At 40.2% G+C, this 115,343-nt stretch carries 97 protein-coding genes and 1 tRNA gene (2 of these 98 cut by a window edge); 58 read left to right on the top strand and 40 right to left on the bottom strand.

Annotated features, from left to right (window positions below; all coding sequences use genetic code 11):
• Positions 1 to 664: the final stretch of a methyl-accepting chemotaxis protein gene (locus METTI_RS15180; RefSeq protein ID WP_023845652.1), read on the top strand. Its footprint begins 1,388 nt before the window's first position; 664 of the gene's 2,052 nt are visible here — the last part of the coding sequence; its start codon lies off the left edge, out of view; it ends in the stop codon at positions 662 to 664.
• Between the two features lie 103 nt (positions 665 to 767).
• Here METTI_RS15180 and METTI_RS09760 read toward each other — a convergent pair whose 3' ends face one another.
• The gene (locus METTI_RS09760) at positions 768 to 3,752 is read right to left on the bottom strand and encodes a response regulator (RefSeq protein ID WP_023845653.1); all 2,985 of its coding nucleotides are present in this window, start codon (positions 3,750 to 3,752) and stop codon (positions 768 to 770) included.
• Between the two features lie 275 nt (positions 3,753 to 4,027).
• Between METTI_RS09760 and METTI_RS09765 the strand changes: the two genes are divergently transcribed.
• Positions 4,028 to 4,729 carry an RNA ligase partner protein gene (locus tag METTI_RS09765; RefSeq protein WP_023845654.1) on the top strand — a complete coding sequence of 234 codons (702 nt, stop codon included), beginning with the start codon at positions 4,028 to 4,030 and terminating at the stop codon, positions 4,727 to 4,729.
• Between the two features lie 18 nt (positions 4,730 to 4,747).
• Here METTI_RS09765 and METTI_RS09770 read toward each other — a convergent pair whose 3' ends face one another.
• The 3 genes from METTI_RS09770 to METTI_RS09780 all read right to left on the bottom strand — a co-directional run bounded on the left by METTI_RS09770 (position 4,748) and on the right by METTI_RS09780 (position 7,436).
• On the bottom strand, positions 4,748 to 5,617 hold the full coding sequence (locus METTI_RS09770) for a geranylgeranylglycerol-phosphate geranylgeranyltransferase (protein WP_023845655.1): 870 nt from the start codon (positions 5,615 to 5,617) through the stop codon (positions 4,748 to 4,750).
• A gap of 7 nt (positions 5,618 to 5,624) precedes the next feature.
• Positions 5,625 to 6,542: a quinolinate synthase NadA gene (gene nadA / locus METTI_RS09775; protein WP_023845656.1), complete on the bottom strand. Its 918-nt coding sequence runs from the start codon at positions 6,540 to 6,542 to the stop codon at positions 5,625 to 5,627.
• A 78-nt stretch (positions 6,543 to 6,620) separates the two neighbouring features.
• On the bottom strand, positions 6,621 to 7,436 hold the full coding sequence (locus METTI_RS09780; RefSeq protein ID WP_023845657.1) for an aspartate dehydrogenase: 816 nt from the start codon (positions 7,434 to 7,436) through the stop codon (positions 6,621 to 6,623).
• A gap of 131 nt (positions 7,437 to 7,567) precedes the next feature.
• On the opposite strand from METTI_RS09780, the gene nadC reads away from it, so the two are divergent.
• The 5 genes from nadC (at position 7,568) to METTI_RS09805 (ending at position 12,270) form a co-directional block, all read left to right on the top strand.
• A complete protein-coding gene (gene nadC, locus METTI_RS09785; protein WP_048136056.1) occupies positions 7,568 to 8,404 on the top strand; it encodes a carboxylating nicotinate-nucleotide diphosphorylase in 837 nt (278 codons plus the stop codon).
• Between the two features lie 128 nt (positions 8,405 to 8,532).
• Entirely contained in the window at positions 8,533 to 9,795 is a 1,263-nt protein-coding gene (locus METTI_RS09790) for a BatD family protein (protein ID WP_023845659.1), read from the top strand.
• Positions 9,796 to 9,876: 81 nt separating this feature from the next.
• Positions 9,877 to 10,983, top strand: coding sequence for an FtsZ/tubulin family protein (locus METTI_RS09795; RefSeq protein WP_023845660.1), 1,107 nt, complete (start codon positions 9,877 to 9,879; stop codon positions 10,981 to 10,983).
• Positions 10,984 to 11,147: 164 nt separating this feature from the next.
• Entirely contained in the window at positions 11,148 to 11,786 is a 639-nt protein-coding gene (locus METTI_RS09800; protein WP_048136058.1) for an ABC transporter ATP-binding protein, read from the top strand.
• Between the two features lie 31 nt (positions 11,787 to 11,817).
• On the top strand, positions 11,818 to 12,270 hold the full coding sequence (locus METTI_RS09805) for a PPC domain-containing DNA-binding protein (RefSeq protein ID WP_023845662.1): 453 nt from the start codon (positions 11,818 to 11,820) through the stop codon (positions 12,268 to 12,270).
• Between the two features lie 28 nt (positions 12,271 to 12,298).
• On the opposite strand, the gene METTI_RS09810 is transcribed toward METTI_RS09805, so the two are convergent.
• Entirely contained in the window at positions 12,299 to 12,685 is a 387-nt protein-coding gene (locus METTI_RS09810) for a transcriptional regulator (RefSeq protein WP_023845663.1), read from the bottom strand.
• A 169-nt stretch (positions 12,686 to 12,854) separates the two neighbouring features.
• On the opposite strand from METTI_RS09810, the gene eno reads away from it, so the two are divergent.
• Positions 12,855 to 14,129 carry a phosphopyruvate hydratase gene (gene eno, locus METTI_RS09815; protein WP_023845664.1) on the top strand — a complete coding sequence of 425 codons (1,275 nt, stop codon included), beginning with the start codon at positions 12,855 to 12,857 and terminating at the stop codon, positions 14,127 to 14,129.
• A 92-nt stretch (positions 14,130 to 14,221) separates the two neighbouring features.
• On the opposite strand, the gene larA is transcribed toward eno, so the two are convergent.
• Positions 14,222 to 15,478 (bottom strand): nickel-dependent lactate racemase, encoded by a 1,257-nt coding sequence (larA, locus tag METTI_RS09820; protein WP_211232208.1) that lies wholly within the window; start codon positions 15,476 to 15,478, stop codon positions 14,222 to 14,224.
• 351 nt (positions 15,479 to 15,829) lie between these two features.
• Here larA and METTI_RS15185 point away from each other — a divergent pair, with 351 nt between their 5' ends.
• The 5 genes from METTI_RS15185 (at position 15,830) to METTI_RS09845 (ending at position 21,588) form a co-directional block, all read left to right on the top strand.
• Positions 15,830 to 18,145 carry a PGF-pre-PGF domain-containing protein gene (locus METTI_RS15185; RefSeq protein ID WP_169729111.1) on the top strand — a complete coding sequence of 772 codons (2,316 nt, stop codon included), beginning with the start codon at positions 15,830 to 15,832 and terminating at the stop codon, positions 18,143 to 18,145.
• Between the two features lie 74 nt (positions 18,146 to 18,219).
• On the top strand, positions 18,220 to 18,846 hold the full coding sequence (locus METTI_RS09830) for a LysE family translocator (RefSeq protein WP_023845667.1): 627 nt from the start codon (positions 18,220 to 18,222) through the stop codon (positions 18,844 to 18,846).
• A gap of 184 nt (positions 18,847 to 19,030) precedes the next feature.
• Entirely contained in the window at positions 19,031 to 19,675 is a 645-nt protein-coding gene (locus tag METTI_RS09835; protein ID WP_156916271.1) for a hypothetical protein, read from the top strand.
• Between the two features lie 94 nt (positions 19,676 to 19,769).
• Positions 19,770 to 20,942 carry an ABC transporter permease gene (locus tag METTI_RS09840; RefSeq protein WP_023845669.1) on the top strand — a complete coding sequence of 391 codons (1,173 nt, stop codon included), beginning with the start codon at positions 19,770 to 19,772 and terminating at the stop codon, positions 20,940 to 20,942.
• A gap of 244 nt (positions 20,943 to 21,186) precedes the next feature.
• A complete protein-coding gene (locus METTI_RS09845) occupies positions 21,187 to 21,588 on the top strand; it encodes an inorganic diphosphatase (RefSeq protein WP_023845671.1) in 402 nt (133 codons plus the stop codon).
• Positions 21,589 to 21,630: 42 nt separating this feature from the next.
• Here the strand turns inward: METTI_RS09845 and METTI_RS09850 are convergent, their stop codons facing one another.
• From METTI_RS09850 to METTI_RS09880, 7 genes are all read right to left on the bottom strand, one after another.
• Complete coding sequence (locus METTI_RS09850; RefSeq protein WP_023845672.1) at positions 21,631 to 22,791, bottom strand: ABC transporter permease; 1,161 nt, start codon at positions 22,789 to 22,791, stop codon at positions 21,631 to 21,633.
• 9 nt (positions 22,792 to 22,800) lie between these two features.
• Complete coding sequence (locus tag METTI_RS09855; protein ID WP_023845673.1) at positions 22,801 to 23,913, bottom strand: hypothetical protein; 1,113 nt, start codon at positions 23,911 to 23,913, stop codon at positions 22,801 to 22,803.
• A gap of 288 nt (positions 23,914 to 24,201) precedes the next feature.
• Entirely contained in the window at positions 24,202 to 25,389 is a 1,188-nt protein-coding gene (locus METTI_RS09860) for an ABC transporter permease (RefSeq protein WP_023845674.1), read from the bottom strand.
• Positions 25,386 to 26,156: an ABC transporter ATP-binding protein gene (locus tag METTI_RS09865; protein ID WP_023845675.1), complete on the bottom strand. Its 771-nt coding sequence runs from the start codon at positions 26,154 to 26,156 to the stop codon at positions 25,386 to 25,388. Before METTI_RS09865 ends, METTI_RS09860 begins: the two co-directional genes overlap by 4 nt.
• A gap of 11 nt (positions 26,157 to 26,167) precedes the next feature.
• A complete protein-coding gene (locus METTI_RS09870) occupies positions 26,168 to 27,472 on the bottom strand; it encodes a COG1361 family protein (protein WP_023845676.1) in 1,305 nt (434 codons plus the stop codon).
• Positions 27,473 to 27,476: 4 nt separating this feature from the next.
• Entirely contained in the window at positions 27,477 to 28,142 is a 666-nt protein-coding gene (locus METTI_RS09875) for a YIP1 family protein (RefSeq protein WP_052324332.1), read from the bottom strand.
• 14 nt (positions 28,143 to 28,156) lie between these two features.
• Positions 28,157 to 28,789, bottom strand: a complete 633-nt coding sequence (locus METTI_RS09880) for a YIP1 family protein (RefSeq protein ID WP_023845678.1) — start codon at positions 28,787 to 28,789, stop codon at positions 28,157 to 28,159.
• Positions 28,790 to 29,082: 293 nt separating this feature from the next.
• Here METTI_RS09880 and METTI_RS09885 point away from each other — a divergent pair, with 293 nt between their 5' ends.
• From METTI_RS09885 to METTI_RS09925, 9 genes are all read left to right on the top strand, one after another.
• The gene (locus METTI_RS09885) at positions 29,083 to 29,796 is read left to right on the top strand and encodes an ABC transporter ATP-binding protein (RefSeq protein WP_023845679.1); all 714 of its coding nucleotides are present in this window, start codon (positions 29,083 to 29,085) and stop codon (positions 29,794 to 29,796) included.
• A gap of 67 nt (positions 29,797 to 29,863) precedes the next feature.
• Positions 29,864 to 31,093: a COG1361 S-layer family protein gene (locus METTI_RS09890; protein WP_048136066.1), complete on the top strand. Its 1,230-nt coding sequence runs from the start codon at positions 29,864 to 29,866 to the stop codon at positions 31,091 to 31,093.
• Positions 31,094 to 31,118: 25 nt separating this feature from the next.
• The gene (locus METTI_RS09895; protein ID WP_023845681.1) at positions 31,119 to 32,333 is read left to right on the top strand and encodes an ABC transporter permease; all 1,215 of its coding nucleotides are present in this window, start codon (positions 31,119 to 31,121) and stop codon (positions 32,331 to 32,333) included.
• Positions 32,334 to 32,335: 2 nt separating this feature from the next.
• Positions 32,336 to 33,550, top strand: a complete 1,215-nt coding sequence (locus tag METTI_RS09900) for an ABC transporter permease (protein WP_023845682.1) — start codon at positions 32,336 to 32,338, stop codon at positions 33,548 to 33,550.
• A 214-nt stretch (positions 33,551 to 33,764) separates the two neighbouring features.
• Positions 33,765 to 34,469: an ABC transporter ATP-binding protein gene (locus METTI_RS09905; RefSeq protein WP_023845683.1), complete on the top strand. Its 705-nt coding sequence runs from the start codon at positions 33,765 to 33,767 to the stop codon at positions 34,467 to 34,469.
• Between the two features lie 12 nt (positions 34,470 to 34,481).
• Complete coding sequence (locus tag METTI_RS09910) at positions 34,482 to 35,741, top strand: COG1361 S-layer family protein (protein ID WP_023845684.1); 1,260 nt, start codon at positions 34,482 to 34,484, stop codon at positions 35,739 to 35,741.
• A gap of 22 nt (positions 35,742 to 35,763) precedes the next feature.
• Complete coding sequence (locus METTI_RS09915; RefSeq protein ID WP_023845685.1) at positions 35,764 to 36,978, top strand: ABC transporter permease; 1,215 nt, start codon at positions 35,764 to 35,766, stop codon at positions 36,976 to 36,978.
• A 47-nt stretch (positions 36,979 to 37,025) separates the two neighbouring features.
• The gene (locus METTI_RS09920) at positions 37,026 to 37,262 is read left to right on the top strand and encodes a PLDc N-terminal domain-containing protein (protein ID WP_023845686.1); all 237 of its coding nucleotides are present in this window, start codon (positions 37,026 to 37,028) and stop codon (positions 37,260 to 37,262) included.
• Between the two features lie 108 nt (positions 37,263 to 37,370).
• Entirely contained in the window at positions 37,371 to 37,985 is a 615-nt protein-coding gene (locus tag METTI_RS09925) for a sensor domain-containing protein (RefSeq protein WP_023845687.1), read from the top strand.
• Positions 37,986 to 38,058: 73 nt separating this feature from the next.
• On the opposite strand, the gene METTI_RS09930 is transcribed toward METTI_RS09925, so the two are convergent.
• Positions 38,059 to 38,334: a MarR family transcriptional regulator gene (locus tag METTI_RS09930; RefSeq protein WP_023845688.1), complete on the bottom strand. Its 276-nt coding sequence runs from the start codon at positions 38,332 to 38,334 to the stop codon at positions 38,059 to 38,061.
• Positions 38,335 to 38,483: 149 nt separating this feature from the next.
• On the opposite strand from METTI_RS09930, the gene METTI_RS09935 reads away from it, so the two are divergent.
• Positions 38,484 to 38,996 (top strand): response regulator, encoded by a 513-nt coding sequence (locus tag METTI_RS09935; protein ID WP_023845689.1) that lies wholly within the window; start codon positions 38,484 to 38,486, stop codon positions 38,994 to 38,996.
• 101 nt (positions 38,997 to 39,097) lie between these two features.
• Positions 39,098 to 40,759 (top strand): sensor histidine kinase, encoded by a 1,662-nt coding sequence (locus METTI_RS09940; RefSeq protein ID WP_169729113.1) that lies wholly within the window; start codon positions 39,098 to 39,100, stop codon positions 40,757 to 40,759.
• Between the two features lie 82 nt (positions 40,760 to 40,841).
• Here the strand turns inward: METTI_RS09940 and METTI_RS15190 are convergent, their stop codons facing one another.
• The 11 genes from METTI_RS15190 to priS form a co-directional block, all read right to left on the bottom strand.
• Positions 40,842 to 42,458: a PAS domain-containing sensor histidine kinase gene (locus tag METTI_RS15190; RefSeq protein ID WP_023845691.1), complete on the bottom strand. Its 1,617-nt coding sequence runs from the start codon at positions 42,456 to 42,458 to the stop codon at positions 40,842 to 40,844.
• A gap of 374 nt (positions 42,459 to 42,832) precedes the next feature.
• Complete coding sequence (locus METTI_RS09950; protein WP_023845692.1) at positions 42,833 to 43,339, bottom strand: PH domain-containing protein; 507 nt, start codon at positions 43,337 to 43,339, stop codon at positions 42,833 to 42,835.
• Between the two features lie 328 nt (positions 43,340 to 43,667).
• A tRNA-Ser gene (locus METTI_RS09955) sits at positions 43,668 to 43,784 on the bottom strand.
• A gap of 48 nt (positions 43,785 to 43,832) precedes the next feature.
• Positions 43,833 to 45,053 carry a TIGR00375 family protein gene (locus METTI_RS09960; protein ID WP_023845693.1) on the bottom strand — a complete coding sequence of 407 codons (1,221 nt, stop codon included), beginning with the start codon at positions 45,051 to 45,053 and terminating at the stop codon, positions 43,833 to 43,835.
• A gap of 5 nt (positions 45,054 to 45,058) precedes the next feature.
• Positions 45,059 to 45,835, bottom strand: a complete 777-nt coding sequence (locus METTI_RS09965; RefSeq protein ID WP_023845694.1) for a proteasome assembly chaperone family protein — start codon at positions 45,833 to 45,835, stop codon at positions 45,059 to 45,061.
• The gene (locus METTI_RS15570; RefSeq protein ID WP_023845695.1) at positions 45,832 to 45,996 is read right to left on the bottom strand and encodes an RNA-protein complex protein Nop10; all 165 of its coding nucleotides are present in this window, start codon (positions 45,994 to 45,996) and stop codon (positions 45,832 to 45,834) included. The genes METTI_RS09965 and METTI_RS15570 overlap by 4 nt, the downstream gene beginning before the upstream one ends.
• 6 nt (positions 45,997 to 46,002) lie before the next feature.
• The gene (locus tag METTI_RS09970) at positions 46,003 to 46,800 is read right to left on the bottom strand and encodes a translation initiation factor IF-2 subunit alpha (RefSeq protein ID WP_023845696.1); all 798 of its coding nucleotides are present in this window, start codon (positions 46,798 to 46,800) and stop codon (positions 46,003 to 46,005) included.
• Between the two features lie 16 nt (positions 46,801 to 46,816).
• Entirely contained in the window at positions 46,817 to 46,996 is a 180-nt protein-coding gene (locus METTI_RS09975) for a 30S ribosomal protein S27e (protein WP_023845697.1), read from the bottom strand.
• A gap of 5 nt (positions 46,997 to 47,001) precedes the next feature.
• Entirely contained in the window at positions 47,002 to 47,280 is a 279-nt protein-coding gene (locus tag METTI_RS09980) for a 50S ribosomal protein L44e (RefSeq protein WP_023845698.1), read from the bottom strand.
• Between the two features lie 28 nt (positions 47,281 to 47,308).
• A complete protein-coding gene (locus METTI_RS09985) occupies positions 47,309 to 48,007 on the bottom strand; it encodes a hypothetical protein (RefSeq protein ID WP_023845699.1) in 699 nt (232 codons plus the stop codon).
• Positions 47,997 to 49,169, bottom strand: a complete 1,173-nt coding sequence (gene priS, locus METTI_RS09990) for a DNA primase catalytic subunit PriS (protein ID WP_023845700.1) — start codon at positions 49,167 to 49,169, stop codon at positions 47,997 to 47,999. Before priS ends, METTI_RS09985 begins: the two co-directional genes overlap by 11 nt.
• A 98-nt stretch (positions 49,170 to 49,267) precedes the next feature.
• On the opposite strand from priS, the gene rqcH reads away from it, so the two are divergent.
• From rqcH to METTI_RS10005, 3 genes are all read left to right on the top strand, one after another.
• A complete protein-coding gene (rqcH, locus tag METTI_RS09995) occupies positions 49,268 to 51,259 on the top strand; it encodes a ribosome rescue protein RqcH (protein WP_023845701.1) in 1,992 nt (663 codons plus the stop codon).
• Between the two features lie 15 nt (positions 51,260 to 51,274).
• Positions 51,275 to 52,318 carry an mRNA surveillance protein pelota gene (locus METTI_RS10000; protein WP_023845702.1) on the top strand — a complete coding sequence of 348 codons (1,044 nt, stop codon included), beginning with the start codon at positions 51,275 to 51,277 and terminating at the stop codon, positions 52,316 to 52,318.
• 524 nt (positions 52,319 to 52,842) lie between these two features.
• Positions 52,843 to 53,415 (top strand): acetate uptake transporter, encoded by a 573-nt coding sequence (locus METTI_RS10005; protein ID WP_023845703.1) that lies wholly within the window; start codon positions 52,843 to 52,845, stop codon positions 53,413 to 53,415.
• 189 nt (positions 53,416 to 53,604) lie between these two features.
• Here METTI_RS10005 and METTI_RS10010 read toward each other — a convergent pair whose 3' ends face one another.
• On the bottom strand, positions 53,605 to 54,477 hold the full coding sequence (locus METTI_RS10010) for a DNA integrity scanning protein DisA nucleotide-binding domain protein (RefSeq protein ID WP_023845704.1): 873 nt from the start codon (positions 54,475 to 54,477) through the stop codon (positions 53,605 to 53,607).
• Positions 54,478 to 54,616: 139 nt separating this feature from the next.
• Here METTI_RS10010 and thpR point away from each other — a divergent pair, with 139 nt between their 5' ends.
• Positions 54,617 to 55,159 (top strand): RNA 2',3'-cyclic phosphodiesterase, encoded by a 543-nt coding sequence (gene thpR, locus METTI_RS10015; protein ID WP_084324057.1) that lies wholly within the window; start codon positions 54,617 to 54,619, stop codon positions 55,157 to 55,159.
• Between the two features lie 83 nt (positions 55,160 to 55,242).
• Here thpR and METTI_RS10020 read toward each other — a convergent pair whose 3' ends face one another.
• Positions 55,243 to 56,262 carry an FAD:protein FMN transferase gene (locus METTI_RS10020; protein WP_023845706.1) on the bottom strand — a complete coding sequence of 340 codons (1,020 nt, stop codon included), beginning with the start codon at positions 56,260 to 56,262 and terminating at the stop codon, positions 55,243 to 55,245.
• A 107-nt stretch (positions 56,263 to 56,369) separates the two neighbouring features.
• On the opposite strand from METTI_RS10020, the gene METTI_RS10025 reads away from it, so the two are divergent.
• The 11 genes from METTI_RS10025 to METTI_RS10075 all read left to right on the top strand — a co-directional run bounded on the left by METTI_RS10025 (position 56,370) and on the right by METTI_RS10075 (position 65,240).
• Positions 56,370 to 56,774 carry a hypothetical protein gene (locus METTI_RS10025; protein ID WP_023845707.1) on the top strand — a complete coding sequence of 135 codons (405 nt, stop codon included), beginning with the start codon at positions 56,370 to 56,372 and terminating at the stop codon, positions 56,772 to 56,774.
• Positions 56,775 to 56,787: 13 nt separating this feature from the next.
• Positions 56,788 to 58,344 carry a methanogenesis multiheme c-type cytochrome gene (mmcA, locus tag METTI_RS10030; RefSeq protein ID WP_023845708.1) on the top strand — a complete coding sequence of 519 codons (1,557 nt, stop codon included), beginning with the start codon at positions 56,788 to 56,790 and terminating at the stop codon, positions 58,342 to 58,344.
• Positions 58,345 to 58,356: 12 nt separating this feature from the next.
• On the top strand, positions 58,357 to 59,706 hold the full coding sequence (rnfC, locus tag METTI_RS10035) for an Rnf electron transport complex subunit RnfC (RefSeq protein ID WP_023845709.1): 1,350 nt from the start codon (positions 58,357 to 58,359) through the stop codon (positions 59,704 to 59,706).
• Positions 59,707 to 59,708: 2 nt separating this feature from the next.
• Positions 59,709 to 60,725: an Rnf electron transport complex subunit RnfD gene (gene rnfD, locus METTI_RS10040; protein WP_023845710.1), complete on the top strand. Its 1,017-nt coding sequence runs from the start codon at positions 59,709 to 59,711 to the stop codon at positions 60,723 to 60,725.
• The gene (rnfG, locus tag METTI_RS10045; protein WP_023845711.1) at positions 60,718 to 61,290 is read left to right on the top strand and encodes an Rnf electron transport complex subunit RnfG; all 573 of its coding nucleotides are present in this window, start codon (positions 60,718 to 60,720) and stop codon (positions 61,288 to 61,290) included. The genes rnfD and rnfG overlap by 8 nt, the downstream gene beginning before the upstream one ends.
• Positions 61,291 to 61,294: 4 nt before the next feature.
• Positions 61,295 to 61,909: an Rnf electron transport complex subunit RnfE gene (gene rnfE / locus METTI_RS10050; RefSeq protein ID WP_023845712.1), complete on the top strand. Its 615-nt coding sequence runs from the start codon at positions 61,295 to 61,297 to the stop codon at positions 61,907 to 61,909.
• 1 nt (position 61,910) lies between these two features.
• Positions 61,911 to 62,498, top strand: a complete 588-nt coding sequence (rnfA, locus tag METTI_RS10055; protein WP_023845713.1) for an Rnf electron transport complex subunit RnfA — start codon at positions 61,911 to 61,913, stop codon at positions 62,496 to 62,498.
• Complete coding sequence (rnfB, locus tag METTI_RS10060; RefSeq protein ID WP_023845714.1) at positions 62,495 to 63,295, top strand: Rnf electron transport complex subunit RnfB; 801 nt, start codon at positions 62,495 to 62,497, stop codon at positions 63,293 to 63,295. Before rnfA ends, rnfB begins: the two co-directional genes overlap by 4 nt.
• A gap of 4 nt (positions 63,296 to 63,299) precedes the next feature.
• Positions 63,300 to 63,632 carry a DUF4870 domain-containing protein gene (locus tag METTI_RS10065; protein WP_023845715.1) on the top strand — a complete coding sequence of 111 codons (333 nt, stop codon included), beginning with the start codon at positions 63,300 to 63,302 and terminating at the stop codon, positions 63,630 to 63,632.
• Positions 63,633 to 63,738: 106 nt separating this feature from the next.
• Positions 63,739 to 64,737 carry a replication factor C small subunit gene (locus METTI_RS10070; protein ID WP_048136073.1) on the top strand — a complete coding sequence of 333 codons (999 nt, stop codon included), beginning with the start codon at positions 63,739 to 63,741 and terminating at the stop codon, positions 64,735 to 64,737.
• On the top strand, positions 64,734 to 65,240 hold the full coding sequence (locus METTI_RS10075; protein WP_023845717.1) for a COG2426 family protein: 507 nt from the start codon (positions 64,734 to 64,736) through the stop codon (positions 65,238 to 65,240). Before METTI_RS10070 ends, METTI_RS10075 begins: the two co-directional genes overlap by 4 nt.
• Before the next feature lie 73 nt (positions 65,241 to 65,313).
• Here METTI_RS10075 and METTI_RS10080 read toward each other — a convergent pair whose 3' ends face one another.
• Positions 65,314 to 65,526: a histone family protein gene (locus METTI_RS10080; protein ID WP_023845718.1), complete on the bottom strand. Its 213-nt coding sequence runs from the start codon at positions 65,524 to 65,526 to the stop codon at positions 65,314 to 65,316.
• A 162-nt stretch (positions 65,527 to 65,688) separates the two neighbouring features.
• Positions 65,689 to 66,126 (bottom strand): flavodoxin domain-containing protein, encoded by a 438-nt coding sequence (locus tag METTI_RS10085; RefSeq protein WP_023845719.1) that lies wholly within the window; start codon positions 66,124 to 66,126, stop codon positions 65,689 to 65,691.
• Between the two features lie 159 nt (positions 66,127 to 66,285).
• Here METTI_RS10085 and METTI_RS10090 point away from each other — a divergent pair, with 159 nt between their 5' ends.
• The 3 genes from METTI_RS10090 to METTI_RS10100 all read left to right on the top strand — a co-directional run bounded on the left by METTI_RS10090 (position 66,286) and on the right by METTI_RS10100 (position 69,181).
• A complete protein-coding gene (locus METTI_RS10090; protein WP_023845720.1) occupies positions 66,286 to 67,593 on the top strand; it encodes a Single-stranded DNA binding protein in 1,308 nt (435 codons plus the stop codon).
• Positions 67,593 to 68,465: an RPA family protein gene (locus tag METTI_RS10095; RefSeq protein ID WP_023845721.1), complete on the top strand. Its 873-nt coding sequence runs from the start codon at positions 67,593 to 67,595 to the stop codon at positions 68,463 to 68,465. Before METTI_RS10090 ends, METTI_RS10095 begins: the two co-directional genes overlap by 1 nt.
• 128 nt (positions 68,466 to 68,593) lie before the next feature.
• Positions 68,594 to 69,181: a hypothetical protein gene (locus METTI_RS10100; protein ID WP_023845722.1), complete on the top strand. Its 588-nt coding sequence runs from the start codon at positions 68,594 to 68,596 to the stop codon at positions 69,179 to 69,181.
• 53 nt (positions 69,182 to 69,234) lie between these two features.
• Here METTI_RS10100 and METTI_RS10105 read toward each other — a convergent pair whose 3' ends face one another.
• Both METTI_RS10105 and METTI_RS10110 read right to left on the bottom strand, forming a co-directional pair.
• Positions 69,235 to 70,212, bottom strand: a complete 978-nt coding sequence (locus METTI_RS10105) for a sensor histidine kinase (RefSeq protein ID WP_023845723.1) — start codon at positions 70,210 to 70,212, stop codon at positions 69,235 to 69,237.
• Positions 70,213 to 70,411: 199 nt separating this feature from the next.
• Complete coding sequence (locus tag METTI_RS10110) at positions 70,412 to 71,335, bottom strand: beta/alpha barrel domain-containing protein (protein WP_023845724.1); 924 nt, start codon at positions 71,333 to 71,335, stop codon at positions 70,412 to 70,414.
• A gap of 316 nt (positions 71,336 to 71,651) precedes the next feature.
• Between METTI_RS10110 and METTI_RS10115 the strand changes: the two genes are divergently transcribed.
• From METTI_RS10115 to METTI_RS10135, 5 genes are all read left to right on the top strand, one after another.
• Positions 71,652 to 73,487, top strand: a complete 1,836-nt coding sequence (locus METTI_RS10115) for a cation:proton antiporter domain-containing protein (RefSeq protein ID WP_023845725.1) — start codon at positions 71,652 to 71,654, stop codon at positions 73,485 to 73,487.
• A gap of 43 nt (positions 73,488 to 73,530) precedes the next feature.
• Complete coding sequence (locus METTI_RS10120) at positions 73,531 to 75,765, top strand: amino acid permease (protein ID WP_023845726.1); 2,235 nt, start codon at positions 73,531 to 73,533, stop codon at positions 75,763 to 75,765.
• A 146-nt stretch (positions 75,766 to 75,911) separates the two neighbouring features.
• On the top strand, positions 75,912 to 76,838 hold the full coding sequence (locus METTI_RS10125; RefSeq protein WP_023845727.1) for a hypothetical protein: 927 nt from the start codon (positions 75,912 to 75,914) through the stop codon (positions 76,836 to 76,838).
• 1 nt (position 76,839) lies between these two features.
• The gene (locus METTI_RS10130; RefSeq protein WP_023845728.1) at positions 76,840 to 77,406 is read left to right on the top strand and encodes an RPA family protein; all 567 of its coding nucleotides are present in this window, start codon (positions 76,840 to 76,842) and stop codon (positions 77,404 to 77,406) included.
• A 121-nt stretch (positions 77,407 to 77,527) separates the two neighbouring features.
• Positions 77,528 to 77,758, top strand: a complete 231-nt coding sequence (locus METTI_RS10135; protein WP_048136079.1) for a hypothetical protein — start codon at positions 77,528 to 77,530, stop codon at positions 77,756 to 77,758.
• Between the two features lie 15 nt (positions 77,759 to 77,773).
• Here the strand turns inward: METTI_RS10135 and METTI_RS10140 are convergent, their stop codons facing one another.
• Genes METTI_RS10140 through METTI_RS10150 form a run of 3 tightly spaced genes read right to left on the bottom strand, consistent with a single transcriptional unit; the run spans position 77,774 to position 79,623 of the window.
• Positions 77,774 to 78,307 (bottom strand): metallophosphoesterase, encoded by a 534-nt coding sequence (locus tag METTI_RS10140; RefSeq protein WP_023845730.1) that lies wholly within the window; start codon positions 78,305 to 78,307, stop codon positions 77,774 to 77,776.
• 15 nt (positions 78,308 to 78,322) lie between these two features.
• Entirely contained in the window at positions 78,323 to 79,111 is a 789-nt protein-coding gene (locus METTI_RS10145) for a DUF7839 domain-containing protein (protein ID WP_023845731.1), read from the bottom strand.
• Entirely contained in the window at positions 79,108 to 79,623 is a 516-nt protein-coding gene (locus tag METTI_RS10150; RefSeq protein WP_023845732.1) for an ArsR family transcriptional regulator, read from the bottom strand. Before METTI_RS10150 ends, METTI_RS10145 begins: the two co-directional genes overlap by 4 nt.
• Before the next feature lie 526 nt (positions 79,624 to 80,149).
• Between METTI_RS10150 and METTI_RS10160 the strand changes: the two genes are divergently transcribed.
• The 3 genes from METTI_RS10160 to METTI_RS10170 are packed head-to-tail and all read left to right on the top strand — an operon-like array spanning position 80,150 to position 82,079.
• Positions 80,150 to 80,761, top strand: coding sequence for a hypothetical protein (locus METTI_RS10160; RefSeq protein WP_023845733.1), 612 nt, complete (start codon positions 80,150 to 80,152; stop codon positions 80,759 to 80,761).
• Between the two features lie 51 nt (positions 80,762 to 80,812).
• Entirely contained in the window at positions 80,813 to 81,214 is a 402-nt protein-coding gene (gene tsaA / locus METTI_RS10165; RefSeq protein ID WP_023845734.1) for a tRNA (N6-threonylcarbamoyladenosine(37)-N6)-methyltransferase TrmO, read from the top strand.
• Positions 81,215 to 81,269: 55 nt separating this feature from the next.
• A complete protein-coding gene (locus METTI_RS10170) occupies positions 81,270 to 82,079 on the top strand; it encodes a nitrilase-related carbon-nitrogen hydrolase (protein ID WP_023845735.1) in 810 nt (269 codons plus the stop codon).
• Between the two features lie 25 nt (positions 82,080 to 82,104).
• Here the strand turns inward: METTI_RS10170 and METTI_RS15195 are convergent, their stop codons facing one another.
• From METTI_RS15195 to METTI_RS15820, 3 genes are all read right to left on the bottom strand, one after another.
• A complete protein-coding gene (locus METTI_RS15195; protein ID WP_023845736.1) occupies positions 82,105 to 83,799 on the bottom strand; it encodes an ATP-binding protein in 1,695 nt (564 codons plus the stop codon).
• Positions 83,800 to 83,928: 129 nt separating this feature from the next.
• Complete coding sequence (gene leuS, locus METTI_RS10180; RefSeq protein WP_023845737.1) at positions 83,929 to 86,817, bottom strand: leucine--tRNA ligase; 2,889 nt, start codon at positions 86,815 to 86,817, stop codon at positions 83,929 to 83,931.
• Positions 86,818 to 87,134: 317 nt separating this feature from the next.
• Complete coding sequence (locus METTI_RS15820; RefSeq protein ID WP_156916272.1) at positions 87,135 to 87,290, bottom strand: hypothetical protein; 156 nt, start codon at positions 87,288 to 87,290, stop codon at positions 87,135 to 87,137.
• A 139-nt stretch (positions 87,291 to 87,429) separates the two neighbouring features.
• Here METTI_RS15820 and cgi121 point away from each other — a divergent pair, with 139 nt between their 5' ends.
• From cgi121 to METTI_RS10195, 3 genes are all read left to right on the top strand, one after another.
• A complete protein-coding gene (cgi121, locus tag METTI_RS10185) occupies positions 87,430 to 87,939 on the top strand; it encodes a KEOPS complex subunit Cgi121 (RefSeq protein WP_048135370.1) in 510 nt (169 codons plus the stop codon).
• Between the two features lie 118 nt (positions 87,940 to 88,057).
• A complete protein-coding gene (gene glpX / locus METTI_RS10190) occupies positions 88,058 to 89,149 on the top strand; it encodes a class II fructose-bisphosphatase (RefSeq protein WP_023845739.1) in 1,092 nt (363 codons plus the stop codon).
• Positions 89,150 to 89,168: 19 nt separating this feature from the next.
• Positions 89,169 to 90,461: a tRNA (N(6)-L-threonylcarbamoyladenosine(37)-C(2))-methylthiotransferase gene (locus METTI_RS10195; RefSeq protein WP_048136083.1), complete on the top strand. Its 1,293-nt coding sequence runs from the start codon at positions 89,169 to 89,171 to the stop codon at positions 90,459 to 90,461.
• A 51-nt stretch (positions 90,462 to 90,512) separates the two neighbouring features.
• On the opposite strand, the gene METTI_RS10200 is transcribed toward METTI_RS10195, so the two are convergent.
• Entirely contained in the window at positions 90,513 to 92,264 is a 1,752-nt protein-coding gene (locus tag METTI_RS10200) for a chloride channel protein (protein ID WP_048135372.1), read from the bottom strand.
• Between the two features lie 390 nt (positions 92,265 to 92,654).
• On the opposite strand from METTI_RS10200, the gene METTI_RS10205 reads away from it, so the two are divergent.
• From METTI_RS10205 to METTI_RS10225, 5 genes are all read left to right on the top strand, one after another.
• Positions 92,655 to 97,505: an Ig-like domain-containing protein gene (locus METTI_RS10205; protein WP_169729114.1), complete on the top strand. Its 4,851-nt coding sequence runs from the start codon at positions 92,655 to 92,657 to the stop codon at positions 97,503 to 97,505.
• A 202-nt stretch (positions 97,506 to 97,707) separates the two neighbouring features.
• The gene (locus METTI_RS15200) at positions 97,708 to 100,206 is read left to right on the top strand and encodes a PGF-pre-PGF domain-containing protein (RefSeq protein WP_211232191.1); all 2,499 of its coding nucleotides are present in this window, start codon (positions 97,708 to 97,710) and stop codon (positions 100,204 to 100,206) included.
• A 234-nt stretch (positions 100,207 to 100,440) separates the two neighbouring features.
• On the top strand, positions 100,441 to 109,659 hold the full coding sequence (locus METTI_RS10215) for a putative Ig domain-containing protein (RefSeq protein WP_023845744.1): 9,219 nt from the start codon (positions 100,441 to 100,443) through the stop codon (positions 109,657 to 109,659).
• Positions 109,660 to 109,778: 119 nt separating this feature from the next.
• Positions 109,779 to 111,878, top strand: a complete 2,100-nt coding sequence (locus tag METTI_RS10220) for an acetate--CoA ligase family protein (RefSeq protein WP_023845745.1) — start codon at positions 109,779 to 109,781, stop codon at positions 111,876 to 111,878.
• Positions 111,879 to 111,891: 13 nt separating this feature from the next.
• A complete protein-coding gene (locus METTI_RS10225) occupies positions 111,892 to 112,971 on the top strand; it encodes a phosphotransacetylase family protein (RefSeq protein ID WP_023845746.1) in 1,080 nt (359 codons plus the stop codon).
• Between the two features lie 65 nt (positions 112,972 to 113,036).
• Here METTI_RS10225 and METTI_RS10230 read toward each other — a convergent pair whose 3' ends face one another.
• Both METTI_RS10230 and acs read right to left on the bottom strand, forming a co-directional pair.
• Positions 113,037 to 114,245 (bottom strand): ISL3 family transposase, encoded by a 1,209-nt coding sequence (locus tag METTI_RS10230; RefSeq protein ID WP_023845747.1) that lies wholly within the window; start codon positions 114,243 to 114,245, stop codon positions 113,037 to 113,039.
• 65 nt (positions 114,246 to 114,310) lie between these two features.
• Positions 114,311 to 115,343 carry the 3' portion of an acetate--CoA ligase gene (acs, locus tag METTI_RS10235; protein ID WP_023845748.1) on the bottom strand. 911 nt of this gene lie beyond the right edge of the window, so the window shows 1,033 of its 1,944 coding nt (coding positions 912–1,944); the start codon falls outside the window, past its right edge; its stop codon occupies positions 114,311 to 114,313.

Genomic DNA, 115,343 nt, shown 5'->3' on the forward strand with positions numbered 1-115,343 from the left:
AGGTAACGAATCTGAAAAACTCCTGGCACAGATGGATGAGATCCAGACTGCTGTATCAGCTTCTGCAAATGTTATTCGCAATCTTGACGGCAAGTCAAAACAGATTGGAGAAATCGTTAACCTGATTACTTCTATTGCTGACCAGACAAACCTCCTTGCGCTCAATGCAGCAATTGAAGCAGCACGTGCAGGTGAGCATGGAAAAGGCTTTGCCGTTGTAGCTGATGAGGTTAGAAAACTTGCAGAAGACTCAAGCAGTGCTGCACAGGAGATTGCAGTTCTCATAAATGAGATACAGGATGGAAGTCATGAGGCTGTAGATGCAATGGATAAGGGTACGGACAAGGTATCTGTTGGTGCACAGGCTCTGAAGGATACTGTAGAAGCTGTAAGGTCAATTGTTGCAGGCAGTGAAGAAATTGCCAGAATGGCACAGGAAATCGCAGCCGCTGCTGAAGAACAGGCAGCCAGCATTGAGGAAGTAACAGCATCTGTAGAAGAGGTATCTTCAGTTTCAGAGCAGTCAGCAGCCGGTACCGAGCAGGCATCGGCACCCGTGCAGGAACAAACAGCTTCCATGCAGGAACTATCAGCATCGGCACAGCAACTTGCAGAACTGGCACAGATTCTGAGCCAGGGTGCAGCAAAATTCAGGCTTAGTTAAGTCTGAAATAAAACAAAAATGATGTTCAAATGCAGCATTATTTGCCATGCTGCATTTTCTTTTTTAATTTGAAAAAATTAACGTGTTTTAAAATTAGCATCTTTTATTTCCTGATGTCCTTAATATGTGAGATCAATTTATCCTTATTGAATTCACCTTTCTGGATTACGCCTGATATATCTTTGTTAAGTATTTCCAGATCTTCTTTCTCAAGGTATTTTGCCGTACAGACAATGATAGGTATATCACTACTCTCTTCCTTACTCTTCAAAGCCCTTATTACATCAAAGCCAGTGACTTCAGGCATCATCAGGTCTAATAATATTGCATCAGGATGTTCCTTTAGTGCAATGTCTATAGCTTCCTGCCCTCCAAATGCAGGAGTAACTTTAAAGTTTTTATCCTTTAACATCTCTTCTATCATTTCCACAGCAACTTTCTCATCATCCACAACAAGTAGGTGGAATGGTCCATGACTCCTGTCTTTTTGTATCCTTTCAAGTGTAGCAATGAGTGTTTTCTTCTGGACAGGTTTTATAAAATGTTCCTCAGCTCCAAGTGCTGTTCCGATTTTTCTTTCATCAAGCATGGTGGTTATAATGACAGGTATATCCTTCGTTTTATCATTTTTCTTTAGTTTATTCAGGACTTCCCATCCATCCATACCAGGCATCATTATATCAAGAGTGATAACTACAGGCTGTGTTTTCTCCGCAATCTCAAGTGCTTCCTGACCTCTGGATATGGAAATTACCCTATATCCTGAATGTTTCAATGTTTCTTCAAGCAGTTCTCTGGAAGCATCATCATCTTCGACAACCAGTATAAGTTCCTCATCTCCTGTACTGTTCTCTGGCTCCACGTGTACGGAAACTGCTGATGAGTCATCAGTTTCCAGATTCACAGTCTGTTTCCCATAAGTACTGTTTTTCTTCTCTTTTTCTCTTGGATCTTCTTTGATTGTAAGTTCAAAAGTAAATTTAGTACCCCTTCCGGGTTCACTCTCAACTTCAAGAGTTCCATTGTGAAGCTCGACAAATTTCTTAACAAGGGTAAGTCCAAGTCCGCTTCCCTCGTATTGCCTGTTAGCAGCTGAATCCAGTTGGGTAAAAGGAGTGAACAGCTTCTTCATATCTTCCTCTGATATTCCAATTCCGGAATCCTGCACAGAGAACCTTATCCTGTCCCCTGAATTTTCTACATTTACATCTATTGTTCCACCCTCCGGTGTGAACTTGACGGCATTGCTCAGTAGGTTGTATAGTATCTGCTTGATTTTAGTCTTGTCAGCAAAGACCTTCCCGACATCATCCTCTCTGACATAGCTGATTTTAATGTTCTTTTTATTTGCAAGACTTGCCATAAGCTGCTTAACTTCCAGAAGTACTTCTTCCACAGGAAATCCTTCAGGATGCAGCTCCATTTTTCCTGCTTCTATCTTAGAAAGATCAAGTACATTGTTAATTAGGGATAGCAAATGTTTTCCACTTGTGGATATATTTGAGATGTATCTTTTCTGGTTATCTTTCAGTTCTCCTGCGTTTCCTTCCAGAATAAGATCTGAGAAACCGATTATAGAATTAAGCGGTGTCCTGAGTTCATGGCTCATGGTTGCAAGGAAATCACTCTTTGCCCGGTTTGCTGATTCTGCAATAATCTTTGCCTTTACAAGTTCCTTCTCAACTTCTTTTATTTTGCTAAGGTCAACAAAACTTTCTATCAGGTACTCCTTGCCAGATAAGTTTACAGAAGCCACCGATTTTAAAATAGGGATTTTTGTTCCTTCCTTGTCTATAAGAACTCTTTCTGAACGATTTACTGTCTCCCCCAGGTCGCTGATTGGACAGTTTCCTTTTTCAGCAGGGCAGACAAATTCATGGCATATTTTGCCGACAATCTGGGCCCTGGGGAGCCCTATCATTTCTTCAGCAACCGGGTTCACATCAGTTATCAGGTGTGTTTCTCCATCAATAAGAATTACTCCACTGAGAATGTTCTCAATTATCGATTTCATCTTATTCTGGGTCTTTACTTCCTCCTCATGTATCTTGTTCTCTTTTTCTTCGAGAGTATTCAGTACATCGTTGATGTTTTCGGAAAGATCAGTAAGTTCGTCATTTCCATCTGTTTTCACTCGTGAGCCAAGTGATCCACTTTTTGTGATATCAATAAGGTTCTTTCTGAGATCCGATATGCGTGCAAGTATGTATTTTTCCATGGAAAACATGACAATAATGCCATAGATTATTCCCAGCAGCATAATGGCAGAGATCATGTAAATCATTGCAATCTCTCCCTGCTGGTGAATTTCCCTTGTCATTTCCACTTCCAGTATGAGCGCAGGGTTTCCATTTATGTCGTAAAGAATTTTTGAGGCAATGATTGATTCCTTATTGAGGACTTCTATCCCGATTCCATCATTTTCCAGGAGTTCAGATTCCATTGCTGCAGTTTTTTCTGTTCCTATATTATTAACTGCAAGTTTCAGCTTGGTTAATTCTTCTACTCCTTCGATAAAATTCTGGTCCACATAATTTACAACAATGAGGGTTCCTGTTATCTCGTCATTCGTGCTTTCCGTAATTGGATTGGAAGCCAGGAGCAATATATCTCCATCGGGTGTTTGGAGAATTCCGCTTGCCTCAATTGGGTTTTCTGGAGCTGATAGTAGCTTGCTTTGAATGTTCAGGTAGGAAAGTAGTGATTCCGGTATCTGTATCTTTTCATTAGTTTCAGGGTCTGCACCGGTTGCGTAGTATAATTGTCCATTGATGTCATAAAATAACATCATATCTACTTGCAGGTTTATGAGTGACTCCGGTTCTAGGTTATTTGTTATGTATTCATCATCCCCCTCCAGAAAATAATATGTATCATCCCAGTAACCCCAATCAGCAGCAGTTATTTCCATCTTATTCAATTTTGATTCGATGGCAGAATCCGCACGTTCCAGATTTTTGGTTATTTCTTTTTGTTCCAGATTGTGGAAACTATTATCCAGAATTTGCCCGGTAACAACTGCAAAAAGCATTAACATTAATATGAATGTCATCCCCAGGATTGACAGCACCCTATTCCTTATTTTCATCTGATTCCCCGAAAAGTGTAATAATTTATTTTCTTCAACGCATATTAGTCATGCTTCAGTAACTTGTAGCTGTAATTCTATGCCGGATAATATGGCAGAATTTATATAATAATATGAAAAATCTACATTATATTTAAAAATATTTGTTCGTTATCTGTGAACATATATCGTATATGATATCACATGAACTGATTACTACCAAAAATACTTTAAACTCATTCTGCCCATTTATATATGGGATAATCCGGTTGATCGGATATTTATGAGGTAATTCTATGCTAAGACAGCGTTTTGTTCTTGATACTACTGCATTGACCGATCTTCAGGTAAGAGAAAAGCTGGAGCAGGATGGTATGTGTGATGGCATACGTGAAGTTCTTGATTTAATCGCCAGCTCCAGATTAAATCTCGGTATAAGTTGCTATGTGCCTTTTCCATCAGTCTATAAAGAGTTACAGGAATTCGCCCATAACAACGGCTGTGACAGCGATGTGATAGCAAAGATCGACACATGGCTTGTAAAAAAAGCTCCTGACAGGTATAACGTGCAGATTCCCTCAAAGGTTTTCCATGAATATGTGTCACACATGCGGGAAAGAATCAATAAAGGAATGGTGATTGCCGAGGAGACAATATGGGCTTCCTCTACCGAATGCCTCCTTACAGAGTCAAAGGCAGAGAATAAGAAAGACATAAGCCACGATATTGAAAGAAGGGTTATAGGCGGGCATATAGGAAAGTTCAGGAATAAATATCGCGCAGCTCTTCGGTACGGAATTCTTGACAGTGCTCCGGATATTGATGTGCTAATCCTTGCAAAGGAACTGGATGCTGCAGTGGTTGCAAGTGATTTTGGAATTCAGAAATGGGCTGAGGAGCTGGGTGTAAGATTTGTGCCTGCAGGCACTTTTCCTATGATATTACAGGAATACCTGAAGCATTCTGATGTAATATGCGAAGTTACTCTGGAAGAATAAAGTCCCGGGTCTTTACTTTTATGCACCTGCAATGAATGAGATTAGTGCAAAGGCCATTGCCATCTTAAACATCTTAGAGGATTTTGCAGGATTGTTTTTCCCAAGTATCTCATATACAGCTACTGCAAAGAGTATGTCCGCAACTGCTACTAATATCAGATAACGTACTGTCATAAGCGATTGTATGTATGGCAGAGGACTTGCAAGAACCGCAACGAGTCCGATAAATGCCGCCAGGTATGCTGCTTTTTTTGGGCCGATGATAATTGGTAGTGTTTGTGCCCCGTCTTCCCGGTCGCCTTCAATATCCTCTATATCTTTGACAATTTCACGGGCAATAGTAGCCATAGTTGCCAGCACAAAGAGGACAAATACACCTTTAATTCCTCCATATTCAAAGAAAACGGCACCTCCAAAAAGGAATGTTGAACCTGTAAGATAACCTACCGCTATGTTTCCAAAAAGTGCTGTACGCTTGAGGTTGCTTGCATAATAAATGAGCAGCAAAGAATTTACAAGGGCAATTGCTCCGCATATCATGTTGATGGATGCTGCAATTATGCTTCCTGCTGCAAAGAGTGCAAGAGAAAAATACATTGCAGCTTTCAGGCTTATTTTACCTGAAGGAATTGGTCTTTCAGGTTTGTTTATCCTGTCAATATCTATGTCAAAATAATCATTAATGGCATTCCCTGCACCAGTTACAAAAAATACTACAAGGAACACTTTTAATGAATCTAAAATAGGGAATGTGGGAAATGCAGCAGCATAAGAATCTGCTGTGGCATTGGCTGAAACGATATTATATGCTATGAAAACTCCTACAAGGGCGGCAATAGCTGCCATAAGGCAGTTGCCTGATCGCATAAGTTTCAGATATGCCTGCATTTAGAACTTACCTGTTTCTCTTAATTTCCAGCATTCTGTCAAGTGCAATTCTTGCTTTTGCGCTGACATCTTCAGGGACAGTGATAACATACTGCATCTTTTCAAGTGAAAGCAGTAAAGAATCAAGGTCAATTGCTTTCATTTCAGGACACACTGTAAATTCAGATACGTTGTAAAACTTCTTTCCCGGATTGTCCTTCTGAAGTTTGTGGATAATACCTCTTTCAGTCGCAATGATGAATTCATCACCTGCATTTCTGGCATATTCCACCATTCCTGTAGTGCTGAACACTTTGTCTGCAAGGTCAACAACTTCTCTTCTGCATTCGGGATGTGCAAGAACTTCCGCATTTGGATAATCTTTTTTTGCTTTTATCACGTCAGTTGTGAGTATCTGATTGTGAGTCGGACAGTATCCATTCCATGGGATTATTTTCTTACCTGTGAACCTTGATACGTAGTCTGCAAGGTTTTTGTCAGGTACAAAAAGCACCTCGTCTTCTTCAAGAGAGTTTACAACTTCAACAGCGTTTGCTGATGTACAGCAGATATCACTCTCAGCTTTCACATCTGCTGTGGAGTTCACATAACAGACTACCGCAGCATCAGGATATTTTTTCTTTTCCTCACGAAGGGCTTCAGCAGTAACCATTGAAGCCATCGGGCATCCTGCATGGATTTCCGGTAAGAGTACAGTTTTCTCCGGGCTCAGGATTGCAGCACTTTCTGCCATGAAATGCACGCCGCAAAAAACAATTACATCAGCTTCCTGCTCAGTTGCCTGTATGCTCAGGCCAAGTGAGTCCCCTGTAAAGTCTGCAATATCCTGTATCTCACCCCTCTCATAATTGTGGGCAAGGATTACAGCATTGCATTCCTCTTTTAATTTTAATATCCTTTCAATGGTTTTTTGGGTATCCTGCATGAGATCATTACCTTAAATTTGGATTTGGAAGCAGGAATTTGAAATTATCCTGCATATTATAATGGATTTATATTGAGATTATGTGCCAGTCTGGATAGGATCTGACAGTTTTTTCAGAGTAGCTATAGCTGAAAGGGATGCCAGATAGCTGCTTCTGGGATTTGTTGGTGATGGGACGTTCTCCACTCTGGTTGTGAATTCACCAAAAGAACCTTCCACAGATATTTCATGTATGTTACGTGTAAGTGCCGGATTTGCCACTATCTTTACCCTGGTTTTCTCAAAACCAATGCCTGTAAGACTAATTGTGGCTGCAACGTTGACATTTGCAGGGAATTCCTTTACGGCTTCACTGGCAGAACCCTCAAAAATAACTGTCTTTCCGGTTATTTTGTCTAGATCTATTTTATTCCTGATTATATATGGAGCACCTGCAAGTCCTACGGGTGGTTTCTGGGTTGTAAGTGTGACTGAATATATTTCCTCTGCGGAGGCAGATTTGAGACCATCAAGGCCGACAATTGCTCCGGATGGAAGGTAAACCTTGCATTTGTTCTCTTTTGCAAGTTCCCTTATGGTCTTATACAGCTTCTCATCAGAGAATGCACCAACACTCATGACCATGACATCACAATGTGCATGTAGTGCTGTGGGTATGATTTCATAGACTGCTTCCTGTGATGCACATTCCACAAGCAGGTCTATATTTTTAATCATTTCAGCAACTTCCATAACCTGAGGTTTTGAATTTTTCAAAGTGGACAAAAGCTTGTCCACATCATCAAGGTGTCTGTCGTAAATGGCTACAAGCTCTGCTTCAATGGTCCCATTGTCAATAGCTTTGCATATACTGGTTCCTATTGTTCCGCAGCCGATAAGTCCTATACTGAGCATTTTAGATCCCTGAAAATAAAGTATAATACAGTATTTTGTTGATTACTGCTTATATTGATTGGTTAAGTAGGTTTTGCTTATATGCTGAAAGGATATAAATCACTTTACCATACATATTCGTAGATAATATGATGTACACACACGAAATAGAAACTTTCCTTGAAGAAGATCTTGGGTATAATGATATTTCATGCAAACTTGTTCCGGATAATGCTGTGGAAGCAATTATTTTTACAAAAGAGGATTGTACTCTTGCAGGAATTGATGTTGCAATTTCCTTCTTTGATTATTTCGGGATTGAATATTCCACAGATCATTCAAACGGGGACAGATTATCGGAAAAGGATGTGATATTTACTCTGAAAGGAAGTTCTCTTTCAATTCTCAGGACAGAGCGACTGGTCCTTAACTTCCTGGGTCATCTATGTGGAATAGCTACCAACACCAGCAGGTGTGTGGATATAGTACGCAGGCATTCTGATACCAGGGTTGCATGTACAAGAAAAACAACCCCTGGTCTTCGCAAGTATGAAAAAATGGCTGTCATTGCAGGAGGCGGTGACTCTCACAGGTTCAACCTCACAGATTCTATAATGATAAAGGATAATCATGTGAAGATGATGGGTGTGGAAGCTGCAATTAACTCTGCAAAGGAAAAAGCAGGTTTTACCCAGAAGATAGAGGTTGAAGTGGAATCATCTGCAGATGCTCTTAAAGCTGCCATGGCAGGTGCAGATATAATAATGCTTGATAACATGGATCCTGCTGCTATAATTAAGACCGTTGATTTTCTGAGAAACTCATTTATCCCTGAACACATTATTATTGAAGTTTCAGGTGGAATCAATATGGATAACCTTGAAGATTATGCAAAAACAGGAGTTCATGTTATTTCCATGGGTTCTCTTATCCATCAGTCACAATGGATAGATGTTAGTCTGGAAATTGTTGTAAATCAGGAAATTTAGTTATGTCAAATGAATTTATTGCATTTGTTTTACATAAATCTTAAAAGCAATCGTAATCATAAGGTTTATATTAATAACTGCGTATTTTAGCTGAAAAACAAATCAAATTCTGTTTATTTGAGGAAAACATGGTTCAAGCTACTCGTTTATTGGTTATTTCTTTTTGCATGGTTTTCTTCTGTCTGGCACTGGCAGGAAATGCTGCGGCAGTAGAGATTTATAATGGTTCCATCACCACGGGCGATGGTTACCAGTTGAACAATTTTGTAATAGATGTAACTGATGCTTTCCCCAGTGCAGATTCTGCTTCGTTCTATGTATACGAGAATGGGGACGAGGTTGACAGTTTCCTTATCAACGAAGGTGATACATATGAATTTGATTTTGAAGATGATGCTGAAGTGACAGTTGGTCTCGTATCCGTAAGCAGTGGAACTCTTCCTGTGGTTAGAGTATCTATTGCCGTTACCAACTATCGTGTAAGTGATCTTTTTGAAAGTGATGTAATCGATGGTGGTCATGAATATGCTGTATATTCCGGAACACCTGAACTCGAAATCATAAAATCTGTGGATAAATCTGAAATAGATGTAGGTGAAGTCGTACGTGTAACCGTCACCGTTGAAAATACGGGTGATGATGACGCAGTGGATGTTGTTTTCTCCGACCCTCAGCAAGCCAAATTTATTTTAGTTGACAATATTCTTGGAGACCCCGGTAAGATCGATGTTGAGGATGGTGCCTCTCCTAAAAAGATATATGTCTATGATTTGAAAGCAACTGAAGCCGGTACTTTTTCATTGAATCCGGTAACGGCAAGTTTTACTAATGAAGCAGGTCTGGATTTTGCTGAAGCCTCTTCAAATTCTCCAACTGTAATTGTAAATGCAGGTGAAGATCTTGTTAATGCGGATCTTGAGTTTACAACTACTCTTGATAAATACACCGTAAATCGTAATGAAGAGATACAGGGAACTATTACCGTAAAGAATAATGGTGATGCTCCCGCAACGGCTGTAACTGTTGATATTATAGTTCCTGATGGTCTGGAATTCCAGGGTGGCTCAGACGTTGAAGTAATATCCGGCATTCCTACTATATACCTTGAATCATTTGGTGTGCAACAGGAGAAGGAATTTACTTTTACATTAAAAGCTGCTGAAATTGGAACTTATACTCTTTCTATGGAAAACAGTTACCTCTTTGACAATGGAGTAGACACACAACTGGAAGAGGTCACATCGGAGATTGTTACAAATAAAATCTACGTTGCTGAGGGAGAGTATGATTATCTTTTCGAGCAGCCTATATATGTCTATGTACTTCCTATATTGATTATCGGAGCTATTGCAGGATGGATTTATTACAGGCACAAACAATATAAGTTCTGATACGAGAGTTACAGTTAATGAAAACTGGATTTATCACAAGATTTATCTAATTATAATTATATTACAATTCGGAGGAATTATTTGCTCAACATACTCATCGTTGGTAACGGCCAATGTGGAAATCGCATACTGGATGCTATTAACAGGGAAGCTTTCGGTAAAAAAAGCCGTCTGGCCAAATTCTATTCTCAACAAAAATACAAAAGCAATGTACAGACCATTGCCATCAACACTGCTGTGAATGATCTTAAAGAGATGAAATTCACAAAGGCAAAGGACAGGATACATATTCCTCATTTACATGGTGTAGGAGCTAACAGGAATGTTGGAAAACATGTTTTTGAAGATAACAAAACCCATATTATGCGCCAGATTGAGGAAAGAGGCAATTTTGATGTGTGCTTTGTTATAACATCAGCATCTGGCGGAACCGGTTCTTCATTTACACCAATGCTTGTAAAAGAGCTGAAAGAAAGGCATGATTATCCTGTATATGCAGTTGTTGTGCTTCCTTTCAGGGAAGAAGGGACACTCTATCTTCAAAATGCTGCATTCTGTCTGAGAGATATTCGCGAGAGTGGTGCTGACGGTATTATACTGGCTGATAACCAGTTCCTGAAACAGATGGGTGGCAATGTTGAATCTGCTTATAATGGTATCAACGATATGGTAGCACGCCGTCTTCTTTTCCTGCTTGACTCTCTTGACAGTGAAATGATGATGGTCACTGACCTTGGTGACTTTAAGACTGTCATGAATGGTGGTGCAGGACTTGCAACTATCGGTTTCTACGAAGCTGATACTGATATGCCTGTGCGAAGTGCTATCCAGAAAGCACTTTCTCCATCAGGACTGCTGTTTTCAAGTGATGTTTACAAAGAAGCCAGCAGGGCAATGGTAATCATCAGGGGTGACAAGGAGCGCCTTAGTATAGATGAGATTTCAACGGAAGTTGAGAAGTTATCAAGTGCGGTAGGTCATGTATTCAAAGGTATCGTTGTAAGGAGCGGTGAACTCCCACAGGTGCTGGCTGTACTCACCCTTGAATCTGCATCTGAACTTGAGAGCCTTTATTCAATAGCTGTGGATGCAATTAAACAGGAACGTGATAAAAAAGAGCGTGTGGCTTCAGTCAAAGAAGTCGACCGTGCATTTTCACAGATAGACGGAATGGATCCGTCTTACTGATCTTTTTTCTCTTTTTGTTTTTCTCTCTCAGTTTCATTTTGATTTTTCTTCTGAATCAAATACATTGAAATAGTCTAAATCCAAATAAAGTTACCAGAGGTTTTTATTTGGCTGATGATAACGGTTCTTTCATTATACAGACAAGAGGTCTCTCCAAGATATATATGAATGGAGTAGAAGTACGCGCTCTTGACAATGTAGACCTTGATATCAAGAGGGGTGAGTTCCTTTCAATAATAGGTCCATCCGGCTCAGGGAAAAGTACTCTCCTTCACATGATAGGAATTCTGGACACTCCAAGTTCCGGGACTATTACTATTGATGGGAAAGTAGTTACCGACATGTCTGAAAAAGAGCGTTCTAAAGTGCGTAATGAAGTTTTGGGTTTTATATTCCAGTATCATCATCTTATGCCTGATTTTAACGCCCTTGAAAATGTGATGATGCCACTTCTGGTTGGAGGAGTGAAACGCAGTGAAGCTAAAAAAGTTGCTGCAAAACTTCTGGATGAGGTAGGTCTGGGTGACCGCATGGATCATCGTCCTAACCAGCTTTCGGGTGGTCAGGCACAGAGAGTTGCCATTGCAAGAGCCCTTGCCAACAATCCTGGAATAGTTATAGGTGACGAACCAACCGGTAATCTTGACACAAAATCAAGTGATAAGATATATGAGCTTCTAAGGCAGCTTAACAGGGACAGGGGACAAACCTTTATTCTTGTTACTCATGATGAGGAAATGGCCAGAAAGACTGATCGTATCATCAGAATAGTCGATGGACATATTGAATCGGATTCTGTTTGATGTTCGGTGAAATCTGCAAAAAGGTGATCTTATGGAATATTCACAGGGTAGCATAGGAAGAGTATTTACTGTTCGTCTGGATCAGGGAGATAACATCCTTAAGGAACTTGAAGGTCTTGCAGTTTCAGAGAATATCAGATCGGCAATGTTCACGATGCTAGGTGCTGTGAAAGAAGCTAATCTTGTTGTCGGTCCCAAAGAAAATATAGTTCCACCGGATCCTCAATGGGCTCGCATCCATGATGCACATGAGCTTATTGGTGTAGGTAATATATTTTGGGAAAGTGAAACCGGTAAACCCAAGATTCATCTGCATTCTGCGGCAGGTCGCGGTGAATCTACTAAAACAGGTTGTCTTCGTGAAAACAGTGAAGTTTTCATGGTTGTCGAAGTATTCATTATGGAGATCTCCGGTATCTCTGCAAGTAGAGTTTTTGACACCAAAAGGGGCTTTGCTCCTGTTTGTTTCTCGGACAAAAGCTGAAAAATAGTTCGTTTGACTGTTTCAGGTCTTACTCGCCATTACCACTGAGTTCCTTGAGTTGCTCAAGGGCTTCAACCATTTCCATGTTCTTTCTGAGAGCCTTTGACTCAAAGGTTTTAACTATTTCCTCAAAAGGTACAATGAGTTTGTAATATTTGACAGGTCTGCCTTTGTCAGTATTCTTTTTTTCGCTTCTTTCTTCTATCCATCCTCTTTCTCTTAAAGGACGCATAGCTATACTGACTTCCGGTTGCCTGAGGCCAGATGCCTGTTCAATGTTTTGTGAGGTTAGTTCTTTTCCACATACAAGACATGCAATAGAGATGGCTTCGGTTCTGGGTACTTCCAGTCCCTGTAAAAGTTCAATAATTTCGTAGCCTTTTCCGCTTAAAAGATCAGTATCTCCGCTTTTCATTTGGTTACTATAATACTTTTAAGTTTATATAATTTATGTAAATATAATTTAGTTTTGGCAGATATGCCTGTAATCATAAGTTCAAGCGTAGAATTGAAAAGAAGTGAACGGTAACAATATATACAGTAATTGCAAACTAGGTGTTAAACCAAGTCAAAGGTGGAATAGGATGCCGTATATCGATGATGATAAAAGTTATAAGATAAAAAAGATTCACGCACGTGAGATTCTTGACTCCAGAGGAAACCCTACAGTTGAAGTAGATGTCTATACTTCTAATGGATTTGGCAGGGCAAGTGTTCCTTCCGGTGCTTCTACAGGAAGCAATGAAGCGCTTGAGTTGCGCGACAAGGAAGAACGCTATCTTGGAAAGGGTGTACTTGACGCAGTTGACAATGTCAACACCGCCATAGAAGCAGAACTTCTGGGAATGGATGTCAGGAAGCAGCGCGAGATCGATGGTCTTATGCTGGCTCTGGACGGTACCGAGAACAAGATGGAACTTGGTGCAAACGCAATCCTTGGTGTATCCATGGCAGTTGCAAGAGCAGCAGCAGATTCACTTAACATGCCACTTTACCGCTATCTTGGCGGCATAAATGCATTTACTCTTCCTGTTCCGACTATGAATGTCCTGAACGGTGGAAAACACGCAGGAAATGCGCTTTCCATTCAGGAATTCATGATCCAGCCAAAGGGCGCAGAAACTTATTCAGAAGCTCTGCGCATGGGTACTGAAACATATCATGCACTTGGTAAGATTCTCGAAGGCAAATATGGTGGCTCAGCAACAAACGTCGGTTATGAGGGTGGATACGCACCATCCATAGAGATGACCCACGATGCACTTGATGCACTTGTAAGTGCTATTGAAGAAGCAGGATATTCAGAGACCGAGATAAGCATTGGTCTTGATGCGGCAGCTTCAGAGTTCTTTGACGGGGAAACCTATTCAATTGACGGTAAGCTCTTAAAACCAGGGGAACTCGTTGATTACTACCTTGAGCTTATTGAAACCTATCCAATCATTCTTATTGAAGATCCATTCCACGAGGAATCATTTGATGACTTCGCAGCACTGACTAACGATGCATGGGACACCATCATTGTAGGTGACGACCTCTTTGTAACAAACGTAGACCGTCTTGTGAGAGGTGTAGAAATGGGCGCTGCAAATGCACTTCTGCTGAAGGTCAACCAGATTGGTTCACTCTCTGAGGCATTTGATGCAGCTAACATGGCAAACCGTAACGGTTACAGTGTTGTTGTAAGCCACCGCTCCGCAGAGACCGAAGACACAACAATTGCTGATATTTCAGTTGCAATCGGTGCTGACCTTATCAAGACAGGTGCACCGGCAAGAAGTGAGCGTACTGCAAAATACAACCAGCTCCTCAGAATTGAAGAGGATCTTGGTGAAGCAGCACGTTACATGCAGATTTGAACTGAATACCATTTCAAACCTGATTTTTTTCTTTTTCTATTTTGATTTTAGAATTGCTTTTTCTTAAATTTAAAAAAGTAAAAGTGTTTTAGTTATTCAAGCAGCGGAACGGTGAGGCTACCCTGTGGCAAAATTACAGCGTATGGCTCCTTGCCCTGTTCTTTCACTTTTTCAACAGCCCTGTTAAATGTTTCCTGAATATCCATGCATGGCTGGAGTTTTGCCATTTTGATGGTATCGTGGTGCAGGTCCGAGATTGCCCACATTTCAGCGTAAACTCCTATCTGTGCCATCTTGGCTGCTTTGTGATATCCGAGTTTGTAGCCTTCATCTATTTTGCACATAACCTCGTCGCATGTGTTTGCAGAACAAAGCAGGTTAAGGAACGTATCATCTCCAACACCATCCCTGCATTTTGATACAAGAATGATGACTCCGCCATCTTCCAGTGCAAGCTTGCCGTTTTCAAGTGCTTTCTGTGACTGGTATAGGTCGATATCCATAGGATATGGTGCTGCGGTGAGTACAATATTGCCTTTGCGGCTGCAATTTGAACAGAATACCTCTTTTGCTCTCTCAACTGCAATATCAAATGACTTGAAAAGATCACCTGCAACGGTTGCATAAAGTCCATGATCTGCTGTGAGGACCGTTTGAATTGAGAATACGTTCAGGTCTTTCAAGACTTTCATGGCATCTTCCATGTCCTCTGCAACAGGATTTCCTTTTATGGCAAGCGGCTGGGCAGCTTCAGAGAGTGCATGTTTGTGGTTCATCTCGATGGTCTTATAGGAAGCAACACCCGGTAAGAATGCTTTTCTTCCACCTGTATAACCTGCGAAATAATGAGGCTCAACACTTCCAATAACGATGATGTTCTTGCTTTCATTCACCATCTTGTTGAGATACATCTCAGTTCCGTTGCTGGATACTCCAAGATACTCCATATCCTCGTCCTTGCGGGCATCGTGAACGAATATGTTCTCTTTGAACTCGTCATACATCTCACCGAAGATGTATCTGTACTCGTCCTCAGTTGGTCCTCTGTGAGCACCTGTAGCAACCATGAATCTTACGTATCCATGCTCTCTTAGCATGTCACGCATTTTCAGGAGGATTTTTGCGGTAGGAGTTGGCCTTGTGGCATCATTTACAAGAATTAATATCCTCTCGCTGCTTTTCATGAAATCCTCAAGGGATTCCATTCCAACAGGATTGTTCAGTGCCTCGTCTATTACTTCAGATTCGGCACCAACTTCAACAAAATTAGGTGAAACAACCTCATGGGGTATTTCCACTTCAAGGTCTACGAATTCTTTTCCATAAGGTATTGGTATTTTGATAAAAATTCCTCCAGATAAAGTATATTATCAGTTTTGAATATTGATTGCTATTGGTATACTTCAATTTTAATCCTTTAATGTGAACTCTCAATTATAGTATTTTTGTTGAGGATTAACTAGTCGGATTAAAACCAAAAATCCTTTTTTAGATTTACAGAACAGTTTTATCAAAATAAAACAGCACTACTTTTATATATTGGAAATTATACTTAATGGTATTATTATTGTTATTCGAGTGTGGTTGCCGTGTTTGCTTATTGAATGTCAAGCAAAATTAAGTTGGAATCTGGTAATATGATAAAAAAAACAACTTATATGTATAATCAATTTATTTTCTTTTTATTATTCGTATTGATAGTGTTATCACTAACACTGAACGTATCCGCTTCATCCCTTACTCCTGTTGTCACTGAATATGGTAAGATAAGTATCTCAGTGGACGGTCTTGGGACATCAGGTACAGATATTATTCAGGTAGAAAAACCGGAAGGTGCCACTGTTAGAAGTGCCTACATGACAGCAGCCAGTAATTGGGGAGGGTCTCAGATCCCAAATGGTTCGATAACAATTAATGGCGTCGATGTCAATTGGGATATTGAAGTAAATTCCAACGGTTGGAACAATTGGGCTGATGTTACTTCGATAGTAGAATCTACAATTAACAGTGCACCTGCAGGTAGGATTAATTTCAGTATCACTGAAACAAGCCCATCTGCTGTGGAAGGGGAGGCGCTGATTGTTATTTTCAATGATCCATCTCAGGCTCGGGATAATACAGTTATACTACTTTTCGGAGGACAGGCAACTACTGGAGATTCTTTCCAGATTGGTCTTTCAGAGCCGATAGACAAAACGAATCCAGATCTTCTGATAGATATGGGTCTTGCTATAAGTTATAGTGCTCAGACCTCTTCTATGGCAACGCAGGTAAGTAACGTTGATGTGAATGGACAACGTTTAACGTCTTCTGCAGGTGGTCAGGATGATGGTTTACTTGCAAATGGTGCCCTTGTAACTGTTGGAGGTCTTGATGATAGTAATTCTAATCCCGATGATCCAAATGGTGCACCTACAGATACAACATACGATGATGAATTGTATAATATTCTACCTTATGTTTCAAATGGTGATACCAACATAACCGTTTTCACCCAGAATCCATCAAATGATGACAACATATTCTTCTCTTATTTCTTCATGCAGTCTACAACTGCAGTAGTCGGCGAGGGTGCTATCCTTTCTCCTTCCGACAGTTCATGTGATGTGAATGCTGCACAGACCTTAACTGCAAGACTACAGGATGATGATGGAAATGCTTTGACAGAAAGAGAAGTGACCTTTGAAGTTGTTTCTGGTCCGCATTCTGGTGTTTCATACAGCAGTGATACCGATGTCAATGGTGAGGCTACATTCACGTACACCGGTACATCTGCCGGTACGGATGTCATAGAGGCAAGTTTCGTGGGTAGTAGCAGTGATACTGTTACCTCCAATCAGGCAACTGTGGAATGGAACACTCCAGTGGAGAGTCCGGTGTATGTTAGATCCCCCGAAGAAAGTACTTTGATCACCAAATATGATGAAGATGCAAATTTCAGTATCCAAAGTAGTGTCTTTTCAAGTTATGAGTGGTTTGTCGATGGTAGTCCGATCAATGTTACTGGAGTAACGCTGTATAACAATACAAATGATTCATCTATGCTTTCCTATTGTCTTGTGAACAGCAGTCAGTATATCGACCAGGAACATTTTTTCATGGGTATTTATAATGTATCTGTAAGTGTCAGTAATTCTTCTCTTGGGAATTCCGATTTATTCTCATGGACATGGACAGTCACAAACTCGTCTGCCAGCGGTGGTGAGGATATAGAGTTCATGATCAACAGGACCCCGGAAATATTGGTAGTCGGGGGTAACAAAACACTGCATTTCAACACTACTGATGATGAGAATACCGATGATGATGGAGTTCCATGCAGTATCAGTATGGTCTCTTTCACTACCAGTAATGAGACCAATGGGGTACAGATAAAGGTTGAGGTATTGGATCCTTCTTCATTGGACGCTTCATCTGCAGATTTCTCTCAGGAATCTGTCTATCAATATATTGACATTGGTTTTAACAATGAGAGCCTGGTAAATGAAGGAAGCAACAGTCGTGATATCGAGTTCAGAGTCCTTAATAATAAGGATGGAGGTACGTTAATTGTCAATACGGTCTATTTGAGGCACTGGAATAGTCTTGTATGGGAGGCATATACTCCTGAACTTACAGGAAAGGATGATACTTATTCATACTTCATTGTGCGTGATGTCTCTGGATTCTCTCCATTTGCAGTCACATGCAACTATCAATATAGTTCATCTTCTGTTACATCCACAGATGGTGACCTTCCTGCCTATCTCAAAAAAGAGCTTCTTGATGAGGGTTCGGATGTTGATGTAGAAGCACCGGGTACGGCTGGTGGAACGGGAGATGATGACATCCTTGTAGTTGACCTTGGGATGAGCAGTGATGTTGACATGGACAGCGATGTTGAAGTAAGCTCTGATGAGGAAATATCAGGAACCTCTGGCAGCAGTAATATCTTTCCTGTAGTCTTTGTACTTGTAGTTGCTATGATTGCTCTTTTCTTCGTTGTGAAGAAGAGGAAGGATGAAGAGGAACAATAAAAGGGTAGATATTTAGTTCAAAGGGAACTGCCGGCAAGTATATTAGAGCAGTATCCCTTCTATTTTTTTAGAATATGATAGAAACCACGCAACTATTCTACTTCATCGCAGCTTCGGTAGCTCTTACGCTTCTGCCAGGCCCTGACATTCTCTTCGTTCTCACCCAGAGCATATCTCAGGGAAAGACCGCAGGTATGGCAATTGCTACTGGCCTTTGCACCGGCCTGCTGTTCCATACAACTGCGGCAGCACTTGGAGTTTCTGCGATATTGTACAGTTCTGCGGTGGCTTTCTCTCTCCTGAAATATGCAGGAGCAATCTATCTTCTCTACCTTGCCTACAAGGCAATTCGTGAAGAAGGCAATCTCACATCACTTGAATCTGTAAAAGAAAAGAACCTGCCACTACTTTACAGGAGAGGCATTTTCATGAATATCTTAAATCCCAAGGTTTCTCTTTTTTTCCTTGCTTTTCTGCCCCAGTTCATAAATGCAGATTCCGGCAGCATCCCTCTGCAAATGATATTTCTGGGTGCAGTGTTCTTTGCGCAGGCAATTGTAGTATTCTTCATAGTATCATTCTTTGCCGGGATGATAGGAACTAAGATTATGGAAAAACCAGTTTTGGGTAAGAAGATCAACTGGGTAAAGGCTGGTATTTATTCTGTGATTGGAATTGAGCTTGCTTTAGCACATCAATAATAGCTGTTTTTGTAATCTCTTCTTTTGATTGTGTGTTAGAGTTGATTTTTTTCTGATGTTGTTTTTTCTAGATATTGGCTACATATTATGTTATTTAATTTTTTGAGTACAAAAATTATATGTAATATTTCCTTAGTTTAGTAAGTTATAGTATTTTCAACATATGGAATGGGGATTTATGATAATGAAATTTAAGCAAATAGTGAGTATATTCATAATTGGTTTACTTTTTTTCATTTTGACAGTTGCCGCATCTGCAGACTCAAACGCAAGTGTCAATTCAACCAGCTATGCTGGTGCCAGGCAGGCAGAACTTCCTGATTTTAATCCACAGATATTTGATCTACTGGCAGAACAGGATGATAACTACATATTAGGAAAAGGGGAAGTTCTTTTAATCACAAGTGAATCCGACAAAAGAAACTGGCTTCGTGATTTAAACAATGTTAATACGGGCGTAAGAGAAGAAATAATGGCAGAATATATGAGACCAAATGGTTCCGTAATGTCATATGGCTATAATTATCAAGGTTATTTATCAGTTCAATTTCCGGAAGGTACTGAAGTTAATGAATCTCTGATTAATGAAATTTATTCAATTTTCGATCAGGAAGCTATGAAGAATAATATCAGTGGTGTTCCTGTCCTGTTTGAGTACAGCCCGGAAATAACAGTTGGTGAATCATTTAGCACAGTAGATTATGAGATTGATGATGAACCGGAAATTATCAATGAAAGTGTCAATAATACCGAACCATCTCATGATATTCCAGGTTTCACGTTTTTTATTTCAGTATTGGCCTTCCTGATTGCCTCAGGAAAACGCTAATTTCTTTTTTTATTGTTATTTTGTCTTTTAATCTTATAGCTTCATAAATAGTTATATAATAACAGTCAAATCATTTCTATATTGGAAGCTGGTCATGTTTGAACTAAGAATTGCCCTGAGACACATAAGTGCAAGAAAGCGACTTACATTCTTTGCAGTATTTGCAGTAGCTTTAGCCATAGCAGTTATTGTTGTTCTCATGTCAATGATGACCGGATTTACAGAAGAACTCATCAGTTCCACAGTTGAGAACTCGCCGCATATTGTGATCACTTCCTTAGATAGCCAGGAAGATTATGTCCACTTTTACAGTTATCACTCGCAGCAGATTGCTGCAATGGATGGTGTGGAAGCAGTCTCTCCTGTATTTGTGGGGCAGGCTGCCATTAGTCACAAGGACAATGCCGAAGGCATCAATCTCAATGGAATTGATCCGGTTGCAGAAGATAAAGTGATGCACGTATCAGATGATATTGTATCAGGCGACCTCTTTTCCCTGAGTAGAAGCAACAACGGAATTGTAATCGGTGACAAACTTGCAGAGGATCTGGAAGTTGTCATGGGTGATAAGGTTGATATTGTGATGCCCGGTTTTGGAAGCAGAACATTTAAGATAATGGGAATATTTGATACCGGAACTTCCAGTGATGAAAGCATTGCATACGTCCGGTTTGATTCAGCCCTCGATTTCTTCCAGGAGAATGGGGTTGCAAGTAAGATCAATGTAAGAGTTACTGATCCATTCCAGGCTGATGTTATCGCTGCATCTATTGAAGATCAGGATACAGGGCTCGATGCTGTAAGCTGGATTGAAGCCAACAGTGAGATACTGGGTCTTATCAACACACAGGTTGTAATTGTCTGGCTCTACTATGGACTTATCTATATGATAGCTGGTTTTGGAATTGCAAACACGCTTTTCACAGTTGTCATGGACAAGAAAAAAGAGGTTGGTATGCTCATGGCAATGGGTGCGTCAAAGCGTCATATAACAGTAATATTCCTGCTTGAATCCCTTATGCTCGGTACAATGGGTGTTCTTTTGGGTTGTGTGCTTGGTTATCTGGCTTCAATGGGCCTGTCATCATATCAGATAGATCTGCCGCAGGAAATGTACTTTGGCCTGACTACTCTTCCACTGAAAACCGATCCAATGAATTATGTCTATGCAATAGTTTTCTCTTTCTTCATTAACATTGTTGCAGGTGTCTATCCAGCAAGAAAGGCGGCTGCACTTGATCCGGTTGAAGCTATCGAAAGTGACTGATGCTTTTTTGAAAATACTATTATCTACTCTGGGAATATATTCCTTCTTTCTAATTTAAGCTCGAATGTCTGTTCGTAATCATACGAAAGGCTTATATTCTAATAGGTCGTTTGTATGATTGCGAACGGGTCTATTACTTAGTACCTCTCCAACCACTCCAATGTCACCATACCTGTGCATTCAACCCCCTTTGCCCGTTCGCACCCCTATGTTTTTTATTTATTAAACGTGTCAATTAGCTGGCATGAAAGTTGTTATCGAGACACCAAAATACAGTTTTTTCAAATACAACAAACAGGGTTCTGTTTTTGTCAAAGAATTCCTGTCTCCGATACCCACAATATTCAATTATGGTTTTATCCAGGGGAGCCTTGCTGATGACGGCATGGAAAAAGATGTTGTTGTCATAGGTCCACGTGTGCCACAGGGAACGATTCTAAATGTCGATAAATTCCATGGAGTTGTTAAATTCATGGATGATTCCCTTGAAGACAATAAAGAAATATTCTGCATGGGTGGTTTTTACTCAAAACCAGTTTTCTATTTTTATTTCCATCTTTATGCAACATTCAAGATTTTCTATTACCTTATTCTCAAAAGAAAACTTGCAAAATGCCGGTTTGAAGGGATTTCATGGTACTATTGAACTCGCGATAATTCTAACTATATTTGCACATGTCACACCATTTCAATGTGTAGATATTGCTTCTACCGGGTCAAGACTTGCAGCTTTCTGTGCAGGATAGATTCCCGCAAACAGGTTCAGGAAAAATACAAGCGAGATTATCGTAACCACATCTACCACCCTGACAACTACGGGAATTGTATCGATTCCATAAGCACCTTCCGGAAGCGGATAACTGCCAATTGAAAGTGCCAGTGCCACACCGGCAGCGGTTCCAAGAACAGCTCCACCAAAACCAAGCATTCCGCTTTCTATCAGAAAAATAGTTCTGATACTTGACTTGCTGGCACCCATGGCAAGCAATATGCCAATTTCTTTCACTTTACTCATGACAACCATGTTCAAGGTACTGACAACTCCAAAAGATGCAATAAGAAGTATGAATCCCAGTGTCACATTATTGGAAACAGTCTCAATGGCAATGGTTCTCAGGATTTCAGGGTTATTGTCAGTCCAGCCTGCGGCATTGTAACCATAGCCCTCAATTATCTGTGCAATCTCCCTGTCCCTGTTAAAATCAGCCAGTCTCAGGTTAATTCCATTTATCACATCATCAGTATCATAGAATTTCTGCGCAGTTTCCAGTGAAGTATATGTCAGGCTTTCGTCAAGAGCTGTTCCGGTATCATAGATGGCAATAACTTTTAGTGAGACCGGATTTGCGTTTGGGAATGAAACTTCTACATTGTCTCCTATGTCAAGCTCCATGTCCTCTGCAAATTTATCTCCAATAATTATACTCTTATCAGAATAAGTCAGTTCATCATAGTTCCCTTTGATGATGTCATCTTTTGTGTGCGATACAGCATCTTCCCTGGAAGCTATTATTCCTTTGATAGCTGCATTTTTGGTATTGTCCTTAAATTTGAAAGACGCCTCGCCTGTAAGATAGGGCGATGATGCAACTACGCCGTCAATATTATTGATCTTATCAACAATGTTCTTGTAAAGATGAACGTAATCTTCTCCGTCTTGCGGGGAAACCACAACATGTGGAAGGTTTTCGACGGTTTTACTATAGAGTTCCTGAGTAAATCCTGCCATGAATGACTGGGACACCATCAGGATCATCACTGCGATTCCTATGGCGGCAACTGATAGAATTGTCTGTCTTTTTCTTGCTCTTATATGGCGAAGTGCAATGAACAATTCATAACGCATCATTCACACCTTTCAGTGTTCTTTTTGTCTGCCAATTATTGCTGCAATAGCAGTGAACATTATAGCAAAAACAAATGTAAATCCCGGAGATTGCTGAGTGCTCTGGTCGGAGCTTGTATTTGTCTGGTTAACTACCGGTTCATAATCAGACTCGATAATCTTTTCTTCAACATCCAGAATGTTGCCATCATTACCGATGACTTCAATGAGGAGTTCATACTCTCCGGTTGTCAGGCGTTCATCCCAGATAGTTTCCACGGTTTCATCATCTCCGTTAAGGATCACCGGGGATTTTTCAACCACGGATATGAGTTCAGTTTTATCGTTTCCATTCATCTCTGAAACGCTGAACCTGACTGAGCCTTTAAACGGAACCTGTGAGATTCCATCTATTGTAGCACTTGCCCCAATGTCATCTTCATAAGTGTCACTGATGAACACATCATCCTGCGCGGTGAAATCCTCAGTCAATGCTAGATAGCTAACTGATGGTGAGTATAATTTTACTTTCACTCTTGCGCTGTAATCTTTATTATTCTCAAGTAAAACATTCCAGTCTTCGGTTATTTCCAGGGGTACGGTGCTGACTGAGACCTTCTTTTCGGAACCGGAATAAATCACATCTGAACCGTCCATAAGCATGTATTCAATGTCTACGAGAACTGCATCTATTGGAGTTATCATCACACTGAACCCCTGTGAGTTTGGTACAAGGTCATCAACTGTGATCCTTGGAATAGTCTGCCTTCCGTTTACAAAACTGTATGTATCCTCGTAGATTGTACAGCCATCTTTAGACAGGGTGCTTGTCACTGTATATTTCCCATCGCTTTTGTCATCAGTGTCCCATTTGAATGCTTTTGTCACATCAGAATCCGATGTAATGCTGTCTATAGTAAAACTCCTGCTGTCCAGCACATTTCCTGAATGTTCCAGAACCATATCAAGTTCCATTCCGCTAACAGTTTCTGAGCTTTGCAGTGTGATATCACAGGTTTCCAGGTCAGAGTAGACATCTGTGATAGTCACGTCATAATCACTGGATGAACAATCGAGTGCTGAACTAGGCATTACTAAAAATAGTACCATTAGCATGGCTGCAAGTGACAAAAAAGCAGATTTCATATCAGGGCTCCTGTATTTTATTAAGTTATTTTTGATACTATTTATAGCAATCTGTGAGTTCAATTAATATCTTCATACTGACAATTTGTCATTTGTAGCAGGGATATGACATTTTCAGTTTCAGAATCATATGGTGTTTCAATAGCAGTGATGCGCATGATTCCAGAAGTGCTAAGTGGATAGCTAATGATGCTTTTTGGAAACTTAAAAATGAAAAAGTGATTGAAAAACTGGGAAAATCACGCAGGTGAATGGTTGTGAGAGATAGTAAGTAGCAGATAAGATCTCTCACTCATATCTCAGTGCATCCAGTGGTTTCATTCTTGAGGCCTTCCATGCCGGATACATGCCTCCCACAAGACTTGTGGCAATTCCAAAGAAGAACCCCTCAGCCACATAGAACATGCTTGAAAGTGTGAACAGGTATGATGTGTTTTTCACCAGCAGTTCCATAACCAGATAGCTGCCACCAATTGTGAGTATCGAGCCCGCGGTACTGGCAATCACTCCGAGGAACAGTGCCTCAAGCAGGAACATTTTAAGAATGTCCTTTCTTGAAGCTCCTACGGCTTTCATGATACCTATCTCCTTTGTGCGTTCCATTGTTGACATGAGCATTACATTCAGTATGCTCACACCTGCAACTAGCAGTGATATTGAGCCGATTCCCATCAGGAACAGCGATATCGATCTAAAAACATCATCAAGACTTTCAGTTATCATATTCGTTGCAAAGACTGTTACAAGTTCATCCTTCCTGTTGATCCTTTCCTCTATCTCATCGGAAACAGCATCTATTTCTTCGAGGTCTTTGACTATGATTATCACTTCATCATAACCTTCATCCTCATCCGGGTAGAGTTTATCGTACATTTCCGAAGATGTAAAAACACCACTATCAGTGCTGATATCAAACCCCATTCCTCGTTCTTTCAGAATTCCCACAACTCTTAGCTTCGTATCATCGATCTCTATCTTCTGACCGAGGGTAAGTTCCATATTGTCGGCAACACTGTACCCCACAACACAATCTGTTGATCCGGGTTTGAAAAAACGTCCATCCTCAAGTTCCACCAGTTTTTCCAGGTCTTCTTTTTCAATATCATAGACTGAAACGTATGACTGGTACGTCGTCCCTCCCTCTTTATATTCGATAACTTCTCCACTGGCAGAAACAGGTATTATGCTTTCGATATTGCTGACTTTCCTCATCTGGTCTACCTGTTTGTCGGTGATGTAATCCTCTCCCGGAGCAGGTGAAACTATTAGTTTGTCTCCTATATCAGCAAAAGATTCAGTTACAGAAAGTTTCAGGCTGTTGCCGAGAATTCCCATTGAGGATATTGCGATAACCCCGATGATTATGCCGATGGCAGCAAGCACAGTACGGACAGACTGTCGTTTCAGGTTCCTTTTTGCCAGTTCTGCGTACATATTATTACTCAGCATTGCAGAGAGTTTCTTTGTGGGCTTCATTCGATAACCTCTCCGTCCTGTATTCTGATGGTGGTATGTGAATACTCCTCAAGCTTTGGATCATGTGTGACCACAATAACAGTTGTCCCGGCAGCATTCAGTTCCTTTAACAGTTCCATGATATTCTGCCCGGTTTTAGTGTCAAGATTTCCGGTAGGCTCATCAGCAAGCAGTATCGGGGGATTGTTTGCCAGTGCCCTTGCAATAGCGACTCTTTGCTGCTGCCCGCCTGACATCTCATTTGGTTTATGGTCAGCATATTCAAGCGGAAGGTCGGCTTTCTGAAGCATAGCAAGAGCTCTTTTTCTTCTTTTGGAAGGAGATTCCCCGTTGAATATCATGGGGATCTCTACATTTTCCAGTGCAGTAAGTGTCGGTATAAGGTTAAATTGCTGGAAAATGAAACCAATATTGTTCCTGCGTATTGCAGTGAGCCCATCATCATCAAGCTTTGAAAGATCTACATTATTGACCTTAACCTTTCCAGATGTGGGAAGGTCAAGGCAGCCTATCATGTTTAGAAGTGTGCTCTTTCCTGAACCTGATGAACCCATGATGGTTACAAAATCTCCTTTTTTAATCGCAAAGCTGACACCGTTCAGTGCATAGATCTTGTTTTCCCCAAGGGTGTAAATGCGTTTTACATTCCGTAATTGCACAATGGGATGTATCGAAGGTTTTGATTCCTTTAAGATTTTTCCGGAATCTGTAGTCGATGTTCTTTTTTTCTTCTTTACAGTATCCGTGGAAGATTTTGACTTCTGCATGTGAGCACCGGTTATTCTAGAGTTTCGTCCTCTTCTTCATCTGCATACATGTCATCCAAGTACTCATCCTCGTCCCCATCTTCATCATCCTGATTATCCTCGTCTTCCTCCTCATCCTGTCTTTTTTTCCAGGAATATCCAATGACCGCCACGATTGCAATTATGATTATGCCGGCACCTATCCAGAGGCCGGGTGAACTACCTTCGTCATCACTGCTGGAATATGGTACTCTTGAAGATGTATCAAGTGATATTTCCTGGGTGATAGCAGTGTAAGCATTGTCCGGGTCTCGGAACTCAATGATTATTGGGATAGAGGTCACGTTTCGGGATGTGACGCGTGCACTCAGCTCGAAACTGCTGAAATCATCTGCTTCCAGTGTTCCTATGAAGTAATTTGCGTAAGGCTGCAAAGGTTCAATATCTTCTGCATCGTCAATAGACACCATTACGTTCTTCGCATCAGTGATGCCGAAATTGTTCAGGTCTCCTGAAAGTGTGTATTTATTAGCAGTATTCTCGACCTCGATTCCGGTGAATACCAGCGGGGATTGTTTGATAATTCTTACTTCCTTGGATGCAGTCTCCGAGTTATGCAGGTTGTCCCCGTTAAAGTATGAAGCAGTAAATGAAACGTCAGTGTAACCTTCTTCACTTGACATCGTGTTGAATGTGAAGCTTGCTGTTGACTTGTTTCCTTCAGGGATTCCTCCTACAAAATAATCGGAGGGGCTGAATGTCATACCTTTTGCATGCGGGGTCACAATAACACTGGTTACATCATTTGGTCTTCTGTTAACTACATCCACGCTGATAGTTGAAACCTCGTTCATCAGTGTTGACGGGAAATTTGACATTATTACCTTTACATTCCTGTCATCCACTTTTACAGGGATACGGTAATTAAAGTCATTCATATCGCTGCCACCTACGATTGTCAGATCTGTGAAATGAATTCCATCTGTAGTATTATCCCTGGCCTTTACGGTGAAGGTGAGTTTCAGCGTATCTCCCGGACCTAATAGTCCCACATCAGTATAGCTTTTATCTAATATCAGGAGGTCACTATTCCCTTCAAGGCTGGCACTGGCAACATATGCATTCATATCCAGTGTTTCTTCATCTTCTGTAACAAATTTCTCACCGCTTGCCATATTAGCTAATGTAACGGTTATTGTTCCTGTGTCACCAGGCATGAAATATTCAGGTTCAATGCTGTAATCAACGGTAAATGTAGGTCTTATTTCAGTTATTGCAGCACCGGGGAAAGATAAAGCGGCCAGAATTATCATGGCCAGGGCAATTAATTTCATCATGGTTTTACCCCATTAAAAATATCCTGTATTCAAACAAAGTGTATAATATGGATAGAACCACAGGAATTGCAACCGCAATAGCCGCATTTTTGACACTTATGTTCCTTGAATAGCTCAGTCCGTACATCCATATGTATCCGCTCCATAATGTGAAAATTATCATTAACAGTGGTACAACTTTCATAACAGGGTCAGACAACATTGCATCAGTTGTGAGTGTAGGGTCATTGATGCCGTTTTCAAGCATTAAGAGTAGTTTATTCCCGTAGAATACTTCGATAACCGATCTGAAGATATTTGGCAGGAGCCCGTAGGATACGAATTCCATCACTCTTGAGAAATCTCCTTCAGCCTTGAATATTGAAGATATGATGTAGAACAATGCACTGTAAAAGAGCCACCACAAAAGTGTGCCGATGATTGTTGTGAAAATCGAAATGACAAACCATATTATCATCATGGAGGATGCAAAGTTTTCCATCCCGTCCACTATGGGTACGTTTTCAAATAGTTCAATTGCTCCAGCAGCCACAATTAATGAACTCAGTATCTTTACTACTATCACAAGTGCAATAATAGCAATCGGTGTTTTCCACTCAATATCTTCGTGTATCTTTCTCCCAAAAAAAGAATTGGGTTTTGTCAGTGCTTCCAGCATCATTCCACCCATAGCGTGCTTTTACTTTACCTGAGGATGAATACTGTCAGTACAGTATAAAGAACGGACAATCCGATAGGAATACCAACTGTGATCACAGCATTTTTCAGGCTGAGGTTGCGTGCGTATTTTACACCGAATATCCAGATGTTTGCACTCCAGAGAGTGAAGATGAGTCCCAGGATAGTTGCTATCTTCATAGAAGGGTCTGCAAACATCATGTCCTGTACAGCCTGTGGGTCTGTAATAGATGAGAAGTCTATGTTTGAGAATACCCTGTTAGCATAATAGGCGGCTATCAGTGAGCTTACAATATTTGGAATGAATCCGTAGGCCACAAATTCCATTGACCTTTTGAAGTCTCCTTCGCCGCTGAATACTATTGAGATGATGTAAAATATGGCTGTGTACAGCAACCATGAAAAAGCGACTCCTATAATAGAGCCAATTATCAGAAAAATTACTATAATAATTTGTCCGGCACCTTCAAGAAAATCCATACTCATAAATGATTGAAGGGTGCTCATAATTGTGGTATAGGTTGTGATGGCTCCTACTACTACCATCAATGACATAATTATAAGCGGATTTTTCCACTCAATTTCTTCATTTATCTTTTTTTTGAAAAACCCATTTGGGTCAGTTAATACTTGTAACATTCTTTCCACATCCAGTCTTATATCCTCGGAGTCATTTGTCAATATTCAAATCTGACGATATTTAGTCAACAATGCATTGAATTATGATTATTTATACTTTTTTACATCAACATTCATTTTTTTATTAATATTGTTCTATATAGCAATCAGATTGGATTGGGATTTTTCGCGTCTCTATATTTGCATGCAAAGAAGCTTTTTATAAGTTAAACCCCGAATTATTTAGAGTGCCGGATATATTCTTCATTGAATGACAATATGACTTATCATGTGCACCTTTATGGGAGACTAATATGGATGGGAAAGCTGCCTACAATGAGAATAGCAGGAGCAATACACCTGTTATTGAGCTTGTAAACCTTTGCAAAAGCTACCATGTAGGGGACATGGACGTACCTATTCTCAAAAGTATTGACCTGAGAGTCATGCCCGGGGAATTCGTTGCAATCATGGGTCCGTCCGGTTCCGGAAAAAGTACACTGATGAACATGATAGGTTGTCTTGACAGGCCAAACTGCGGTCAGGTTCTTTTGATGGGTAAGGACGTTGATACACTTTCGGATCCTGAACTTGCAAAGTTAAGGGGGCTGGAGATTGGATTTGTTTTTCAGAACTTCAATCTTGTTCCAAGGCTCACAACACTCCAGAATGTGGAACTTCCTACTTATGCTAATAAAAAACCAGGAGTGGACATCAGGCAAAAAGCCATGAATTTAGTTGAAATGGTTGGTCTGAAAGAGCGCATGAATTACAAACCCTCGGAAATGTCGGGTGGGCAACAACAGAGGATTGCAATTGCGCGTGCTTTGATTAATGATCCTTCTCTTATACTGGCTGATGAACCAACAGGAAACCTTGATTCAAAAACCGGTGACGAGATTATGAAGATATTTTCTGATCTGCATGAAAAAGGAAGAACAATAGTTATGATCACTCATGACCCGGATCTGACGGAATTTGCAGACAGGGTAGTACATCTTAAAGACGGAATTATTGATAATAACTGAAAATGAGGAAATGACCATGTTGGTGTTGGGGAATAATAAAAAAGAGATAACAGTTGCTGCATCGTTTATGTTGCGAATATCACTGATTATTGCATTATTTTTGTCTTTATCTTTCGTTGCATCTGCTGCAGACGGTGCCGACCTTGAAGTAAGCGTTCTCAGGTATGAACCGGTACCTGCAGAGATTGGCGAGTATGTTAGTGTCTGGGTCAAGGTGGAAAACCTGGGTTATGCAAAAGCCGACGATCTTTCCATAAAAATGGTTCCTGATTATCCATTTTCAGTTGACAGCAGTGAAAATGCCATTGTTAATGTTGGAATCCTGACTCCTGATAATGCTGCTGTTCATGAGTACAGGCTTTACACTGATTCTGCTGCAAAGCAGGGCACGGGAACATTTGAAGTGTGGTACCAGGAAGAATCCGACGGTACCTGGTTCAAGAAAGAATTTGAGTTAAGAGTTGGTTCTGATTCATTTGACAGCAAAGGAACAATACAACTTGTAGGTGAGCCGGTGAAAGAGCCGGAAGTATTCATGCCCGGGGATGAAGGTACAATTTCGTTCACACTCCAGAACAGTGCTACAGATTATACCATCACAATTGATGATGAGCAGTATGATACAAACGCCAGGATACAGTCCGCTTCCCTTGAGGGAGCCGAAGGGATTAAAGTTACAACCGGCACTTACTATGGAAATGGAGTGATAGGTGCGGGAGAATCTGTTGACCTGACTTACAATTTAGTGGTTGCAGATGACACTCCTGATGGTACTTATTACCTTGATTTTTCAATAGTTGGAAGTTCACATTCCTATAACAGCAACTGGAGAATTCCTGTCAAGGTAGATTCATCTTCTGTCAGGGTCATACCATCAAAACCCTTGTCACTTGAAAATGCTGAGGGAACATTGGAATTTGATGTTGCTAATATTCATCCCAACGAGCTTTCATCCGTGAGTGTAAAACTTGAAGCAGAAGGTGTTGAGTTTTCCCCCTCCGAATATTTCATTGGTTCAATGGATTCGGATGAACTGTTCACAATAGAAATTGAGGCAAAAGCAGTTTCTGAAGACATTACTTTCCCTCTTGACCTGGTGATTACAGCAGATTACAGGAATGGCCTTAACGAACATACAGAAGAGATCACCACTCGCCAGCTCCAGCATCATGTTGTGGAAAACGGTGGTGGTTCAGGAATCTATCTGGTAGTTCTTTTGCTGGTGGTTGTCGGAGCAGGTGCTTTTTATTACTACAGGAAAAAGCAGGTAAAAGAAGGGAAACAGGAGAAAGACTAGATAAGCAGTTTAGGATGAACATTTCATGTTAAGTCCGGCTCAGGCTATCGAAATCTCACTGGGAAGTATTGGCAGTGCAAAGCTCAGGTCTGCCCTTACAACCCTTGGAATCATCATTGGCGTAGCGGCAGTTATCGCTAACGTATCGCTGGGTGCGAGTTTTAACCAGTATTTCAATGATGAGATAGGGGCTGTGGGATCCAATTTCATAGTTGTTTACAGCCAGAACATAGACGTTTTCTTTGACAAGGAACTTGAAATTATCAGGAATACTCCCGGTGTGGATGGTGTTTCCCCAATCAACCAGCAGATGGCGAAAGTCACCTACATGTCAACTTCCCGGCAGATTGACATTCAGGGAGTGACAGAAGATTACGATGAGGTTGCAAACTTCGGGCTTGACTCCGGGACTTTTCTTACAGACAAGGACCGCTATGTTGCTGTAATCGGTGCTGATGTTGCCTATGAAAAATTCGACAAGAAAATCTCAATCAAAAATCCAATAGACATTACATTCAGACGGGAGGATGGCGGTGTTGTTACCCGGACTTTCATAGTAAAAGGTGTGATTACTGACCCTGAAACAACTTTTGCCCAGACCGGAGTTGAACCGGAAATTCGTGTTTTTATCCCTATTGACACAATGAACGAGATTCTCGGAAAAGAGGACTATGGCGGATTTTTCATAAAGGCAGAGAGTCTCGAAGTTGTCCGTGAGACTTCGGATGAGATCGATAAAAGACTTGCACGCAGTCTGGGAGTTCCAAGCAGGGACCTTGAAAATGATGATGCAAAGCCCTATCTTATGTTTGACCAGATAGAGATACTGGAAGAAACAAACCAGCTTTCAACGGCTTTATCCTCTTTACTGACATCTGTGGCTTTGATATCTCTTATTGTCGGTTCAATTGGGATTATGAATATCATGCTTGTAACAGTTGCTGAAAGGACACCTGAGATCGGTCTTCTCAAATCACTTGGTTATAATGAACGTGATATTCTTTTGCTTTTCATTATCGAATCAATGATAGTAGGTTTGATAGGTGGTATAATAGGAACAATAGCAGGAATTGGCGCAGCCTCTATAGCGAACGATCTTCTGGATGTGCCGGATGTTTTCCCGGTAAGTTTGATTTTTCTTGGATTTTTCGTATCATTGCTGGTAGGACTTGTAGCAGGAGTCTATCCTGCAAGAAAAGCAGCACGTATGAACCCTGTTGAAGCTTTGAGGAAGGAGTGAGCATGATAGACCTGAGATATGCTTTTGTCCTGGCATTTGGAAGCATACGCAGTGCAAAGCTGCGCTCAACCTTAACAGCTCTGGGTATCATAATAGGTGTTGCTGCTGTTGTTGCAAATGTATCCGTAGGTGCCAGTTTTAATCAGTATTTCACCGATGAGCTCGGTTCTCTCGGTTCAAATTTTATAATAATCTATAGTCAGGATGTCAACATATTTTATGATACCGAACTTGAACTCATCAGAAACACTCCGGGAATAGAGGGAGCTTCAGCATTCAATCAACAAACTGCGGCTGTAACGTATCTTTCGGCTACCCGGCAGATAGATGTTCAGGGCGTGTCGGAAGATGCCCAGTATATTTCCAATCTGGGAGTTGAAGAGGGCAGTTTCCTCACAGACAAGGACAAATATGTGGCTGTCATCGGAAAAGAGGTTGCAACGGAAAAATTTGATAAGAATATCTCCGTGAAAAATTATATAGATATTACTATCAAGCGGGATGATGGTACAAGTGTGATCCAAAAATTCCGTGTAAAAGGAATTCTTTCAAGTGAGGATAATACATTTGTTACAGGTGGTCCGGATCGTGATGTAACTATCTATATTCCTGTGGCTACAATAAATGAGATGCTCAATGTTACGGATTATAGTGGTTTTTCGGCGAAGACCGGCTCTGCAGAATCTGTTCAGGATGTTTCGGATGAAGTTGATAAAAGACTTGCAAGATCACTTGGGGTTCCGACAAGGGATCTTGATAATGATGATGCAAAACCATATCGCATTTTCAATCAGGCAGAGATAATTGAACGTCTGGATTCCCTGACAAACGCGTTTACCATACTTATTACAATGGTGGCTGTTGTTGCACTTATAGTAGGTTCTATTGGAATCATGAATATCATGCTTGTCACAGTTACCGAAAGGACAAGCGAGATCGGTCTTTTGAAATCACTGGGTTATACCAAACCGGATATTATTGCACTGTTCATAATGGAATCCATCATTGTAGGTGTAATAGGTGGTATAATGGGTACGGTTCTTGGTATGGTTGGATCCTATATTGTAGAAGTTTATCTTGGTGTAACTCCGGTATTTCCTTTCTACCTGATATTCCTGGGTTTCTTTATCTCGGTTCTTGTAGGACTTGTAGCTGGTGTTTATCCTGCAAACAAGGCTGCAAACCTGAATCCTGTAGAAGCTCTTCGTCATGAGTGAGCTGTATAATGAATAAGCACTGATTATTTTGCTGGTTATTTTTTCACCTTTTTTTTCTTACTTTCAGTTTACAATATGCCTTTTGCTAACCTATTTAGACCTATATATTTCTAAATGCGCAAATCTGACTATATGTAGAAAGGTTTAAGTATTTTCTTCGCATTGACAGATTTGTCGATAAATAGTCGAGTTGGACGTACAAAGGTGAATATAAATGACTGGTTGTAATGTGCAAAACCCTGAAATTGGAAATGTAATAGATATTCAGGGTCTGAAGAAGAGTTATTTCCTTGGAAACCAGGAAGTACCAATACTTCACGGGATAGACCTGTGTATTAAACAAGGGGAATTTGTGGCTATCATGGGTCCGTCAGGTTCCGGGAAAAGTACTCTGATGAATATGATCGGCTGTCTTGACAGGCCTACAAGCGGAAAAGTAATGCTTATGGGTAAGGACACAAATGCCATCACAGACAACGAGCTCGCAGAGCTCAGAGGTTTTGAAATCGGTTTTGTTTTCCAGAATTTCAATCTTATACCACGACTCAGTGCTTATGAGAATGTTTTGCTTCCAACTTATTCCAACACAAAAAAAGGAATGGACACGTCAGGACGGGCACGAGACCTGCTGAAGCTGGTAGGTCTCGATGACCGTATAAGTCACAAACCTGCGGAGTTGTCAGGTGGGCAAAGACAGAGAGTTGCAATTGCCAGGTCTCTGATAAACGATCCGTCACTGATTCTCGCAGATGAACCAACTGGAAATCTTGATTCCAAAACAAGTGTTGAGATTATGGATATTTTCTCTGATTTGCATCAGAAAGGGCGTACCATCGTTATGATTACACACGATCCGGAAATGGAGCAGTATGTTGACAGAGTTGTCCGTATAATGGACGGAAATATCGGCAATAATTGAGGGTGGTTTTATATGAATTTCATTAATCTTTCAGATATTGAAGGAATGATCAAAAGATCATTTTACATTTTACTCTGCATAGCTTTATTAAGTACTTCTTCCATTATGCCGGTCTCAGCAGATTCGGCACCTAACATGAAGGTTGATATAATCGACTACGAGCCTTTCCCGGCTCAGATAGGTGAGTATGTTGATGTCAGAGTAAAGATTGAGAATACGGGTTTTGGACGTGCAGATGCAGTTTCCATTAAGATGGAACCTGAATACCCATTCTCACTGGATTCCCAGAACAATGCTGTGGAATTCATAGGTATATTATCTCCTGATGATGCGGCGGTACACGAATACCGCTTGTATGTGGACGAGAGCGCAAAGGTAGGCACAGGCACAGTTGATGTCTATTACCAGGTCTATGAGGGTGGATCATGGTATAAGTCCTCCTTTGACTTAAACGTCGGTTCCAGCACTTTTGATAGTAAAGGAACCATTGAACTAACCGATATCTCCTGTGATCCTGTGGTATTTATGCCGGGAGATATCGGTACAGTCACTTTCACTCTTACTAATACAGCAACAGAGAATTCTGTAACCATTGATGGTGAGGACTACGATACAAATGCACGTGTCCAGTCTGCGGTTCTCCAGGGCAGTGATGGCGGCATTGGTGTTACAAGTGAAAGTTACACCGGCTCCGGTGTAATCGGTCCTGGTGACTCCATAACACTCAGCTACAATGTTGAAATTGCAGACGATGTGACAGATGGCACCTATTATCTGGACTTTTCAATGGTTGGAAATTCCCACTCATATAATAACAACTGGAGAATTCCTGTAAAGGTTGATTCAGCTTCTGTGAAAGTTATTCCTTCAAAGCCAATGGAGCTTACAAACGGAGAAGGAACTCTTGAGTTCGATGTTGCCAACATGCACCCAAATTCACTAAGCTCTGTAAGTGTAAAGTTAAGTGCTGATGGCATTGATTTTGCTCCGGAAGAATACTTTGTCGGAGCAATGGATTCTGATGAGCTTTTCACAATAGAAGTGGACGCAAAAACAGACCTCACAGGCGAAGTTGTTCCTGTAACCATCACTGTGGAATACAGAAACGGAATTAACGAACACATTACAGAGGTTGCTGTCCGCGAAGTGAAGCTTAATACTGAAGAGGAAGGCAGTGGTGCAAGTATTGCTGTTGGAGCAATCATGGTCCTTTTGATGCTGGGTGTACCTGCGGTAGTGTTCATGAAACGCAGAAAGCAGAACAATAACTAACTTCGGGTGAACAGGTGAGATTATGCTGAGTCTGAAACATTCATTCAGAATGGCTGTAGGAAGCATCAGCAGCTCTAAACTGAGGTCTGCACTGACAACACTTGGAATTGTCATAGGTGTGGCTGCGGTTATTGCAAATGTATCACTGGGTGCAAGTTTTAACCAGTACTTTACAGAAGAGATTGGTTCTGTAGGCAACAACTTCATAATAATAGAGGGCAAGGTTTCAAATCTCTTTCATGATTCTGAAATGGAGATCATAAAAAACACTCCTGGTATTGTTGGAGTTTCTCCACTGAGTCAGGAGGTTGCTGAAGTTACATATCTCTCAACTTCCCGACAGATAACTGTGCAGGGAGTTTCTGAGGATTATGAACAGGTTGGTAATATCCAGATGGAAAGTGGCACTTTCATAAATGACAAGGACAAGTATGTGGCCGTCATAGGTCATGATGTTGCATACGATAAGTTTGATCGTAAGATATCCAACAAAAATACCATTGAGCTTAGTTTCATAAGACCTGATGGTGAAGTTGTAACACAGAAATTCAAGGTAAAAGGTATTGTTGCCAGTCCTGAAACAACATTCATTCAAAGCGGCATAGAACCCGATGACAGGATTTTCATTCCTATAGAAACAATGAATGAGATAATGGATCAGGATTACTACTGGGGTTACTTTGCGGCTGCCACAAGTCTGGAATCTATTGACGATGTAACCGATGAGATTGACAAGAGACTTGCAAGGGATCTTGGTGTTCCATTCAGGGATCTTGACAACGAAGATGCTAAACCGTACTCACTTGCTAATCAGGGAGAAATATTAGAAGCAGTAAATCAGTTGTCTGCCGTACTTGGCTCTTTGCTGACTTCGGTTGCACTGATATCACTGATAGTAGGTTCTATTGGTATCATGAATATCATGCTTGTCACAGTAACCGAGAGAACCGGAGAGATAGGCATTATGAAATCCCTTGGGTTCAAGAATCATGAAGTTCTGTCTCTGTTCATGGTTGAATCTATGGTCGTGGGATTGTTTGGCGGCGTGCTGGGTATCGTACTTGGTGTGGTAGGTGCATATGCTGCGGATACTGCAATGGGACTGCCATATGTGTTCCCGGTAGATATGATTCTTATTGGAATGTTGGTCTCAGTTATAGTAGGCTTGCTTGCGGGTATTTATCCTGCCAATAAGGCCGCAAGGATGAATCCGGTAGATGCACTGCGTCATGAATAACGGGTAATGAAACGAAAATTTAAAGAAAAATCAAAGGAGATATTTAGATGTTCGATATGTTTGGAATGACGGTTTCATTCTTTTTGTTTATATTTTTCTTCGGATTTGGGATAATCGGGACTTTGTTCTGGTTGTGGATGCTCATTGACTGTGCTACAAAAGAGCCATCAGAAGGAAATGACAAACTTATCTGGATAATTATTATAGTTTTCACACATGTGCTTGGTGCTCTTGTGTACTTCGTTATCAGAAGACCAAAAAGAATTCAGGATTATGGGAAATAATTTCCTCTACAGGTAATTCTGAAAGATGGCAGTATTCAGGAATGGTTATATATTTACAAATTTCACAGGACGCACAATTAATTTAACTAAAATGAATGAGGATAAAAAATGTCAGAGGTAGATGTTGCTATTCGGGAATTTTTAATGGTTGCTTTCAGGAAGCAGACCTATCTGAATATTCTCTATCTCCTGTTTTCCTTTCCTCTGGGTACTGCCTACTTTATATTTTTGGTAACAGGCTTATCCTTTGGCTTTGGCCTGCTGCTTGTATGGGTAGGGATTCCTGTTATTTTGCTAATATTCCTGGCATGGTGGGAGATTGCATCATTTGAACGACAAATGGCTATCTGGTTATTGGGAACTGAGATTCCTTCAATGTATTCACAATCTCTTTATGGAGGTAGTATTCTTCAAAGATTTATAAAGAGGGTAAAGAGTCCGGTTACCTGGAAATCTCTTATATTCCTGCTGATAAAGTTCCCTCTGGGGATATTCTCACTGGTGCTTATGATAGTACTATTGAGCCTCACTCTTACAATGCTTTTTACTCCTGTGCTCTATTTACTTGGTGTGAGTGAGGTTAATTCGGTCTTTGAAGCATTTATTGTTTCACTTGCAGGCATGTTTGTGGGTTTTGTGTCTTTGCACGTGCTGAACTTGCTGGCTACAATATCAGGTAGTTTTGCAAGACTAATGCTGAGCAGTTCTGAAAAACAATTATAATGATCGAGGTTGCCGGTTATTCAATCACTCTTTGAATATAATCTATAAAAGGTTATAACTTCCAGCAAATATGTTACATTTTGTTCAGACGGTCATAGAAATCAAGAATAAGCTTTGTTTTTTCATTTTCAAGATTAAGCCTGAAAGTCCTTATTTGCTTACCAAGTGGTTTTTCAATTACAATGTCACTTTTGATAAGTGGAGTTATGACTCTTGCAACACTGGAATGTGACAAACCGGTTTCATCTGCAATGCCGGAAAGATAAGTTGATTCTTCCTTATGTGCGATGAGGTTTTTTAATACCGTCATCTGGGCAGTTTTTCCAAATATCTCTTCCAGCGCGTCCATTGGTATCTTAATTAAATATTCCGTTATGGCTTATAAGATTTTCTTTTATCGGACAGGTTGTTTACAAAAACAGAAACCCTCTCATATTTAGAAAGGTTTTAATAATATCATCCAGCTATATTTTATGAGCTCATTCAGGTAGAATAATCATGCAAGCAGAAAACATTAGTGGAAAGATTCTTTCACTCATGGAGGAGAATCCGGAAATAACTGTAACGGCGATTTCTGAAAAGTTATCAATATCGGAAGATAAAGTAGAGGAAATTCTTAAAAGTATGTCTGATACGAGGCAGAAGGTCCTTATTGTTGATGATGAGATGGATGCCCTGATTTCCCTGAAAGTTGCTCTGGAAGCTGAAGGCTATAATGTTGCTGAAGCAAAAGATGGTCATGAAGCTATTGATAAAGTACATTCCGAACTACCTGATGCGATACTCCTGGACCTTATGATACCCGGTATAGATGGTTTTGAGGTTTGCAGGCAGTTAAAATCCGATGATATGTATCGTCATATTCCTGTTATCATGCTTACAGCCCGTGGTGAGATTGACGACAAGGTAGAAGGCATTGAACTTGGTGCAGATGACTACGTAACCAAGCCATTTAACCTGAAAGAACTTAAGGCACGTGTAAAGATGGTCCTGCGAAGGCAGGATGTCTGAATATTTTTAATTTATCTATGTGGAACCGTAAAAGCAAATGGAATCTCATACTTTTTGCTGCAGTAGTTTTGCTTTTGATAAGTTCCATCTTTTTTCTCTGGATGAAGACCAACATAGAGGTCAGGTCAGTTGTTGAGGAACAATATCAGAACCAGCAGTTGTTGCTTACAAGACATGTTGCCAGTAGTATAGAACAAACTCTCAATGAGAGGGTATCGCTTCTTGAAGTTATTGCCAAAAAAGATTCGGGTGTTCCTGATGACAATTTTGAATCGGACCTGAGGAGTGTTTATGATATTGCCGGCTTGTTCTATGTTGTGGAATATGTTGCGGAAAACGGTACGATTGTATCAGGTTATCCGGAAGAATCTGTTCCAATAGGTTTCAATCTTTTTGAACATGGGCAATCCCGTGCTTTTGAATATGTGAATGAGACCGGAGAGGTTTATATTACAGATCCTCTGAAACTCATGGAGGGAAATTACGGGTCTTTTATATGGGTTCCTGTTTATGAGGAAAATGTCTTCAGGGGAGCTTTTATTGCCATTATCAAAGAGACCGATCTGAAAGATCGGTATGTTGTTGAATCTAATTCTTCAAGTTACGCATATCTTATTGATGAGCGTGGAAGGATACTTTATGAAGGCAATCAGGAATATGAGCGAGGTGCTCTTTATGCAGATGTTTTTGGTTCCGATGCATCAGGATTACAGGAAATTATAGCAGACCAGGTTAATGGTTTTGAAGGTAATGGAAAATATTTCCTGCTTGAAAACGGAACTATATATGAAGAAAGACTTGTTTCCTATTATCCAATCCAGTGGTACAACCAGAAGTGGTCACTTGCACTGACAAGTCCTTCATCAGAAGTTGACCGCTTGATTGTTTCAGTTTACCTGAAGCTTTTTATTGTGGCAATGGTTTCGGTTATTTTCATTATTTTTGTAAGTTCATTCCTGGTTATCATTCTCTATAACTGGAGCAAGAGTCTTGAAAAAGAGGTGGGTGTGAAGACTCAGGAACTGAAAGAATCCAATGAATCACTGAGGTCTGCAAATACAAAGCTCAAAGAACTTGACCGCCTGAAAACAGAATTCCTCTCGGTTGTATCCCATGAACTAAAAACTCCCCTGACAGCCATGAGAACTTCCAGTGAGTTCCTGCGGGAAAGTGATGAATGTGATATTTCTATTCGAAGAAAAATGCTTGATATCATTATCAGGAATATTGACAGGCAGTCAAGAATGGTGGATGATCTACTGGACATATCAAGAATTGAATCCAACCGGATGAAATTCCATCAGGAAACTATGGACATCAGTAAAGCTATTCGTTGTTCGCTTGAAATGCTCTCTTCAAATCTCAAAGATAAAAACATGAACGTACTGGTTGAACTTCCTGATGATCTGTCATCAGTTTACACTGATAAAGATAAACTGGTTCAGGTTTTTGTAAATCTCCTGAACAATGCTGTAAAATTCAGTAAAAATAATGGTAATATCAGGATATATGCACAGGAAGATGGTGACTTTGTCAGGATAAGTGTTAGTGACGATGGAATTGGTATGAGTTCTGATGAGCTGGATAAAATATTTGACAAATTCTATCAGATAGACAGCACTTCTACCCGCAAAGTAGGTGGAAGCGGTCTTGGTCTTTCCATTGTAAAAGGTATAATTGAAGGTCAGGGTGGCACTATATCTGCTACAAGTGAACCTGGTAATGGCAGCACTTTTGTATTTACATTAAAAAAATCAATGTGACGAATTGATTAATAATAGTTTATAGTTTCATAGATTAAAACTGATGCTAGGTGTATTTTTCTACAATATTCTGCCCAATCATTCAGTCTAATATTTGATCACTGTTAATTGGAATAGTAAAACTGAAATTACTTCCCTTATTGATCTCGGTTTCCACTTTCACTTTTCCGCCATTCATTTCTACGAATTCTTTTACAATACTGAGGCCAAGCCCTGCTCCTTCGAATTTGCGATTAAGCGACGAGTCAATTTGTGAAAATGGCTGGAACAACTTTTCGATATTTTCTTCTTCAATCCCAATACCATCATCTTTAACAGAAACGTTAAGATTCTGGCCTTCTTTGGCTACGTTTACTTCAATGTTTCCACATTCATCAGTAAATTTAATGGCATTATTTATCAGGTTGTAGAGAACAGTCTTGAACTTGTTCTTATCGGCCTTTATTGTCTTTATGTCTTCATCTATGCAAAACTGCAGATCTATATGCTTTTTCTTTGCCATTGGAAGTGTGGAATTCTTTATGTCTTTGATTATAACAGGTACTGAAAACTCTTTAATATCCAGTTCGATTTTTCCTTCTTCGATTGCTGACAGCTCTATCATTGAATTGAGAAGAAGAAGTAACCTGTTTCCACTTCTTTTGACAACTTCCAGATACTCTTTTTGCTCTTTGCTTGTTGTCCCGACATAGTCTTCATGTAAAAGATCAGAGTATCCAATTATGAGATTAAGGGGTGTTCGTAGTTCATGACTTATATTTGAAAGGAACTGTCTTTTGGTACGGCTTGCATTTTCAGATATCAGCTTGGCAAAAACAAGTGCCTGTTCGGCTTTCTTCCTTTCAGTGATGTCATTGCCTGACGATAATACTCCTGTTACATTTCCGTATTCATCTTTCATGGCAATGTTATGCCATGCAAATATTCTCTCCCCTTCTTTTGTCATAATACGTGCTTCAAAATAGGGTTTGAATGGATCTTTACCCAGAATAAATTTATTATAATCTTTTTTCCACCGTTCTTTTAATTCATCAGGATATGCGAGCTCAAACCAGTTGTTTGAGATGATTTTACATTCTTCACATCCGAATATTTCGCATCCTCTCTTATTTATCAGTTTGATATTACCTTCAGTATCAATGGCTACTATAATCACGCCTACAATGTCAAGATAATTCTGTGCCCGGTCTCTTTCTTCTTTCAGTCTGACTTCAACCTGTTTGAGCCGTGCGATATCAACCATCAGGCCATTAATCCCTTTGAATTCCCCATCCTTTATTATTGGCCTGGATGTGGTGTGGACATAGCTGATATTTCCATCTTTTTTGACTATCCTGAACATATATGGCTTATGTTCACCGGAGACTGTTTTCTCAATATCCTCAAGCAGACCGCAGATATCATCGGGATGTACGTGTTTTGTAAAATGTGTACCCAGAACTTCTTCTATAGTATAACCTGTTATGTTTTCGATAGCTGGGTTAATGTATGTGAATAATCCTTCAGTATCGACTGAAAAAAGTACATCGTTGAGGTTGTTTAGTCTTTCACTATAGAACTCTTCTGTTTCTTTGAGTTTTGATTCGGTAAATTCCAGTTGTTTAGTAAGATTCACAATTTTTTTATTAAGCTCTTTTACTAAATTGTGATCATCTTGCTCACTCTTTTCTTCATTCCATGTATCTTTTTTTGCTATCATTTGCCTGGAAACCGCCATATAAGTAGTGTATTTTGTAATGGGATTCTTTTCTCACCATTGTTTCCTATGTCGAGTCAAAGTTTACTGCAATTGGCATTAACTCCACTATTAAGTCTGTTGACTTTTAGCCATACTACTTCCTGCACAGAAAATGGCAAATGAACTATATTATATTGTACCCGTATTCCCAGCTAATTTTAATGCCTGTAATGTTCTCTGATGCGCTTCGATTTAGGAAATCCCTCCGCAGGTATTATCTTAATAATTTCTGAATATTATATATAAATATTTATCCACTGGTATATGTTATCATATTTATGTAATAAAAAAAGATAGGTATTCAGTAAAAGCTCTGCAAAAAATGAAGCTTTAGTTCATATTCCAAGAAGTTGTTTTTTCTTTGCAGTGAATTCTTCGTTTGTTATAATTCCTTGTTTGTTCAGATTGGATAACTTCTTGATATGTTCTATTGTGTCATGACTACCTGTGACCTGACACGTTTTGTTGCGGATTATTTCACTTATGTATAATTTTGTCTTCCTGACAAATTCTTCGGCATTTTCATTTAAGGGAATAAGTGTGACTTTGAGGCTACTAATACTGTTCTGCATTTGTATGTTTGCTCCCAGAATTCCTTTTTCAAAAGCGATGTTGCTGATTTCTTCCAGCGGATACATTTTAGATCTGTAATATCCACTTTTTCGTTTGTAGTGGAACAATACTCTCTTAGGTGTAAGCACGAGTACTCCTTTAAGTTGATCTGATTTTTCCCCGAAAAGCATTCCATTTACAGTGCCGGTTACTGCATCAATGATCTCTTCATTTTCTCCCAGTACCTTTTCAATTTCTCTCATTCTCTCTTTTGTACATTTACTTATCATTATGAATCCCACACATTATGATGTATTTCAGGTACAATTCTTACCCTTGTAAAGATGATCTGCTTGTAATTTGTTTCAGTTCATCAGTTGAGAATTTACTCCGTTTATATCTTCTGTTAGATATAATCTCACTAATATAAAAAAATACTCTATCAAATTTTTATGCACATTTTCAACATGACTACATGATATGTTCATGTTTTTTATAATCGTTTTTTCACACTGATTTCTAAAAAAGTAATCATCTATGATATTTTTAATTATCAAAAAAGTAAAATTTCATTTGTAATATTCAATAAAGAGCAACTGATTTTACAATCGTAAATGACGCCGAGGTTGGGATTCGAACCCAAGCACTCCTTCCGGAGAAACCGGTCTCGAGCCAGTCGCGTTTGGACTCCGGGGCTGTTAAGCCAAACGGATTAGTCCGCTCTGCCACCTCGGCACAGTGAATTTGAAGGTCTTAATGTCTTAAAAATGTATCGAACGAATATTAAAAGTCAAAAAGGGAACTCTGGCTTTTTTTCGGAGCAATTTCTTCTTTAGTATCAGTTTCTTCCGGTATCGCGATATGACCGTATTGACCGCCGCCACCTGGGTGGACTATAAGTTTCTTTTCCCGAAAGGCAAGTATTGCATTTGAAATGCGTTTGTCAAGGAATGCCATGTCATCAATTTCTGCATTCAGGAGGACATTGAGTTCATTGCCATATAGTTCCATCAGGCCGTTCCATGCAGTCTGTACTCCTTTAGTATTAATGCTGGCATGCCCCAGTGCAGTCATTATTATTTCAGAAAGAGGCATCAAGTGTATGTAAGGAGGCCTATACTGCGGATGTTTCGGAGTGTCAAAATCGGCCAGCTCATTTACTCTGTCCTTTACACCTTTCTTAATAAGGCCGCCGCAGTTGTTGCATTTCCATTTAAGTTCCTGGCATTGTTCCAGAGTATAATGTGTATAGCATTTAATACAGGCAGATTCATTGTATTTTCCTTCCTGCGGATAGAAACCTGCATTGTATGTTACTCCATATCCTTCTTCCCTGAGTATAGCTTTCCGCAGTCCTTCAAAAGATGGTTCCGGGACATTTATCTGGTTGAACTCTCTTGCCAGTTTGTTAGACCAGGGCGAATGTGCATCCGAATTTGAGAGAAAAGTAAGTCTGTGCAGTTCCTCGATTCTGTCAGCATAGTCGCTGTCAGCACTGAGCCCAAGTTCAAGGAATGAAATGTAGTCTGTCATATCTCCGTAACAGCTTTTCAATGAATCGTGATATGCATAAAGTGCTGTCCATGGAGTAAATGCATGGCATGGGCCAATGAGCGCTTCAATGTCTTTTGCAATCTCGGCTATCTCACATCCGTTGAGTCTTACAGTCGGGCGGCCGTCTGCTGCAAGGTTACAGTACTTGCTGATATTCTCTGCAAGCTCTTCAGCTTTAGATATTGAGGGCAGCAATAACAGGTGGTGAACGCGGCTGCTATCCTCTATTTCAGTAGTGATTATAAAATTAGTTTTTCCAATGGCTATCGCTTCATCATCAATTGATGCTTTCTTGATTTCCTTAAGCCAAAGGGGATGGGTGCAATCTCCCGTTGCAACCAAGTCTATGCCTTTTTTCGCTGCTTCTTCTGCCATTACTGGCAGTTCCATTTTATTCGAACAAGCCATCGAATATCTGGAATGCAGGTGAAGGTCGGCATTGATTAACATCGTAATTAGCCAATGTATCTCAGGTCTTCATCTTTGGCAGTGCTCATTTCGGGCATGCCTTTTTGTTGCTGCTCCACTTCCTTAAGTCTCGCAACTATTTTTTCCATTTCCTTGGCACGCTCTTCAAGTGGACCAACGTCAATGTCAATGTCAAATACCTTGCATATGACTTTGAGGAGTGACTGTGCACTCTTTGGGTCTACAAGATAACCTGAAGTAAGTCCCATGAGACAGGCCGCATCTATTTTCTTGAACTTGCAAAGTCCAAGAAGAAGACCGGATGCCCCAACGATTCCTCCTCCGGGTTCGTTTTCTTTGAAGTTGACTCCGTACTCTTTAAGTTCATCAATAAGCTCGATGTTATTGACCGCTCCAAGTACTTCATCAGTATGAGTAAGTTGTCCTGTTGGGAATCCTCCAAGAGTGTATATTCTCTTAACGCCGAATTCCATTGCAAGATCAAGGTAAAGTGTACAAAGTTTGTAATGACCTTCTGTTGAAGAACTTTGATGGTCACCAATTAGTGCAATAATATCGTGTTTTTCCGTGTGGCAAACAAACATCTCGTTGTTAACAAGCTGTATTTCGCTGTTTTCATCAACAAGAACCTGAGGTGGGAAATGGTGTGAATATATCTCCAGAAGTTTCTCTGCTTCAAGCTCTTCCACCAGATGTTCGGCAACAAGTTTTCCTACGTGCCCTACTCCTGGCAGACCAACAATGAGCACTGGATTGTTAAGCTCCACATCTTCTTTTATGTGTATTACCTCTATTTCTTTCACAGGTTACCCTCCCTTCTTGCTATCCTGCGGTATTTGCCATATGGATCCTGTGGGGAAAATCTTGCAGGTTGTGGCCTGAATGTATCTGAGCCACATTTCGAACAGATAGCCTCCAACGTATATCTGCCACAATTCCTGCATTTGTAGATCTTCTGTCCCAAAGGGTCTCACGCCTTAACGGTGTCGTTATGCCTGTGGAATTCGCCTTTTCCACCAAGCTTTTCAATAGTATCAATAGCTGCTTTTGAAGACTTTTTCAGCACGGATTCAGCTTTCTTGTAGTCAGGGGCAATAACCTTGATTCTGTATCTTGGTGCACCAGTATAACTGATGTCTATCTTTACTCCTTCCTCCTCAATTTTATTTCCTGCTTCAAGAGCCATTTTAATGATCTCTATTCCATCAGGCAGGTAACAATTGAGGTCGATGTATCCGGCGATGTCTACAAATGGCAGTTTAATATTGCTCTGAGCAACCTTTACAATGCTAGTGACAATCTTTTTCTTCATTTTGACATCGTTAAAAGCATCTTCGCCACTAATGGCTGCTTCTTCGAATGCAGAATAAAGACTGCCAAAACTTTCCAGCAATTTCGGTTTGATTTTATCCATCTCATCCTTGCTGGTTCCTGTTTCCTCTGAAACGAACTGAAGCCATTTGAAAGCCTTCTGCTCGTTCTTCCAGTCCTGAATCTTTGCACGTTTCTGGTGCTCGTTGACATCTTTAAGGGACAGGTCTATGTGGCGACGTGAGGAGTCTACATTAAGAACTTTGCAGACTACCTTTTGTCCTTCGCGCACATGGTCTCTTACGTATTTGACCCATCCGGCCTTAATCTCGGATATGTGGATAAAACCTTCTTTTCCACCGAATTCTTCAAGGGTTGTGTATGCACCGAAATCAGTAACATTCTTTACAGTACAGACAACAAAATCCCCGCTTTCAGGCCAGTTGTTATCATCCATTATAAATCACTTTGATTTACTCGAGTACTTCGAGTATGTGTGTTGTGATTGTTGATTTGCCGCCGGTAGGTTCTGCAAGTGTTCTTCCGCATACAAGGCATGTTACCTTGCGGCTTGCACTGCCGAAAATTACCTGCTCGTTCTCACAATCATTGCATTTTACGCGTAAGAATCTGCTTTTTGGTTTGTTAATCATAATAATCACTCTGCGAAATCGAATTTCTTTGCCCTGAAACATGGTCTCTGGTGTGCCTTGTTACATTCTGTGCACCTGTACCTGAGCCATATTCTCTTTGTTGGCTTGTCTCCTCCAGGAACCTTTGAGAACTTTCCACTGTTTCCAATTCCTGTCTGGCGTTTCTTCTGTCTTTCGATACGTGTAAGTGTTGATGCCTTACCCTTCTTTACTCTTTCAACAACATGCTCTGTATGTTTTTTGCATGAAGGGCAGTGTGTTCTGAATCTCTTTGGAATCCTCATTATCTTCACCTAAGGTATGTTATTAATTTTATAGAATCATTTGTGCCACGTTACGTTTAATCAGTCCTTTTGCATTCAGGGCCGGTAAAACGATAACATCTTCGGCATGTAATGTGTAATTGCGATTATCCATAGCCTTGAAAGTAGGCAGGTCCTCCAGTATTCGCACAACAACGAATTCTTTATTTATATTACTTTTGCCTATTTCACCTTTATTGCTGGTGTCAGATGGCATGTCTGTATCCATATTTTCTGGATTTCCAGTATGGTCTGAAGCCATTGCTTCTTCAGTATCATCAACTTTATTATTTGCTGGTGCTTCCTTTTTAACCTTGCTTCCGGCTGCTTGGGGATCAAGGATGGGTACCAGCAATTCGGAACGAGCTGAATTTATTGCGGTAAGAACTGCATCGTACACTTTTTTTTCTTCCGGCAGTAGTTTGCTCATATCCTGGGAAGGCGGCATACTGGAAAATGCATTATTTGTTGCATAACTTATTATCTTGCGGATGCGGCGTATAAAAATTACTTCTATATCGGTAATAGCACTCTGTAATTCGTTGTCAAGCATTTTAGACTCAACTGAGCGTGGATTGTCTATTTTGAATATCTCTTCTTCCAGTTCCTTGAGATATTTCTCAACATCCCTGTAAAAACCAGGATGTAGTGATTTGAGTGTAGAACTTCCTTCATCCCTCAGCACGTTCTTTAGCTCATTACCGTCCATATTCTGCTACACCTCTGCACATAAGGTATATTGCGGCATATTCAGGAACTTCCTGTACGCCTTCCTCAACCATGAGGTCTTTACCTTTCATCTGCACTGCAAAAGGTTTAATCACTTTTATTTTTACCGACTTGTCGCTAAATACTACTGCATCATTTAGCGGTTCAAAGGATTCAAGTTCATCAATTGAGAGTGCAGTTACTTTCATCCCTGATTTTCCATGTAGTGAGCCCGGAAGCCTGATAAGTCTCTTTATATCTGCGGTGACAGGCTCATCGACACAGGCTGCCATCTGTTCAACACCCTGATTGACAATTGTCATTAGTATGTCTTTTTTAAATCCACCAAGTGCATCCATTTTCCCATTTTTTAATGCAGCAATCCTTGATTCATCCTGAAAAGCATCCACAAGCTTTTCCGCTGTAGTCTTCCCAACTCCTTTGAAACCACTTAGTATCTTGACTGCATCTTCATCTTTTGCGATAGAACTCAGGTATGTGATAAGATATCGGTTAATTCGTCCACCCCAACCTCCATCATCTTCGGAGGGGAAAACAGACATCTTGGCAGATTCTGCACCAGCATCACCGGAAATATCTTTCTTGGAAAATATCTTTTCAAGATTCAGTCCCTTTGAACTGACGTAATCCACAATTTCCCTTCTCTCCGCACTTCCAAGTGAAAGTACAGACTCTTCACTGATATGGAAATGATAACCTCTACCTCCGGAAAATACTGCATGCACCTGTTCTTCCCTGAATCCGAAATCATCCATCAGGAACTCAAGGAGTTTCAGCGTTTCTCTTTTTCCTTTCTCAAGCATGTCAGCGTAGGAATTTATTCCTCCGGGCAGGTGGTCAGAATCAATATCAAAAATAAGATCGGCTTTGAGCCAGTTCTTCTCTTTCATTTTAGGAGCGCCCGGGTATTCGTAGTATGCAACAGAATAGTATGCATGTGCAGGCCCGATTCCGCGCAGGTAATCATGGAGTTCTCCCTCAGAACCAAAAGCACGGTGTCTTTTCATGAAAGTATCCTGACCGCTGGTAAACTCAATGAAACCCCATTCTCTTGAAGTGAAATCAGGTGGTAACTTTATATCTGCTGTAGAATAGTAGTTCTGGAATGCAGATACTACAAACTGTCTAGTCCTTTCATCCATCTTATGCCTGTAGCTCCTATTTTACAATCGTGCTTTGATATTAAATCTGCTTTATGCGTCATAAACCTTATAGTCACCGTCTACATTATAGTCCTCGCATGAAGAAGGAAATGACGAGTGCTGATGTAGCTGCCCTTGCCCTTGAGCTAGGCTCAGGTGACACATCTATTATAGATGCAAAGATAGCTAAGATTTACCAGCCTGCACCTGATGAGATAAGGATAAATCTCTTTGTCTATGAAAAAGGCAGGGATAACCTTGTGATAGAGGCAGGAAAACGTGCTCATATGAGCCAGCACATTCGTCCAAGTCCCAAAATACCGCAATCATTCCCCATGATGTTAAGAAAACACATCATGGCAGGGCGCATCACATTTGTTAAACAGTATGACTTTGACAGGATACTTGAGATTGGTGTTGTGCGTGGCGGAATAGTTACTGTTCTTGTTGTGGAACTCTTTTCCCCGGGAAACATTGTTCTTCTTGATTCAGAAAGAAAAATCATCCTTCCAATGAAACCGGTAACTTTCAAAGGAAGAAGAATACGTAGTGGTGAAGTATATCAGTACCCTGAAGCCCAGATAAGTCCTGTTGATGCCACAGCAAACGATCTTGAAAATGTATTTGCAACATCGGACGCTGATGTTGTAAGAACCATTGCTACAAGGTTTAATCTTGGTGGAGTTCTCGCTGAAGAAGTATGCGCAAGGTCAGGAGTTAATAAGTCAGAACCTGCAAAGGAAATGGGTTTCGATGGAATTGAGGCTATAATTTTTGCTCTTAAGGAATTATTCAAACCACTGTTATCAGGCGACCTCAAACCATGTCTTGTGAAAAAAGAAGAAAAAGGTGAAGTAAAACCGTTTGATGTACTCCCTCTCGAACTATCTATATACAAGGACCATGCGAAAGAATCATTCCCTACATTTAATGCCGCTCTGGATGAGTTCTTTGGAAAAGCTGCAGCGGAGTCTGTGCAGGAAGAGGTCATAGCAGTCAAGAAAGAAAAAGTTGATGTGTTTGCCCGCCGTCTGCAAAAACAGGAAGCTGCAATTGAAAAATTTGGAAAGGATGCAGATAAGCAAACCCGTATTGCCGAAGTCATTTATGCTAATTATGTTGAGATAGAACAGATTATTAATATCCTTAAACAGGCACGTGATAAGGGTTATTCGTGGGATGAAATAAAGTCCATCGTGAAAAAGGCAAAAGATACCGTTCCTGCTGCAAAATGGATAGAGAATATCAACTCAGCAGAAGGGACTATTGTTCTGAACCTTGATGGTACAAGAGCCACAGTAGATATTAAACTTACAATTCCTCAGAATGCTCAGGTCTATTATGATAAGGCTAAGAAGCTCACCAAAAAGAAGGATGGTGCTCTTAAGGCCATAGAAGATACTAAACTTGCCATGCAGAAACGTGAAAAGAAAGTTTCCAGCAGACGCAAGGTCAGTAATAAGAAGTACTGGTATGAGCGTTTCAGATGGTTCATGTCTTCTGATGGATTCCTTGTGGTTGCAGGCAGGGATGCCGACACCAATGAGGAAATCGTCAAAAAATACATGGAAAAGCGTGATATTGTATTCCACACTCAGGATCCAGGAGCTCCTATTACAGTAATCAAGACAATGGGCAACGAAGTGCCTGAAACAACGTTGCAGGAAACTGCCCAATTTGTTGTTTCCTATTCAAGTGTATGGAAATCAGGCCAGTTCAGTGGTGATTGTTACTGGATTAAACCTGAACAGGTTTCCAAAACACCGGAAACCGGAGAATACCTTAAGAAAGGTTCCTTTGTAATACGTGGTGAAAGGAATTATTTCAGGGATGTTCAGGTTGCTGCAGCTATCGGGCTTGAACTTGAGGGAAGCACAAGGGTTATTGGTGGCCCGACATCTGCTGTGCGCAAACATGGTCAGAATGTGGTGGAAGTTGTTCCTGGTAAATATAACCAGAACGATGTTGCCAAAAAGATATACAAACTATATGTGGAGAAGTTAAAAGAGCCAAATTTTGTAAAGCAGATTGCGTCACCTGATAAGATTGCAATGATGCTTCCACCAGGTGAATCTGATATTAAAGTGTGAAATTAAGGTGTGAACATGAGAGTCGTAAAGAGAAATCTGAAAGGCAGAGATGGTGAGATTACTATAGTACCTGAGACTCTGGATGATCTCTGGCACCTGAAGTATATTATAGAGAAAGGTGACCTCATATTTGCTCTTACTAAAAGGAAAGCAGACTCTTCTTCTGATAAGATAAGACCTGAGAAGGTTGAGAAAAAAACAGTACGTTTGGGTATTCGTGTGGAAGAGCTGGAGTTCCATAAATTTTCAAACCGCCTGAGAATCCATGGTCTTATTGAACAGGGAATGGATGCAGGCCATTATCACACTTTTAATGTTGAGGAAGGAGTTGACCTTTCAATAATCAAAAACTGGAAAAAAGATCAGATGGAACGCATCAACGAAGCAGAAGCTTCTTCCAAGCGTCCTAAAGTTGTTATCCTTGCCATTGAGGAAGGAGATGCAGATATTGGTCTTGTGCGCCATTATGGTATTGAATTATATTCACACATAAGCCAGTCTTCCGGAAAAAGAAGCGAAGGTACTCTAAGGGAGGTATTTTTCCAGGAGATCATCGATCAATTGCTGCATGCAGCATCAGAATCAGAGGCTGTTGTTGTTGCGGGTCCGGGATTTATTAAAGATGATTTCATGAAATACCTGAGATCAAAAGAAGCTGAGTTTTCTTCCCGTGTAGTAACAGAAGATACTTCTTCAATCGGTATGTCCGGTTTCCAGGAGGTACTGAAGCGTGGGGCCGTAGACCGGATTATGGAGGAGTCCCGCATTGCCCGTGAGTCCTGCTTAATGGATGATCTGCTAAAAGAGATTTCTCTTGACGGTAAGGTTGCCTACGGTCTGGATGAAGTAAAAACTGCTCTGGATTATGGTTCGATTGATACTCTTCTGGTTGCAGATGAAATGTTGAGAATGGAACGTGAAAAAGGGGATATCGATTCATTTTTGCAAGCAGTAGAGCACAACCAGGGTAAAATTGTTGTTTTCAGTACAATATTTGAACCCGGTCAGAAGTTGCTTGCCCTTGGTGGAATAGCTGCCTTGCTGCGTTTTAAAATTTAATAAAAACGTTTCTGTTATTGTTTTGCTTGTAAAGCAAGTAACAAATTCTGGTATCTTAGTATATATAGTTTACGCGGTGCTTTTGTATGTTATGTGCAAAAGCAACAAACAGGACACTCTCTTTATTTTTATTTTTTGTTTTTTATAACGTATATTAGTCTAATAGGTTATTTTTAGTGTATTATTACTAAAAAACGCATATTTTACTTTTATATTCATTTTTACGTTGTCAAAATGCCTTATTTATCAAAAAAAACTATATTAGTCAATATTCTATTTTGTCATAATCAAAAATGATATATACTTCTATTTTAAAGTCCTTATCTGGAGGTGAAATAGGTAACACTTGAAGGAGGTAGCAAGCAGTTACAGGTAACACTTGATGGAGGTAACAAGTAGTTACATACTACAAGAATTGATTTGAAGATATTTCTGATGTTTATATTTTGCATCAGCATAAATTATTATAAAATTTAAATATTGTATGATATTTATCCAATTTTATCTTAGGGAAGTGATAAACTATGGAAGGAGAAGTAACAATTAAAGATTCATCAGCAGCAAGCCCAGCAGCAGTAGGCTTCTTTGGTCTTGGATTTGCAGCTACGTTCGCAGGACTTTTAAATATGGGTGTCATCCCAGACGGCCTAATGGTTATTGCAATGGCTATAACCCTTGGTGGTGTCGCTGAAGTAATAGCCGGCTGGCAACTCTGGAAAAAGGGTGACACATTCGGTGCATCAGCATTCACAATATTTGGTCTCTGGTGGTTTGCATTCTCATACATCAACCTTGCTCCAGTAGGAATATTCAATGCACCTATGGAGGCAGCAAGCGCTATATCAATGGGACTCTTCACTCTTGTATGGGGTCTCATAGCAACTGCACTCACAGTTGCAACACTTAAGATCGGTCTGAAGATGCTTACAGTCGTCTTCGTAGTGCTTGACCTTACATTCTTTAGTCTGGCATTGGTATTCCTTATAGGATTCTCTCTTACAATTTCAGGACTTATTACCCTGATCACAGGTATTGTAGCACTCTACATTGGTGTTGCACTTGTCTATGGTGAAGTAGGCATTAAGCTTCCACTTTAAAGTTGTAAGTTAAAAGTAAGAATTAAAGACGATTCAAGATCGGTAAGTTTCTACCGGTCTTTTATTTTTTTTATTTTTGTTTAGCAATATTTTCATTCACTCAAGTTTGTAGTTGTTATTAAAAATCCCAAAAAGACTATGAACGGAAGTTTCTGCTCTTTATGTTTAAACAGCAATCTCTTGTGTATATCAACCAAGACGTACAGCTCTTTCAGTTGATTCGATATACATAAGCTCTTTTCCATCCATATAAATGTGGATGACTCCACCTGACTGTGAGACTGTTACTGCAATTGCTACTGTATCCCTGGTAATTGCTGCTGCAGAAACATGACGTCCACCAAGGCCTTTTTCAACGTCAATTTCCCTGGCATCCACATCCAGATATCTTCCGGCAGCCTCAACCATACCTTCTTCCGATATGACAAAAACACCATCTAGCTGTGCAAATTCTTTCACTGACTCCCAGTTTTTCCTGTCTGTCAGGTCCCGGTCTGAGTCTTCCTGGCCAGCGTAGGGATTTAAGATCATCTGATGAGAGCGCATCATGACCTCTTCCACATCACCTAAAATAAAAGCGGTTCCTATCTGCTTACCTTCGCGACCCGTGTTGGAAATATCAAAAGCAATTTTCAGAATGGCACGCAGAACATCAGGGATAACCCTCTCCTCACATACCTTCATTTTCTTCACAATATCATTATCTTCAAGGTTGTGGACTACAATAGCATACGAATCCTTGCTTTCGATGATGCCTATTATATTTCCTTCGCTGATCTCTTCCAGAATGAATTCGATTGCAGAGGTACTTTCAATATGTTCTATTTTTCCGGCAGCCTGCTGGCCAATTTTATCCAGGATCTCTTTTGTTTTTTCTTCCTTGGTTTTGCTGCTTGCCACCAGGTGATCTATTATATTCTTTTGTTTGCTGCTTGCAAAATATACAGGTATGCTTGTCTTTGGCTTCTCAAAATCAGCTTCTCCTGATATGATTATCGCCGTTGACTTAAGCTCTTCTGCAAGCCTTACAGCAGTGTTGACAACTACCTGTGCACTGTCCAAATTATCCCCTCTGTTTTTGTATCAACAATAAAACTACTGAAACATAAGATATTATATTAGCTCATTTTATAAATAACACATGTTTAGCAGCGATATTAATTTATGTCCTCAGTATAAATGATAATTGGTGATATGTGTGGTGAGAGCTTTTGTTGCGGTAGATCTCCCTGTGGAGTTGCATGAAAAGATTACCGAAATTCAATTGAAGTTCAATGAATTCAAATTCAAGTTTGTCGATCCTGAACTGGTACATATAACTATGAAATTCCTTGGTGAAGTGCCGGATAATAAACTTTCTGATATATCAAAGGCTCTTGACAATGTAAAATGCGATACATTCAGTTCCCATGTAAAAGGAATCGGTGTATTCCCAAAGCCTAAATTTGCCAAAGTAATCTGGCTGGGATGTGACGGGAACTTTGATGCTCTCTATGAGCAAATTGAAAAATCTCTGTCCTCTTTTGAACTGGAACCAACCCTTCACCGATTTAGTGCTCACGCTACCCTGGCCAGGGTGAAATATCTCCCTAAAAAGAAAAAAACAGAATTTCTGGAATTGCTTGATGAGCTGAAGGATTTTGAAATTGGCAATATGGATGTAAAATCCATTAAATTAAAAAAGAGTATATTGACCCCCAAAGGGCCAATTTATGAAACACTTCATGAGGTCAGCCTGCAATAATAGCAGGCAGATAAGTAAGTAATAATGGTTGAATACGGGCAGCTATAAGCAATTATTCAAGGAATTTCACTTACACTTTTTATCTAACTATTTTCGTAAGATGAAAATCCTGAAGATTTTATTATTTCCTTATCATTTGTTATGATAAGACATTCTACGTCTTCCAGTTCCTCAATCATTGCCAGTCCGTCTTCCTGACCGAGAATGAACACTGAAGTTGCCAGCGCATCTGCATCCATAGCTGTTTTTGCAATAACAGTACTGCTTATCAGGTTACTTGAAGGATATCCTGTTCTGGGGTCTGCAATGTGTGATACTTTTGCCTCGTCACTGAAATATCGTTCATAATTTCCGCTGGTTGCCACAGCTACATCCTGAATATCCATGATGGTCAGTGCATCCCCATTTTTATCAGGGTTCTGAAGTCCTACTCTCCACTGTGTGCCGTCAGGCTTTGTACCTATGTATCTGCCATCGCCGCCTGCATTTACAAATCCTGAAGTGATTCCATCACTTCTTAGTGATTCTATAGCAGCATCAACTGCGTATCCTTTTGCAACGCCACCCAGTGTAATTTTCATTCCTTTTTTCATGGAAATATTGTTTCCATCTATCATTATTGCTGAATAATTTACAAGTTTCAAGGTTTCGTTAATTTCATCGGATGTGGGAGGCTGGTTTGTTCCGCCGGGAGCATACTTGCTGGCCCAGAGATCCAGTATTGGCTGTATTGAAATGTCAAAGGCACCATTACTTTTTTCAGAATAATATGTGGAACGGCTTATTACACTGACAAGTTCAGGATCCGCGTTAGTTACTTCGCCTTCACTATTGAGAATGCTTATTTCACTACTATTGTCGTAGTTATTCATCAATTCGTCAACATAGCTTATTTTTTCAAAAGCACGGTCAATTATTTCAATAGCAGATGTTTCGTTGGAATTCACCACTGAGATAGTCACAGTAGTGTCCATCAGGCTTCTGGTTTGTGAGTATATCTCTTGTTCTTCAAGGGTCTGTGGACCCGTGTCCAAAACATAATTTATCATTAATAATCCTGTGAAAATCGCTATCAGTACAATGGCAACAGTTTTATACCTCATGTAGTATGAAAAGATATAACTAAATATTAAACCTATGTACCGCGGATAGGAAGGAAGTCAATTTCCTTCAATTATAATTATTATATTCATCCAAAGGAAGTAATAGAATGAGCAATCCCAGCACAGGATCAGGTACGGGAACAAGTTCAAGCAAGGATAAGTACCTTGTTGTCGCTCTTCATCAATTAATGGAAGAATACGGCTGGAGAGGTATAGAGAAGCATTTTGGCTTTGTAAAACATCATATTATTTACATAAAACCAGGCTCTCCTCTAGATAAAATTGAACTTAAAGCCAATGTACTTGGCAATCACATGGATGTGGACTTTTTAGGAGTATCTCCTCAAAAAGGTCTTCTTGACAAGGTTTTTGACTTTAATGTCAGAGTAGTGCGAAAGTCATTCGAGATTAGTAAATACGTTTCTAATGACTTGAAAATAACGAATGAGCAGGATTTGAGAAACAACATAATTGTTGTAATCAAACAGCTTGAAGAAGTTGCAGAGGAATGACACGAGGCAAATTATGGCTAAATTAAATGTAATTCTTATAGGTATCCTCGTTGTGATGTTCGCTGCAGCTGGTGTGTATGCATATGTAGGCAGCATCGGAAATGAAGCTATGTCTGTTCATTACATGACCGAGCAGACATGGTCTGATAGTTCATGCAGTGGCTGTCACGCAGGTGTATACGAGGAAGTATCAGGCTCATATCACGTTGAGCAGGACATGAAAAAATGGACCTCCATCATGGATTATGGTGTTGACATTGACAGCATTGATGAAGACATGATGGCTGTAACATACGGACAGGTTCATCCTGGTGGTGGATACATGTCGGATTATGGTGTTGACGTTGACTGTATGGTCTGCCATAATCAGGTCGGTTATGACTTTGAGGCACGTGCAGAAAGCATAGCTTCAGGTGACTTTGAAAATGCAAACGAAGCAGCAATCGAAGAGTCCCGCAAAGAAATGCAGAGTGAAACACTTTACATGGCAAGCTACATGCTTGATGTCTTAGCACCACTTCCACTTGTAACCGAAGTTCACGATGAAGTAAACGGTGCACCAAGCAAGGCACTTTGTGGCAGCAACTGTCACTCAGGTGACATTGCAACAACTGCTGTTACATGGAACCTTGAAGATTCAGCTTCTTATGATGTACACGATTCAGTAGACTGTCAGGACTGTCATGAAACTGAAGAACATGAGATCGGAAGCCGCGAATACCTGTTCGCATCCGAATCAGCACACATGGAATCTGAAGTAGGTGTAGTGGATTGTGATTCATCAGGATGCCACGAAGGTATATCACACGGTGGAATGGTTGATGCGCACCTTGAATTCATAAGCTGTGAATCATGTCACATACCTGCACTTCCAGGCAGTGATGTAACAGACACTCCGGTAATCAAGGAATTTAGCTGGGCAAACGGTGTCCGTGAAGACGTTATTTATGATTCAGAGTTTACACCTACACTTTCATGGTCAGATGGTGTCTATTATGATCAACTCCCAACAGCACAGGAAAGAGAAAATGATTCAGTACTCAAACCATACAATATAATCACAGGTACATGGTGGGATGCAGGTATCGATGAAGCTGTCCTTGCAGATCCTGACAACAGTTCAGCAATTGGAGACCCAATTGATCCGGCTGATGTACTAAGTGCAGATGGTGATGGTGATGGTGTTGTAACTGATGAGGAGATTCGTTCATATGATGGTGACATGGACGGAGCTGCAGATTATCCAAATGCAGTTCTGAGGACAGTTGATCTGTATTATCAGATAAGTCACAATATTGCCAGTTCAGATGTAGGTCTTGCAGATCCTCTGGTATGTGCGGACTGTCATGGAGTTTCTGCTTCAGACACTCTCCAGAATGTCCACTTTGGAAATGTAACCCAGAATTGTTCTGATTGCCACACAGTTATACCATCTATTAACTGGAAGCTGATTGGCTACACAACAGATCCTGCAGAAACAGTTCCACCTACCAATTTCTCTTCAAAGACTATTGAAGTAACAGTTGAAGGTGCAAAACCAACTGAAGTCGAAAGGGAGCCTGCATTCTAAGGAGTTGATAATGTGGATATCAAGAAATTAGATACATTACCGGAAAAGATCATTATTCCGCTCAGGCAGCACAGGGGTGCTGTCTGTGAACCCCTTGTGAAGAAAGGCGACAGGGTTCTTATTGGACAAAAAATAGGCGAAAGTGCAGAATACCAGTCATCAGCAGTTCACTCAAGTGTCTGTGGTGAGGTAATTGCAATCGAAGAGACAGCGCATCCGGACGGCAACAAAGTGATGAGTGTTATCATCCAGCCAGAAGACAGCAATGAAAGTGTTGCATTCTCCGCATGTAAGGATGTAAAAGCCGATAAACTTGCCCAGTTCATAAAGGAATCAGGTATAGTAGAACACTATGGAATGCCGACTCATACAGTCCTTAAACCAAAGGGTAAGAAGATTGACACTGTACTTATCAATGCTACATCATCCGAATGGATCGGTGGTTCATTTAAGACTCCCGGAGATTATGCATCCCAGATGATCGATGCATTAAAGCTTCTTATGAAGGCTGCTGGTGCTAAAAAGGGTGCAATTGTCCTGAGGACTGATGATCAGGAATCCATCAATGCATTTGAAGGTATTGAAGTTAATAAGAAAAAGCTAAAGGTAGCTCCTCTAATCGGAAGCCGCAATGTTGGTTACTATTTCAATGAACAGAATTCTGACATTGTTATTGTATCACAGGAACGCATCTTCGGTAAGAAGATCCTTAACTTCTTCACTTACAGGGTAACAGGAAGAAAGGTTAAGATCGGCTGTGACCCAACAGATGTAGGAGTTGCTGTTTGTGGAATCAAATCTGCAAAGGCACTTTATGATGCTGTTCATGAAGGCGTTCCTTTCTATGATACAGTTGTTTCTGTTGAAGGTGTTTCCAATAAGATGGAATACATACTTGTGAGAATCGGTACTCCATTTAAGGATGTTATTGATTCATACGGTTACACTGGTGCTATTGGTAAGATAATTGCCAATGGTGTAAGGACTGGTGTGGCACAATATACTGATCAGGTCCCTGTAACAAAAGGAACTACAAGGATAACCATTCAGAAACCTGAAGAGGTTATCAGGGATGAAGCAATAGAATGTATCCACTGTGCACGCTGTGTGGATGTTTGTCCTGTAGAACTTATACCAAGTCGCCTTGCTGTGATGGCAGACCAAGGCCGCTTTGACGAATGCCGACAGATACACATTGAGAACTGCATTGAATGTGGTGATTGTGCAGCAGTCTGTCCTTCCAAGATACCCATATTACAGCTAATCAGGTATGCAAAGGATGCAATCGAGATGGCATACGAAGACATGCCAGCAAAAGAGTCATCCAATCTGAAACTTGGCTGTGGATGCGGAGGTGAGTAAAAATGACATATACAATTTCAGCTCCTCCTCATAAGAAAACAAGATTAGATTTCAAGACATTAAATTATAGTAAAATAATTGCTCTGCTTCCACTCTGTCTTGCAGCAATATACTTCTTTGGCATTCCTGCCCTAGGTATTATTGTTACATCAGTGGTAACTGCTGTGGTGACCGAGTTTGCCATACAGACACTTACAAAGCAGAAAGTAAGAATTGCAGACGGTCATGCTGCTATGATGGGACTTATGCTGGCATTACTCATTCCACCGGAAGCTCCATTGTGGATTGCTGCATTTGCAGCTTTCTTTGCAATAACTGTTGGTAAACATGTGTTTGGTGGAATCGGTTCTTACATTTTCAATCCTGTTCTTGTAGGCTGGGTATTTACCAGAAGTGCATGGTCAGGATTTATGACTCCTGCATCCATTCCTCATATCGGCCAGTTCTCTGACCTTATACTTGAGCACGGTGCAGGTATGATGGTAGGCGTTTCTCCAATACTGCTCATTGGCGGTGTGTATCTTATCTACAAAAGATACATTGACTGGAGAGTTCCGGTTGCATTCTTTGCAACAATGGTAATCCTGCCACAAACACTGCTTTTCCTATCAGGTGTGATGGCTCTTGTCCATGAAGGAAGTCTCAACCCATTGATGTATATGTCACAGATGTTTGCATTCCTAAGTCCAAGTCCTGAACTGTCATATTCAATGATAGGGGTTGTATTCTTTGGAATACTCTTCCTGGCAACGGACACAGCAACATCTCCTGTGACGAAAAATGGACGTATTGTTTACGGAATTACATGTGGTGTACTTGTATTTATCTACGGTTACTTCGCTAACTATGTTGATGGATTGCTGTACGGTATATTCCTTGCAAACTGTGTTGCATCATTTATTGAGATTAACACAATGCCTGCATCATTCGGCACAATGTCATTTGCAGAAAAAGCATACAGGCGTATAATGGATAAAATTCCCTCATCATTAAAATTCGAGGTGATTAACAATGAGTGAATCCAATAGGGATACAGCCATAGTGATTGGAAAAATCGTCCTCATATCCGTTGTGGCAGCTCTTTTGTTAGGTATTACTTATGTCCCTACAAGTGCCCAGCTTAAGATTAACGAGGAAAACTCTAAAAAAGAGATATTAGGCGGACTTATTCCTGAAGCCAATAACAACTTTGAAGCAGTCTATGGCGACACTCTTGATGAAGATGGCAATCCTGTAGTACTTTATTACCGTGCGCAGGATTCTTCAGGTAACATTATTGGTTATGCATTCTTCCAGCAGCAGGCAGGTGCACAGGGACCACTTGTTGTTGCAGGTGGAATAGACTCTGCATTCAGTATTTTCCGTGGGATGGATGTCCTGAGTCATGAAGAAACTCCGGGACTTGGTGCGAAGATCGTTGAAGATAGTTTCCAGAGTCAGTTTATTGATATTCCAATCGAATCACTTGCCCTATCAAGTGCAGGTGGCTCAATTGATGCTATTACAGGTGCAACTATCTCCTCACAGGCTGTCGTAGATGCGCTGAATACTAAAATAAGTGAAATTGAAGAGGCAGAGGAGTGATATTATGGACCCGTTAAGTGAATATATTCGTGGTATTACAAGAGACAACCCGATCTTCGGACTTGTTCTGGGCCTCTGTCCTACACTGGCAGTGACCACATCAGTCGAGAACGCAATCGGTATGTCCGCAGGTACGGCATTCGTACTTGTATGTTCAAACATTTTCGTATCAGCTTTAAGGAAACAAATTCCTTCAACTGTAAGACTTCCGATATTCATCATCATTATAGCGACATTCGTGTCGATTGTAAAAATGATAATGCAGGCGTATTTCCCGCCCATGTATGCGGCGTTAGGTGTGTTCATTCCGCTAATTGTGGTGAACTGTATCATTATCGGCCGTGCAGAAGCGTACGCAAATAAAAATAATGTTTTCTATTCGTTCATAGATGGTCTAGGTATCTCCACAGGTTTCTTACTTGTACTGATGCTCATTGGTGGAATCAGGGAACTCCTTGGAACAGGACAGATAGTAGTATTCGATTACACAATCATCAACCTGTCACTCAGTTACCCAATAACCACAATGATATTGCCTGCAGGTGCTTTCCTGACAATAGGAGGACTCATGGCAATCGTGAACTATCAGAGAGCAAGGAAACTGGCAAGAGGTGGATAAAATGGCAGAAGATGCATTATTCTCAATCTTTATGGATGGTATATTCATCAAGAACTTCCTGCTGATCCAGTTCCTTGGACTGTGTTCCTTTGTGGGCGTAACCAAGGACGTAAAAAGTGCCGCGGGAATGTCCGGAGCTGTGGTGTTTGTCATGGCAATGGCTTCTACGGTATCATACCTGATTTACACCTACATTCTGGTGCCTGCAAATATGCAATTCCTTGATCTTATCAGCTTTATTGTTGTAATTGCAGCACTTGTGCAGCTGGTAGAGTTCGTAGTAAGGAAGAATATTCCTTCACTTTACCGTTCACTGGGTATTTACCTGCCACTTATCACAACTAACTGTGCTGTACTTGGTGCGGTACTTCTCAATGAAAGTTCAGGCTATAACTTTGTACAGAGTGTCGTTTTCGGTATTGCAGCAGGTCTTGGATACACCGTAGTAATGCTCATGATGTCCGGTATAAGGGAAAGATCAACATTTGTAAACATCCCATCATCAATAAGGGGTCTGCCACAGGCATTCTTCATTGCAACAATGCTTTCTCTGGCTTTTGTTAACTACTTCTGGGTGATTCCAATATGAGCGAACTGGTAACTTTACTTGTACAGGCAGGGGCAATCCTCGGAGGTCTCGGACTGGCTGTCGGTGTCATGCTTGTAGTGGCATCAAAGAAGTTCAAGGTAGAGACAAATCCTCTGGTTGATGAGATAGTCGAAGTTCTTCCTGGAGCCAACTGTGGTGCTTGTGGTTATGCAGGTTGTGCAGATTTTGCAGAACGTGTTGTTAACGAAGGTGCACCAATTAACGGTTGTCCTGTTGGAGGTTTTGATGTTGCCAAGGAAATTGGTGGCATTCTTGGGCAGGAAGTTGCAGAAGGTGAGGAGCAGTATCCGTTTGTCAGATGTAACGGCGGACTTAATTGTGTTGACCGTTTCGAGTATGTTGGTTTTGAAGACTGTAAGGCAGTTATGATGCTGTCAGACGGTGAGAAAGGCTGTAATTACGGATGTATGGGCAGAGGTACTTGTGTACGCGCATGTCCTTTTGATGCTCTTTCCATTGGTGAGGATCGCCTGCCACATGTGAACAAAAACCTGTGTACCAGTTGTGGGCTTTGTATTGCATCATGTCCTAATGACATACTTGTGTTTGCAAAGGAATCTGAAAAGGTACATGTACTCTGTATGTCACACGACAAAGGTAAGGCTGTAAAGGAATCATGTACTGTTGGTTGTATCGGATGTAAGATCTGTGAGAAGAACTGTCCTGAAGAAGCTATTACAGTGACCAAGTTCCTTGCAGAGATCGATCAGGATAAATGTACTGCATGTGGAATATGCGTGGAAAAATGTCCACAGAACACAATTGCTATCAGGTGATCATATGACATATAAGACAAAGATTGGTCTGAACGAAAATATCGTTGCAGCCCTCAGTTATGTAGGATTCTGGATCACAGGAATAATCTTCCTGCTCATTGAGCCGGATAACAAGTTTGTCAGGTTCCATGCAATGCAGTCACTGCTGATATTCCTTCCACTTTCACTGATTATCTTCATCGTGGGATGGATACCATACGTTGGCTGGATAATAGCTGATTTCCTTGGATTCGGCGCATTATTCTTCATACTTGTGCTTGTCATAATGGCATACAAGGGTTTAATGCTCAAGATTCCTGTTGTAGGCAGTTACGCTTACAAGCTGATCTATCAGTAAAATCAAAAATATACAGAAATACAAAATCAGCAGGATGCCATCCGGCATAATCCTGCTCATCTTTTTTTTAATCTACGAAAACTTAAAAAACTACATCTTCCTATTAATGCAGGTATGCATACTTCTATGCGGAGGGTTTGAAATTAAAGAAGAGATATGGATTGAAAAGTATAGGCCCTTTAAGCTCGACGATGTGGTTGGCCAGACAGAAACTGTTGAAAGGCTGAAATCTTACATTAAAACAAGAAATCTTCCACATCTCCTGTTCTCAGGTCCTCCCGGAGTTGGAAAAACTGCAACTTCCGTGTCAATTGCACGTGAGCTTTTTGGAGATTCATGGCGTGAGAATTTCACAGAGCTTAATGCTTCTGATGAACGTGGAATTGATGTTGTCAGGACAAAGATCAAGAACTTTGCGAAAACAACTCCAATTGGCGGTGCGGATTTCAAGATAATCTTCCTTGATGAAGCAGATGCGCTCACATCTGATGCGCAGTCAGCACTCAGGCGTACCATGGAACGCTACACCAATAACTGTCGTTTTATTCTTTCATGTAACTACTCATCCAAGATAATTGAGCCTATCCAGTCAAGATGCGCAGTCTACAGGTTCCGTCCGTTGTCTGATGAAGCTGTGGCAGAACGTGTAAGATTTGTAGCAAATAATGAGAATCTGGATATTGCAGATGATGGTGTGGATGCCATAAAATATGTTGCGCAGGGCGATATGAGAAAAGCTATTAATGCTCTTCAGGCAGCAGCTCTTATTGCTGACACAATCCACAAGGATGCAATCTACAAGATTACTGCAACTGCACGTCCTGAGCAGGTAAAAGAACTTATCATGACTGCTCTGGAGGGGAGTTTCAGTGCATCCAGAAAACATCTGGACAGCCTTTTGCTGGAGCAGGGACTTTCCGGAGAGGATGTTGTAGGTCAGATATACAGGGCCATGTTTGAGGTAGATATTCCTGAGAAGAAGATGGTCGAACTAATCGATGTCATCGGTGAGATTGATTTCAGGCTTACAGAAGGTGCCAATGAAAGAATTCAGCTTGAATGTCTGCTGGCACACTTTGCATTGTCGGGTAAGGAATGTAATTGAGTCTTGAAGCAACAGTACTGGACTTACTTTCCTCTTTTCCTCACTGGCTTGCAACCATGGTGATTGGTGCAATGCCAATATTTGAGTTAAGGGGTGCCATTCCCATTGCACTTGGAATATATGATATGAGTCCTGTTTCCGCATTTATTTTTGCAGTACTGGGCAACATGATTCCCGTTGTACCTTTACTCCTGTTTCTGGATCCCGTTTCCACTTATCTTCGCCGTTTTGCTATATTCGATAAATTCTTTTCATGGCTTTTCGGAAGAACACACCGTAACCATTCGGAAAGATTTGAGAAATACGGTACGCTTGCACTGACACTTTTTGTTGCAGTACCACTGCCTGTAACTGGTGCATGGACTGGGTGTGCAGCAGCGTTTGTTTTTGGTATTAAGTTCCGACATGCATTTCCGGCAATACTTGCAGGAGTGCTGATTGCAGGAATAATAGTAAGCAGTGTTACATTAGGTGGAATAGGTCTGGTAGATCTTTTCAGCTGAAAATACAGGCAATGCTGATAGTTACAAAATAGAATTAATAGAACAGTGAAACTAAAAAAGTAGGATTTTGGGATTATTTTCCCAGCATCTCTTTTGCAAGGGTGATATCTTCAGCCTTAACTGTTTTTCTTCCTGCATGTTCTGCAAGTTTAATGGCTTCCCTTGAAATTTCAAGTCCGTATTCTTCCAGTATGGCTGTGAGTTCCATTCCTGCAGACTCGCTTACTCTTTGTGCTCCGGCGTTTCTTATAACTCTCTCAATAGGTGCAAATGGAATTATTGTCATAAATATCCTCTTATATGTCTTCTATAATCAATTTGGTTGAATTTCCAGTAACAAATATCAAAATAACCTATATATAGTTTTTTAAAGAAAAATCCAAATTAAATCAAGCTTATTTGTATTTTCAGGGTAATTTGGATATTTTTTATTTTTTGACTCGATGAATTACTCTTTCTTTTTCATTTTCTTAGCCATGTCTTTTCCAAGTCTGATGCATTCGGCCAGATCTTTTTCATTTGGGACATACTGTATTCTCAATACCGGGTCAATTACTTCTACTCCTGCTTTTCTGAGCTTCTCAGCGATTAGCACTGGTGCTTCTCCGCTCCATCCGTAAGATCCGAAAGCTGCACCCAGTTTACCTTCAATTCCTATCTCTATTAATTTGTCCAGGAATTTAGCTATGGGTTCCAGCATTGTGTAATAGAAGGTGGATGAACCTATGCATATGGCATCATATTTTGCAACTTCTGCCGGGTCCCATTCATAAAAGTTGTCAATGTCAACATCTACATGTTTTTCACGTGCACCCTCGGCAATGGCTTCTGCCATCATTTTCGTACTTCCCTGGGTACTAAGGTATACTATAGCTAGTTTTGGCATTTTTTTGACCCCCATAATTTACGGCAGTTTCCACTGCTATTTTAAAATATGTAGTCTCCACGTTCATAAACATTCCTGATAATGTAATTGTACATTTGGTTATCTTTATTGCTAATCAGGAAATACAATTATGGAGACTTCAATTAAAGGAGAATCCCTATGGACGAGAAAATCGCGCCACATATAGATGAATTAACCATGGCGCTTGGAAACATTAGCAGGGAAGAGATTAGCAGAGAGCTTGATAAACTTTTGAAATACCGGGTTCCTCTGGATGAAGCAAAAAGGATGATAAAAAGCAAATATCTTTCAGTTTCATCTAATACGGTAAGTGTCAAAGACCTTTCACCGGGGCTGAATGGTATCGAAATAAGCGGACGTATAATCGATATTGTTGAAAAAACCGTTTCTATACAGGGCGAGCAGAAAACCATATTTTCAGGAACTCTTGGTGATGGCACAGGTATCTGTTCATTTACGTGCTGGGATGACATGTCCTTAAATCCCGGAGATGCGATACTTATCAGGAATGCCTATACGCGCCTCTGGAATAACAGGCCTGAACTTTATTTTGGAAAAAGATCAACGATAACATATCTTCAGGATGATGAACTTCCTGAATCTGACGAGATGTCCCAGTCAAATCTCAAAAAACTTGGTGACATTGTTCCTGCAGATGTACTCGTAAGTTCTGTGGTATTGATTGTAGAGATGTATCACCGCGAGATAATGCTCAAAGGCAAGGAAGTTACTGTTGTTGAAGGTGTCCTGGCAGATGAGACCGGTAAACTCCCATTTACTTCATGGATGCCTATGGGAGGGCCGGATATCGGTGATTATATTCATTTCGAAGGAGCTTCTGTGAGAATATTCAGGGGTCTTCCCTCCATTAATTTTACGGAAACAACTACCATTGAGAAAATCTCTGATGCAACGGGGCTGCCATTTTCAATAGAATCAGTAAACAAGGCAAACTCATCTGTTGCAATTGAAAAACTTCTTGAGAAGGAAGGAATGTTTGATGTAACTGTCAGTGGTAATATAATATCTGTCAGGTCGGGTTCAGGACTCATTGAACGCTGTTCCCAATGTAATCGTGTAACACAGAAATCTTCCTGCCGCTCACATGGGGAAGTGGAATGTCTGACGGACATGCGTATAAAAGCTATTCTGGATGACGGAACCGGTGCAGTTCACCTGATGCTTAACAGGGAACTTTCCGAGGCCGTTTATGGTAAAAGCATGCATGATGCTGAGAAGATGGCACAGAGTTCACTTTCCGGGGAAGCTGTCTTTGAAGACATGAAAAAGGTGCTTACAGGTAAATATCTTGCAGCAAGGGGAAATTCATCCCGAAATGAGTTCGGTGTTTCACTTGTAGCCAGATCGGTATGGATTCCGGAAAATTATGTTGAGCAGAGTATTGAAGAACTTCTGGAAAGAATGGATGCAGGATGTGATGATTAATGGTTGAGAGAGAAGTTGCATACAGGATGTTTGCCAGGGAGTTCAATGATTCACGTTTTCACCTTTATTCCTCATCATCGGCATCTGAACAGGATATCTATTCACCTAATTTTCTTATAAGTCCTACCGGTCTTAAAGTAAACAGGGTTTTTATTGTTGGTGTCGTTACGGAAGTTGACCGTCTGTCCGAGCAGAAAGGCAGTGAAAGGGAATTATGGAGAGCACGCATCTCAGATCCGACCGGAGCATTCACCATTTATGCCGGAAGCTACCAGCCCGAAGCATCTGTATTTTTGTCCACAATACAGGTTCCGTCTTATGTAATGGTACTTGGAAAGGTTCGGTCATACGAGCCAGGTGATGGTTCAGTCTTTGTATCCCTGCGCCCGGAAGAAATTAATTATGTTGATGAATCCATTCGGGACAGATGGATAGTTGAGACTGCTGAAATGACACTTGATCGTCTTGATGAATTTGATAAGTTCTTTTCAGAGGATACGGGAGAAGGCAAACTTATGGACAGAATACTGTCAAGCGGTGTTCAAGATTCATCGGCAGGTGGAATGTGTCTTTCACTTGATTATTATCACAAGGATGCAGAATATTATAAATCAGTAAAAGAGGATGTGAGGAAAGCTCTGTGTTCAATAAGAAAATCCAGTGGTAAAACCGAGGATATTGATTATGAATCAGAGGTTCAATCGATTGCTGAGGAACTTGACGATGGCAGTGGATTTGAGTATATTGCTTTTATTAACATAGCAATTTCCAGAAATATTCCGGAAAAGCTTGCTGATTCTACATTAAAGATACTTCTTTCAAAAGGTCATCTTTATGAACCAAGAGCCGGTGTTTTTAAAGTGATACACTAGCATTTAGGACTATGTATCTACTATGGGAATTAAAGGTTTAATGCGATATGCTTAAATATGCCGGAATATTACTCCAGAAGAGTTATTGATATATCTGCTTTGCTTATTCATATAATGAAGGGGTACTTATGGAACATGATGAGATAATAAACAATGTGAAAAACAGTATTACTCAAATGCAGGGTGTAGGGAACACTCTCCTGCTTAATGAGGATGACAGAGAGATTATCAGGGAACTTGAGAAGAAAGCTGATGAAATGACTCTCATGGGACTTGGCAGAGGTGACAATAAAGGTGTAAAGGCAGTTCTTAAGAACGATGTGATATTTGCTTTCACCACCAACATGAATTTCTGCTGGCCTGAAGGTCCGAATGTCATTCTTATGCACGATGGTTGTGTCGTTGGTCAGGATGTAGATGACGAAGCTAAACTTGAGGAAGTAAAAACATGCAAGGATAAGCTCGTTATCGGTAACATTGTGATATATGACACAAGTGTCCTCAAAAAGATGGATGTCAAGAATAATCCACTTATTGTAGTATTGCCTCCAAAGCCATGCGCCGATGTGGAGGCAGTTGATGAGGTATGCAATGTGGTACTTGCTTCTCCGTCTCCGCCAAGTGATGAGTATCTTAAGGAGAAAATGGGACTTGAGAATCTCCACGGTACAGGTACATTCCTGTTGGGATTCGATTTTGATTGTTCCTGTAATTAATTTCTAAATAGCTGTATTCACAGCTATTTCTCTTATCTGCACTTATATTTCTCTTATTTTTTTATTCCGTGATCTGGAGTAGGCAGTCTGATATGGACCGTCGTTCCAAGTTCAGGTTCACTTTCTATCCATATATCTCCCTTATGTGCTTCAACTATGGTTTTTGCAATATGGAGTCCAAGTCCGTTACCTCCGTAGCGTCTTGTTTTAGAACCATCTACCTGATAGAATCTTTCAAATATGTTTTCCAGTTCTTCTTCAGGTATCCCTATTCCCTTATCGATTACCTTTATGTGAAGACTTTTGTAACCTTCGTGGGTTATCAATTGTATATTCTGTCCATTCGGACTGAACTTACTGGCATTTTCAAGTATCTGGATAAGTGCTTCCTTGAGATATTTTCTGTCTCCTTCCAGATATGAAAGCCTTGGTCTGATATCAACATCAACTTCCTGTTTCCTCTGGTTAAGCTGGTCAGCAATATCTACAATAGCTCCAGTTGCAATATCATTAATATTGAGTGTTGTAAATGTGTATTCAACATCCCCGGACTTTGCAACACTTATAAAAATAAGAGAATCAATGAGTCTCTCCAGTTTTTCAGAGGAATTGATCATCTTTTTGAGAGCTTCTTTTTGTTTCTGGTTAATCTCGCCAAGACTTCCATCATACAGGATTTCAGAATAACCTCTGATTGGTACAAGTGGAGTTTTTAGTTCGTGTCGAAGGTTTGCAATGAATTCCTCTTTGATAGCATTAATTGAATTGAATTCTTTGATTGCATCCCTTGTGTCATAATATCGTCTGTATGCAAACATCAATGATGCCATCATAACAAGTGTGATAGTTATCAGGATCTCGCCCATTGTCCACTCGTCCAATGGACACGTAGTACCCGTAAAAATATGGGCTAAGTCTGTTACTATTGAAAGGAATAGTATACAGATGCTACCTGTGATAAGTAGGATTGTATCGGTGACAATCCTTTTAGTATAGGTTTCTTTTCTTTGATTTATAGATTTTTCATCCATAGTGGGTCCGTTTTGTTTATTAGGAAACAAGTTTCCTTTCAACATATATATAGTTATTCTTGTATAATATTATCATTTTATTATCATCACAAATCTGTATCTGTCTGCATTTTAAGCTGAAAATAAAAAAAGATAGTAAAAACTAATCGACAATCAAAATAAAAAAAGTATGCATGATTTAAACCATGCAAAATGAGGATTATTCGCCGTTGTAGATCTTGAGTGCATCCTCAACAGATGCATCCTCAACTGTGATAGCATAAATTGCGTTACACATTCTGACTGCTTCATCAAGAGATTTCTGATGTACATTCCTTCCGGTTGCATTACCGCATGCACCACTTACATGGATCTGGGCATAGAGCTTTTCAAGGAATGATTTCGGGTCATCGCTGGAACCGCCTGCACAAACAACTTTTGTCCTGCCTGCTGCCAGAACTGCTTCTTTGAATGCTTCTTCAGTTGGCATTCCCTCAGCTTTTGGATAGTTTACCTTTACAAAGTCTGCATTAAGGCATGCGCCGACACCAGTTGCACCTGCAATAAGGTGTGGGTCTTTCTCATTAGCAACAGATTCTCCTCTTGGGTAAATCCAGAGGACAGTTAGCATTCCATACTGGTGTGCTTCGTAGATGAGCTGTGCAGCCTGGTGGAACATTTCAGCTTCATACTTGCTTCCAAGATAGATGGTGTAACCGATTCCAAGAATGTTAAGGCCGCTGTTTTCGCGGAACTGTGCAATCTGGTCCATGTCATACCACTGGCCGCTGTATGGGTCGTCCTGCTTTGTTTTAACAAGGTGGGATTTTGAGTTGACTTTGACAAGGTATGGTACATCGGTATAGTCCATTCCATATCTTGCAATAAGTCCGAGCTGTGTTGCAAAAACACCTATCTTTGAGTTTGCAGCTATTTTAAAAAGATGTTCCGGATCATTATCATCTGCAGGGACGTCCTCTCCAAAAAAGTCATCGTTGAGGTGTTCAACTTTCTGGTCACCTGCAAAGAGCATCATATTTCCGCTGTTTGATGTGATCTTCATATAATTTTTAATATATGTTTCACGTGCATCCTGTGGTACATCCAGTGGAACTTTAATATCTTCTTCTTTTATTAAGGCCATTTAAATCACTCAGCTTTCTTAATTGGTCTTGTCTTCTAGTACCCTAAATCACGTTTTTCTATTTTAATTGTTGTGTAGCTTACACTAGTATGTAGTTCATTTTTGAAATATATTGAAATTGAGCTGATTAATAAATTGATTTATTTAGTATAATTATTTTCCCGCTCATTCAGATCTCACACATAAACAAACATTTAAGATTAGTGCTTTGCATTAGTATTTTATATTTATAGCCCTATCAGATAATTATTACATACTTAATAATTAATGTATTAACAAAACAAACTAATATTTTGTATACTCCCGGAGCATAACTGTGGATTCTATATATTTTCTGGAAGTTGTCGTTTCTGTGCTTTTTATGAGCATGGTGGCCCAGACACTCAGCAAGCGTTTTCAAGTGCCTGTTATCATTTTTCTTCTAATCGAAGGAATTCTGATAGGGCCTGAAGTATTAAATTTTATAGACCCGGCTACTTTTGGTGATGGATTAACTGCTATTGTTTCTCTGTCAGTTGCTGTTATTGTCTTTGATGGTGGCTTGCACATTGATATCAAAAGCATCAGGCCAATACAGAAAACTGCGCTAAAACTGACAACTATTGGTGTTCTCATCACTTTTGTGGGTGCCACTTTAACTACATATCTGATTCTTGGTGTTAGTGTAAAACTGGCGGCACTTTTTGGTGCTCTGGTTGCTGCAACTGGTCCGACAGTGATAACACCTCTAGTAAGGAATATACATGTCAATCACAAGGTAGGAAAAATACTTGAGATTGAGGGCGTCTTCAATGACGCAGCCAGCGTGATACTTGCTGCTTTCATGTTCGAGTGGATTGTTTCCCAGCTTTATGGATTTGATGCAGTCGCGTTTATACTTCAGAGGCTTGTAATAGGCATTATAATTGGTATGGTCAGTGGAAATATTCTTAAAAGATTTCTTTCAAGTGGCTCTCTGGTAACTGACCAGACTGCCAGATTCTTTACATTGACACTGGTTATGTCTTCCTATGTAGTATCTGAATTATTGGGTAACGAATCTGGAATTCTCGCAGCGGCAGTTTTTGGAATTGTGACCGGAACATCTAACATCCCTCATAAACAGGCTCTAAAAGAATTCAAATCCGATCTTGTAATGATGATGCTATCCATTATATTCATCCTTCTCGCTGCGATGTTGAATTTCGAGGATATTTTAGGTTTGGGTCTTAAAGGTATCATAGTAGTCCTCATTTTGATACTTATAGTTCGTCCGTTAGCTGTTTTTGGTTCAACTATAGATTCACATCTAAAAACAAAAGAAAAACTGTTCATTTCATTTATAGGTCCAAGAGGTGTTGTTCCGGCATCTATTGCAACATATTTTGCAGTTAAACTGGACTCCATGGGGATCTTTGGAGGACAAACACTTGTGGGTCTCGTATTTCTAACAGTAATAATAACCGTTGTAATGACTGGTACTTTAGCAAGAAGAGTTGCTAACTTTTTAGGAGTTATACCTATGGAAATCCTGATAATTGGAGGCGGAGAGGTCGGAAAGATCCTGGCTGAGAGATTTGAGAAAAGAGGAGAGAATGTTGTTGTAGTTGACAATTCTGAAGATAAATGTCAACGTCTACTAAAACAGGGTATACGTGCTATTCATGGTGATGCTGAAGATATCAATGTTCTAAAGAAAGCAGGTATTGAGAAAGCCAAGTATATCGTAGCAACTACAGATCAGGACAACACAAATCTTCTGGTTTCCCAGATAGCAAAAAGTAAATTCAACCTTAAAGAGGAACAGATAGTTGCAAGGGTTAACAATGTGGAAAATCTTCATGCATTCTGGGATCTGTCTATCAGATCAATGAGTCCTCAAATGACCACGGCTCTTGTCCTTGATAATATGGTTGGAAAACCTTCCATGTTCTCGATGTGCGAGGTTGGAGAGGAAGGCGAGATTCTGGAGATAAGGGTTACCAATCCGAAAGTGGCAGGAAAGGCTATAAAAGAGCTCTCTCTTCCGGAAAATAGTCTCTTGCTTATGATACGAAGAGGTGAGAAATCATTTATTGCCAATGGTAATCTTGTCCTTGAATATGACGATCTTGTAACAGTAATTGGTGAAGGAGATTCAGCAAAGGAAGTTGCAGATATCCTTTACAGATAAATACTGTGAACTTTATACACTTATGTGATATGATGGGGATAATATGGCCATAATTAAAACCAGTGAAAGTCTTGGACGTAGTTTGGGTTTCTTTCAGACTTTTGCTATTGGGACCGGCACAATGATAGGTGCTGGTATTTTCATTTTACCGGGAATAGCGATTTCTTCAGCAGGTTCTGCAGCCATATTATCGTTTTTGATAGGCGGAGTCATATCTATGGCAACCGCTATCAGCATGGCTGAACTGGCTACAGGTATGCCGAAGGCAGGAGGAAGTTATTATTTCATAAGTAGGGCAATGGGTGCAGCATTTGGTGCTATTATTGGATTAGGAGCATGGCTTGCGCTTGTGTTTAAAGGTTCTTTCGCACTTATAGGTCTGGCTGATTACTTTTTTGTCCTTGTACCTGTTCCTGTTATAATCACTGCCAGTGCAGCAGGACTATTCCTTTTGTTCATAAATTATCGTGGAGCACGAAGTAGTGGTTCACTTCAGAACATTATTGTCGTTTTTCTCCTTGTTATACTTTCACTCTTTATTGTGAAGGGTATGATGATGTTTGATACTGAGAAATTCTATCCTGTCATGCCATATGGCTATAGTTCTGTATTTGCAACTACGGGTCTTATCTTCATATCTTATCTTGGAATCACACAGCTTGCCGCCATATCCGAAGAAGTCAAAGATCCATCAAAAAACCTTCCACGTGCTCTTATTGCATCCGTGGGTGTTGTCACTCTGATCTATGTTGGTGTTATGCTGGTTGTTAGTGGCAGCCTTACACATGATCAATCATTAAATACTTTGACACCGCTTGTCGATGTTTCTCAAATGATGGCAGGAGATGCTGGTAAGATTCTGATTATTATTGGTGGATTGCTTGCGACCTTATCTACAGCCAATGCTGCAATCATGTCTTCTTCCAGATTTCCTTTTGCCATGGGCAGGGATGATCTGATTCCCAGTTGGTTTGTCAGCATCCATAAAAAACATGATACTCCACACAATGCTATTTTAATTACAGGTATTGTGATGATTTTATTATTGTTGCTTTTTAATGTTGAACAACTGGCTAAACTTGGCAGTACATTCAATATATTCATCTTTGTACTGATCAATCTGTCAGTTCTGATTCTAAGAAAAAGGTCTCTTGATGAATACAAGCCAAAGTTCAGAGACCCATTTTACCCTTACACTCAGATCATAGGCATTGTTTTCAGCCTTTTATTGCTGCCTGCAATGGGATTATTGCCAATGGTATTCGCATTTGCTGTCATTGTTCTGGGCTTGATCTGGTACAATTATTATGGTAAAGGAAAAGCCTTTCCCAGATATGATCTTTTTGATGTTCTTGAAGACAACATTTCCCCGGCTCCGTTAAAGGATAGCTCTACAATTAAGATACTGGTTCCAGTTGCAAATCCAAAACATGAAAAAGATCTATTGTATCTTGCAGATAATCTGGGCGACACTATCATAGGTCTTAATGTAATCAAAGTGCCTCAACAGATCGGTCTGGCAGAAGCAAGAGATGCATTCCATGCAAATAGGATTGCTGTGGATGGTGCATTAAGGGAGAAATTCGAAGAATTTCCTGCAATTGTGGGTCATGAAAGGAAGTACGTAATATCTTTTGATCATAATGTCACTAATTCCATTGTGGAACAAGCTGAACTAGAAGATGTTGATTTTATTATAATCGGCTGGCATGAGATGGATTGTCTGCATTCTCTGTTTGGAAATATTACTAATCAGGTAATGTCATCTGCCAGTAAGAACATTGTCGTATTGAATGGCTATCTTCCTTCTAAAATCAGGCGTATAGTTGTGGCTTATAATGGTAAAGATAATTCTAGCTATGGCTTGTATCTTTCCAAAAGACTATCAAAGAGTACTGGTGCTGAATTGCATGTCCTTAGGGTAATAGACCCAAATCTTGATGATGAATCCTATAATGCCATCTTAAATGATATTGAAAAAGCTTCAGGAGGGTCTTCGGTTCATAGTATATCTACGCACCTAATCAAACACATTTCAGTTGAAGAGGGGATACTGGATTTTATTGAAATGGGTGACATGCTGGTAATAGGTGATTCTGGAAAACGTTTCAGTTTCTCCTTGATAGGTGATAGGTCATGTGTTCTGGCTAAAGGTCATAAGGGCCCTGTGATAATCATTAAGAAACATAGGCCAATTTCTTCCAGGGGTTTGATGTATGTTCTCATGAAAAGAACAAGGGGTGTAATGTCATATATCATGCGTTTAACCAAAAACTGATACTTTCTTCTGGTAAATGTATGCTCGATGATTATATGCTTTATATATTACTTTCACCTAGCTTAGAATTAGGTTATATAGTCCGGATGCATACTGAGTATTGCCTCTCCATAAGAAGAAACAAACAAGAGGCTTGAGGATTTAAAATGAAACAATTAGCACAGGAAATTAGTGCCAGGTTCAGCGAACTTGGAGTGGAGATCCCAATCGGGGAAATTGAAGAGCGTCTTGACAAGATGATTAATAAGTTCAAGGTGCCAAGGGAAGAAGCACGCAGAAGCGTTGTAAACTACTTTTTAAAATCATACAATATCAAGAGGAATGAGTTCTATATAGGGCAGTCAGAATCTCCTCTTATCAACATTTCCGATGTGGATGACGGCAAGTGGGCAAATATCAGGGGGAAGATTGTCCAGCTGTGGGATAATACACATGAGTCCATATCCCAGGTAGGTCTTATCGGTGATGAAACAGGGACTATCAAGTTCACAATTTGGGAAAGTGCAGGAGTATCTTCTGTTGAAGAAGGAAAAAGCTACCTCCTGAAAAATGTAGTTGTGAACGAGTGGAATGGTAAATTCCAGCTTAATGTTAACAAAAGCAGTTCTATTGAAACCCTTGATGAAGAAATTGAAGTTGGAAACGCTACAGTGGAGTTCAATGGAGCAATGGTGGACATTCAATCCGGTTCAGGTCTTATTAAGAGGTGCCCGGAATGTAACCGTGCCCTTACAAAAGGGGCATGTATGGAACATGGTAAGGTAGATGGAGTTTATGATCTTCGCATCAAGGCCGTAATGGATGATGGTAACTCCATACAGGATGCAATTCTCAAAAGAGATCTTGTGGAAGAAATAACAGGCATGACTCTTGAAAGCGCAATTACACTTGCTGCTGATGCTCTGGATCAGGGAGTTGTCCTTGAGAAAATGAAGGACTTACTTGTAGGAAGATATTATAGTGTAAAAGGTTCAAGGGTTGACAGGTACCTTATAGTAGAATCAATTTCTCCAATATTTGCATATGACCTGTCCGAGTTGGATGAGCTTATCGCAGCTGCAGAGGTGGTCTGAGATGGCAGGATATACAAGGGAAGTTGCCAGAAGGATATTTGCACAGGAATTCAGGGAATCTAACCTTAGTTTTAAGGATGGTGATGATCAGTATGCTCCGCAATATCTTCTGACTCCAACAGGTGCTAAAGTTAACAGAATTTTCATAGTAGGAACTCTCATCGAAAAAGAAGACATAGGAACTGATTCAGAGTACTGGCGTGGAAGAGTGACCGATCCTACAGGTTCCTTCCTTCTATATGCAGGTCAGTACCAGCCTGAGGCTGCACAAGTGCTTGCAGAATGTGAAACTCCGGCATTTGTAGCGGTTGTTGGTAAGCCAAGCACTTATACAACTAACGAAGGTGACGTTATTACTTCAGTAAGGCCAGAATCGCTTCACATAGTAGATGGGCAGACAAGAGATATGTGGGTAATCGAAACTGCAAAATGCACTCTTGACAGGATTAAAGCACTTGACAGTGCATCTCCAAACTCCCAGAGGGCAAAGGAGTATTACGATCCCGATGCAAAACATTATTCTTCAATGGTTTCTCAGGCATTGAAATCCCTGAAAGACACATATTAATTAATCAGGGTTTAACTCCCTGATTTTCATCTATTTTTGAATTATGGAATTATTTTTACTCTTTGACTTTTCGACCAAAACTCCCATAAGTAAGATCGACATTGATAAAATAGTGGGTGTTATGAAAACTTATTTAGTACTCTGGTTTAACAGTAATGGTGCCCTGCCTTCGGAAATTGACAGAAGTCTTATGTCACTTGGATTCAAGGCAGTCCAGGGAAATTATGATTATGTCTATGACTGGGGTGACAATGTAAATCTGGATGAAATACTTCGTTTTACCGATCAGATACATATGACACTAAATGGTAGCGGTGTTATGTTTAAAACAGAAACTGTGAATGGCCAATAAATTTTATGAAAACATTTAACTCTTATTTTCCCCAAGTTTGCGGGAATAATCAATATATCCGCAGGATTGGCCGGTTATAGGAATAATATTCGTTGCCACAGTGCCGTTATTTATCTCTAGTTCAACTGCGCAGGGATCAGACATACGTGGCTTTGTTGGCGATCCAGGGCATATCAAAAGAACATCACTCTTTTCTATAATTGGTCTGTGAAGGTGGCCGAACACGAGAACATCGACACCCATTTCAAGAGCCATGTATCTTGTTGCCGTATTATCTACAATAGAAAGTGATGCTTCGTGGATAATCCCTATCTTTACACCCTCAACTTCAAATACAAGCTTCTCAGAAAGGATTTCCCTTACAGCAGGCTCATCTGAGTTTCCATGAACAGCTTTCAGTTTTCCTGTGGCTTCAAGTGCTTTATAAAATTGAAGACTATCAAAATCTCCTGCATGTATGATCATTTCATAGTCATCAAAAAGTTCTGACAGGAATGAAGGAATACTATCACTACTTGAGTGAGTGTCTGATATGATAATGATCTTCATGTTTCCTCGTTTGGATTATTGTATGCTGAGATCAACAAGTTCGTATTCCAGATTCTCAGTCTCAAGTCTGCTGAGTATGGTTGGAACTTCTTCATCGATGGCAAGTACAAGTGATGACAGGCCGTGATATGCAGCTTCTATTACAGATTCCTTTGCACCGAACATCACATGTGGTTCCATGTCTATTCTTCTAAGAGCTATAAGGGATTCCACACCAATTGTGGCAATATATGCTTTTGATTTTGCGAGTGCTCTGAGTCTCTCAACATCAACATTATGTGAACCGCCTCTTTCAACCCTGGGAATCCTGCACACAGTTATACTGGCATTTTCAAGGTCAATCAGTCCCATCAGGTCAGTAACACCTACATCCTCTCCCTGCTTTGCAGCAGATATTGTTGTTCCTGTTGCATTTGTTACATCAGTGGTGCTTACATAAAGCAGTCCACTTTCCATTTTCAGGTAGACTTCCTTTCCTTCTTCAAGGTCTTCTCTTGCTATTGCAGTCCATGTAGAGACGTGACTTATGATGTCGCTCATCACATAGCGTGCATATCTCTTCATATCTGCTGCATTTTCAAGTACCCATTCAACACCCTGCTTTGTAATTCTGTAGCGCACCCTTCCTTCTGAATAAATAAGACCTTCTGCAACCAGCTCCTTGATATATTCAGAAACTGCCTGGGGTGTAACCCCAATTTTCTCAGCAATTTCTTTCTGTCTTACATTAGGCTGATGTGCAGCTACTTCTATCAGGATCTGAAATTTAGTTATACCACTCTTGCTGTGAAGGAGTTCTATCATTCTGCCTCTCCGCCTTGAAGTACCTTGAGTCTCTGTCCCATAACAGAAAGTTTATCGGATCTGCGGGCAACAGCGCGAATATACAGGGGACTCTTGTTCAATGCCCTGGTAAGACTGCTCATAGAGTCATTACCCTGCTCTACCAGTTGTTCAAGTTCTTCAATGGCATCCTTTACTTCCTCATAAGGCATGAAAGTAAGCATGATGATGTCGCTCATATCTTCAAAAGAGCACTGGAAATTTGTCTGGACTTTAGAATAGGATGTACGATACTCTTTTTCAGGAGTCTTCCCGGGTTCTGGCATATGCCACTGACTTTCTATCAGACCACTCTTTTTAAGTATGTTGATACTTTTTGTTACATCTGTTCCTAAAAGATCTTCAAGATCTTCCTTTGTCATCCAAAGGTTCAGAAGCGCATCAAATACTTTTTTGTGTCTCTGGGATCCAAAAACCTGAAGTAGAGGTACGAGTTCGGAAGGATCATTGATAATTCTTGTTCGTTTACTCATCTAATTACCTCGTATAGCCAACGGACCAGGTATAAAACAGACACATTCGGGCTCAGAACGCCTTGGAATGCGAAAAATATTGCCTACATGTTGTCTATTTTTAGTACCTATCATATGGAGGTTAAACTTAATAAATGTGTTGTGATTTCATAATGTTTCGAAATAGATACTGTTTTTGCTGCTGTTCATTTTGAGTGAGGGCTCTTTTGAACATGTTATTTTGTTTTCCCACGAAGTCATTGTTTTTTGTTAACCAGTCCTTCGAAATACCGTATCTTCCTTTTAATCGAATTGGAACATAGAAATATCTCTTATGTACTGTTGCATACAGATTACAGGAGAGAACCATCTTTTCATGTCGGTAAAGCCGCATATACTGCCTGACGTATAACTATCTATTTCCTTCCTCCTAAGAGGGACTCTTATAACGTCATTATTCTTATTAAATGTACCTGTTTTCTACTAAATTATATTTGGAAGAGACCGGCAAATATATCAGGTTTGTTATCAATTATGATACAGTCATATGTCTGATAGCATCTATTTACTAATAAACGATATTCTTAAAGGCCGCCAGCTTTCAATTAGTGGTGTTACAAGGGAACTTAAGGACAAAGGTGTTGATGAACATCGTCTTGTAATGACAGGTTACCTGCGTGCTCTTAAGGACATGAGAAAACTGACTGAAGTTGAGATTCCTCCTTCAAAGGTCTACAGTCTTATAGAAACCGAGCAGGCAGATTCCGAAGATATACATTCCCTTATAGCTGAAAATATAAGGTCTGTGGAGCCTGCTTACATGGTTCCGGTAGCTGCATATGTGCTCTCAAGGACCGTTGAAAGACCTGTTTTCAAGGAAGAATTTGCGCGTATGGGCATCGGCCAAAAAAGTCTGGCTGATTATCTTGCTTCATCAGATTGCATCTTAAAAGCTGCGGAAAAAAGTCCGAAAGAATATGCAGCAGGAATTACCAAGCTGAAGATCACTTCCACGGAACCTGCCTATGAGGTAGGAAAGATAAATGAAGATATTCTTAAGCATTCAAATTGCATACTTCTTAAAATTATTAGAAGCTCGGTGGATCTCACTGGTCTGATTCCCAAAACAAAGTCAACTTCATTAGAGGATTTCAGTTGATGATGCAGTTGTCAATAAGTCCGGTTTTACACTTTATGGCACGTGATATCTATGTCTGAAAACAACAATGATACTTCCATTCTAATGCATCCAATTGGATTTGTAGACAATAGCATTTTTGAACCTGCTTCTGCAAGAGAGAAAAAAAATACTGAATCTTTGATTGTTCTTAAAAGTGAATATGCTGAAGGTCTCGACAGCATTACAGACTTTGATAAAATACAGGTCTTCTTCTATTTCCATCTTTCAGAAGGTTTTCCCATGATACAGAAACGCAGATATGATGGTAAAATGGCCGGTGTTTTTGCATCAAGGAGTCCAAAAAGGCCAAATGGTATTGGCGTTACTGTTGTGGAGCTTCTTAAAGTTGATAATAATATTCTTCACGTAAAAGGACTTGATGCAATAAACGGGACTCCTATTCTCGATATCAAACCCTATATCTCTGAATAATATATTTTCAGAAAAACTTGCATCTATCGATAATTTTGGAAAGGAGATTTTATTAATGTCTGGAAAAAGCAGAATCAAAGTAGCCTGTATTCAGATGACTATCTCAGATTGCAATAAGCAGTCTAATGTTGAAAAAGCATTATACATGGCCAATGATGCCTTATCTGATGGTGCGGATATTCTGGTTTTCCCTGAGGTTTTTTCCACAGGTTTCTGTTATGACGAAATTGAAACTTCCAGTGAAGATGAAAATGGTGAGACAATCAGGCAGATGTGCGCGTTCTCAAAGATAAATAAATGTGTAATGGTATTTTCCATTATTGAAAAACAGGCATTTTCAAAAGGTCTAAAGTATTACAACCTGGGTGTTTGTGTGGAAGATGGACATGTTGTTGGAACTTATCGAAAGACGCATCCTTTCAAGCGGGAAAAACAGTATTTCTCAGCAGGGGATTCTATAATTCCTGTCCGGCTTCCAAAAAGAAAATTAACAATCGGTCTTCAGATATGCTATGAAATACGTTTCCCTGAAGTTGCCAGAAAACTTACTTTAATGGGATCTGACATTCTTATAACAATAGCTGAATTCCCAAGTCCAAGAGGGCATATATGGCGTTCACTTGCAATTGCACGGGCTATTGAGAACCAGATTCCCCACATTGCCTGTAACAGGGTGGGAGAAGGTTCCGATTCATCATTCTTTGGAGGTTCTTTAATTGTAGATCAACTGGGTGATGTAATGGAAGAAGCCGGTGATGATGAATCAGTTATTTTTGGGACTATTGATCTCGAAAAGATAACTAAAATAAGAAATGATATTCCTGTGTTTGATGATCGCAGGACAGATATTTATTATAATTTATAGGAGAAGCTGAACTTTTTCTGTTTTTTTATATCTTTGTTTTTTGCAGCCTTACTTTGAATGTTGTTCCTTTCATGCCAGCTCTGTCAAAGACCTCAACTGTTCCTTCATGAAGGTCAACTATACGTTTAACAATAGCAAGCCCCAGTCCTGTTCCTTTTATATTGACTTTGTGTGCTCTTTTAAAGCGATCAAAAACAAATGGCTTTTCCTCATCAGGAATTCCTTCTCCTTCATCAGAAATCTCTATTTCCCATGCATCATCAACATCTTTGACGCATATATCAATATTAGTTCCTGATGGGCTGTATTTGATAGCATTGCTGATAAGATTGGAAAAAACATCTTCTATTGTTGTATTCACATCTGCAGGATAACTGCCTGATGGATTGAACGATACGGTTATATCCTTTTCTTCAAGCTTTGGAATGAGATGTTCTATAACCTCTTCTATTATTTCTTTTAGATCAAGTGTCTTAAAAGTCATATCATCCATATTCTCAAGTTTTGCAAGATGGGCCGCATTTTCAATTAACTCTATAAGCTTCTTGTTGTTCCTTTCAATGGCTTCCATTGCCTCTTTTTTTCGGGGCTCTTCTTCCATTTCCATAAGGAACTCTACATAACCTTTGATAACAGTTGCAGGGTTTATGAGATCATGCCTGAGTATATCTGTAAAGAGATCCTTCAATTCATTTGAATTTTTCAGATCAAGAGAGTATTGTTTCAGTTTTTCTTCTGCAATCTTTCTCTCCCTAATCTCAACTTCAAGTTCCCTGTTCTTGGAATTCAGTTCATACGTTTTCTCTTCAACTTTATTTTTAAGAGTAAGACTTAATATTACAAATATCAGAAGAAGGCCGCCTCCAATGCCAACAGAGAACTTAAGCCAGGAAGGACTTTCCCATGTAGAGAGATTTTCTTCAGTTATGTCTTTATCAATGTTCTCCTGCATATAGTGGATAGTCCCGTTTTCCGTAATCATCTGGGATATATCTGCATCTATCTGCTTTGCAATTTCAGGATTCGTATTATTCGATAATGCAAAAACCATATCTGTAGGTGATATTACAAACGGTATTTTTTCAAGATCAAACTGGTCTTCATAAATCTCTCCATATGATCTTGGTATAATTCCTGCATCAGTTTCTTTGTTATCAAGAAGTTCGAATATCTCAATATAGCTGCCGGCACTTATGAATGAGTAATTGGTGTTTCCATTTCCGGGACTTGAATTGAAGCTTTCATAGAATATGTCATCTACATGTGCTATTCTTTTCCCGTCAAGATCGTTCATGGAAGTGATTCCTGATCCTCGGTAAGTGTAAACTATTCCCCAATCTGTGTATGGGGCTTCAGTAGTCAAAATGTATTTTTGTTCTATTTCCGGAATAAAAGGCACCGCAGGAAGGATGTCTATACTGCCGTTATCAAGCCGTTGATAAGATTGAACAAGTGTGCCTGGTACGTATTCAAGTTCCCAGCCTTCTTTTGCAGCTATACTCTCCAGTATCTCTGCATAAAGCCCGATGGCTGTTCCGTTCTGTTCCTGTGATATTAGCGGCTCATTCGGATAGACTCCGACTTTGACTTCCATTGTGGAATTTGCACCAGCACATGTAACCAGCAGGAAACTGAGTATCATGAAAACAAGAAACGTTCTGGCTGCAAGCCTGACTTTCCTTTCGTTGCTTTCATCGGGAGTCTGATTTTTTACGTTCATTTGATGCACAATAATTAATTATATTTTATTGGCTTCAAATTTATATTTATCGTATATTTTAACGTTTCTCGTAACATAGGATACAAAAATAAAAACAAAAAAGAGAAATACTGGTTAAAAACCAGTATCTTATTCTAAGTATATTGCAGGTCTGAGTGGTGCTGCAAATCTGGATTTACTTTCCGGATCATATTCCGGCTCATCAGCACTGTAAACCTGTATGGAACAGCCTATTTCGTTTTCAAGACATCCAATATTCTCTTTAAGTATTGTCATCTCATCAAGACTCATTCCAAGCAGCATCTCAAATCTTTCGGTCTTCACGCTGCACATATCAGGCACAAGCTTCTGGACATATTTTGGTATTTCTTTGCCGTGTTTGCGGTTCTCTGGATCTGCCATCAATGTCTTGATAAGTTTTCCTGGGTTGAGATCTTCTTCATTCTTCATCTCAAGAGCCATCTTGAAAGCTTTTATTTTCCACTCTGGTGCGGTGTAAAGAGCTACCATTTTCGGTGTTATTTTTGTGACCTTGATGATCTCTTCTATGTCTGAAAGTGTGCTGCACATGAGTTCCTCGGCAAGTTCCGCGTCATTATCAACGAATCTTGGGCAGAATATAGGATATGCTGCCTGTGATACGAAGTCTCCTTCGCCGTGACCCATTGCACTCCAGATCTCTTCACAGATGTGAGGTGTGAATGGAACCATCAGGCGGACCCATACATCCAGTACATCGTAAAGCAGTGCGCTTCCACCTCTTCGCTGGTACCACTTTACATCATTGTAAAGCAGGAAGAATGCATTCTGCAGTGCACTTCTTGTCCTGATGGATGTCATATCATTGTTAGTTTCCCTGACGCACTGCTGAAGCCTGCTGAGCATCCAGCGGTCGATAAGCTTCAGTTCACCGTCAATTCCTGATGTGGCACCAGAATCAATAATTTCCATTGCAAGCTTGTAGAACCTTTCAACCTGTTTCTTTGCGCTTTCAACACCCACATTTCTCCAGTCTGCGTCCTGAGTCTGCTCGGCACTTGAAAGTATATACATACGGGAAATGTCTGCTCCGTAGTCGCCAACAGCTTCCATAAGAGTAAGTATTGGTCCCTTGGACTTGCTCATCTTCTGTCCTTCAAGGGAAACGAATCCATTAACTGCAAGACTACGCGGCCATTTATCCTCATCAAATATTGCAACGTGGTGGAAGAGGAAAAACAACAGGTGGTTTGGTACAAGGTCTTTTCCTGATGATCTCAGGTCAACAGGATACCAGTAATCAAAGTCTGATTTAATGTTGGCAATGAACTGTTCTGAAAGTCCGGTGTCAATGGCTGTCTGCTGGACTGAACCTTTTCCAAGAAGTACGTAATCAAAGAGTGAAGGTTTCAGTTGATCAACATCAACACCCTGTGCAAAGAACTTGTTCATTATGTAGTATGACATGTAAATTGTAGAATCGCCAAGTGATTCGATAAGCCAGTTTGTATCAAATGGCAGCTTTGTTCCAAGACCTTTCTTCCTGGCACATGCCTTGTCCTTAAGCCAGTCTACCTTGTTGTTAAACTCAACTCTGATCTCCTCAGGGATGATGTCCATATTCTCAATACATTTGTAGACTTTTGCTTTCCACTGCGGATCTGAGTAGTTAAGGAACCATTGTCCTTTTACCATATTCACGACACATTTTGTTCCGCAGCGGCATACTACAGGTTCACTGAATTCGTAGAATACTTCCCCGATTCCTTCATCAAGCAGATCACGTGTGAGGATGTCCTTTATTTTGGAAACTGCGACACCTGCATATTTTCCGGTGTTCTCTTTAAGGACTCCACCATGGAATTCACGGCGATACACCATCTTTGTTGCTTCCTCGGCTTTCGGATCATTCTGGTCTTTAACGCCAAGTTGCTCGACTGCTTCAACTGCCGGATATTCTCCGAATTCCTTGGCCTGGATAAGTGATATCAGTTTAATCTCTTTCAGATCTTCCGTAATTCCATATTCGGACAGGTCTTTATCGTAAAGGTCTTTGAGTGCAAGATAATCATAAGGTGCATGTGCAGGCACACTCATGACAATACCGCTGCCGTTTCCGGGCTTGACAAAAGATGCTGGAAGTGTGATAACCTCGTTTCCTGAGAGCGGGTTTTGAACTTTTAGCCCCACAAGCTCTTTTCCAGGAACATTCTCTATGAATTCAACTTCTCTGTCTGTAAACGTAAGTTTCCTGTGAGCTTCCTGACTGACAATCCATATCTCTTCGCGTCCATCTTTGCTAACCTTGATTTTTGCGTGTTCTATATCAGGATTTATCCAGAGGTTTGTAACTCCGAAAATAGTTTCAGGTCGAAGTGTTGCACATGGCAGTACCATACCTTCATAGGTAAATTTGACAAGTGTAAAATCAACAATAGTGGCTTCTTCACCATGAAGAATATCGTGGTCTTCTACCGGATTGTTGTCGTTTGGACACCATTTAACAGGATGCGCTCCTTTAACTATGAGACCTTTTTCATGAAGAAGGTTGAACTGCCATTCAATGAACCTCTTATATGTAGGGTCAGTGGTTGTAAACTTGCGTCTCCAGTCAATGGAATAACCAATTGCACGCATCGCTTTTTCAGCTTCCACGCTGAAATAGTCTACTATTCTTTCAGGTTTTGTAAGTGTTTCAAGGATATCCTCAGGTATTCCGTGAAGGCGGGAATAAACATCCATTGTTTGCGGATCCTTGTTTTCAATTTGTTCAGCGAGTCCTACAATAGGTGTTCCTGTAACGTGGAATCCCATTGGGTAAAGTACATTGTAACCAAGCATTCTCCTGTGCCTGGCAATAACGTCACCGATGGTGAATGTCCTTGTGTGCCCGGCGTGTAAATTGCCGTTTAAGTATGGGTAAGGGATAGTGATAAAGAATTTTTCCCTTTCATCAGGCTCTGGCTCGAATATCCTGCTTTCATTCCAACGGCTTTGCCATTTGTTTTCTATTCCATGTGGATCATAATCCTGTTCCATTGTAAGCACCTCTCACACCGGGTGTAATTTACCGCAAGAGTTTCTATATTAACTTAAGTCAGGTGAAATATTAACTTTCTGTATTCATCCTGAATTAATCTAACTCATGGCTTTCATCAACAAAATCTGGTTTTAATTCCAGAATGTAAGATGAGACTCAAGGGTAATATTCAATTGTTTATTTTCAATAGTGTTTGATGTGGTAATAAATAACAACCTACATAAAACACACGGAAAAGGCAGTCTATGTTGCTTCAGATCAAACCAGAAGGTAGGTTGACTTTGTTCTGAAAAAGAATACCAATGGTTTTACATTTTCACCATTGTCTTGACATGTGTTCTCCACAAAAAGGACATCTGAACTCTCCTTCTCCACAACTGTGACATGGGTTTAATACTTCCATGTTATATCCGCAGTTATAGCATCGATAGCGTTCTCTGATATTGTTTGCTGTTTCGCAATGTTCGTTCATGGCCCCAGCTCCTTCTTAACTATTGCACCCAACATATAATAAAGTTAACCAGTTACACATGTGCAACATTATTAGTATTAATGTTTCTCTGGGGTTCAGACCGTTACGCTTATTCTCGGTTACCTGTGTATTCAGTAATATGGAATTCAAGACGATTGGTGGTTCTGTATCTATCCGTAAAGTACCTGTGTTTTTAAAAGAGCTGGCATCTGTTTCCTCTTTACATAACACTATTGTACAGGCAATGGATGCGGACAAAATTGCAGGTGAGGAGCACATTTCTCTTGCTGTTGAAAAAGCTCTGAGGGCTGTTGAAAATGGATCCAATGTAGCCCGTGATACAGGTGTTGAAATTATGAGGTTTGCTTCGGGAAAAAGGCAGATAGAAGAAGCATTCTCAATGGGAGTTCATGAAGGTGACATGAATGTGGTCTTTGTTGTTCTAGGTGAACCGGGGGATGTAGACCTTACAATACAGGATTTAAAGGAAATTGTAAGCGAAAAACCAGTACTTGCTTATTCTGAAAGTAAAAATGAAATTCTTGCCAGTCAGTTCTCCATTACTGAGCAGGAAATAAAAGCAGCCGGAAAAAGTAGTATTCCTTTGCTGGTACTGGAAAGAGTTGCTCTTGTTGATATATTGAAGTAGACTTTGTTTTCACTATTTTCATATGCTATTCAAAGCCCTCGCAACTCTAATATAGTAAACATTAATACATGTGCCACACAATCATTCATGAAAGAAATACGATTAGGAAAAGATAATTATGCCTCATCCGAAAACCGCAGAAGCTCTTATTAAATGTGCAGGACCAATCGAATGTTCCCTTTTGCCCAGACTTTTACACGTTACAGAAGCAGCAGCAATTGCAGCTTCTTACCAGATGGGTCGTGGTGACAAGAACTACGCTGACCAGGTTTCAGTTGAAGCCATGCGAAGGATGCTGAACTGTCTTGATATGAAAGGCATCATCAAAATTGGTGAAGGAGAGCGCGATGAAGCACCTATGCTTTACATCGGTGAAGAAGTAGGAACAGGTGAAGGTGACCTTGAAGTAGATATCGCAGTCGATCCTCTTGAAGGAACAAATCTTGCTGCTGATGGAATTCCAGGTGCAATAGCCGTAATGGCTATGGCAGAGAGGGAAGGACTTTTCCACGGACCAGATATCTATATGGATAAGATAGTTGTTGGTCCTGAAGTTGTCAAGTACGAAAAAGCACATCCTGATGAAAAAATTGATCTGGATGCACCTGTAATTCGCAATCTTGAGATCGTTGCCAAGGCTTTCAATAGAAATATTGACGAGCTTGTTGTTGTAATTCTTGACAGGCAAAGACACAAGGAGAAAATAAAAGAGATCAGAGGGACCGGTGCAAGAGTGAATCTCATAAGTGACGGAGATCTAATGCCTGGAATCGCAACTGCCATACGTGGTTCAGGAATCCATATGGTTCTTGGTGCAGGCGGCTCAGGTGAAGCAGTCCTGACAGCAGCAGCAATGAAGATACTTGGTGGTAAGATGCTTGCAAGACTTGTTCTTCCAACTGTTGCAAATGGCGGTACACCTGAAGAGATAGAAGCTGAAAAAGCTGAAAAAATGCCAAGACTTGAAACCATGGGAATCACCGAAGAAAATATCAATGATGTAATGGACATCGATAAACTTGCTCCCGGAAAAGATATAATATTCTCTGCAACCGGAGTAACTCCGGGAATTTTGCTCAAAGGCGTAAGTCTTTTTGGTGAAGGTGATGCCAGAGTTCACAGTATAACCATGGGAAGTTCCGGTGTTGTGAAGTTTACTGATACTATTTATATCCATGACAAGGAAAAGAACCCTCTCAGAATGGGCTGATAAGGTAAATTATCTTAAAATGAAAGTACATATTTCTACATACGGCTGCTCTGCCAGTCAGGCATCAGCCGAAATTATGAAGGCAAGTGTCAGGGACGGCGGACATGAACTTGTCCCTGAGAACGATGCCGAAGTTGTTGTTATCAATACATGTACTGTGAAGTACAGCACCGAGCAGAAAATTCTTCATAAGATTCGGGAATTCGGTGAAAAAGGAATAGCTGTTATCGTAACTGGATGCATGCCTGAAGTACAGCTTGAGGATATAATGCACCAGAATCCCGATGCTCATATACTGGGTGTTAATTCAATATCCAGATTAGGTCATGTACTTAATTCCCTTTCACGCAATGAACTTACAGGCGGCAGTGTAAAACTATTCCTTGAAGAGCCGGAGGGTTTCCAGAGCGTTCCACGAATCCGCTATAATTCTAATATTCATATCTGTCAGCTTTCCCAGGGCTGCAATTATGCATGTGCTTATTGTATTGTTACAATAGCACGTGGAAACTTATCTTCTTTTGAGCCCGAGGAAATCATTGATGATATCCAGAGAGCAGTTGATGATGGCTGCCGTGAGATCTGGCTGACTTCCCAGGATAATGGTCAGTATGGAACTGATAAAGAGGTTTTGCTGCCACAGTTGCTGAAAATGATATGCAGGATACCAGGAAATTACAGGATACGTGTGGGAATGATGAATCCATTCTCAGTGATTCCTATTCTTGACGATCTGCTTGATGCATTTGAGGATGAAAGGATATACAAATTCCTCCACCTGCCAATACAATCTGCTTCAGATGATGTCTTAAAGGATATGAACCGGTATCATTCAATTTCAGAAACCAATACTATCATCGAGGCTTTCAGGGAAAGATTCTCTGACATGACTATTTTTACAGATATCATTGCAGGTTATCCCGGTGAAACAGATGAGGATTTTGAAAAGACTGTTGAATGGGTGAAGGAATGGAAGCCTGAAAAGGTGAACATTTCCCGCTTTACTCCAAGACCTCATACAAAAGCATGGGATATGCGCAAAATAGATTCCCGTGTTGTTGTGAACAGGTCCAATGAGCTTCACGAAGTGTGTGAGGCTGTAAAGCTTGCTACCCGTGAAGGAATGATTGGAAAGGAAGTGGAAGTTTTCCTGTCAAAACCTGCAAAGCAGAAAGGTATGATGGCAAGGACTGCATCATACAAACCGGTTGTAATTCCTGAGTGTGATTTACAGCCCGGAATAACATGTCGTGTGCTAATCTATGATGTGACACCTGGATATTTCCTGGGTCGTATTGTTAGTTCAAATTGATATTTCTGTTCAGAATGTAAAAATCAGATATTTGAATTCAATTAAGGTTTTTCACTGCTCAGGATTCATTTTTTGAAGTCTTTGAACTTTGTCCAGTATCTTCTTGTCATAGAGTTTGACAATATCACTGCGTGTGATAATTCCCAACAGTTTGTTGCTATCAGATCTGGATACTACTGGAAGCCTGCCTATATCTTTTGCAGCAAGACGTTTTAGTACAGTATTCAGTGTTTCATCCTGATAGGCTACCGCCACATCTTTGGTACATATTTCTGTGATGGTTTTTTCAAGTTCGTCATGGCCTACTTTGTCCCTGACATCCTTGAGAGTTACAATACCTGAAAGCTGACCGTTGGAGTCAAGTACCGGGAAACCTGCATGCCTGCTTGACTGCATAAGTGCAATAAGTGCACCTACATTCTTGTTTTCGGATACGGTTTGAACATTATGTTTCATTGCATCCTTGACAAGAAGTGCTTCCATAATATCAACTTCCCTGCCTTTGCGGATAGTAAATCCTCTGCGGTGAAGTCCTTCTGTAAAAATGGATTCTGAATTTATGGAACTGGAAATGACGTTACTGACAACACATGCCAGCATAATAGGGAGTATCATATTATAATCTCTTGTCAGTTCGAATAGGATGAGAATGGATGCAAGAGGTGCTCTGCTTGTTCCTGCAAATACTGCTCCCATTCCAACAAGAGCGTATGCACCTGATTCTGCTGTAACATCAGGGAACAGTCCATGAACTATTGATCCGTAGCTTCCTCCCATCATTGCTCCTACAAAAAGTGCTGGTACAATAGAACCACCGGAGCCGCCGGAACCCATGGTGAATGAGAATGCGATTATTTTCAAAAATATCAGTAAAAACATCAACTGCAATGTGAGATTCCCATTGAGGGCATCAGTTATTACATCATAACCGACACCAAAAACCTGAGGGTAAAAATATCCGATTAATCCAACAAAAAGTCCGCCTACTGCAGGCTTTATCACTGGATGGATCTGCAGGGAGTCAAAGGCTTTGTGTGTACCAAAAAGAGCACGCATAAGCAATGCAGATGTTAGTCCTGCAATAATTCCTAAAAGGAGATAGAGCATGAATTCATGAAGTGGATTAACGAATTCATAAGAGGCAACTCCTATGTTTTCCACACCAAACACAAGACTTGAAACAATTGTTGCAAAAACTGCTGACACGACAATGGGTATGAAACTGCTGGCTTCCAGTTCTCCAAGAATAACTTCTACAACAAAAACCACACCTGCAAGGGGTGCGTTGTATGCTGCGGCAATACTACTTGAAGCTCCACATCCTATCAGTATCTTTACTCTGTTTCCGTGAATTTTCAGTAAATTGGCAAGACCAGCTCCAATTCCTGATCCTGCAAGGACGACAGGTGCTTCTTTTCCGGCTGAGCCACCTGATCCTATGGATATGATTGATGCAAGGACTTCGAGAAGAGCATTGCGAGGAGACATTTTACCACCACGCAAGGCGGTTGCTTCAATAATTTCTTCAATGTCATACCGCCTGGTGTTGATAAAAAAGTGGGCAAGGATGCCTACAAGAAGTCCACCTATTGCAGGCAGGAGTATTATGAAATATCTTGATGTGTGAGATACAGTTCCAAAAAATGAGTTATGACTGAAATCCAATAAAGTATCATAGAATACTATGGCAAGTCCTGTCAGTACTCCGATGATAACTGCAAGTGAGTTAGAGATCAGTGACTCTGTGTGTAGCCATTGGATCGTGTTTTGCTTGAATTTTTGGAAGGCTGTTTTATCATCCAAAGATTTCATCTCTATTCATAATAGGTGGCTGGTGTAACATGTACATTATAGATATATTTTTTGAATCACTATTCTTATCTATTATCACACTGTTTATGACGAAGTTGTCAATACATTACTGATGTATTCAATTCTATAAAATATTAGTATATTATTAATTAGTATATTAATTGCTCAAAATTTATAAAATAAAGGATATTGAATACTTTTATAATATATCAGGGTATATTGGTAATCGTGGAGTAATGTGGGGGCATCAGTGATACTACTGAATGTCCGCAAAAGCAATAGACGTAGTTGTATTTATGGTTGTGTACAGCTCTAAAAGACATAAATGATATATCGGACTCAGATCGCAGATATTTCAAGGGTGAGAGTATGCATCCCTTTATGAAAAACAGTAAGGAAAACGGGGTATTGAATTATATCAGGGTATTGTTGGCGGTTTCTATAGTTCTGTCAGCATTCAACCCAGTGCTAGTAGCGGGCGCAAGCTCAGTAATCAACGTTTCAATCAGTTCAGACAAGGTCATACAGGGCGATATTGCCAATGTAGTTGTTTCTCTTGAGAATTGTGAGAATATAACCGGAGTAAACATGACTCTGGTATATGATCAGAGTGTAGTTTCTCTGAAAAGTATTGGTCTGAACGAAACGGTCATGGCAGGTCATTCTGTAAGTTACAATGACCTTGGTTCTGGAAAAGTATCTATCAGTCTTAGTGGACTTGATTCCATAACAACAGCTGTCACTCCGGTAGTAGATGTGGCAATGAAGGGAGATGCTAGTGGAACTTCCAGCATGGAATTGCAGGACATAGAGTTCATTACAACTGACAGCAGTTCTCCAAGTGAAGCTGTTAGTAATGGAGAGATTAATGTAAACTCTGCTCCAGTGCTTACAGCTATCGGAACTCAGACTATTAATGAAACTGAAACTCTGACATTGACATTGACTGCAACAGATGCAGATAATGATCCACTTACATACTCAAAGATAGGAATAGGTTCCCTTACAAACAATGAGTTTAGCTGGACTCCGGCCTCAGGTGAGAACGGTACTTACGCAGTAAATTTCACTGTTTCTGATGGTTATGAGGAAGCCTCAGAGAATGTAACTATTACAGTAAATGTAAATACAAGTCCTGTACCTGGCAATTTTGCACCAGTATTTGATACAATTGATGATATCAACGCAACTGCAGGAAGCCTTGTGAACTTCACAATTTCTGCAACAGATGCAGATTATGATCCACTTACATATTATAATAATTCCATATTGCCAGCAGATGCAGTGTTCTACCCAGGCAACCAGACCTTTGTTTGGATTCCTTCTTCTATTGGTACATACAATCTCAATTTTGGTGTAGATGATGGAAACGGTGGTAGCGATTCTCTTGATGTCATGATCACTGTAGATAATGTAGTGGTTGCAAACAATCCTCCTGTTCTTACCCCTATAGGAGACCAGAGTGTTAACGAGTCCGAACTCCTGGAGATAACACTTAATGCAACTGATATCGATGAAGATTCTCTTACATTCACTATCGCAAATATGCCTGCAAATGCTACCTTTGATACCTCCACAGGTAATTTCAGCTGGACTCCAATAGATGGTGAGAATGGAACTTACTATGTAACTTTTGGAGTAACAGATGGTGAGGATATTGACACCGAGGATGTAATAATTACTGTAAACGCAGAAAAATCTCCGGTTTCTGATCCAGTTTATACTCCGGCAAATCCCACTAACTTTGTCAGCACAACCGGCAACTTCTGGGTACTTCATGACTGGGATGCAGGAAATGAAAATATCACTGACGGATACAATGTCAGTTACAATGGAACCTGGTACAATATAACAGATTCAAAGTTCAACAATACAATAGACCTGAAGGCTCATAGCTGGTCAAACATTACAGTTTATGCTTACAATGCTACTGGCTCCGAACTTTCAGATGGAATTGATAGCAAAGTTCAGATTCCAAACAATCCAATAAGCATCAATGATGTTGCTTCCTCTTATGTAATTGATGAAGGCAACACACTGTATATAGATGCAAATTATACTGATCTTGATGATGACAGTGCCACCTTTGATTCAAATGATACCAATATCTTTGCTGATATTGATGCATCAGGCATTGCTAGCTGGGAGACAAAGCGTAAGGATATTGGAACTCATTATGTCAAATTGACAGTATCAGATGGGTACGGTTCTGAAGATTCCCAGATTGTAGAAATTACGGTGACTAATGTAAACACTGCTCCTGAGCTTGCAGCAATTGGTGTACAGTCTGTTTACGAAGGACAGGAACTTGCATTCACACTAAATGGAATAGATGATGATGGAGACACTCTTGTTTACAATGTAACAGGTCTCCCTTCTGGAGCAACACTGGATGCAAATACAGGTGATTTCTCCTGGACTCCGGATTATGACATGGCAGGAGAATACACTGCCAACTTCAGTGCAACTGATGGAATAGAAACAGTCTATCAGGAAGCTGCTATTACAGTAGAAAACACCAACAGAGCTCCACAGTTCCCTGCATTCGATGAAATCAATGTTGCTGAGAACAACACAATGACACTGGATGTAGGAGCAACCGATCTGGACAACGATACCCTTACATATTCATGCAATGCAACTTATGGTGCTTTTTACGCCGCCAATCATACATTTACATGGACACCTGGTTTTGATGATGAAGGAATGCACTATATCAAATTCACAGTGGCAGATAAATCTACAGAAGACATTGTTATCGTGGCTGTTAATGTAACTAATGTTAACAGAGCACCAATATTCAAAGCAATTGCAGACCAGACAGTTGGTGAAGGCAATACTTTGTCTTTCACCGTCAATGCAACAGATGAAGATGGAACTGGTCTTACCTATACTGCAGTAAATATTCCTTCGGAATCAACATTCGATTCCGGCACTGGTGATTTCTCCTGGACTCCTGATTATGATAAGGCAGGAAACCACATTGCCAACTTCAGAGTCTCTGATGGAGAAGCTGTTGTTTATCAGGAAGTCGCAATTAATGTTACTAATACCAACAGGGCACCACAGTTCCCTACATTTGAAACTGTTAATGCATCCGAGGGTGTAGAGCTTGTATTAAACATCAGTGCAATCGACCCTGATGGCGACACTCTCAGTTACTCGAATGATGTCAACTTCGGTGCTATAAACGGTACAAATTTTGAATGGATACCAACTTATAATGATTCAGGCACTCACTATGTAGAGTTCAATGTCTCAGATGGTTCATTGTTCAATACAACTGTTGTAACTATAATTGTAGGTAATACTAACCTTGCTCCAGAAATAGATACTGAGTCTATCAGGTCGTATTATATTCTTGATGTAGGTGAAACTGTATCCTTTAATATAATAGCTTCTGATGCAGACAATGATACAATAACTTACAATGTAACAGGATTGCCAGAAAGTGCAAACCAGAGCCTAAATTCAAATACTGGTGCTTTCAGTTGGAAACCTGTATCTGTTGATGGTGACAATGTATTCAATGCTGTTTTTACAGTATCTGATGGAAATCTTTCAGATTCAGTAACAACAACATTTGCAGTTGATGTACTCAATACTCCGCCAACTCTGGAAGAGATTGATATTCAAGAGATAAATGAAACAGATTATTTGAAGATTGAACTCAACGGTTCCTCAGGTGATGGTGATTCAATTACCTACAACGCAACAGGACTGCCTGATGGTTCAACATTCGATAAAATTAATGGTATCTTTGAATGGACTCCTACTTATGAGCAAAGTGGAACTTACTCTGTAACATTTAGTGTAACAGATGGAGTATTCACTGAAAAAGAAAAGGGAGTTATTATTGTTTCCAACGTGAACAGGGCTCCTTACTTTGAAACAATGCCAGATTATGTTGTTAATGAGACAGAGGAACTTAGTATCACACTTAATGCTACAGACCTTGATTCTGAAGATGTGAATTCTCTTGAATTCCAGTCAGATGTAGCATACGGGTACATAACAGACAATGTTTTTACATGGACTCCTGGCTACACAGCAAATCAGACATCAAATGGTCTCTATGAAATTAACTTTACAGTATCAGATGGTGAGTTCACTGACAAAACAGTTGTAACTGTAACAGTTAATGATGTAAATGCACCACCTGTACTGAGTGCAATAGGCTCTCAAAGTGTGGATGAAGGTGACGAGCTCACAATTAATCTCACAGCAACAGACGTAGATGGTGACAGTCTGACCTTCACAATAGCTAATGAGCCTGCAAATGCTACCTTTGATACATCTACGGGTAACTTCAGCTGGACTCCTATAGATGGAGAGGCAGGAACTTACTATGTGCTGTTTGGTGTAGATGATGGAGAACTTAATGACACTGAAAATGTGACAATAACTGTTGATTCAGTTTCTTCAAGCAGCAGCTCCAGTTCCAGCTCAAGCAGCAGTGGCGGCGGTGGCGGTGGCGGTTCACTGTCCAGTGGAGAGAAGTTTGAGAATATCTTCATCAAGGATTATGTACTCAAATCCATAGTAAAGGATACAGAAGCCGTGTTCTCATTCTATAAAGAGAATAACAGTATCGTTTCTGTAAGCTTTACACCAAAGCTCAACGGTGGTCAGGTTAAGGCTGTAGTTGAGATGCTGTATGACACATCCAGTCAGGTAAGCTCTGATGCACCTGGCAATGTTTACAAGAACATGAACATTTACGTGGATACCAAGCTATCTTCAGATGCAATGGGTAACTCAAAGATCAATTTCAAGGTCGAAAAGGAATGGATTGATGAGAATGAGATTGAAATCTCTACAATTACACTTAGCAGATACTCTGGCGGGTGGGCAGAACTGCCAACCGAACTCGAAGGTGAAGATGAAGATTACTACTATTTTGTAGCCACTACTCCGGGATTCTCTCCATTTGCAATTTCCAGCGTAGATCCCACACTTGAAGTAACAGAAGAAGCTTCTTCAGAAGTTTCAGAGGAAAATCCACAGGATGCAGAGTCAATGATGTCAACAGAAGATGCAACCCAGATGGAGCTTTCAACCGAAACACCTCAGGAAGGCCAGTCTTCAATTGTACCTATAGTTGTTCTGCTGGGTCTGATAGTTCTGACAGTTGTAGGGATATTCGGGTACAGAAACAGGGATTACTACGAGAAGGTGAAGTTGCAGCTAGGAAATCCTGATGGAAAGCGTTACAGACGTGCTAAAAAGTAAAAATAGCATGTTATATGGCAGTCATATGTCTTATGCTGCCTGTTTTTCCTTTTTTGCTCTTTTAACCCTTATCTGCCTGAATATATTTATTTTAGAATATTCAATTAAGTTTATCATTTTAAAAACTCAAGATAAGATCTATCATGGAGGGGATTTTATCTTTAAACACGTCATGCATGGGTTTCCAGACATAACTGGAAGTTTGAGCAACTTAAGGAATAAGAGCATTTGCATAATCTCACTAAAAGTATTGCTACTTCTGGTTTTTATTACAGGATTGTTGATCCAGGGAGTTTCAGCAGCAAGCAATTCTCCTGTGCTTTCGGTGATCGGTGACCATTCTGTCAATGAAAACAGTCAGCTTACATTCACTCTTTCTGCAACAGATCCTAACAATGATTCTCTTACCTTTTCCGCATCAAATATGCCATCAGGTGCAGCTTTGAATAATTCCACGGGCGTGTTCACATGGATCCCCAATTATGATCAGGCAGGCAGTTACCTTACCAAATTTGTCGTTTCTGACGGTTCCAATGTGGATTCTGAATATATAACAATAACAGTGAACAATGTGAATCGTGAACCTGTATTTTCCTCTCTTAACTCATTTACGGCAGAGGAAAATAGTGAGCTGGAAATAACACTGTCAGCAACAGATGATGACAGTGACCTTCTTGTATTTGGCAAAGATGTTTCGTATGGAAATATTGAAGGCAATGTTTTCACCTGGATACCTGAATATGATGATCAGGGACTCCATACGATAATGTTCAGTGTAAATGATGGCCAGTTCACTGTGACACAAACTGCTGAAGTTAATGTTTCAAACATAAATCGTGCTCCTGTTCTCTATCCTATTAGTGATACGCTTGTTGAGGCGAATGAGGATATTACAATTGAGTTGAATGCTTTTGATCCGGATGGCGATTCCCTTAATTATTCTAACGTTACAGAGCTACCAGTCGGTGCGGCACTTGAAGCTTCAACAGGTGTTTTCACATGGATCAATCCAACAGAACTTGGCACAAAAGCATTGACTTTTAAAGTAAATGATGGTGTAGGGTCAGATACGCAGACAGCCACGATAGTGATAGGAAATTCAAATACCCCTCCTGTAATCGATACAATAGATACCCTTTATGTAAATGAGAATTCCACCTTGAATTTCGAACTGTCAGCAACAGACCCGGATGGCGATTCATTAGCATTTTCCTGGCCAACAGGATTGCCAAATACAGCATCTATAACAATGCAAAGTTCTTCTATAAATGTAAGTTTTACTCCTACATATGAAGAAGCAGGTGATTATCATGCTGTATTCAGGGTGGCAGACAGTCATTCAAGTTATAGGGTGGTGGATATAGTTGTATCTGATGTTAATCGTGCTCCTGTAATGGGTTCAGTAGCAGACGATACAGTTGCAGAGAATGATGTGCTATACATCGATCTTACAGGGTCAGACGCAGACAATGATGAATTAACTTATTCCACAAACAGTAGTTTTGGAACTATAAGAGGCAACACTTTCATCTGTACTCCGGATTACACCGATGCCGGGACTTATGATGTACTATTTACAGTTTCAGACGGCAGTTTGAGTAACAGTACAATTGCAACGATTACTGTAACAGATGTCAATATGCCTCCGAAGCTTAATACTATGAGTGCAAAAAAAGTAGATTATAATGATACTCTGGAGTTTTATTTATCCACAGAAGATGTAGATTCGAGCAACACTTTGACATATACCTGCCTTGAAACTCCTTCAAACGCCACACTGGATTCCTCCTCCGGACTGTTTAGCTGGATACCTGTTGCAAGTCAGGTAGGCACTTATTCTGTAAGTTTTTATGTAACAGATGGTAGTGCAGAAGACTATGAAACTGTATCTATAACAGTAACAGAGCCTTCCTCTTCCAGCAGTTCAACAACTTCATCATCAGGAAGTAGTGGTGGCGGTGGCGGAGGTTCCCAGAATACAGGTGAAAAGTTCGAAAATATAGAGTTCAAAGACTATGCCCTCAAATATGTAATGAAGGATAAGGAAACTGTATTTGAATTCGATGAACCTGCTAACAACATAGTCTCTATAAGTTTTGTCTGTAAACTTAATGGAGGGCAGACTAAAACCATTATTGAGATGCTGAAAGGAACTTCTGCTCTCGTAACGTCAGCACCTTCTGGTAATGTGTACAAGAACCTTAACATCTGGGTAGGAGATTCAAAGTTTCCGTCTGATGTGATTTCAGATGTAATAATCAGGTTCAAAGTGGAAAAGTCGTGGCTCAATTCTAATGATGTTGACCAGGATTCAATTGTGCTTTCCCGTTACTCAGATGGGAAGTGGACACTTCTGGAAACCTCTTTTGAAAGTGATGATGGGGATTACCTATATTATGCAGCTAAAACACCTGGTTTTTCACCATTTGCCATTCTTGTACCTGATATAACTGAAACAATCCTGAGTGAGAACATCTCTGCTGTAAACCAATCTCTTATGTCAATGGGGGATGAGATTGTTCCGGTTTCAAGTGAAACATCCCAGGATAAAAGTAGCAGCAAAGGAATTTTGTTATTTTTGCTTGCATGTATAATTACTGCTGTTGGAGTCGTGGGCTATAAATATAGAGGACACTACGAGCAATTGTATCTCCAGATAAGTAATCCTGATGGAAAAAGATACAGACGCCTGAAAAAATGATGCTGTTGCATCCCGCATCATTATTTTATCTGTTTTTTGGCACACTACATACTCATTATATTGATTATGTTCAGGTATAATTATTATATCGATGTAATTAAAAAAATTTATAATCTATAAGTGATTAGGTCTTTAATGGTGGGTGGTAGTGCTTTCTCCTTGGGGGTACACCAATAAAAACGTTATATTAGAAGGCAGTTTCATCCTCCTTTAAGAATGCTTTGGGGGAAAAGCATGTTTCCTAAAGGAACGGAAAAATGTAAAAAAATAGGTTTTATTTTCATAAGTATAGCTTTGTCAATATTGTTGCTGTCCGTATTTGCCAGTGCATATTCGAATGAAACAGTAATTGTAGGCTCAACTGTAGTTAATCCTGGAGTTTCATTCTCACTTCCCGTGTTTGTAGATAACATTACAAATATCGGGTTATTGTCTTTTGATATTCTCTTTGATAATTCGTCTATCCATATTGAAGATATTTCTGCCAACATTACAATGCAAAGTTCGGATCCTGATTCTTATCTTGATAACTCTACAGGTTTTGCCAATACTACATTTTATTTCGATAATCTTTCAAGTGAAGATGAACTTCACATTGCCAACCTGATGTTCAGATCGCTGGTCAGTGGCAATACTTATGATATTGTACTCAGAAATGTTTCATTTTCAAACAATACAAGTTCATTCCCTGCTGGCTATGTTGTTAATGGTTCTGTCAGGGTAAACTCTCCACCTGTAATAAACGATATTGAGAATAAGACCGTAAATATTGGTTCAAACCTGAACTTTACTATTTCTGCAACAGATCAGGATGAAATGGATAATATAAATCTGAGTTATGCTGTGGAAGGGCTTCCTGGAGGCTATTTACTCAATTCCAGCAACGGATCTTTTTCATGGACACCAGCTGAAACTGATATTGGTAATCATAGTGCAAATTTCTCGGTTTCTGACGGTTACGCATTAGATTTTACTTCTGCAACTATATTTGTTAAGGAAATAGCAGCAGTTATTGACCATAAGCCAGAACTTCTGCCTATAGGTAATAAATCGGTAAATGAAACCGAAACTCTTTCATTTTTGCTTCAGGCAACAGATCTGGATAATGATCCAATTACATATTCTTCTGAAATTCTTCCTGATAATTCTACATTGAATGAAACTTCAGGCGAGTTTAAATGGGTTACTGATTATTCAGATTCAGGCGACTATATTGTAGAGTTCATTGCCTCCTCTACAGATAAAAGTGATTCTGAAACCATTTATATTGAAGTTACAAATCTCAATCAAGCTCCGGTTCTGGAAGAAATTACTGAACAATATGTAAATGAAACCGAAACTCTGGAGCTGACTCTCCTTGCAAATGATTCCGATTCCGGTGCCATTCTTAGTTACTCAACCAATGCTACATTTGGCGAATTGTCAGGCAGTATTTTCACCTGGACTCCCGATTATAATTCAGCCGGAACTTACGTTGTAGAATTCACTGTAAACGACACAATGGATACAGATTCACAAACCGTGATTATTAATGTTGGAAATACTAATCGTCCACCTGTTCTTGATCCCATAGGTAATTTTGAGGTTAATGAAAACGACTCTCTCTCAATCACTTTATCAGCCAACGATTCCGATGGAAATAGTTTGGCATATTCATCCAATGTTTCATTCGGCAGTATTTCAGGTAACACTTTCACCTGGATTCCTGAATTTGATGATGCTGGCACTTATGATGTAGAATTTACTGTAAGTGACGGTATTGATTTAGATTCAAAGATTGCTACTATAATCGTGAATAATACAAACCGTCCCCCTGATCTTAAGGGTATAGGTTCCCAATCAGTTTTGGAAAATTCTCTTCTTGAGATTACTCTTTCGGCTACAGACCCGGATTCTGAAGACTCTTTGACCTATGGTTTTAATGCCAGTTTTGGTAATCTGTCAGGGGATGTTTTCACCTGGATCCCTGGATTTGATGATTCAGGTATTTACAATGTTGAATTTAATGTGAGTGATGGTTCGCTCGTGGATTATGAAGTAATAACAATCACTGTTAGCAATGTTAATAATGAACCGGTCCTGACAGAAATCGGTGAGAAATATATCAGTGAAAATGACACTTTAATAATTACTCTTTCTGCAACAGATGCAGATAATGATGCTAACTTAACTTATTCAACCAATGCTACATTCGGAAATTTATCAGGAATTGTCTTCACCTGGAAGCCAGACTATGATTCTGCCGGAATTCATGTTGTTGAATTCACAGTCTCAGATGGCATGGATTCAGATTCTGAAACAGTAGTCATCAACGTTGAAAATATAAATCGTGCTCCTGTGCTATCCTCAATTGAAAATTTAGAGATAAATGAAAATGAACTTATGTCAATTACTTTGCCGGGTTCAGATCCCGATGGCAATAATTTGATCTATTCAAGTAACGTTACATTTGGTCATGTGTCTGACAACATTTTCACCTGGACTCCAGGTTACGATGATGCAGGAGTTTATATAATTGAATTTACTGTAAGTGATGAATTTGATTCAGATACCGAAATTGTTACTGTGACAGTAAATAATGTCAATCGTGCTCCAGATCTTTCACCCATTGGGTCCTATAGTGTAGATGAAAATTCATCGCTAATAATTTCTCTGGATGCAGCAGATTTTGATTCAGAAGACACTCTTGATTATGATTGCAATGTTAGCTTTGGAAACCTAAATGACAGTATCTTCACCTGGACTCCTGACTATGAAAGTTCCGGTGTTTATGCCATTGAATTTACTGTAAGTGATGGAAATGAATCTGACTCTGAAGTTGCCGTGGTAACTGTGAATAATGTCAACAGGGCTCCTGTTCTAACATCTCCAGGTTCCTATTCCGTTGCTGAAAATTCAGCTCTTGTGATTACTCTTTCAGCAAATGACCCTGACTTTGGTGATTCCCTCTACTTTAGTCACAATGTTACTTCTGCAAGTATGGAAGATAATGTGTTCACCTGGATTCCTGATTTCAACCAATCGGGTGTTCATGCAATAGAGTTCACTGTAACTGACGGAAACCTTTCGGATTCGGCAGTTGCTATCGTCACTGTAACTAATACAAATCGTGCGCCCTTCATTCAACCGATATCTGATAAACTTGTATATGAAAATCAAGAGCTGGTAATCCAGATAGATGGCAGCGATCCTGATGATGACTTACTGACTTATGAGACAAGTGCATCCTTTGGTAATCTTGAAGGCAACGTTTTCATCTGGACGCCCAGTTATGATGATAGTGGAATTTATGATGTAAGCTTCACAGTTTCAGATGGCAATCTGACATATACGGAATACATAAAAATTGCTGTAGGTAACACCAACGTACCGCCTGTTCTAGATACAATTGGTGGAAAAACCGTTGATGAAAATCAATATCTTTCATTTACTATAAATGCAAGTGATGCAGATTCGGGCGACACTCTTACTTATTCTGCATCAGGACTTCCTTCCGGTGCATCATTTAATGACCAGAACCGTCAGTTCTCATGGACTCCGACATATAACCAATCAGGAACACATAATGTGGTCTTTGAAGTGAGTGATGGACTCTTCACTGACACTGAACTTGTCCAGATAGTTGTTAATAATATCAACATTGCTCCTTTCCTTGCACCCATTGGTAACATAACCGTCAATGAAACTTCTAAAATTATCTTTATTGTAACAGCTACTGATCATGATAAAGATAGTCTGACATATTTGATATCTAATCCGTCTAACGTAGGCAGTTTCAATTCTATAACCCATGAATTCCGCTGGATACCTGGTTATGATGACTCTGGAACCTATAATCTGACTTTTACTGCAAGTGATGGTGTTCTTTCTGACTCTGAAACAATATACATTGAAGTTAAGAATGTTAACAGGGCTCCAGAACTGGATCCTATAGGTAATAAAGTTGTCAATGAAGCAGAGCAACTCTCATTCACAATAATTGGCAGTGATCCTGATTATGATTCCCTGGATTATTCTGCCAATGGAATCCCGGATGGTGCAGACTTCAATGAACTTACACATACTTTCACCTGGACTCCTGACTATGATGATTCAGGAGCTTATGATGTAACTTTCACTGTTAGTGATGGTACTCTTTCCGATTCCGAAACTATTACTATCAGCGTTGGCTCTGCTAACCGTCCCCCAGAACTGGATTACATTGGTGACAAAACTGCTGTAGAAGGCTCAGAACTTAGTTTCAGTATAAATGCTAGCGACCCTGATATGACCACTCTTACTTACACGACATCTGTTCTCCCTGAAGGTGCAGATTTTGATGAAAATACGCTTGCTTTTACCTGGACTCCTGACTATGATCAGGCAGGTAGTCATTCAATAACTTTCACTGTAGGTGACGGTGAACTTTATGATTCCGAAACAATCTCCATAGATGTTGCTAACACAAACCGTGCCCCAACACTATCAGAAATTGGAAACAAGAATGTTGCAGAAGGTGAGGAACTTTCGTTCACAGTAATTGGTAATGATCCTGATTCTGAACTTTTGACTTATTCAGCTAGTGGAGTACCCGATGGTGCAGACTTTGATGAATCTACACGTACTTTCCTCTGGACTCCTGATTATGACGATTCAGGATCTTATGATGTCAACTTTACAGTTAGTGATGGTGATCTTTCAGACTCTGAAACAATTACTATTAGCGTTGGTTCTGTTAATCGTCCACCTGAGCTGGAGTCTATAGGCGATAAAAATGCTGTGGAAGGTTCAGGATTAAGTTTCACAATTAATGCTACAGATCCTGACCAGAACAGTCTTAGTTATTCTACATCTGCTCTTCCTGCAGGTGCAGATTTCGATGAAGAAACACTCACTTTTGTCTGGATTCCTGACTATGACCAGGCAGGCAGCCATTCTGTTACATTTACTGTAAGTGATGGTGAGCTCTCCGATTCCGAGACAATTTCCATAGGTGTTGAGAATACAAATCGTGCTCCAGTAATGGCCAATATTGAAGACGTATCTGTGGATGAAAATTCTGAACTGATAATTTCAGTCTCAGCAACAGATCCGGACGAGGAATCATTGTCATATTCAGTTACAGGTAAACCTGAAAGTTCAATATTCAATACCCAGACGCACAAGTTGGTATGGACTCCTGATTATAATGAATCCGGAGTCTACAACGTTACTTTTACTGTCACTGATGGTGACCTTTCAGATTCACAGACAGTAACCATTACGGTAAACAATGTCAACCGTCCACCTGTCCTCACAAACATAGGCAACAAAAATGTAGATGAAAATACAACGTTGTCTTTCATTATAAGTGCTGAAGATCCGGATCTAGATGATCTTATATATTCAGCCACAGAGTTACCAGATGCTTCAGAATTTGATCCTGAAACCCATGAATTTAGCTGGACACCGGATTATGGGGAATCCGGCATTTATTCCGTAACTTTCACTGTCAGTGATGGTGAGCTTTTCGATTCCGAGACGGTAACCATCAGCGTAGGTCTGGTGAACCGTGCTCCGGAACTAGTTCCAATTGGGGATAAAACAGTTGCTGAAGGCTCAGAACTTAATTTCACAATAAGTGCTGCAGACCCTGATGAAGATAATCTTGAATACTCTGCGTCTGAGCTTCCGGATGGAGCCGATTTTGATGAAGATTCCTATACTTTTAGCTGGAGTCCTGATTATGAACAGGAGGGCAGTTATTCTGTAACATTTACTGTTAGTGACGGCTCTCTTACAGATTCCGAAACCGTATTCATAGATGTTGAAAATACAAATCGTGCCCCATTGTTGTCTGAAATAGGAAACAAGAATGTTGCAGAAAGTGAGAAACTTTCATTCACAATAGATGGCAGTGATCCTGACAATAATCCTCTAAGTTACTTTGCTTCAGGCCTTCCTGATGATGCTGTTTTCAATTCAAATACTCGCAGCTTTATCTGGACTCCGGGTTATGATGACTCCGGCATTTATGAAGTAACTTTTACCGTTACTGATGGAGAGCTCAATGATTCCGAAACCATCAGTATTTCAGTAGGTGCCGTGAATCGTCCTCCCGTGCTTGTACCTATAGGAAACAAGATTGTAAATGAAAACTCTGAACTTTCATTCAATATTGCAGGAACAGATCCGGATGAGGATGATCTTACATATTACATTGAAAATAAACCAATTGATGCTAATTTTGATGAAAATACAGGCTATTTCAGCTGGATACCTGACTACAATGCATCAGGCGTTTATTCCGTAACTTTTGGAGTAAACGATGGTTCATTAACTGATTCCGAAACAATCAGCATAACAGTGTATCATGTCAATCGTGCTCCTGTCCTTGGTAACATCGGTAACAAACAGGTAAATGAAGGCACAGAACTTTCATTCAATGTGTCTGCAGAGGACGAAGATGGTGACACTTTAATCTACTATACAAACGCCCTCCCCCAGAGTGCAGTCTTTGATCCTGAAGCCCGTGAGTTTAGCTGGACTCCGGATTTTGAGGATTCAGGTTCTTATTCCGTAACTTTCTATGTAAGTGATGGCTATCTTGTTGATTCTGAAACCATTACTATTAGTGTTGGCTCAGTAAATCGTGCACCAGAGCTGGTTCCTATTGGCGATAAAACAGTTGACGAAGGTTCTGAATTAAGGTTTGCAGTATCAGGTTCTGATCCTGATTTAAATGATCTGACTTATTCAGTAACGGGTCTTCCGTCAGGCGCAGATTTCGATGAAGATACACAGGAATTTACCTGGTATCCGGATTATGACCAGTCAGGAACCTATAATGTAACTTTTAGCGTGAGTGACGGAGTTCTCTCTGATTCTGAAACCATAACTATTACTGTTGTTTCAGTAAATCGCTCTCCGGAACTGGTTCCTATAGGTGACTTGTTTGTAAATGAAAATGAACTATTGACCATAAATCTGCAGGCAAATGATGAAGATGAAGGCGATGTTCTTTATTATTCAGTGGTAGATGCTTCCGGCGATTCCACAATTGATTCTTCAACCGGTGTTTTTACATGGACGCCTTCATATGATGAGGCCGGGATACATTACGTTGTATTCTCAGTTTCTGACGGTCAGGCAGAGGATACTGAAAATGTAAAAATAACAGTTGCAAACGTCAACAGACCACCACAAATAGACATACCTTCTCCGGTCTATGTGGCTGAGAATGATACTTTGGTCCTCGATCTGAACGCATCTGATCCCGACAATACACCACTTGGGATAAGCAAGGACTTTGGGTCAGGTTCTCTTGATGATGGTATTTTCACATGGAATACAGGTTATGAAGACGAGGGCAGTTATTTCGTGACTTTTACTGTCAGCGATGGTGAGTTAGAAGTAAGCCAGACAGTTGAGATAATAGTTACTGGTTCTAACTCAGCCCCGGTGCTCTCTCCTATAGATAGTATTGTTGTTAATGAACTCGAAACGCTGTCTATTGATCTTACAGCGAATGATATAGATAATGACGAACTTAACTTTTCAAAGGATGTGGAATATGGTGAGCTCACAGACAATATATTCACATGGACTCCCGGAATAAATGATAAAGGAATTTATTATATTGTTTTTACAGTCTCAGATGGTCAGCTTTCTGATTCCAAGACTGCCATGATTGCTGTAGGTAATACGAATATTCCCCCAACTATAGTAAAAACAGGAAATCAATATATTAATGAAAATGAGACTCTGGAGTTTACTCTTAATGCCACTGACCTGGATAATGAGACACTGACTTATGCAGTTACAGATCTTCCATCCGGTGCCACCTTTAATACTTCCTCAGGTTCTTTTAAATGGACCCCTACTTATGAGCAATCAGGTGAATATAGCATCGAATTCCGTGTATCTGATTTGCTATACACAGCTTTTGACACTGTACTTGTCAATGTTGAGAACGTAAATCGTGCACCGGTATTTGATTTTATACCCACGTGTGAGGTGAATGAGACTGAACAGGTAAAGATAAACCTGAGTGCCGGGGATCCTGATGGTAATTCTCTTTCATTCTTAACAGATTTTGAGAATGGAAAGATAATCGGAGACACTTTTGTATGGGATACAGGATATTATGACAGTGGCGAATATTACATAATTTTCAATACAACAGATGGTGAACTTTATGATAGCACTACGGTTTATGTACTGGTAAATCCAACAAACATGCCTCCTGAAATGGAATCAATAGGTTCACGTTCCATCTATGAGAATGAGACACTGGAATTTTATGTGAACGCAACTGATGCTGACAATGATAGTCTTACATATACCGTAAGTGGTGCACCATCTGGCTCTTCATTGGATCCGGATACAAGACTTTTCCATTGGATTCCTAATTACAGACAGTCAGGTTCTTACTCTATAGAATTCCATGTAACTGATGGGGAGTTCAATGATTCAGAGGCTATTACCATCAGAGTCTATGATGTTGATAACAAGGTAACAGATTACAGCGGTTTTTCATCATCAGACAGTAGCAGTGGTGGTGGCGGAGGTGGAGGTTCCAGCGGTGCTGAAGACTATAACAATGTAGCATACAAAGATTATTCTATTAAATATGTGACACAGGGCTCCCAAATAGAGTTCGCGTTCCCAAATTCAGAAAACGATCTTGATTCCGTGAAGTTCACAGCCCTTAAGGCAGCTGGTCAGGTAAAGACAGTAATTGAGATATTGTACGACCGCTCCTCCCTTGTAAGCACCAATCCACCTGGAAATGTTTATCGTTACATCAACATATGGGTAGGTGACACCAAGTTCAATTCAGGAAATTATTTCTCCTCGGCAGAGGTTTCATTCAAGGTTTCAAAACAGTGGCTTGAGGATAACAACGCAGAGCCGGAATCTGTAAAACTTTACAGGTATTCCGGTGGTTCATGGAGTGAATTGAAAACATCAAGAATAGGCACCGATGTGAACAATTACTATTTCAAGGCACAGACTCCGGGATTCTCTCCTTTTGCTATTGCAAGCACGGGCAGCACTTCAATCCTCCGCAGTTCGGTTACTGAGTCAACTGCACAGAGTACAAAAGTGAGCTATGAAAGCAATGCGGAACTAAATTCTATGAATGACGTTCCCGATGCGGAAATAATGAGCAAGGCACTTGAACAGGAACCAGTTAGTCCTTTTAATACAAGAATTCTTTTCATAGGAATTGTAGGCATTTTGTTAATTGGTTCTGCAGTAGGTTATCGTTCCAGAAATGAATCCCCTGTACTTCGAAGATATTATGAGGCAATTCATGCATTCGTTCTTGGAATAAAAAATGCAGGAGAATGGACAGCTCATAAACTAAGTTCCGAATCCCTGAATAAAGACTATGCAGCTCTCAGTGTGAAATGGGATGAGATAAAGTCCACCGACTATAAGGCAATCTATGAAAAGAAACTCGCTGAAATCAAAGAAAGACAGAAGTAGTAGCTTTGCAGAGTTTTCCTTGAAACAGGAAATCTCTCCTTTTTTCTTTAACTTTCTCCCTTAATTTTATCTATTATTGAACATTATTAATAAAAAGGGAATAATCGCAGGGAGAAATCATGCTCGAGAAAATGTTCAATCCTGATTCTGTAGCCGTTATCGGTGCATCCAGGAAAGAAGGTAAAGTAGGGAGAGCTGTACTTGAAAATCTGATGCAGAACAGTGAGCTCACTATCATACCTATTAATCCTAATGTTGATGAAATATTAGGACTTCCGTGTTATCATAACATACTGGAAGTCCCGCCTGAAATAAAGGTTGACCTTGCAATAGTCGTGGTTCCGGCAAAGTTTGTGCCAAGTTCCATTGATGAGTGTGGCAGGGCAGGTGTTGGAAATGTCATCATCATATCTGCCGGTTTTAAGGAAGCCGGCATTGAGGGTGCGCGTCTTGAACGCGAATGTATAGCATTATGTGAAAAATATGGAATTAATCTTATAGGTCCGAACTGTCTTGGTATAATTGATACTGCTTCAGGGCTTAACGCATCTTTTGCGGCTAACATGGCATACGAAGGAAACATAGCCATGATGTCCCAGTCAGGAGCAATATGTACTGTAACCCTGGACTGGGCTGAAAGAATCGGAGTTGGTTTTTCCAAATTTATAAGCCTTGGAAACAAAGCCGTACTTGCGGAAAATGATTTTTTACAGTTGTTTGAGAATGATTCCACAACAGCAGTTATTGCAGCTTATCTTGAAGGTGTAAAAGACGGTCCTGAATTCATTAAGATTGCAGAGCTGGTATCTCGGTCCAAGCCGATAATTATTGTAAAATCAGGACGAACCTCTGTTGGTTCAAAAGCTGTTTCATCACACACAGGTACACTGGCAGGTTCTGATGCAGCATATAATGCAGCTTTCAAACAGGGTGGCGTGCTTCGTGCAGATTCACTTGAGGAAATGCTTGATTACAGCCGTGCATTTTCAGTCTGTCCCCTGCCTGAAGGCAGGAATATTGCCATAGTCACTAACGCAGGTGGTCTTGGTATCCTGACAGCAGATGCGTGTTACAATTCAGGTCTTTCAATAGCTTCATTTGAAGAGAAAACAGTGGAAAAATTAAGAGAAAAATTACCACCGGCTGCAAATTTCTACGACCCGGTTGATGTTCTGGGAGATGCAGGTGCTGACCTTTATGAGCATGCTCTTGATGTTGTTCTGGATGATATTAACGTAAACGGAATTATAGTTCTCGTCTCGCCTCAGTCAATGACAGATGTTCCGGGTATTGCTGAAAAGGTTGCAGAAAAGATCAAGGATTCTAAAAAGCCAATACTCTGTAACTTTGCAGGTGGAAGCAGGATTGCAGCAGGTGAGGAAATCCTCAACAAATACGGAATTCCCAATTACTCATCAGCAGAAAGGGCAGTTGCAAGTATGAATGCGCTCTGCAACTATTATACGATTAAGAATCACAAACGTGGTGAGCCTTCAGAGATTAAGGCTGACAGGAACTACGCCCGTTCATTCATAGAGTCTGCTTCTGAAAACAAAAGAAGGATGCATGGTCTCGAATCTATGGACATTCTGAAAGCCTATGATATCCCGGTTGTTGATGCAAGAATAGCAAAAACCCTTCCAGATGCCGTCAAAGCAGCAGAAGACATGGGATACCCAATAGTCATGAAGATTCTTTCACCAGACATTTCACATAAGAGTGATGTAGGTGGTATCCGCCTGAACCTAAAGCATGCAGATGACGTGGAGCGTGCTTATAACTCTATGATGTCGGATGTGAGACACTACATGCCTGATGCCACTATCACGGGTGTACAGCTCCAGAAGATGATAAGCGGAGGAAAAGAGGTCATCATTGGAATGGACAGGGATCCACAATTTGGTCCTTTGCTTATGTTTGGACTTGGTGGAACTTATGTTGAGTTCTTAAAAGATGTTTCGTTTGCAGTTGCTCCTATCACAGAGGCGGAGGCAAAACACATGGTGTCTTCGATTAAAACCTATCCTTTAATTGCAGGTGTAAGGGGTGAGGCGGCATCAGATATTGACTCAATAGTGCGTACTCTGCTGAAAGTGTCACAGCTAGTTACGGATTTTCCGGAAATATTAGAATTTGAAATAAATCCTTTAATGGTAATGCCTGAAGGTCAGGGATGTGTTGCAATGGATATCAGGTTCACACTGAATCTGAATGAGTAAGGAGATGATAATTATGGCTTCAATATTGGTTAGTTCATCAGAAGAGTTCTCCGGTAAGAGCTCTATATGTATGGGTCTGGGGAAAATATTCCAGGAAAGCGGTTTGAAAATCGGTTATATGAAACCTGTTGGGAATCTCCTGATAGATGTGGACGGTTCACTTACGGATGAAGATTCCGAAGGTATCAAGAGTTTATTGGGTATCGAAGATTCTGCAAAATATGTAACTCCTATCCATTTGACAGACAGTCTCATAGACGATGCTCTCAAAGGTGTTGAGAAAGATCTTGATAAAAGACTTTCAGATGCATTTTCTGTGATCTCAAAAGAGAAAGATGTAATATTTGTTGAGGGCACCGGTTGTATCGGTGGCGGTTCAATGTATGGCCTTTCAGACCCGGAAGTTGCATCTAAACTTGGAATTGCGATGATGCTTGTCACACGCTTTGATTCCATAAATGCAATCGACAGGATACTCTGTGATGTGCGTATTGTTGGAGATAAAGCAACCCTTACAGGTGTTATACTCAATGAGGTTCCACGTAACATGGAGGACAGGGTAACTGAGATAGTTGTCCCTTTCCTTGAGCGTAAAGGCATAAAGGTGTTCGGTGTAATCTACGAAGACCATACTCTGCGCTCAGTATTTATTTCCGAAATTGTTGAAGACCTGCATGCAGAAGTCCTTGTGGCTCCTGATAAACTGGACCAGCTTGTTGAGAATTATCTTGTGGGTGCAATGGAAGTCGGCTCTGCAATCAAATATTTCAGACGCCAGCCAAACAGTGTTGTCATCACAGGTGGTGACAGGGCAGATATACAGATGGCTGCAATTGATTCAAGAGTTAAATGTTTGATTCTTACTGGAAATATGCGTCCCAGTGGTGCTGTTCTTGCAAGTGCGGAAGAAGCAGGAATTCCTGTAATTCTGGTTCGCGGTGATACCATGAATACCATTGAGAGAATGGAAAACCTCATAGGCCATGCTCATATCAAACAGCAGGTAAAACTTGACAGGGTTACTGAGCTTTTGAGAAACCACCTTGATATTTCTGCTATTGCAGAAAGCATCGGTGTGGAACTGGATGGATAAAGGAGATTCAAAACTCTCTTTTCCTCATCCCCTTTTTTCCTAAAAATTTAATTTTATGGTTCTCTTTAACATCGTGTGGGTAAACGAAGTTTACCCGCCATCAAGAATATCATTGTATTCCTACACTTCTCAGTCTTCAATCCATATGATCTCTTAAAAGCAGTTTTAATTTTGTTGTTCAATCCTTCAACAACACCATTACTGATACCTTGTTTGATTGATTCCAATATCCCATGAGAATTTCTTTTAATCATCTTGGCCAATGTGATAATTTCCTTGATGTTGCTATGTGTTCCCCAATAATGCCATTTGTCAAGATATTCCCTCGCTACCTCTATATTTTTTATATCCCACAGACGTTGAAGTCCAAGCTTAAATCTGTAAGCTTTTGCTGTTTTAGTATCCAAATCTTTGATTGATCGAATCTTAGCTATTTCCCTATCCGATAGATTTTCAGGATTTTTCAACCACATGAATCTCGTTTTACCCAGATCTTTATTTGTTTGATACTCCTTTCTTCGAACCTTATCAATTGCATCATTCATCATTTTGACAATATGGAACTTATCGTAAACGATCTTAGCATTTGGGAAATATTCCCTTGCTCCACCCCTAAAAGCAGGATACATGTCCATTGAAATATACTTGATATTATCAGGGTCTATTTTTCTGGAAAGAACTTCCCTGAAGTTCTTGAAAACACTTCTTTTCTTGCCATTTTCAATATGAATTACTCTTGATTGATTTAGATCATAGAACAAGGTCACATAGCTGTGACCTTTTGTGACAGATATTTCATCTACTCCAATAGTATCTAACTCAGAGAGATCCATCTTTGCTCTGGCTTCTTCAACATAATGAGCTAGAATTATCCATACAGAATTTTCATGAATATTGATCAATTCAGCAATTGAAGAAACACTCATTTCTTTGGACATTGCAACGATTAGTGCTTCGAAAAATAATGTAAATCCAGTATTTTGTCTTGTCCATGGAACTTCAACAAGTTTTACATCATCTCCATCACACTTTGTTCGGGGAACTCGTGCATGAATGTATGTTTCATGATGGAAGAAATCAAGGTGTCTCCATACTTTTTCTTTGGTATCATGGAGATCACACAGTTTGTTGCAAACTGGGCAAGGGAACTTCGTTCCCTTGGTAAAATCTAGATAAATATCCATTCTTTTCTTAGAAACATTAAGATCAATGTCTTTCACATACCATGGAGGGGTTATTCCCAGAGCCATTTGAATCAAGAGTTTATCGTCCATCCAATATGGATTGGATGAACAGAATATTAAATTACCCACTCAATCTTGAGGAGATCCAATTTTATTTAATTTTCCAGTTTCATTGTTTTTTCCTTTAGTGCCTGAACTACATCAGGATCCTGCAGAGTTGTAAGGTCACCAGGATCTTTTTCGTTTGCAATTGCTTTGAGAACTCTCCTCATAATCTTACCACTTCTTGTTTTTGGCAGGTCATCTGCAAAGATTATCTGTTTTGGCCGGGCAAAAGGGCCAATGTTTCTTTCAACATAGGTTCTGAGTTCCTTTTTGATGTCTTCACTCTCTTCTACACCGGTTCTGAGAGTCACGTAGCAGTAAATAATCTCACCTCTGAGTTCATCTTCTTTACCGACAACTCCTGCCTCGGCAACAGACGGATGAGAAACCATAATACTTTCAAATTCTGCACTTCCGATGCGGTGTCCTGAAACTTTGATGACATCATCAACACGGCCAATAATCCAGAAGTAACCATCGTCGTCTCTTTTTGCACCATCACCTGCAAAATAGGTTTTATTGTCCCATTTGCTCCAGTAGGTTTCTATGAAACGCTCTTCATTTCCAAAAACCGTGCGGACCATGCTTGGCCATGGATTAAGGATTGCAAGATAACCATTCTCACCAGGTGCAACTTCGTTCCCCTTGTCATCCAGAACTGCGGCTTTAATTCCGGGGAATGCCATTGTGGCACTTCCTGGTTTTGTAGTTGTTATTCCCGGAAGTGCGGATATCATTATCATCCCGGTCTCAGTCTGCCACCAGGTATCGACAACCGGACATTTTCCAAGTCCGATATTCTCATGATACCACAACCATGCACCCGGGTTTATAGGTTCACCTACAGAACCAATAAGCCTGAGTGTTGATATATCGTGCATCTGGGGCCAGGATGGTCCCCATTTCATGAAGGTCCTGATGGCTGTTGGTGCAGTGTAGAGTATTGTAACTTTATGTCTTTCAATTATGTCCCAGTACCTGTCTTTGTCTGGATAATCCGGTGCACCTTCGTAGGTTACAAGGGTGGTACCATTGGCCAGTGGTCCGTAGACAATGTATGAATGTCCTGTTATCCATCCACAA

Source organism: Methanolobus tindarius DSM 2278 (assembly GCF_000504205.1).
In the GTDB taxonomy this organism is placed as follows: Archaea; Halobacteriota; Methanosarcinia; order Methanosarcinales; family Methanosarcinaceae; genus Methanolobus; species Methanolobus tindarius.

Excerpts from the sequence above, each read along its gene's own strand:
- METTI_RS10020 (WP_023845706.1), bottom strand. The coding sequence starts at position 56,262 with ATGAGGTATAAAACTGTTGCCATTGTACTGATAGCGATTTTCACAGGA.
- METTI_RS09885 (WP_023845679.1), top strand. The coding sequence starts at position 29,083 with ATGGATGGGAAAGCTGCCTACAATGAGAATAGCAGGAGCAATACACCT.
- priS (WP_023845700.1), bottom strand. The coding sequence starts at position 49,169 with ATGGATGAAAGGACTAGACAGTTTGTAGTATCTGCATTCCAGAACTAC.
- cgi121 (WP_048135370.1), top strand. The coding sequence starts at position 87,430 with ATGGAATTCAAGACGATTGGTGGTTCTGTATCTATCCGTAAAGTACCT.
- rnfB (WP_023845714.1), top strand. The coding sequence starts at position 62,495 with ATGAGCGAACTGGTAACTTTACTTGTACAGGCAGGGGCAATCCTCGGA.
- METTI_RS15190 (WP_023845691.1), bottom strand. The coding sequence starts at position 42,458 with ATGATAGCAAAAAAAGATACATGGAATGAAGAAAAGAGTGAGCAAGAT.
- METTI_RS09875 (WP_052324332.1), bottom strand. The coding sequence starts at position 28,142 with ATGGGTGGAATGATGCTGGAAGCACTGACAAAACCCAATTCTTTTTTT.
- METTI_RS09800 (WP_048136058.1), top strand. The coding sequence starts at position 11,148 with ATGAATGGAGTAGAAGTACGCGCTCTTGACAATGTAGACCTTGATATC.
- METTI_RS09865 (WP_023845675.1), bottom strand. The coding sequence starts at position 26,156 with ATGCAGAAGTCAAAATCTTCCACGGATACTGTAAAGAAGAAAAAAAGA.
- METTI_RS10110 (WP_023845724.1), bottom strand. The coding sequence starts at position 71,335 with ATGGCCTTAATAAAAGAAGAAGATATTAAAGTTCCACTGGATGTACCA.
- METTI_RS09805 (WP_023845662.1), top strand. The coding sequence starts at position 11,818 with ATGGAATATTCACAGGGTAGCATAGGAAGAGTATTTACTGTTCGTCTG.
- METTI_RS10070 (WP_048136073.1), top strand. The coding sequence starts at position 63,739 with ATGCAGGTATGCATACTTCTATGCGGAGGGTTTGAAATTAAAGAAGAG.
- METTI_RS10220 (WP_023845745.1), top strand. The coding sequence starts at position 109,779 with ATGCTCGAGAAAATGTTCAATCCTGATTCTGTAGCCGTTATCGGTGCA.
- METTI_RS10170 (WP_023845735.1), top strand. The coding sequence starts at position 81,270 with ATGTCTGGAAAAAGCAGAATCAAAGTAGCCTGTATTCAGATGACTATC.
- METTI_RS10095 (WP_023845721.1), top strand. The coding sequence starts at position 67,593 with ATGGTTGAGAGAGAAGTTGCATACAGGATGTTTGCCAGGGAGTTCAAT.
- METTI_RS10215 (WP_023845744.1), top strand. The coding sequence starts at position 100,441 with ATGTTTCCTAAAGGAACGGAAAAATGTAAAAAAATAGGTTTTATTTTC.
- rnfA (WP_023845713.1), top strand. The coding sequence starts at position 61,911 with ATGGCAGAAGATGCATTATTCTCAATCTTTATGGATGGTATATTCATC.
- METTI_RS09975 (WP_023845697.1), bottom strand. The coding sequence starts at position 46,996 with ATGATTAACAAACCAAAAAGCAGATTCTTACGCGTAAAATGCAATGAT.
- METTI_RS10005 (WP_023845703.1), top strand. The coding sequence starts at position 52,843 with ATGGAAGGAGAAGTAACAATTAAAGATTCATCAGCAGCAAGCCCAGCA.
- METTI_RS09925 (WP_023845687.1), top strand. The coding sequence starts at position 37,371 with ATGTCAGAGGTAGATGTTGCTATTCGGGAATTTTTAATGGTTGCTTTC.
- METTI_RS10025 (WP_023845707.1), top strand. The coding sequence starts at position 56,370 with ATGAGCAATCCCAGCACAGGATCAGGTACGGGAACAAGTTCAAGCAAG.
- METTI_RS09880 (WP_023845678.1), bottom strand. The coding sequence starts at position 28,789 with ATGTTACAAGTATTAACTGACCCAAATGGGTTTTTCAAAAAAAAGATA.
- METTI_RS10140 (WP_023845730.1), bottom strand. The coding sequence starts at position 78,307 with ATGAAGATCATTATCATATCAGACACTCACTCAAGTAGTGATAGTATT.
- METTI_RS10230 (WP_023845747.1), bottom strand. The coding sequence starts at position 114,245 with ATGGACGATAAACTCTTGATTCAAATGGCTCTGGGAATAACCCCTCCA.
- METTI_RS09960 (WP_023845693.1), bottom strand. The coding sequence starts at position 45,053 with ATGTTAATCAATGCCGACCTTCACCTGCATTCCAGATATTCGATGGCT.
- METTI_RS10130 (WP_023845728.1), top strand. The coding sequence starts at position 76,840 with ATGGCAGGATATACAAGGGAAGTTGCCAGAAGGATATTTGCACAGGAA.
- METTI_RS10105 (WP_023845723.1), bottom strand. The coding sequence starts at position 70,212 with ATGGATGAAAAATCTATAAATCAAAGAAAAGAAACCTATACTAAAAGG.
- METTI_RS09765 (WP_023845654.1), top strand. The coding sequence starts at position 4,028 with ATGCTAAGACAGCGTTTTGTTCTTGATACTACTGCATTGACCGATCTT.
- METTI_RS10125 (WP_023845727.1), top strand. The coding sequence starts at position 75,912 with ATGAAACAATTAGCACAGGAAATTAGTGCCAGGTTCAGCGAACTTGGA.
- METTI_RS09905 (WP_023845683.1), top strand. The coding sequence starts at position 33,765 with ATGACTGGTTGTAATGTGCAAAACCCTGAAATTGGAAATGTAATAGAT.
- METTI_RS09910 (WP_023845684.1), top strand. The coding sequence starts at position 34,482 with ATGAATTTCATTAATCTTTCAGATATTGAAGGAATGATCAAAAGATCA.
- METTI_RS09870 (WP_023845676.1), bottom strand. The coding sequence starts at position 27,472 with ATGATGAAATTAATTGCCCTGGCCATGATAATTCTGGCCGCTTTATCT.
- nadC (WP_048136056.1), top strand. The coding sequence starts at position 7,568 with ATGTACACACACGAAATAGAAACTTTCCTTGAAGAAGATCTTGGGTAT.
- METTI_RS09845 (WP_023845671.1), top strand. The coding sequence starts at position 21,187 with ATGAAAGTTGTTATCGAGACACCAAAATACAGTTTTTTCAAATACAAC.
- glpX (WP_023845739.1), top strand. The coding sequence starts at position 88,058 with ATGCCTCATCCGAAAACCGCAGAAGCTCTTATTAAATGTGCAGGACCA.
- nadA (WP_023845656.1), bottom strand. The coding sequence starts at position 6,542 with ATGCAGGATACCCAAAAAACCATTGAAAGGATATTAAAATTAAAAGAG.
- METTI_RS09780 (WP_023845657.1), bottom strand. The coding sequence starts at position 7,436 with ATGCTCAGTATAGGACTTATCGGCTGCGGAACAATAGGAACCAGTATA.
- METTI_RS09935 (WP_023845689.1), top strand. The coding sequence starts at position 38,484 with ATGCAAGCAGAAAACATTAGTGGAAAGATTCTTTCACTCATGGAGGAG.
- rnfE (WP_023845712.1), top strand. The coding sequence starts at position 61,295 with ATGGACCCGTTAAGTGAATATATTCGTGGTATTACAAGAGACAACCCG.
- METTI_RS10205 (WP_169729114.1), top strand. The coding sequence starts at position 92,655 with ATGAAAAACAGTAAGGAAAACGGGGTATTGAATTATATCAGGGTATTG.
- eno (WP_023845664.1), top strand. The coding sequence starts at position 12,855 with ATGCCGTATATCGATGATGATAAAAGTTATAAGATAAAAAAGATTCAC.
- mmcA (WP_023845708.1), top strand. The coding sequence starts at position 56,788 with ATGGCTAAATTAAATGTAATTCTTATAGGTATCCTCGTTGTGATGTTC.
- METTI_RS09900 (WP_023845682.1), top strand. The coding sequence starts at position 32,336 with ATGATAGACCTGAGATATGCTTTTGTCCTGGCATTTGGAAGCATACGC.
- METTI_RS09770 (WP_023845655.1), bottom strand. The coding sequence starts at position 5,617 with ATGCAGGCATATCTGAAACTTATGCGATCAGGCAACTGCCTTATGGCA.
- METTI_RS09860 (WP_023845674.1), bottom strand. The coding sequence starts at position 25,389 with ATGAAGCCCACAAAGAAACTCTCTGCAATGCTGAGTAATAATATGTAC.
- METTI_RS10085 (WP_023845719.1), bottom strand. The coding sequence starts at position 66,126 with ATGCCAAAACTAGCTATAGTATACCTTAGTACCCAGGGAAGTACGAAA.
- METTI_RS10000 (WP_023845702.1), top strand. The coding sequence starts at position 51,275 with ATGAGAGTCGTAAAGAGAAATCTGAAAGGCAGAGATGGTGAGATTACT.
- METTI_RS10160 (WP_023845733.1), top strand. The coding sequence starts at position 80,150 with ATGTCTGATAGCATCTATTTACTAATAAACGATATTCTTAAAGGCCGC.
- METTI_RS09835 (WP_156916271.1), top strand. The coding sequence starts at position 19,031 with ATGAAATTTAAGCAAATAGTGAGTATATTCATAATTGGTTTACTTTTT.
- METTI_RS10090 (WP_023845720.1), top strand. The coding sequence starts at position 66,286 with ATGGACGAGAAAATCGCGCCACATATAGATGAATTAACCATGGCGCTT.
- METTI_RS10100 (WP_023845722.1), top strand. The coding sequence starts at position 68,594 with ATGGAACATGATGAGATAATAAACAATGTGAAAAACAGTATTACTCAA.
- METTI_RS09840 (WP_023845669.1), top strand. The coding sequence starts at position 19,770 with ATGTTTGAACTAAGAATTGCCCTGAGACACATAAGTGCAAGAAAGCGA.
- METTI_RS09830 (WP_023845667.1), top strand. The coding sequence starts at position 18,220 with ATGATAGAAACCACGCAACTATTCTACTTCATCGCAGCTTCGGTAGCT.
- METTI_RS10195 (WP_048136083.1), top strand. The coding sequence starts at position 89,169 with ATGAAAGTACATATTTCTACATACGGCTGCTCTGCCAGTCAGGCATCA.
- METTI_RS09890 (WP_048136066.1), top strand. The coding sequence starts at position 29,864 with ATGTTGCGAATATCACTGATTATTGCATTATTTTTGTCTTTATCTTTC.
- METTI_RS09970 (WP_023845696.1), bottom strand. The coding sequence starts at position 46,800 with ATGGATGATAACAACTGGCCTGAAAGCGGGGATTTTGTTGTCTGTACT.
- leuS (WP_023845737.1), bottom strand. The coding sequence starts at position 86,817 with ATGGAACAGGATTATGATCCACATGGAATAGAAAACAAATGGCAAAGC.
- METTI_RS09855 (WP_023845673.1), bottom strand. The coding sequence starts at position 23,913 with ATGAAATCTGCTTTTTTGTCACTTGCAGCCATGCTAATGGTACTATTT.
- METTI_RS09790 (WP_023845659.1), top strand. The coding sequence starts at position 8,533 with ATGGTTCAAGCTACTCGTTTATTGGTTATTTCTTTTTGCATGGTTTTC.
- METTI_RS10065 (WP_023845715.1), top strand. The coding sequence starts at position 63,300 with ATGACATATAAGACAAAGATTGGTCTGAACGAAAATATCGTTGCAGCC.
- METTI_RS09930 (WP_023845688.1), bottom strand. The coding sequence starts at position 38,334 with ATGGACGCGCTGGAAGAGATATTTGGAAAAACTGCCCAGATGACGGTA.
- METTI_RS10135 (WP_048136079.1), top strand. The coding sequence starts at position 77,528 with ATGAAAACTTATTTAGTACTCTGGTTTAACAGTAATGGTGCCCTGCCT.
- METTI_RS10150 (WP_023845732.1), bottom strand. The coding sequence starts at position 79,623 with ATGAGTAAACGAACAAGAATTATCAATGATCCTTCCGAACTCGTACCT.
- METTI_RS09985 (WP_023845699.1), bottom strand. The coding sequence starts at position 48,007 with ATGGACGGTAATGAGCTAAAGAACGTGCTGAGGGATGAAGGAAGTTCT.
- METTI_RS09760 (WP_023845653.1), bottom strand. The coding sequence starts at position 3,752 with ATGAAAATAAGGAATAGGGTGCTGTCAATCCTGGGGATGACATTCATA.
- rqcH (WP_023845701.1), top strand. The coding sequence starts at position 49,268 with ATGAAGAAGGAAATGACGAGTGCTGATGTAGCTGCCCTTGCCCTTGAG.
- METTI_RS09950 (WP_023845692.1), bottom strand. The coding sequence starts at position 43,339 with ATGATAAGTAAATGTACAAAAGAGAGAATGAGAGAAATTGAAAAGGTA.
- METTI_RS09915 (WP_023845685.1), top strand. The coding sequence starts at position 35,764 with ATGCTGAGTCTGAAACATTCATTCAGAATGGCTGTAGGAAGCATCAGC.
- METTI_RS10120 (WP_023845726.1), top strand. The coding sequence starts at position 73,531 with ATGGCCATAATTAAAACCAGTGAAAGTCTTGGACGTAGTTTGGGTTTC.
- METTI_RS09980 (WP_023845698.1), bottom strand. The coding sequence starts at position 47,280 with ATGAGGATTCCAAAGAGATTCAGAACACACTGCCCTTCATGCAAAAAA.
- METTI_RS09850 (WP_023845672.1), bottom strand. The coding sequence starts at position 22,791 with ATGATGCGTTATGAATTGTTCATTGCACTTCGCCATATAAGAGCAAGA.
- METTI_RS09940 (WP_169729113.1), top strand. The coding sequence starts at position 39,098 with ATGAAGACCAACATAGAGGTCAGGTCAGTTGTTGAGGAACAATATCAG.
- METTI_RS09810 (WP_023845663.1), bottom strand. The coding sequence starts at position 12,685 with ATGAAAAGCGGAGATACTGATCTTTTAAGCGGAAAAGGCTACGAAATT.
- rnfD (WP_023845710.1), top strand. The coding sequence starts at position 59,709 with ATGACATATACAATTTCAGCTCCTCCTCATAAGAAAACAAGATTAGAT.
- METTI_RS10080 (WP_023845718.1), bottom strand. The coding sequence starts at position 65,526 with ATGACAATAATTCCATTTGCACCTATTGAGAGAGTTATAAGAAACGCC.
- METTI_RS10225 (WP_023845746.1), top strand. The coding sequence starts at position 111,892 with ATGGCTTCAATATTGGTTAGTTCATCAGAAGAGTTCTCCGGTAAGAGC.
- METTI_RS15195 (WP_023845736.1), bottom strand. The coding sequence starts at position 83,799 with ATGAACGTAAAAAATCAGACTCCCGATGAAAGCAACGAAAGGAAAGTC.
- METTI_RS15820 (WP_156916272.1), bottom strand. The coding sequence starts at position 87,290 with ATGAACGAACATTGCGAAACAGCAAACAATATCAGAGAACGCTATCGA.
- rnfG (WP_023845711.1), top strand. The coding sequence starts at position 60,718 with ATGAGTGAATCCAATAGGGATACAGCCATAGTGATTGGAAAAATCGTC.
- METTI_RS10145 (WP_023845731.1), bottom strand. The coding sequence starts at position 79,111 with ATGATAGAACTCCTTCACAGCAAGAGTGGTATAACTAAATTTCAGATC.
- tsaA (WP_023845734.1), top strand. The coding sequence starts at position 80,813 with ATGTCTGAAAACAACAATGATACTTCCATTCTAATGCATCCAATTGGA.
- METTI_RS09920 (WP_023845686.1), top strand. The coding sequence starts at position 37,026 with ATGTTCGATATGTTTGGAATGACGGTTTCATTCTTTTTGTTTATATTT.
- METTI_RS09895 (WP_023845681.1), top strand. The coding sequence starts at position 31,119 with ATGTTAAGTCCGGCTCAGGCTATCGAAATCTCACTGGGAAGTATTGGC.